Source organism: Microlunatus sagamiharensis (genome assembly GCF_900105785.1).
GTDB classification, from domain to species: domain Bacteria; phylum Actinomycetota; class Actinomycetes; order Propionibacteriales; family Propionibacteriaceae; genus Microlunatus; species Microlunatus sagamiharensis.
In genome coordinates, this window is the sequence record NZ_LT629799.1 from 4220128 (window position 1) to 4335470 (window position 115343).

At 73.0% G+C, this 115343-nt stretch carries 95 protein-coding genes and 1 pseudogene (2 of these 96 only partly in view); 53 read left to right on the forward strand and 43 right to left on the reverse strand.

All coding sequences use genetic code 11. The annotated features are described in order from the left end of the window. The 3 genes in view from crtI to idi are tightly spaced (at most 43 nt apart) and all read right to left on the reverse strand, a layout consistent with a single transcriptional unit that may run on beyond the window. On the reverse strand, positions 1-436 hold the 5' portion of the coding sequence (crtI, locus tag BLU42_RS19570) for a phytoene desaturase family protein (protein WP_091078484.1). The gene continues 1055 nt to the left of window position 1, outside the view; the window shows 436 of its 1491 coding nt (coding positions 1-436); it begins with the start codon at positions 434-436; its stop codon lies off the left edge, out of view. 43 nt (positions 437-479) lie between these two features. Then, complete coding sequence (locus BLU42_RS19575) at positions 480-1688, reverse strand: polyprenyl synthetase family protein (RefSeq protein ID WP_091078488.1); 1209 nt, start codon at positions 1686-1688, stop codon at positions 480-482. A 7-nt stretch (positions 1689-1695) separates the two neighbouring features. Next, a complete protein-coding gene (gene idi, locus BLU42_RS19580) occupies positions 1696-2271 on the reverse strand; it encodes an isopentenyl-diphosphate Delta-isomerase (protein WP_091078492.1) in 576 nt (191 codons plus the stop codon). 101 nt (positions 2272-2372) lie between these two features. Between idi and BLU42_RS19585 the strand changes: the two genes are divergently transcribed. Continuing rightward, positions 2373-3419: a glycosyltransferase family protein gene (locus BLU42_RS19585; protein WP_197680535.1), complete on the forward strand. Its 1047-nt coding sequence runs from the start codon at positions 2373-2375 to the stop codon at positions 3417-3419. Here BLU42_RS19585 and BLU42_RS19590 read toward each other — a convergent pair. Together BLU42_RS19590 and BLU42_RS19595 are read right to left on the reverse strand one after the other, a co-directional pair. Beyond that, positions 3383-4384, reverse strand: coding sequence for a glycosyltransferase family 2 protein (locus BLU42_RS19590; protein WP_091078497.1), 1002 nt, complete (start codon positions 4382-4384; stop codon positions 3383-3385). The two genes, BLU42_RS19585 and BLU42_RS19590, sit on opposite strands and share 37 nt — an antisense overlap. Then, entirely contained in the window at positions 4381-5550 is a 1170-nt protein-coding gene (locus tag BLU42_RS19595; RefSeq protein WP_197680536.1) for a glycosyltransferase family 4 protein, read from the reverse strand. The genes BLU42_RS19590 and BLU42_RS19595 overlap by 4 nt, the downstream gene beginning before the upstream one ends. Positions 5551-5798: 248 nt before the next feature. Here BLU42_RS19595 and BLU42_RS19600 point away from each other — a divergent pair, with 248 nt between their 5' ends. From BLU42_RS19600 to BLU42_RS19635, 8 genes are all read left to right on the forward strand, one after another. Continuing rightward, complete coding sequence (locus BLU42_RS19600) at positions 5799-7043, forward strand: DUF1972 domain-containing protein (protein ID WP_231918347.1); 1245 nt, start codon at positions 5799-5801, stop codon at positions 7041-7043. Continuing rightward, a complete protein-coding gene (locus BLU42_RS19605; RefSeq protein ID WP_091078500.1) occupies positions 7040-8188 on the forward strand; it encodes a Gfo/Idh/MocA family protein in 1149 nt (382 codons plus the stop codon). Before BLU42_RS19600 ends, BLU42_RS19605 begins: the two co-directional genes overlap by 4 nt. Then, positions 8185-9087 (forward strand): hypothetical protein, encoded by a 903-nt coding sequence (locus BLU42_RS19610; RefSeq protein ID WP_197680537.1) that lies wholly within the window; start codon positions 8185-8187, stop codon positions 9085-9087. Before BLU42_RS19605 ends, BLU42_RS19610 begins: the two co-directional genes overlap by 4 nt. Before the next feature lie 178 nt (positions 9088-9265). Continuing rightward, positions 9266-9637: a hypothetical protein gene (locus BLU42_RS19615; RefSeq protein ID WP_157720104.1), complete on the forward strand. Its 372-nt coding sequence runs from the start codon at positions 9266-9268 to the stop codon at positions 9635-9637. Then, entirely contained in the window at positions 9634-10398 is a 765-nt protein-coding gene (locus BLU42_RS19620) for a CDP-alcohol phosphatidyltransferase family protein (RefSeq protein ID WP_091078507.1), read from the forward strand. The genes BLU42_RS19615 and BLU42_RS19620 overlap by 4 nt, the downstream gene beginning before the upstream one ends. Then, positions 10395-10820 carry an adenylyltransferase/cytidyltransferase family protein gene (locus tag BLU42_RS19625; protein WP_091078510.1) on the forward strand — a complete coding sequence of 142 codons (426 nt, stop codon included), beginning with the start codon at positions 10395-10397 and terminating at the stop codon, positions 10818-10820. The genes BLU42_RS19620 and BLU42_RS19625 overlap by 4 nt, the downstream gene beginning before the upstream one ends. Positions 10821-10876: 56 nt before the next feature. Continuing rightward, a complete protein-coding gene (locus tag BLU42_RS19630; RefSeq protein ID WP_157720105.1) occupies positions 10877-13375 on the forward strand; it encodes a right-handed parallel beta-helix repeat-containing protein in 2499 nt (832 codons plus the stop codon). Between the two features lie 198 nt (positions 13376-13573). Beyond that, positions 13574-15094 carry a lipopolysaccharide biosynthesis protein gene (locus BLU42_RS19635; RefSeq protein WP_231918348.1) on the forward strand — a complete coding sequence of 507 codons (1521 nt, stop codon included), beginning with the start codon at positions 13574-13576 and terminating at the stop codon, positions 15092-15094. A gap of 90 nt (positions 15095-15184) precedes the next feature. Here BLU42_RS19635 and BLU42_RS19640 read toward each other — a convergent pair whose 3' ends face one another. Further along, positions 15185-16630, reverse strand: coding sequence for a polysaccharide biosynthesis tyrosine autokinase (locus tag BLU42_RS19640; protein WP_091078518.1), 1446 nt, complete (start codon positions 16628-16630; stop codon positions 15185-15187). After that, entirely contained in the window at positions 16623-17918 is a 1296-nt protein-coding gene (locus tag BLU42_RS19645; protein ID WP_091078521.1) for a hypothetical protein, read from the reverse strand. Before BLU42_RS19645 ends, BLU42_RS19640 begins: the two co-directional genes overlap by 8 nt. Before the next feature lie 330 nt (positions 17919-18248). On the opposite strand from BLU42_RS19645, the gene BLU42_RS19650 reads away from it, so the two are divergent. The 4 genes from BLU42_RS19650 to BLU42_RS19665 all read left to right on the forward strand — a co-directional run bounded on the left by BLU42_RS19650 (position 18249) and on the right by BLU42_RS19665 (position 28337). Further along, positions 18249-23621, forward strand: a complete 5373-nt coding sequence (locus tag BLU42_RS19650; protein WP_197680538.1) for a PKD domain-containing protein — start codon at positions 18249-18251, stop codon at positions 23619-23621. A gap of 34 nt (positions 23622-23655) precedes the next feature. Then, positions 23656-24285, forward strand: coding sequence for a hypothetical protein (locus tag BLU42_RS19655; RefSeq protein ID WP_091078525.1), 630 nt, complete (start codon positions 23656-23658; stop codon positions 24283-24285). 72 nt (positions 24286-24357) lie between these two features. Further along, on the forward strand, positions 24358-25608 hold the full coding sequence (locus BLU42_RS19660) for a hypothetical protein (protein WP_091078528.1): 1251 nt from the start codon (positions 24358-24360) through the stop codon (positions 25606-25608). Positions 25609-25853: 245 nt separating this feature from the next. Next, complete coding sequence (locus BLU42_RS19665) at positions 25854-28337, forward strand: right-handed parallel beta-helix repeat-containing protein (protein WP_091078530.1); 2484 nt, start codon at positions 25854-25856, stop codon at positions 28335-28337. Between the two features lie 353 nt (positions 28338-28690). Here the strand turns inward: BLU42_RS19665 and BLU42_RS19670 are convergent, their stop codons facing one another. Next, on the reverse strand, positions 28691-29752 hold the full coding sequence (locus tag BLU42_RS19670; protein ID WP_157720107.1) for an acyltransferase family protein: 1062 nt from the start codon (positions 29750-29752) through the stop codon (positions 28691-28693). Positions 29753-30698: 946 nt separating this feature from the next. Between BLU42_RS19670 and BLU42_RS19675 the strand changes: the two genes are divergently transcribed. Further along, the gene (locus tag BLU42_RS19675) at positions 30699-33263 is read left to right on the forward strand and encodes a right-handed parallel beta-helix repeat-containing protein (protein ID WP_091078537.1); all 2565 of its coding nucleotides are present in this window, start codon (positions 30699-30701) and stop codon (positions 33261-33263) included. 27 nt (positions 33264-33290) lie between these two features. Here BLU42_RS19675 and BLU42_RS19680 read toward each other — a convergent pair whose 3' ends face one another. The 10 genes from BLU42_RS19680 to BLU42_RS19725 all read right to left on the reverse strand — a co-directional run bounded on the left by BLU42_RS19680 (position 33291) and on the right by BLU42_RS19725 (position 50724). After that, positions 33291-34238, reverse strand: coding sequence for a glycosyltransferase family 2 protein (locus BLU42_RS19680; protein ID WP_091078540.1), 948 nt, complete (start codon positions 34236-34238; stop codon positions 33291-33293). Next, positions 34235-35464 (reverse strand): Coenzyme F420 hydrogenase/dehydrogenase, beta subunit C-terminal domain, encoded by a 1230-nt coding sequence (locus BLU42_RS19685; protein WP_197680539.1) that lies wholly within the window; start codon positions 35462-35464, stop codon positions 34235-34237. Before BLU42_RS19685 ends, BLU42_RS19680 begins: the two co-directional genes overlap by 4 nt. Continuing rightward, on the reverse strand, positions 35461-36564 hold the full coding sequence (locus BLU42_RS19690) for a polysaccharide pyruvyl transferase family protein (RefSeq protein WP_091078542.1): 1104 nt from the start codon (positions 36562-36564) through the stop codon (positions 35461-35463). The genes BLU42_RS19685 and BLU42_RS19690 overlap by 4 nt, the downstream gene beginning before the upstream one ends. Positions 36565-36710: 146 nt before the next feature. Then, positions 36711-39242, reverse strand: a complete 2532-nt coding sequence (locus tag BLU42_RS19695) for a PKD domain-containing protein (protein WP_091078546.1) — start codon at positions 39240-39242, stop codon at positions 36711-36713. 270 nt (positions 39243-39512) lie between these two features. Beyond that, positions 39513-44507, reverse strand: coding sequence for a PKD domain-containing protein (locus tag BLU42_RS19700; protein ID WP_091078554.1), 4995 nt, complete (start codon positions 44505-44507; stop codon positions 39513-39515). Positions 44508-44581: 74 nt separating this feature from the next. Further along, entirely contained in the window at positions 44582-45310 is a 729-nt protein-coding gene (locus tag BLU42_RS19705) for a hypothetical protein (protein WP_091078559.1), read from the reverse strand. Positions 45311-45454: 144 nt separating this feature from the next. Further along, a complete protein-coding gene (locus BLU42_RS19710; protein WP_269458003.1) occupies positions 45455-46384 on the reverse strand; it encodes a glycerophosphodiester phosphodiesterase in 930 nt (309 codons plus the stop codon). Further along, positions 46306-47829: a metallophosphoesterase gene (locus BLU42_RS19715; RefSeq protein WP_091078566.1), complete on the reverse strand. Its 1524-nt coding sequence runs from the start codon at positions 47827-47829 to the stop codon at positions 46306-46308. Before BLU42_RS19715 ends, BLU42_RS19710 begins: the two co-directional genes overlap by 79 nt. Before the next feature lie 158 nt (positions 47830-47987). Continuing rightward, entirely contained in the window at positions 47988-49016 is a 1029-nt protein-coding gene (locus BLU42_RS19720) for a metallophosphoesterase (protein ID WP_091078570.1), read from the reverse strand. Positions 49017-49266: 250 nt separating this feature from the next. Beyond that, positions 49267-50724: a sugar transferase gene (locus tag BLU42_RS19725; RefSeq protein WP_157720108.1), complete on the reverse strand. Its 1458-nt coding sequence runs from the start codon at positions 50722-50724 to the stop codon at positions 49267-49269. Between the two features lie 494 nt (positions 50725-51218). Between BLU42_RS19725 and BLU42_RS19730 the strand changes: the two genes are divergently transcribed. From BLU42_RS19730 to BLU42_RS19745, 4 genes are read left to right on the forward strand one after another with little or no spacing between them, the layout of a single operon-like run. Then, positions 51219-51641, forward strand: a complete 423-nt coding sequence (locus BLU42_RS19730; RefSeq protein WP_231918349.1) for a fluoride efflux transporter FluC — start codon at positions 51219-51221, stop codon at positions 51639-51641. Next, positions 51638-52000 carry a fluoride efflux transporter FluC gene (locus BLU42_RS19735; RefSeq protein WP_091078582.1) on the forward strand — a complete coding sequence of 121 codons (363 nt, stop codon included), beginning with the start codon at positions 51638-51640 and terminating at the stop codon, positions 51998-52000. Before BLU42_RS19730 ends, BLU42_RS19735 begins: the two co-directional genes overlap by 4 nt. Before the next feature lie 29 nt (positions 52001-52029). Further along, the gene (locus tag BLU42_RS19740) at positions 52030-52872 is read left to right on the forward strand and encodes an alpha/beta fold hydrolase (RefSeq protein WP_091078584.1); all 843 of its coding nucleotides are present in this window, start codon (positions 52030-52032) and stop codon (positions 52870-52872) included. Positions 52873-52925: 53 nt separating this feature from the next. Then, on the forward strand, positions 52926-53819 hold the full coding sequence (locus tag BLU42_RS19745) for a glycoside hydrolase family protein (RefSeq protein ID WP_091078589.1): 894 nt from the start codon (positions 52926-52928) through the stop codon (positions 53817-53819). Between the two features lie 141 nt (positions 53820-53960). On the opposite strand, the gene BLU42_RS19750 is transcribed toward BLU42_RS19745, so the two are convergent. After that, positions 53961-54926, reverse strand: a complete 966-nt coding sequence (locus tag BLU42_RS19750) for a sulfotransferase family protein (RefSeq protein ID WP_091078592.1) — start codon at positions 54924-54926, stop codon at positions 53961-53963. Positions 54927-54991: 65 nt separating this feature from the next. Then, the gene (locus BLU42_RS19755) at positions 54992-55543 is read right to left on the reverse strand and encodes an inorganic diphosphatase (RefSeq protein WP_091078595.1); all 552 of its coding nucleotides are present in this window, start codon (positions 55541-55543) and stop codon (positions 54992-54994) included. A gap of 108 nt (positions 55544-55651) precedes the next feature. Between BLU42_RS19755 and dacB the strand changes: the two genes are divergently transcribed. Genes dacB through tilS form a run of 3 tightly spaced genes read left to right on the forward strand, consistent with a single transcriptional unit; the run spans position 55652 to position 59205 of the window. Then, positions 55652-57133 (forward strand): D-alanyl-D-alanine carboxypeptidase/D-alanyl-D-alanine endopeptidase, encoded by a 1482-nt coding sequence (dacB, locus tag BLU42_RS19760; RefSeq protein ID WP_091078599.1) that lies wholly within the window; start codon positions 55652-55654, stop codon positions 57131-57133. 27 nt (positions 57134-57160) lie between these two features. Further along, entirely contained in the window at positions 57161-58243 is a 1083-nt protein-coding gene (locus BLU42_RS19765) for a zinc-dependent metalloprotease (protein WP_231918350.1), read from the forward strand. 2 nt (positions 58244-58245) lie between these two features. Further along, complete coding sequence (tilS, locus tag BLU42_RS19770; RefSeq protein WP_091078604.1) at positions 58246-59205, forward strand: tRNA lysidine(34) synthetase TilS; 960 nt, start codon at positions 58246-58248, stop codon at positions 59203-59205. Here tilS and BLU42_RS19775 read toward each other — a convergent pair. Beyond that, the gene (locus BLU42_RS19775) at positions 59189-59587 is read right to left on the reverse strand and encodes a type II toxin-antitoxin system VapC family toxin (protein WP_091078607.1); all 399 of its coding nucleotides are present in this window, start codon (positions 59585-59587) and stop codon (positions 59189-59191) included. The genes tilS and BLU42_RS19775 overlap by 17 nt on opposite strands. Further along, the gene (locus tag BLU42_RS20785) at positions 59584-59835 is read right to left on the reverse strand and encodes a type II toxin-antitoxin system VapB family antitoxin (RefSeq protein WP_157720109.1); all 252 of its coding nucleotides are present in this window, start codon (positions 59833-59835) and stop codon (positions 59584-59586) included. The genes BLU42_RS19775 and BLU42_RS20785 overlap by 4 nt, the downstream gene beginning before the upstream one ends. A gap of 82 nt (positions 59836-59917) precedes the next feature. Here BLU42_RS20785 and hpt point away from each other — a divergent pair, with 82 nt between their 5' ends. After that, a complete protein-coding gene (gene hpt, locus BLU42_RS19785; RefSeq protein ID WP_091078613.1) occupies positions 59918-60469 on the forward strand; it encodes a hypoxanthine phosphoribosyltransferase in 552 nt (183 codons plus the stop codon). A 126-nt stretch (positions 60470-60595) separates the two neighbouring features. Continuing rightward, positions 60596-62752, forward strand: coding sequence for an ATP-dependent zinc metalloprotease FtsH (ftsH, locus tag BLU42_RS19790; protein ID WP_091078617.1), 2157 nt, complete (start codon positions 60596-60598; stop codon positions 62750-62752). 196 nt (positions 62753-62948) lie between these two features. On the opposite strand, the gene BLU42_RS19795 is transcribed toward ftsH, so the two are convergent. Further along, entirely contained in the window at positions 62949-63704 is a 756-nt protein-coding gene (locus tag BLU42_RS19795) for a CDP-alcohol phosphatidyltransferase family protein (RefSeq protein ID WP_091078622.1), read from the reverse strand. Between the two features lie 144 nt (positions 63705-63848). On the opposite strand from BLU42_RS19795, the gene folE reads away from it, so the two are divergent. Further along, the gene (gene folE / locus BLU42_RS19800) at positions 63849-64442 is read left to right on the forward strand and encodes a GTP cyclohydrolase I FolE (RefSeq protein ID WP_091081145.1); all 594 of its coding nucleotides are present in this window, start codon (positions 63849-63851) and stop codon (positions 64440-64442) included. A gap of 295 nt (positions 64443-64737) precedes the next feature. On the opposite strand, the gene BLU42_RS19805 is transcribed toward folE, so the two are convergent. Further along, positions 64738-65835, reverse strand: coding sequence for a neutral zinc metallopeptidase (locus BLU42_RS19805; protein WP_157720110.1), 1098 nt, complete (start codon positions 65833-65835; stop codon positions 64738-64740). Positions 65836-65898: 63 nt separating this feature from the next. On the opposite strand from BLU42_RS19805, the gene folP reads away from it, so the two are divergent. The 5 genes from folP to BLU42_RS19830 all read left to right on the forward strand — a co-directional run bounded on the left by folP (position 65899) and on the right by BLU42_RS19830 (position 69097). Beyond that, positions 65899-66768 carry a dihydropteroate synthase gene (gene folP, locus BLU42_RS19810; protein WP_091078630.1) on the forward strand — a complete coding sequence of 290 codons (870 nt, stop codon included), beginning with the start codon at positions 65899-65901 and terminating at the stop codon, positions 66766-66768. A 25-nt stretch (positions 66769-66793) separates the two neighbouring features. Next, the gene (gene folB / locus BLU42_RS19815) at positions 66794-67261 is read left to right on the forward strand and encodes a dihydroneopterin aldolase (RefSeq protein WP_091078634.1); all 468 of its coding nucleotides are present in this window, start codon (positions 66794-66796) and stop codon (positions 67259-67261) included. Beyond that, the gene (gene folK, locus BLU42_RS19820; protein WP_091078637.1) at positions 67258-67812 is read left to right on the forward strand and encodes a 2-amino-4-hydroxy-6-hydroxymethyldihydropteridine diphosphokinase; all 555 of its coding nucleotides are present in this window, start codon (positions 67258-67260) and stop codon (positions 67810-67812) included. The genes folB and folK overlap by 4 nt, the downstream gene beginning before the upstream one ends. A gap of 28 nt (positions 67813-67840) precedes the next feature. Further along, positions 67841-68344, forward strand: a complete 504-nt coding sequence (locus tag BLU42_RS19825; protein ID WP_091078639.1) for a DUF3180 domain-containing protein — start codon at positions 67841-67843, stop codon at positions 68342-68344. Positions 68345-68422: 78 nt separating this feature from the next. Further along, the gene (locus tag BLU42_RS19830; RefSeq protein WP_091078642.1) at positions 68423-69097 is read left to right on the forward strand and encodes a hypothetical protein; all 675 of its coding nucleotides are present in this window, start codon (positions 68423-68425) and stop codon (positions 69095-69097) included. A gap of 34 nt (positions 69098-69131) precedes the next feature. Here BLU42_RS19830 and BLU42_RS19835 read toward each other — a convergent pair whose 3' ends face one another. Together BLU42_RS19835 and BLU42_RS19840 are read right to left on the reverse strand one after the other, a co-directional pair. Beyond that, positions 69132-70298, reverse strand: a complete 1167-nt coding sequence (locus BLU42_RS19835; protein WP_197680540.1) for an NADH-quinone oxidoreductase subunit D-related protein — start codon at positions 70296-70298, stop codon at positions 69132-69134. A gap of 25 nt (positions 70299-70323) precedes the next feature. Further along, positions 70324-71355, reverse strand: a complete 1032-nt coding sequence (locus tag BLU42_RS19840; protein ID WP_157720111.1) for an SAM-dependent methyltransferase — start codon at positions 71353-71355, stop codon at positions 70324-70326. Between the two features lie 7 nt (positions 71356-71362). On the opposite strand from BLU42_RS19840, the gene BLU42_RS19845 reads away from it, so the two are divergent. The 4 genes and pseudogenes from BLU42_RS19845 to BLU42_RS19860 all read left to right on the forward strand — a co-directional run bounded on the left by BLU42_RS19845 (position 71363) and on the right by BLU42_RS19860 (position 77340). Then, positions 71363-73132, forward strand: coding sequence for an L-aspartate oxidase (locus BLU42_RS19845; RefSeq protein ID WP_091078649.1), 1770 nt, complete (start codon positions 71363-71365; stop codon positions 73130-73132). Then, on the forward strand, positions 73129-74064 hold the full coding sequence (gene nadC / locus BLU42_RS19850) for a carboxylating nicotinate-nucleotide diphosphorylase (RefSeq protein WP_091078652.1): 936 nt from the start codon (positions 73129-73131) through the stop codon (positions 74062-74064). Before BLU42_RS19845 ends, nadC begins: the two co-directional genes overlap by 4 nt. A 65-nt stretch (positions 74065-74129) precedes the next feature. Beyond that, positions 74130-74477 (forward strand): histone-like nucleoid-structuring protein Lsr2, encoded by a 348-nt coding sequence (locus BLU42_RS19855; RefSeq protein WP_091078656.1) that lies wholly within the window; start codon positions 74130-74132, stop codon positions 74475-74477. Between the two features lie 311 nt (positions 74478-74788). Next, a pseudogene (locus BLU42_RS19860) lies at positions 74789-77340 on the forward strand (ATP-dependent Clp protease ATP-binding subunit). A 249-nt stretch (positions 77341-77589) separates the two neighbouring features. On the opposite strand, the gene BLU42_RS19865 reads toward BLU42_RS19860, so the two are convergent. From BLU42_RS19865 to BLU42_RS19880, 4 genes are all read right to left on the reverse strand, one after another. Further along, positions 77590-78564: an alpha/beta fold hydrolase gene (locus BLU42_RS19865; protein WP_091078659.1), complete on the reverse strand. Its 975-nt coding sequence runs from the start codon at positions 78562-78564 to the stop codon at positions 77590-77592. Positions 78565-78582: 18 nt separating this feature from the next. Further along, complete coding sequence (locus BLU42_RS19870; RefSeq protein ID WP_091079479.1) at positions 78583-79554, reverse strand: IS481 family transposase; 972 nt, start codon at positions 79552-79554, stop codon at positions 78583-78585. A 270-nt stretch (positions 79555-79824) separates the two neighbouring features. Beyond that, complete coding sequence (locus BLU42_RS19875) at positions 79825-80724, reverse strand: aldo/keto reductase (protein WP_231918351.1); 900 nt, start codon at positions 80722-80724, stop codon at positions 79825-79827. 10 nt (positions 80725-80734) lie between these two features. Further along, positions 80735-81637 carry an HhH-GPD family protein gene (locus BLU42_RS19880; RefSeq protein WP_231918352.1) on the reverse strand — a complete coding sequence of 301 codons (903 nt, stop codon included), beginning with the start codon at positions 81635-81637 and terminating at the stop codon, positions 80735-80737. A gap of 325 nt (positions 81638-81962) precedes the next feature. Here BLU42_RS19880 and BLU42_RS20790 point away from each other — a divergent pair, with 325 nt between their 5' ends. After that, entirely contained in the window at positions 81963-82802 is an 840-nt protein-coding gene (locus BLU42_RS20790; protein WP_157720112.1) for a hypothetical protein, read from the forward strand. Positions 82803-82823: 21 nt separating this feature from the next. Here BLU42_RS20790 and disA read toward each other — a convergent pair whose 3' ends face one another. From disA to BLU42_RS19915, 5 genes are all read right to left on the reverse strand, one after another. After that, positions 82824-83900 carry a DNA integrity scanning diadenylate cyclase DisA gene (disA, locus tag BLU42_RS19895; protein WP_091078669.1) on the reverse strand — a complete coding sequence of 359 codons (1077 nt, stop codon included), beginning with the start codon at positions 83898-83900 and terminating at the stop codon, positions 82824-82826. 72 nt (positions 83901-83972) lie between these two features. After that, entirely contained in the window at positions 83973-85376 is a 1404-nt protein-coding gene (gene radA, locus BLU42_RS19900) for a DNA repair protein RadA (protein ID WP_091078672.1), read from the reverse strand. A 3-nt stretch (positions 85377-85379) separates the two neighbouring features. Next, positions 85380-86495, reverse strand: a complete 1116-nt coding sequence (gene hisC, locus BLU42_RS19905; protein ID WP_091078676.1) for a histidinol-phosphate transaminase — start codon at positions 86493-86495, stop codon at positions 85380-85382. Between the two features lie 43 nt (positions 86496-86538). Next, on the reverse strand, positions 86539-87174 hold the full coding sequence (locus BLU42_RS19910) for a VOC family protein (protein WP_091081160.1): 636 nt from the start codon (positions 87172-87174) through the stop codon (positions 86539-86541). 14 nt (positions 87175-87188) lie between these two features. Continuing rightward, the gene (locus BLU42_RS19915) at positions 87189-87989 is read right to left on the reverse strand and encodes a hypothetical protein (protein WP_091078679.1); all 801 of its coding nucleotides are present in this window, start codon (positions 87987-87989) and stop codon (positions 87189-87191) included. Positions 87990-88062: 73 nt separating this feature from the next. Between BLU42_RS19915 and BLU42_RS19920 the strand changes: the two genes are divergently transcribed. After that, entirely contained in the window at positions 88063-88878 is an 816-nt protein-coding gene (locus BLU42_RS19920) for a sugar phosphate isomerase/epimerase family protein (protein ID WP_231918353.1), read from the forward strand. Here the strand turns inward: BLU42_RS19920 and BLU42_RS19925 are convergent, their stop codons facing one another. Then, positions 88879-89520, reverse strand: coding sequence for an alpha/beta fold hydrolase (locus BLU42_RS19925; RefSeq protein WP_091078686.1), 642 nt, complete (start codon positions 89518-89520; stop codon positions 88879-88881). A gap of 18 nt (positions 89521-89538) precedes the next feature. Then, positions 89539-90366, reverse strand: coding sequence for a CPBP family intramembrane glutamic endopeptidase (locus BLU42_RS19930; protein WP_407940233.1), 828 nt, complete (start codon positions 90364-90366; stop codon positions 89539-89541). Between the two features lie 138 nt (positions 90367-90504). On the opposite strand from BLU42_RS19930, the gene BLU42_RS19935 reads away from it, so the two are divergent. The 4 genes from BLU42_RS19935 to BLU42_RS19950 all read left to right on the forward strand — a co-directional run bounded on the left by BLU42_RS19935 (position 90505) and on the right by BLU42_RS19950 (position 94149). Continuing rightward, a complete protein-coding gene (locus tag BLU42_RS19935; RefSeq protein WP_091081167.1) occupies positions 90505-91548 on the forward strand; it encodes an aspartate-semialdehyde dehydrogenase in 1044 nt (347 codons plus the stop codon). Position 91549: 1 nt separating this feature from the next. Then, entirely contained in the window at positions 91550-92404 is an 855-nt protein-coding gene (gene proC / locus BLU42_RS19940) for a pyrroline-5-carboxylate reductase (protein ID WP_269458004.1), read from the forward strand. Then, positions 92401-93564: an acetoin utilization protein AcuC gene (locus tag BLU42_RS19945; RefSeq protein ID WP_091078691.1), complete on the forward strand. Its 1164-nt coding sequence runs from the start codon at positions 92401-92403 to the stop codon at positions 93562-93564. The genes proC and BLU42_RS19945 overlap by 4 nt, the downstream gene beginning before the upstream one ends. Before the next feature lie 357 nt (positions 93565-93921). Then, positions 93922-94149, forward strand: a complete 228-nt coding sequence (locus BLU42_RS19950; protein WP_091078695.1) for a helix-turn-helix domain-containing protein — start codon at positions 93922-93924, stop codon at positions 94147-94149. A 34-nt stretch (positions 94150-94183) separates the two neighbouring features. On the opposite strand, the gene BLU42_RS19955 is transcribed toward BLU42_RS19950, so the two are convergent. From BLU42_RS19955 to BLU42_RS19965, 3 genes are all read right to left on the reverse strand, one after another. Next, positions 94184-95689, reverse strand: coding sequence for a PepSY-associated TM helix domain-containing protein (locus BLU42_RS19955; protein WP_091078699.1), 1506 nt, complete (start codon positions 95687-95689; stop codon positions 94184-94186). A 103-nt stretch (positions 95690-95792) separates the two neighbouring features. Further along, positions 95793-96428 (reverse strand): hypothetical protein, encoded by a 636-nt coding sequence (locus tag BLU42_RS19960; RefSeq protein ID WP_157720113.1) that lies wholly within the window; start codon positions 96426-96428, stop codon positions 95793-95795. Positions 96429-96459: 31 nt separating this feature from the next. After that, a complete protein-coding gene (locus BLU42_RS19965) occupies positions 96460-99549 on the reverse strand; it encodes a glycoside hydrolase family 2 TIM barrel-domain containing protein (protein ID WP_231918354.1) in 3090 nt (1029 codons plus the stop codon). 117 nt (positions 99550-99666) lie between these two features. Here BLU42_RS19965 and BLU42_RS19970 point away from each other — a divergent pair, with 117 nt between their 5' ends. The 4 genes from BLU42_RS19970 (at position 99667) to BLU42_RS19985 (ending at position 102486) form a co-directional block, all read left to right on the forward strand. Then, a complete protein-coding gene (locus BLU42_RS19970; RefSeq protein WP_002550589.1) occupies positions 99667-99768 on the forward strand; it encodes a 30S ribosomal protein bS22 in 102 nt (33 codons plus the stop codon). 347 nt (positions 99769-100115) lie between these two features. Next, positions 100116-101156, forward strand: coding sequence for an NAD-dependent epimerase/dehydratase family protein (locus BLU42_RS19975; protein ID WP_091078706.1), 1041 nt, complete (start codon positions 100116-100118; stop codon positions 101154-101156). Next, entirely contained in the window at positions 101149-102105 is a 957-nt protein-coding gene (locus tag BLU42_RS19980; protein ID WP_091078708.1) for a lysophospholipid acyltransferase family protein, read from the forward strand. Before BLU42_RS19975 ends, BLU42_RS19980 begins: the two co-directional genes overlap by 8 nt. An 18-nt stretch (positions 102106-102123) precedes the next feature. Continuing rightward, positions 102124-102486, forward strand: a complete 363-nt coding sequence (locus tag BLU42_RS19985) for a hypothetical protein (RefSeq protein ID WP_091078711.1) — start codon at positions 102124-102126, stop codon at positions 102484-102486. Positions 102487-102513: 27 nt separating this feature from the next. Here BLU42_RS19985 and BLU42_RS19990 read toward each other — a convergent pair whose 3' ends face one another. Continuing rightward, positions 102514-103392, reverse strand: coding sequence for an HAD family hydrolase (locus BLU42_RS19990; protein ID WP_197680541.1), 879 nt, complete (start codon positions 103390-103392; stop codon positions 102514-102516). 106 nt (positions 103393-103498) lie between these two features. Between BLU42_RS19990 and BLU42_RS19995 the strand changes: the two genes are divergently transcribed. Genes BLU42_RS19995 through BLU42_RS20015 form a run of 5 tightly spaced genes read left to right on the forward strand, consistent with a single transcriptional unit; the run spans position 103499 to position 108523 of the window. Further along, on the forward strand, positions 103499-103783 hold the full coding sequence (locus BLU42_RS19995; RefSeq protein WP_091078718.1) for a glutaredoxin family protein: 285 nt from the start codon (positions 103499-103501) through the stop codon (positions 103781-103783). Positions 103784-103815: 32 nt separating this feature from the next. After that, positions 103816-104496: a redox-sensing transcriptional repressor Rex gene (locus BLU42_RS20000; protein WP_231918355.1), complete on the forward strand. Its 681-nt coding sequence runs from the start codon at positions 103816-103818 to the stop codon at positions 104494-104496. Continuing rightward, positions 104493-105764, forward strand: a complete 1272-nt coding sequence (locus tag BLU42_RS20005) for a glutamyl-tRNA reductase (protein WP_091078722.1) — start codon at positions 104493-104495, stop codon at positions 105762-105764. Before BLU42_RS20000 ends, BLU42_RS20005 begins: the two co-directional genes overlap by 4 nt. A 33-nt stretch (positions 105765-105797) precedes the next feature. Further along, on the forward strand, positions 105798-106880 hold the full coding sequence (gene hemC / locus BLU42_RS20010; RefSeq protein WP_091078726.1) for a hydroxymethylbilane synthase: 1083 nt from the start codon (positions 105798-105800) through the stop codon (positions 106878-106880). Continuing rightward, on the forward strand, positions 106877-108523 hold the full coding sequence (locus BLU42_RS20015) for a bifunctional uroporphyrinogen-III C-methyltransferase/uroporphyrinogen-III synthase (RefSeq protein WP_091078729.1): 1647 nt from the start codon (positions 106877-106879) through the stop codon (positions 108521-108523). Before hemC ends, BLU42_RS20015 begins: the two co-directional genes overlap by 4 nt. An 81-nt stretch (positions 108524-108604) precedes the next feature. Here the strand turns inward: BLU42_RS20015 and BLU42_RS20020 are convergent, their stop codons facing one another. After that, on the reverse strand, positions 108605-109399 hold the full coding sequence (locus BLU42_RS20020; RefSeq protein ID WP_091078733.1) for an MBL fold metallo-hydrolase: 795 nt from the start codon (positions 109397-109399) through the stop codon (positions 108605-108607). A 150-nt stretch (positions 109400-109549) separates the two neighbouring features. Here BLU42_RS20020 and BLU42_RS20025 point away from each other — a divergent pair, with 150 nt between their 5' ends. Beyond that, positions 109550-110956, forward strand: coding sequence for an MFS transporter (locus BLU42_RS20025; RefSeq protein WP_091078737.1), 1407 nt, complete (start codon positions 109550-109552; stop codon positions 110954-110956). Between the two features lie 29 nt (positions 110957-110985). On the opposite strand, the gene BLU42_RS20030 is transcribed toward BLU42_RS20025, so the two are convergent. Continuing rightward, positions 110986-111396, reverse strand: a complete 411-nt coding sequence (locus tag BLU42_RS20030) for a VOC family protein (RefSeq protein WP_091078741.1) — start codon at positions 111394-111396, stop codon at positions 110986-110988. A gap of 88 nt (positions 111397-111484) precedes the next feature. On the opposite strand from BLU42_RS20030, the gene BLU42_RS20035 reads away from it, so the two are divergent. The 4 genes from BLU42_RS20035 to BLU42_RS20050 form a co-directional block, all read left to right on the forward strand. Then, positions 111485-112510 (forward strand): ABC transporter substrate-binding protein, encoded by a 1026-nt coding sequence (locus tag BLU42_RS20035; RefSeq protein ID WP_091078746.1) that lies wholly within the window; start codon positions 111485-111487, stop codon positions 112508-112510. Between the two features lie 140 nt (positions 112511-112650). Next, positions 112651-113631: a porphobilinogen synthase gene (gene hemB / locus BLU42_RS20040; RefSeq protein ID WP_091078750.1), complete on the forward strand. Its 981-nt coding sequence runs from the start codon at positions 112651-112653 to the stop codon at positions 113629-113631. Further along, entirely contained in the window at positions 113628-114959 is a 1332-nt protein-coding gene (hemL, locus tag BLU42_RS20045) for a glutamate-1-semialdehyde 2,1-aminomutase (protein WP_091081182.1), read from the forward strand. The genes hemB and hemL overlap by 4 nt, the downstream gene beginning before the upstream one ends. 1 nt (position 114960) lies before the next feature. Next, a protein-coding gene (locus tag BLU42_RS20050) for a histidine phosphatase family protein (RefSeq protein WP_091078752.1) crosses the window boundary here: on the forward strand, positions 114961-115343 show its 5' portion. 292 nt of this gene lie beyond the right edge of the window; the window shows 383 of its 675 coding nt (coding positions 1-383); its start codon is at positions 114961-114963; the stop codon falls past the right edge of the window.

The following is a 115343-nucleotide window of genomic DNA, read 5'->3' on the forward strand; positions in this document are numbered from 1 at the left end:
CGAAGTTCGCGTCGATGAAGTGCGGCATCTCGGCGAGGTAGAGCTTGCGCAGCCAGGTCACGAACTCCTCGAACGCGGCCGCGTCGACGCTGCCGCAGGTGTCCGCGATCTCCTGGCGCATCTCCTCGCGCGTGCCGCGGACCATGATCGTGCTGCCGTCGGCGTAGCGGGCGCGGTACGCGGGGTCGAGCCGCTTGAGCGGGCCGACCGCCGACAGGTCGGACCCGGCGGCGCGCAGGGCGTCGGAGATCAGGTCGGGCATCGTCAGGACCTTGGGGCCCGTGTCGAAGGCGAAGCCCTCGCGCCGCAGCTGCCCGCTGCGCCCGCCCGGGCCGGAGGACCGCTCGACGACGGTCACCTCGTAGCCGGCACCGGTGAGGTGGCAGGCCGCGGCCAGGCCGGCGAGGCCCGCCCCGATGACGATGACGGGGCTCAACGAGTTCTCCAGGTCCTGCCCGGAGCGCCGGTGCGCGGAGTGCTCACCGGTCCCTCCAGGCGATGAGGTGGGCCATGCCGGTCAGGCCGGCCACGCCGGCGGGGTCGAGGTCGACGCTCGCCAGGGCCGCGCTCGCAGCGCGGACGTGCTCGCTGATGCGCGCCTCGACGGCCTCGACGACACCCTGCTCGGCCAGCGCGGACTGCAGGGCCGTCACGTCGGCCGGGCTCAGCTCGGGCGTGCCGACCCGGCGCAGGACGCGGCGCGCGCTGCCGTGCAGGCGTTCCTCGGCCAGCGCCATGATCACCGTCGGCTTGCCGCTGATCAGGTCGTCGCCGGCGGGCTTGCCGGTCGAGCGGGGGTCGCCCCAGACGCCGAGCAGGTCGTCGCGGAGCGCGAAGGCCTCGCCGACCTCCTCGCCGTAGGTGAGCAGCGCGTCGCGGACCACGTCCGGCGCGCCGGCCGCCGCGGCGCCCAGCTCGAGCGGGCGCTGCACCGTGTAGCGGCCGGACTTCATCCGGGCGACGCGGCGCGCGTGGTCGAGGTCGCGGCGCCCGGCCGCGCTCCCGGTGAGGTCGCGGCTCTGGCCGTGCACGAGCTCGATGACCAGCAGCCGCCAGATCGCGCGCATCGGCCGCGGCAGCTCGGTGACCAGGTGGTCGGCCTCGGCGTGCGCGAGGTCGCCCACGAGCACGGCGATCGACTCGCCGAAGTGGCGCGCGTCGCCGCGGGCGCCGGCGTGCAGGTGGAGCTGGGCGGCGAGGGTGTGCACCGACGGCTGGCCCCGGCGGGAGTCCGACTCGTCCATGACGTCGTCGTGGATGAGGGCGAAGATGTGCAGCAGCTCGAGCGCCGCCCCGGCACGGACCACGTCGGCGGCGCCGCCGTCCACGCCCCCGTCCTGGCCGAGGTCGGCCCGGCTGCTGCCGCCGCAGGCGACCCAGCCCCAGTGCGCCATGCTCGGGCGGATCCGCTTGCCCCCGGTGCCGTTCAGCGCCTGGAGCATCTCGGGCAGGTCGTGCTCGAGCAGGATGTCGGGCGGCGACGCGGCCGGGCCCGACGGCCCGAGGGAGTACGCGAGCTCGACGCGCCAGGTGTGCACCAGGCGGCCGATCGCCTCTCGCAACGTCTGGTCGACGCGCTCGAGGTAGTCCTTCGTGAGCGCGGTCGTCGAGGCCGTCGGGAGCGCGAGCACCGTCGCGTCGTCGGGCTGCGCCACGTCGACGGCGGGCTTGCGGGATGCGGACGTCACGCGGGTCTCATACCCACGACGAGGCCTGGGCGTCCAGCAGCGGCACCTGCAGCACCGACCACGGGCTGAAGGCGAAGGGGGTCGCACGCACGGCCGCGGCCAGCGACTGCCACTCCACCCACCTCCACTCCATGACCTCGGAGCCGTTCGCGGTCACGGTCGAGCCCGGATGCGTCCGCGCCACGAAGACCGGGCAGACCTCGTTCTCCACGACCCCGCTGGCGTCGACGGCGCGGTAGGCGAAGTCGGGCAGCACGCAGGTCAGCTCGCCGACCTCGAGGCCCAGCTCGTCGACCATGCGGCGGCGCACGGCGTCGTCGAAGGACTCGCCCGGCTGCGGGTGCCCGCAGCAGGTGTTGGTCCAGACGCCGGGCCAGGTCCGCTTGTCCAGGGCGCGGCGGGTCAGGAGGACCCGGCCCTCGCCGTCGCTGACGTAGCTGGAGAAGGCGAGGTGGAGCGCCGTCTCGGAGTCGTGCACCTCGGACTTCAGCGCGGTGCCCGAGGGCTGGTGTCCAGCGTCCAGCAGGACGACCCTCTCGGGGCCGGCGGTGCCGGCGGGCCGGCTCGTGGGGGGCGCGGTCACGGGCACACCGTACCCGGCGCGCCAGCCCCCGGACCGCGCTCAGGAGGCCACGCCAGGCGGCCGCGGGCCCTAGGCTGGTCGCCCCCCATCCTGGAGACGACGTGCCGATCCGCCGAACGACGCCCCGCCCGCCCGACGGAGGCCGCCCGCTCGTCGTGCAGCAGTCCTTCCCGGACCCGCGACCGACGACGAACCCCTACATCGTCATGCTGCGCGACGCGCTCGCGGCGACGCCGGGGGTGGAGGTGCGGACCTTCACCTGGCGCCGCGCGCTGCGGGCCGACTACGACGTCTTCCACGTGCACTGGCCGGAGATCCTGGTCGAGGGTGCGTCGCCGCTGAAGGCCCTGGTGCGCCAGGCGCTCTTCGCGCTGCTCGTGCTACGGCTGCGCCTCGCGCGCATCCCCTGGGTGCGGACCCAGCACAACCTCGAGCTGCCCTCAGGGCTCTCCCGGCGCCAGCGCCTGCTGCTCACCTGGGCCGACCGCTGGACCACGCTGCGGATCGCCCTGAACTCCGACACCCCGGTCCCGCCGGGCACCCTCGCCGCCGTCGTGCCCCACGGGCACTACCAGGAGTGGTACGCCCGCCACCCCCGCGGCGAGCGCCGGCCGCGCTCGCTCGGCTTCGTCGGGCTGATCCGTCGCTACAAGAACGTCGAGGGCCTGCTGGCCGCCTTCGCCGGCGTGCCCGGTGAGGCCTCGCTCCGCGTGGCGGGCAAGCCGTCCACCGAGGAGCTCGCCTCGAGCCTGCGCACCCTCGCCGCCGCCGACCCCCGCGTCGAGCTCTCGCTCGCCTTCCTCGACGAGCCGGAGCTCGTGGAGGTCGTGTCGTCGTCGGCGCTGCTGGTGCTGCCCTACAGCCACATGCACAACTCCGGCACCGTGCTGGCCGGGCTCTCGCTGGACACCCCCGTCCTGGTCCCGGCGAACGCCGCGAACGCGGCGCTCTCGGCCGAGGTCGGCCCGGGCTGGGTGCTGCAGTACGAGGGCGACCTCGACGCGGACGACCTGGTCGCCGCCCTCGACGCCGTGGAGGCGGAGGGCCGCGCGGCCGGGCCCGACCTGTCCGCGCGCGACTGGCCGGCCGGCGCGGCCGCGCACGTCGCGGCCTACCGCGAGGCGGTGGAGGCTCGGGGCCGTCGGTAGGCCTGGTGGCGCACCCCGAGGGCGCCGCCGACCATCCCGGCACCGCGCATCGCCGTCTTGAGCCCGCGCGCCTGGTCGGTCGCGCTGCGCCGCAGCGCCCCGAGCAGCGCCCGGCCCGCCCCGAGCACGACGCGGGCCGCGCCCTGCACGACCAGCCGGGCCCGGACGAGGGGCCGGGAGCCCGCGGAGGCCGCCGCGACCGAGGTCAGGCTCCAGGTGTTGCCGTAGCTCATCGCCCGCACCAGGACGAAGCGGCGGCTGACCCGCTCGGCGGGCACGACGTCGGTCACCACGGCCTCGTCGCACCAGACGATCTGGCCGCCCCGGGCGCGCAGCTGACGGCTGAAGAGCATGTCCTCCCCGCCGCCGAGCCCGAAGGCGAGGTCGAAGGACAGCCCGAGGCGGCGCACCACGTCCAGGTCGAGGAGCAGGTTGTTCGTCGCCGCGACGTCGACGCGCGTCCCCGAGGTGAGGCGGCGACGGGTGAAGAAGCCCCCCGCGCGCACCCAGGCGTCCGGCTCCACGTCGTACGTGCTGACCACCGAGCCGACGACGGCGGCGGGCTCGTCGCGCTCGCGCTGGGCGAGCAGCAGCGACAGCCAGCGCTCGGAGGGCCGTTCGTCGTCGTCGATGAACACCAGCAGGCGTGTCCCCGCCTCGGTCAGGGCTCGGTTGCGGGCGGCCGAGATCCCCGGGACCGGCTCGTGGGCGTAGCGCACCGCGATCCCGCTCGTCCCGCCGCCCGTCGCCGTCCGGGCGAAGGCCTCGACCTGCGTCCGGGCGCCGCCACCCGGGTCGTTGTCGACCACGAGGACGCCGACCTCGTACGCGTCCCCCTGCGCCGCCGCCTGCTCGACGAGCAGCGGCAGGACGGCGTCCAGGTCGGTCGGTCGGCGGAAGGTGAGGACGGCGAGGGTGACCGTGAGCGGCCCGGCCGGTGCGGCGGCCCCGTCGGGGGCGCTCACCGGCGCTTCGAGCGCGCGACGAGCCGCGCGAGCACGGCGACGACCTCGCGCTGGTAGCGCGCGGGGGAGAAGTGGTCGAGGGCGTGGCGACGGGCCTGCTCGGCCAGCCGCGTGGCCAGCGCCTCGTCCTCGACCAGGCGTCGCAGCGCCGCGGCCATCGCCGGGGCGTCGTCGGGCTCGACGAGCAGCCCGGTCTCGCCGTCGGTGATGCTCTCGAGGTGGCCGAGCGCGCGCGACGCCACGACCGGGCGCAGCGACAGCTGGGCCTCGACCACCGCGTTGCCGAAGGGCTCGCGCAGGGAGGGCGCCAGGACGACGTCGGCCGCGGTCAGGTGCGGCCAGATCGGCTTGCAGTAGCCGGGCAGCTCCACGGCGCCCTCGAGGTCGGGCTGCCCGGCCCGCTCGCGGAGCTCGGCCTCGTACCACTCGTAGCCGGGGTAGACCGAGCCGGCGAGCTCGACGGAGACGTCGTGGCCCTCGCGGCGCAGCTCGGCGACGGCCTCGAGGGCCACGTGCGGCGCCTTGCGGGGCGACAGCCGGCCGACGACGATCGTGCGGAGCCTCGCGCCCCGGGTGGCGGGGCGCGGGTCCTCGTCGGGCTCGGGCACGCCGTTGTAGACGAGGTTGGCCCTGGCCCGCAGCCCCTCGTCCACGTCGGTGAGCGCCGAGAGGGCGGCCCTGCTGATCACCAGCAGGGCGTCGGCCAGGCGCAGCGGGGTCACGAGCAGGCGGCGCACGACCATCGAGTCGGTGTTCTCGGCCTCGTGCACGTGGCAGACCGACGGCGTCCGCGACAGCCGGGCCGCCGCCAGCCACCACGGCAGCGTGACCGTGTTGACGTAGAGCACGTCCGGACGGGTGCGGCGCAGGTAGGTGGTCAGCCGCGCCGTGGCCGACGCGGCGGACCAGGCGAGCTCGGCGAAGGCGCGGACCGACTGGTTGGCCCGGCGCACCACGGGGAAGTCGACGATCTCCACCTCGGCGCCGCGCTCGCGGATCATCGCGGCGAGCGGGCCGTCGTGCGGCATCGCGACGACCGCCCGGCCGCCCGCGCCGACGACGGCGGACAGGCTCTCCAGCATCTGCAGGTCGGACCCGTAGACGTCGGGGGAGGGGTTGGCCACGAGCACCGTGACCCCGGACAGGCTCTGCTCCGCGGTGGGCACGGCGGCTCCTTCTCAACGGGTGGTTCTCTGCGGGTGGCCCCAAGTAGGGGCGGGACCCGCTCCGGCGCGGGCTCGACCGGCGGCCGACGTGGGTCGGCGGCGCCCGGCGAGCATAGGGGAGCCGGGGATGACTGTCGTCACAACAGGGCAGGAAAGTAGGCGGCCGGGGGCAATTCTCACTACCCTTTGTGGTTCATCCGGGCAACGACGTGCACCGGGACCCCCGGTACCTGGAGGAGTGACCAGACGTGCCCCACCCCTCCGCGGCCGCCCCTGCACGCGTGCCGGAGACGACGACGGAAGCGTCGTCCGCCGCGCCGCTGTGGCGCCGCGTGCTGCTCGACCGCTTCGGTGCGCACCACCCTAGGACGGTTCGGATCCTCGGCACGCACGGGGTCCCCGCGGCGTACGGCGGCTTCGAGACCGCGGCCGAGAACGTCGCCCTCTTCCTGCGCGACGCCGGCTGGCGCGTCGTCGTCTACTGCCAGGTGCCCGGCACCGGGCCGGTGACGACCGACACCTGGCGCGGGCTCGAGCGGGTGCTGGTGCCGGTGGACCGCGACGGCTGGCTGGGCACCTCGCAGTTCGACCTGAAGACGATCGCGCACGCGGCCGCCCACGACGACATCTGCCTCACCTTCGGCTACAACACCGCCGTCTTCAACGTGGCGCAGCGCCTGCTCGGCATCCCCAACGTGATCAACATGGACGGCATCGAGTGGTCGCGTGCCCGCTGGGGCAAGCTGCGGCAGGCCATCCTCTACGTCAACGAGCGGATCGGCTGCTTCGTCGGCAACCACCTCATCGCCGACCACCCGGTGATCAACGACTACCTGCGGACGCGGGCACCGGCGCGCAAGATCACCACGGTCACCTACGGGGCGCCCACCGTGACGGAGGCGCCGACCGACGTCGTCGAGGCGTACGGGCTGGTGCCGGGCCGCTACCTCACGCTCATCGCGCGGCCGATCCCGGAGAACACCATCCTCGAGATCGTCGAGGGCTTCTCGCGGCGCGAGCGCGGCGTCGAGCTCGTGGTGCTCGGCGGCTACAAGCCCGACGAGGACGACTACCACCGCGCGGTGGTGGAGGCGGCCTCGCCCGAGGTGCGCTTCCTCGGCGGCATCTACGACCCCGCGGTCACCGCGGCGCTGCGGTTCCACAGCCTGGCCTACGTGCACGGGCACACCGTCGGCGGGACGAACCCCTCGCTGGTCGAGGCCCTGGGTGCGGGCAACCCGGTGCTGGCGCACGACAACGCCTACAACCGCTGGGTCGCCGGAGAGGCGGCGCTGTTCTTCAGCACCGCCGACGACGTGGACGCAGCGCTCGAGCGGCTCGTCGCCGACCCGGCCCTCGTGGCGCGGCTCGGCGAGGCCGCCCGCGCACGGCACGCCTCCGAGTTCACCTGGGAGCACGTCGCCGGTCAGTACGAACAGCTGCTGCTTCCTTACGTGGACCCGGCGGCACTCCCCCGAGAGGAACACCAGTGATCAGAGTCGGCCTCGTCGGCCTCGGCAAGATGGGCCTGTCCCACGTGTCGATCGTCAACGCGCACCCGGACGTGCAGGTGACCGGCATCTGCGACGCCACCGGCTACCTGCTCTCGGTGCTCGGCAAGTACACCGGGCTCCCCACCTACGACGACTTCGACAAGATGATCGCGAAGGCGGACCTCGACGCGGTCGTCATCGCGACGCCGTCGGCCATGCACGGCCCCATGGTGCGCAAGGCGCTCGAGGCCGGTCTCCACGTCTTCTGCGAGAAGCCCTTCTGCCTCGACCCCGAGGAGTCCGAGGAGCTCGCGGCGCTGGCCCGCTCGCGCGGCCTCGTGACCCAGGTCGGCTACCACTACCGCTACGTGGGCGCCTTCGCCGAGGTCAAGCGCCTCGTCGACGCCGGCGCGATCGGCAAGGTCACGCACCTGCTCGCCGAGGCGTACGGCCCGGTGGTGCTCAAGCCGCAGGGCTCGACGTGGCGCACCAAGAAGACGCTCGGCGGCGGCAGCCTCTACGACTACGCCGCGCACCCGCTGAACCTCGTGAACTGGTATGCGGGGGAGACCCGCCGCGCCGGGGGCTCGGTGCTCAAGCCGGTCTTCTCCCGCGAGACCGACGACGAGGTCTTCAGCACGCTGTTCCTCGACGACGACGTGACCGCGCAGCTGTCGATCAACTGGAGCGACGAGTCGCAGCGCAAGATGTCGACCAAGATCACCATCTGGGGGACCCAGGGCCGGATCTCGGCCGACCGCCAGGAGGTGCAGGCCTACCTGCGCGACGGTGACCTCGCACCGGCGGGCTACACGGCCGGCTGGAACGTCAAGTACACGACCGAGCTGACCGACGAGGTCTGGTTCTACGTCCGCGGCGAGGAGTACAGCGCCCAGGTCGACGCCTTCGTCTCGCGCGTCGAGGCCGGCAAGCTCGAGGGCCGCAACAACTTCGACGCCGCCGCGGTGACCGACCGCTCGATCGCCATGATCGTCGCCGACGCCTCCGGCACCCCGGCGACCGCGCGCGCCGCGGCGCTCGCCCCGTCCGGCGCCGAGCCCGAGGGCCTCGCCGGGGTGGCCGCCGGCGCCCGCACGATCGGACGCAGCGTCCGCTCCCTCTTCCGGAAGGCAGGCCGTCGGTGACGTCCACGCTCGAGACCCCCAAGCCCTTCACGATGGACCGCCTGCTCTTCGGCGACAACCAGTTCTTCGGCGTCAACCACATGTCCGAGGAGAAGGCGCGGGCCCAGGCCATGCGCTTCCAGGACATCTCTGCCGTGCAGGCCGTGCTCGACGCCGCGTACGACGAGGGCGTGCACACGTTCATGTGCACCACGCACGACCGCATCGCGCTGGTCTGCGACCACGTGCGGGCCAACCCGGACCGCTACCCGGAGATGACCTTCTTCCCCGGGATGCCGTACGCGCACAAGTACGCCAACGCGATGACCGAGGACGGGCCGCTCGGCGCGATCAAGCGCTTCCTGCCCGACGGCGGCTTCCTCGACGCGGCCATGCGCGGCACCCGGTCCCTCGCCCGCAAGGACATCGAGGGCATCGTCACGCTGCTCATCGACTCCGAGATGAAGATGTTCGCCGGGCTGCGGACCCCGGTGATCTTCCTGCAGAACGTGGTCGTCGACCTGCTCCTCGGGCTCGGCTTCGACGACGCCTTCCGCATCTTCGACGAGCACGTCCGGGGCCGCTACGGCGCCGAGCCGGGCTACATCACCATGAACACGCCGAAGCTGCTCGACGTGCTCGAGCGCCTCGGCCTGGAGAACCCGGTCATCTGCTCGAACATCAACAAGGTCGGCTTCCGGATGAGCGGCGGCATCGAGGGCTACCAGCAGCTCCTCGCCACCCGGCAGTTCCGGGCGATCGCGATGTCGGTCTTCGCCTCCGGCGCCATCCCGCCGGCCGAGGCCATCGAGTGGGTCTGCGAGCAGCCGAACATCGAGTCGATCGTCTTCGGCGCCTCCAGCCGGGCGAACATCGCGTCGACGAAGCGGCTGGTCGACCAGTACTGGCCGACGGCCTGACCGGGCGGGGGGACCGTCGTGCCGCCGGCCCGCGAGGGAGAGCGGCCGGCGCCGCAGGGCCCCTCGCTTCAGTTCCGGATCCGGCCCAGGGCCGGGTCGCCTCCGCTATGATCTTGGACGGATCGACGTGGACGTCGACTGTTCCTGCGGGGGAATTTCGTAGTACGGGAGCATCTTCGTGAGCGTTGGCTACCTGCCTCACAGCTTTGACCTCTTCAACGTCGCGCACCTGCACCTGGTCGCGTCGGCGCGCGAGCGCTGCGAGCGCCTGGTCCTCGGGGTCCTCGACGACGACGAGGTGCGCGCGCGCACCGGCCGGCCGGCTGTCGTGCCCCTCGCCGAGCGCCTCGAGATCGCCTCGGCCGTGCGGGGCGTCGACGAGGTCGTGGTCCACGCCGCCGGCCAGGTGCCGGACGGCGCCGTCGTCCTGGTCGCCGAGGACGAGGCCGAGGGGTGGCCGGGCAGCACCGCCCTGCCGGCCCCGCGGCGCAGCGCGAGCGCCGTCCTGGGCCACGCCCTGCGCAGCGTGCAGTCCGAGGCCGTCGCGTGACGAGCACCGTCGCCGGCGAGGACACGGGCTTCGCGGCCTCGTACCGCCGGCTCCGCGACGCGCAGAAGACCTCGTTCGGCGCACCGCTCTACTCGCTGCTGGTCAACCGGCCCCTCGGCCGGGTCTTCGCCGCCGCCGCGTACCAGGTCGGGGCCACCCCCAACCAGGTCACCGCGGTCGGCTCCGTGTTCACCTACGCCGGCATCCTGCTCGTGGCCCTGCTGGCCCCGGCCTGGTGGGTCGGCGTCCTGGTCGCCGCCCTGCTGGTCCTGGGCTACGCGCTCGACTCCGCCGACGGCCAGCTCGCCCGCCTGCGCGGCGGCGGCAGCGTGGCCGGCGAGTGGCTGGACCACATGTTCGACGCCGGCAAGGTCGCGAGCCTGCACCTGGCCGTGCTGATCGGGTGGTACCGCTTCCTGCCCGAGCGTGCCGAGGGCTGGCTGCTCGTGCCGATCGCCTTCAGCATCGCGGGCGTCGTGCTCTTCTTCGGCCAGCTGCTCAACGAGCAGCTCCTCCGTGTGCACCGCCTCAAGGCCGGCCTGCCGACCCCGCCGAAGCAGGGCGCGAGCCCGCTGCGGAGCCTCGGCAAGCTGCCGACCGACTACGGCCTGCTCTGCGCCTGCTTCCTGCTGCTCGGCCTCCCGACCGTATTCGCGGTCGTGTACGGGCTGCTGGCCGCGGCCACCGTGGGCCTCCTCGCGCTCAGCGTCGTGAAGTGGTTCCGCGAGATGAAGGCCCTCGAGCCGGAGGGCGTCCGATGAGCGAGGGACCCGGCGTGCTCGGCTACGTCCCCGGCGCCTGGGACATGTTCCACATCGGGCACCTCAACATCCTCAAGCGCTCCCGCGAGCGCTGCGACCGGCTGGTCGTCGGCGTCGTCACCGACGAGGCCCTCTTCGCCGCCAAGGGCAAGCACCCGGTCATCCCCTTCGAGGAGCGCTGCGAGGTCGTCGCGGGCATGGCCATCGTCGACGAGGTCGTGCCGGACTTCTCCAGCGACAAGCTCGAGGTGTGGGGCCGCGTCGGCTTCGACGTCCTCTTCAAGGGCGACGACTGGCGGGGCACGCCCAAGGGCGACAAGCTCGAGCGCGACATGGCGAGCGTCGGGGTCGAGGTCAGCTACTTCCCCTACACGGCCCACACCTCGAGCACCCTGCTGAGGCAGCTCCTGGCCGAACGCTAGGAGCTCGACGGGCCCACGGGGGGCGAGGCAAGCGGAGGCCGCAAGGAAGGGCGAGGGTGACGAGGTTCGGGGCGCGACGGGGCGCCGTGGTCGTGGTGACGCTCGTCGTCGCCGCCCTCCTCGTCGTCGGGCTCGTCGTGCTCGGGCTGCGCACCCCGGGCGGGAGCGAGCCGGCGTCGCCGGTCGACCGTGGCACGTCGTCGACCGTGGCCGCCGACTCCTTCTCGCGCGAGGTGAAGGACGGCTGGGGCACCGCCGACCAGGGCGGGGAGTGGCGCAGCACGGCCGGCGGCACCTTCTCGGTCGGTGACGGCTCGGGGTCGGTCGCCCTCGCGCCGGGAGCCGGCGCCCGCGTCAACCTCAGCACCGTGCAGCCGGTCGACCTCCGCGTCTCGGTCGACTTCACCGCCCCGGACCCCGCCGCGACCGGAGGAGGTGCGTACAGCGCCGTGGAGCTGCGGAGCAGCAGCGGGTTCTTCTACCGCTGCGTGCTGCGACTCTCCGGCGGCACGGCCTTCTTGTCCATCTCCCGTCAGGACGGCGGAGCGAAGCAGGTCCGCCCGCTGTCTCCGGAGCGCAAGGTCGCGACGAACGTCAAGGCGGGGCAGGTCTTCCACGTCGTCTGCCGCGCGACCGGGTCGGGACCGGTAGAGGTCGCGGCCGCTGCGGCCCGCGGTGCGGCGCCGCGGGAGTGGCAGGTCCGGGCCACCGACGACTCGGCCTCCGCGCTCGTCGCGGGCGGTCAGACGACCCTGTGGTCGTACCTGTCCGGGAGCTCTCGCGCGAGACAGGTCTTGCTCTACGACAACCTGGACGTCGTCGCGCTGGCGAAGGGCCAGACCGACGGCCCTCCGTCCGCTGCCGAATCGTCCCGTGCAGGGTCAACGTCCGGTTCTGCCCCGGCTACGGGGCCCGCGCCCTCGGCGCCCGGAGCGGCTACCGGTTTCGTGCGCCCAGCGCGGGTGGGGTCGACGAGCGTGGGCGGAACCCGGTACCCGGTTCCCGACGACGCGCTCGTCGTCGCCCCCCGCCCGTCCGGCGGCGTCTACACCAGCATCGCCCGAGCGGTCGCGGCCGCCCCGGACGGCGCCACCGTGGTGGTGCGCGAGGGCAGCTACCACGAGTCGCTCGTGCTGCCCCGGGAGAAGCGCGTCACCGTGCAGGCCTGGCCCGGCGAGGAGGTCTGGCTCGACGGCAGCAGCCGGGTCTCCGGCTGGCGCAAGGCCGGCAGCGCGTGGGTGGTCGACGGCTGGGAGCACCGCTTCGACGCGAGCCCCACCTACACCCAGGGGGCACCCGAGGACCCGCGCCCGGGGTGGACGTTCGTCGACCCGGCGCACCCGATGGCAGCCCACCCCGACCAGCTGTGGCTCGACGGCACCGCTCAGCGCCAGGTCGGGTCGCGGGCCGAGGTCACCGGTGGCACCTTCTTCGTCGACCAGCCCGCGCGCCAGCTCGTCATGGGCTCCAGCCCCACCGGTCGCGCCGTCCGCGCGAGCACCCTGGCGACCGCGGTGACGGTGGTGGGCGAGGGCGACGTCCTGCGCGGCATCGGCGTCCGCCGCTACGCGACCTCGGTGTGGCAGCTCGGTGCCGTCCTGGTCGCAGCTCGCGACGTTCGCGTCACGGACCTCGTGACCCAGGACAACGCCACCACGGGGCTCTCGGTGATCAACGACGACGTCACCCTCCAGAGGGTGACCGCTCAGGGCAACGGCCTGATGGGCATCCACGCCGACGGTGCCGACGGCCTGCGGGCGTCCGGCCTGCTCGTGAGTGACAACAACGTCGAGCGGTTCAACCGGGCACCTTCCGCAGGAGGCATGAAGGTGACGCAGTCCGCCGACGTCCGGTTGACCGGAAGTCGGTTCACCAAGAACCTCGGCCACGGTTTCTGGTGCGACATGAGCTGCACCGGGCTCCGGCTCAGCGGGTCGGAGCTCGACTCCAACACCGGTTCGGGCGCGGTGGTCGAGATCTCCAGCGACATCGACGTGGTGGGCAACTCCCTTCGGCGCAACCGTTTGGACGGGCTCTGGCTGATCGACAGCGACCGCGTCGATGTCGAGGGGAACGTGGTCCTCGACAACGGGCGCTCTGGCTTCCGGCTCGCGATGGACGAACGGTGGCGCACCTCCGACGGGGAGCTGCCATGGCTTCTACGAGACATCAGCGTCCGCGCCAACGTGGTGCGGCAGCCCGACGCCGGGTGCGCGGTGTGCCTCGAGGACCAGACCGGCCTCCTGGACCCGTCGCACACGTCCGTGGCCCTGAGCGGGAACGTGTACCAGCGGAGCCGATCGAACGTGGTGCTCGCGCGGTGGGCGGGCCCGGACCGCGAGCCGATCGACATCCCTGACCTACCGGCCTTCCGAGCCGTCGGGCAGGACGGCGGGAGCGTGGAGCTCGACGCCGGCGTCCCCGTCGTCGACGCGAGGGGCAGCGTCTCGAAGGAAGCCGCTGCCGCGTTGAGCCGAGCCGCGCGACGGGTCGGCGAGGGCGAACGCGAGCACCTGCAGGGCGGGTGCCCTGCGGCGGACCTGCAGAGCTGCTGAGCTCCGGGTCGGACAGGTAGTCCGGCACCGGAATCTGCGGCGGTGACGCAGCCTCCCCGGCGAGCGTGAGCAGCGCCCCCTCGTGGCCGCCGGGACGAGCGCCGCGGAGCGTGGCTCACGTCTCGCGACGGAGATCCGCAGCGTGACGCGGCCCCGCCGCGCAGATGGGATCATCGAGCGGTGTCTGCTCCGCCCCCCGTGACCCCGCCTGACCCCGAGGTCGAGGTGATCACCGAGTCGATCACGTCGACCCCGGTCGACCGAGGTCAGCTCGGACGTCGGGCGGCGCGTGGAGCACTGGTGACCGTCGGGGCGCAGGGCGTCAAGATCGTCCTCCAGGTCCTCGGCGTCGTCGTCCTCGCCCGGCTGCTGAGCCCGGGGGACTACGGGCTGGTCGCCATGGTGACGGCGATCATCGGCGTGGCGGAGATCTTCCGAGACTTCGGCCTCTCCTCGGCGGCGGTCCAGGCGAAGACGTTGTCGAAGGCGCAGCGCGACAACCTCTTCTGGATCAACACCGGCGCCGGCGGGTTCCTCACGGTGGTCGTGTTCTTCGGGGCGCCCCTCGTTGCGCTGCTCTACGGCCGGGACGAGCTCGTCGGGCTCACCCAGGTCCTCGCGTTCATCTTCGTGCTCAACGGGATGGGCACGCAGTTCCGGGCGGACCTCGACCGGCGCATGAAGTTCGGCAACCTGGCTGTCGTCGACGTGGTGGCCCCTGCCCTGGCGCTCGGCGTAGCGATCGTGGCGGCGCTGGAAGGAGCCGGGTTCTGGGCACTGGCCGTCCAGCAGATCGCGACGGCCGTCGTGCTGCTCACAGGGAACGCCATCTCGGCCGGGTGGCTGCCCGGGCGACCCAGGCGAGCGCCGATGAAGCCGCTCTTCAACTTCGGGTGGCAGCTCGCCGGGTCGCAGTTCATCGGCTACCTGGGCAACAACATCGACTCCCTGACCATCGGGCTCCGTTTCGACGCGACCGCCCTCGGGCTCTACAACCGAGCCTTCCAGCTGCTGATGACACCCCTGGGCCAGCTCCGGGCTCCGACGACGAAGGTCGCGCTCCCCGTCCTCTCCCGGCTGCGTGAGGACAAGTCGGCCTCCGACCGCTACATCCAACGTGGTCAGGCGGCCCTGGGACTCACCCTGGTGGCCGGCCTGGGACTGGTCATCGGCGCCGCCCAGCCCATCGCCGAGGTGTTCCTGGGGTCGCAGTGGACCGACGTGGTCCCCATCCTGCGGTTGCTGGCGGCGGCGGGCGCCTTCCAGTCGCTCGCGTACGTCGGCCTGTGGATCTACATGTCGCACGGTCTGACGAAGGAGCTTCTGCAGTACACCCTCATCTCCGTCACGATCAAGGTGGCGTGCATCCTCACCGGCAGTCTCTGGGGCGTGGTCGGCGTCGCGTGGGGCTACGCGCTGGCTCCGGCGCTCGCCTGGCCGTTGTCGTTCTGGTGGCTGTCCCGCAAGTCCTTCGTGGACGTGAAGCCCCTGTTCATCGGGGCGGGACGGGTGATGCTCCTGACGACGCTCCTGGCGGCCGGATCATGGTGGGCGACGTGGCTGTCCCGCGACCTCCCGGCCTGGGCCCAGCTGCTGGTGGCGACGGGGGCTGCGGGCGTCGTCTACGCCCTCGTGGTCCTCGTGCTGGCTCCGTTGCGCCGAGACGTGCTCAGCGTGGTCGCCATCGCCCGTACCGCGTCTCGTCGCTCCGCCCGCTGATCGCCGTACTCCTGCTGCGACCGGTGCACGAGGGCGGGAGGCACCCAGGGCGTCCGACGACCGAGTCGTCGGACGCCCTGGGGAGAACGATCAGGAGGCGGTCTGCTCGGCGGCCGGGCGGGGTTCCCAGTTCACGGCGGGGGCGACACGCTTTCCCGCCGGCTTGGCCTCAGGACCGGTACCGGTGCTCGGCAGGTCGCGGCCCTTCACGTCGTTGAGCACCACCCCGAGGACCCGCATCCCGGCCAGGTCGGCCGAGGAGAGAGCGGCGTCGAGCTGCTGCCGCTGAACCCTTCCGGCGCCGGCGACGACCAGGAAGCCGTCCACCAGGTCAGCGAGGTCGGTGGGATCGGCCGACGTCAGGATGGCGGGCGTGTCCAGGACGACGAACTCGTACTCGGCGCGCAGGCGCTGCAGCAGCTCGCCGAACTCCCGCGACCCGAGAACCGTGGTCGGGCTGGCCACGGGCGTCGCCGGGATCACGGCCAGCCTTCCGTTGTGCTGGACCTCGGTCAGGACGGTGGGGTTGTCGAGCGCCGCGACGAGGCCGTCGTCCGCCTTGGTCCCGGTGAGACGGTCGACGATCGGGCTTCGCAGGTCGAGGTCGACGAGCACCGTGCGGTGCCCGATCTCGGCGAGCGCCGCTGCCAGGTTCGCGGCGACGGTCGAGCGGCCCTCGCGGCGCACGGCAGAGGTGACACCAAGGACAGTGCCGCTCGCGGCCGTCGTCTGGACCCGCTGCTCCACGGCGGCGCGGAGACGCCGGATCTCATCGGCGCTGAGGTGGGCCGCGGGGGAGGCTTCGGGGATCACCATCCCGCCACCGATCGCCTTCGTGGTCCGCAGGGTCCCGAGCAGGGGCTGGTCGGTGACCTCGGCAAGCGCAGCGGGCGTACGGACCTTCCGGTCGAGCCGGTCGGCGGCGAGCACCAGGACGCAGGCGACCAGCAGCCCGGCGAGCAGGCCCAGGGCCGCGTCCCGGCGCTTGTTCGGCGATGACTGCACGTTCGGCGCGGTCGCCGCCTGGATGGACTGCACGGCGACGAGCGCAGAACCGTCGGAGAGCTTGGGCGCGACGTTGCCGACCGACACCGAGAGCTGGCGGGCGATGGCGTTCGCGATGGTGGCCGCGCGAGCCGGGTCGGAGGAGTCCACGTCGATGGTCATGACGACCGTGTTCCGAGGCGTGGTGACCGTCACGCTGCGCGCCAGCTGGCGGGCGTTCACCCCGAGCCCGAGCGAGTCGATGACCGGGTTGAGCACGGCCGGCGAGGTGGCGAGCTCGCCGTAGGACGCCATCTGGTCCTGCAGGTAGTTGGACCCCAGCGAGAGCTCCGAGGCCGAGCGTCCGGTGGTGATGGCGAAGTACTCGGTCGCCGTCGCCGTGTACAGGGGCGTGGCGCGGGACGACACCGCGAATGCTGCCGCTCCACCGAGGAGCGTCAGGACGACGATGAAGACCGCGGCGCGGATCAGCAGCTTGCCGATGTCCCGGAGCGTCAGCTGCGCGCGTTCGTGGCTGGACTGGTCAGGCATGAGCTCTTTCTTCTCTCGCTACAGGGACGTGATGGTCGAGATCGGCACCCGGGCCCGGGCGAGCGGTGGCGCTCTTCAGCGCCTGGCTGCCCACCGCCAGGCCGACGGTGAACCAGGCGACCGCGGCGTACTGGGTGATGAAGGCGACCGTGAGGAGGGCAGGGATCTGCGCGACCGCGACGATGGTGGCGATGGAGGCGCGGCCTCGCAGGATCGTGACGACACCACCGATCGCGACCAGGAGGACGACTCCCAGCACGACCCAGCCGAAGATCAGCCCGATCAGGAGCAGTGCGTTGTCGACCGACCCGAACTCGCCCACGGAGACCTCGCTCGTTGTCGAGACCGAGAAGCTCCCGCTCAGGCCCAGCGGCTTCATCGTCCTGACGAGCTGGAGCAGGTCCGCGCGGTAGAGCGCGCTGCCTTCCGCCTCGTTCGAGGTGTCGAACACCCCGATGATCGGGCCGGCGGCGAGAGCCGCTGTCGCGGAGAGGAGCACGAGGACGACCACGCGGTACGTGCGGCTCAGCGGTCCTCGCAGGAACAGGCAGACGAGCACGATCGACACGAGCGCCGTGAGCATCGCGCTGCGGCTGAAGCTCACCACGACGCCCGCCAGGCACAGGCCGGCCAGAGCCGTCTTGAGCGCCGGCCGGAAGCGGCTGCCGAGCACGAGGCAGGCTGCGACCGCGAGGGTGATCCCGAGCGCGATGGCATGGCCGAAGGCACCCTCGGCCCGGATGACGTCGCCTCGAGCCTGCAACGAGCCCCAGCGGGCGAAGGTCGCGGAGTTGTTGCCGAGGAAGGTGATGAAGAGGTTCCGCCCGGTGGCGAACTCGACCAGCGCGACCACGCTGGCTGCGGCCCCGAAGACGCCGAAGGCTCCGTAGATCCAGGCCTGGTCGACCACGTGGACGATCAGGCGGCCGAGCGCGTACGCGACCCCCCAGACGACCAGGAGGTCGAAGGTCGCGCTCCGAGTCGTCAGCTTGAGGGCGTAGAGACTGACGACGGCGACCACCACGCCGAGGAGCACGACGTCGGCCACCGTCGGTCGGATGGCGAGAGGCGTCGGCAGCAGGCTGAGCGTGGCCAGGAGCCCGACGATGACGAACGCCGGGAAGTAGGCGAACACGGTCTGCCCGATCCACACCGGGATGAAGAAGATCCCGATGAGCCACGCCACCATCGCCACCTTCGGCGAACGACGCAGGAAGGCGAAGAGCAGGATCAGCAGCATGCCGCCGACCACGGCGAGGAGGAGGCCGTCGAGGCTGAGCTCACCCATGGCGCACTGCCCCTTCCGGACGGACGTCGAACCCCGTGGTCCGGGCCTGCGCGGCAGTGGTCGAGCCCGGCTGGCTCGTGGTCGTCGCTGGGCGCTTGCGAGCCGTTCAGGGCCACACAGTAGTTCAAGCGGGCCCCGGAGAGGCGAATTCAGCGGTTCCCCCGGGGCCGGTCCCCGTGCCACGTAGTTACGCGCTTTGGCTGAAGACTCGTCGAACGTCACGTATATTTTTCACCGAGTCTCCGGGGATGGGGCTCGGGGGAGGCCCCAGGGGTGGGGCCATTAGTTTTCGGGGAACACATGACTGTCACGTCATCTCGTCCTGCCCGCTTGCTCGCGGGCCTGGTCTCGTCGGCGCTGCTGGCCGCAGGCCTCGTCGTCGCCGGAGGCGCCGCGCCAGCCGCCGCCGCCACCGCCGCGACCGATCCGACCTACAACGTGGTCGACCGGCCGGACGCCGGCGTCACCGCCGACGCACTGCCCACGGTGCAGATCGACGGCGTCGTCTGGGACACCGCGATCGCCGGGGACACCGTCTACGCGGGCGGCCAGTTCGCCAACGCGCGTCCCGCCGGCTCGGCCGCAGGCACCAACCAGACCCCGCGCAGCAACCTGCTGTCCTTCAACATCCGCACGGGCGTGATGGACGCCGGCTTCGCGCCGACGGTGAACGGGCGCATCCGGGCCATGGCGCTGTCGCCTGACAAGTCGCGCCTCTACATCGCCGGCGCCTTCACCGAGGTGAACGGCAAGACGCGCAGCCGGGTCGCCGCCTTCAACACCGCGGACGGCTCGCTCGTCTCGACCTTCGCCCCGACCATGGGCTCCGACGTCTTCTCGGTCGTCGTCACCAAGTCGGCGGTCTACCTGGGCGGCTGGTTCACCAGCGCCAACGGGGTGGCCCGCAACCGTCTCGCCGCGGTCGACCCCACGACCGGGGCCACGCTCGGTTGGGCGCCGACGGCTGACTCGACGGTCAACACCATGGCGCTCAGCCCCGACGGCACCCGCGTGATCGTCGGAGGCATCTTCAGCAAGCTCAACGGCGCGACCGCCCCCGGCATCGGCTCGATCGACGCGGCGAACGGCAGCTCGTACCCGTTCGCGGTCAACCAGACCGTGCAGAACTACGGGAACTCGGCAGGCATCTACTCGGTCAAGACCGACAGCACCAACGTGTACGCGTCCGCCTACTGGTTCGGCGGGACCGGCAACTTCGAGGGCCAGCTCGTCGCCGACCCGTACACGGGGGCGATCAAGTCCATGGCCGACTGCCACGGCGACACCTACGACTCCACGGTGTCCAACGGCATCCTCTACACCGTCAGCCACCACCACGACTGCAGCAACATCAACGCCTTCCCCGACACGAACCCACGTAACCGCTGGAAGCGGGCGAACGCCTTCACGCTCGACGCCACGACGACGGTCGGGCACAACACGGCGGGCGGTTACTACGACTTCTACGGCCAGCCGGCCCCGTCGGTGATCAACTGGTTCCCCGACGTCGCGGCCGGCTCCTACACCGGCCAGGCGCAGGGCGGCTGGACCACGGAGTCGACGAACGAGTACGTCGTCGAGGGCGGTGAGTTCCCCTCGGTGAACAACGTCGCGCAGCAGGGCCTCGTCCGGTTCGCGATCCCGAGCCTGGCGACGAACAAGCAGGGCCCGCGCGTCAGCGCGACCGACTCCGCCCCCAAGCTCCGCGGGCTGTCGGGCACCAGCGTCCGCGTCTCCTGGCCGTCCAACTGGGACCGCGACGACATGTCGCTGACCTACAAGCTCTACCGCTCCGACAAGGGCTCGGCGCCGGTCTTCACGCAGACGAAGCCGGCAGAGTTCTGGAACCTCCCGACCCAGGTCTTCACCGACACCGGGCTCACGCCGGGCGCGACCTACGGCTACTACGTCACCGCGACCGACCCCAAGGGCAACACCCTCAAGAGCGCGACGACCACCATCACGACCGGTACCGACGTCGTCGACCAGAGCGCGTACGCCCAGGCCGTCGTGAACGACGGGGCCAACCACTACTGGCGCCTCGACGAGAAGGCCGGCCAGACCGTGAGCACCGACTGGGCGGGCGGCAACGACCTCCTGCTCGGGAGCGGCGTGGCCAACGGCACCGCGGGTGCCGTGAACGGCTCCCCGGACACCGCGGCCACCTTCGACGGGACCGCCAACGGCACCGCCGGCCAGACCTCCAGCGAGGTCGCCCCGCAGGTCTTCAGCGCGGAGGCGTGGTTCAAGACCACGTCGACCTCCGGCGGCAAGATCCTCGGCTTCGGCGACAGCCAGCTGGGCAACAGCGGCGGCTACGACCGGCACGTGTACCTCGACAACGCCGGTCACCTGACCTTCGGCGTCTACCCGGGCTCCGTGCGCAGCGTCACCAGCGGCGGGACCTACAACGACGGGGCCTGGCACCAGGTCGTGGTGTCGCTCTCCGACGGGGGCATGAAGCTCTACGTCGACGGCCTCCTGGAGGGCGCCGACCAGGGGACCACGAGCGGCCAGGCCTTCAACGGCTACTGGCGCGTGGGCGGTGACAACCTCGGCGGCTGGCCGTCGACGGGGTCGAGCCAGAACGTCGCCGGCGCGATCGACGACGTGTCGACCTACCCGACGGCGCTGACCGCGGCGCAGGTGCGCAACCATTACACCTCGACCGGTCGGACGCTGAACCTGCCGTCCTCGCCCGACGACGCGTACGGCCAGAAGGTCTACGCCGACAACCCGACGCTGTTCTGGCGGCTCAACGAGCAGCCGGGCTCGACGACCGTCGCCGACTCCTCGCAGGGGCGCACCCCGGGCGTGGCCTCGAACGGCGTGACCTTCGGCGCGGCAACCACGGTGGCGCCGGGCACCGCCGGGGCCTTCGACGGCAACGACGACACGCTCGCCTCCTCGCGGCAGTTCACCAACCCGCGCAGCTACTCCGAGGAGGTCTGGTTCAACACCACGACCACCCGCGGCGGCAAGCTCATCGGGTTCGGTGACCTGCAGTCCGGGGGCTCGAACAACTACGACCGGCACGTCTACATGGAGAACTCGGGCCAGCTGACCTTCGGGGTGTGGACCGGGCAGACGAACCTCGTCACCTCCCCGAAGTCGTACAACGACGGTGCCTGGCACCAGATGGTGGCGACGCAGAACACCACCGACGGCATGAAGCTCTACGTCGACGGTGCCCTGGTCGGGACCAACGGCCAGACCGACGCCCAGAGCTACACCGGCTACTGGCGGGTGGGTGGCGACACCGCCTGGGGCGGCGACAGCTCGTTCTTCAACGGTCGCCTCGACGAGGCGGCGGTCTACCCCTACGCCCTGAGCCTGACGCAGGTGCAGAGCCACTACTTCGCCTCCGACGCCTCGGCCAACGCGGCTCCGACCGCGGCCTTCACCTCGTCGTGCACCCAGCTCGCGTGCTACTTCGACGGCTCGGGCAGCAGCGACCCCGACGGCACGGTCGCGTCGTGGGCCTGGGACTTCGGCGACGGCAAGACCGCGACCGGCGCGACGGCCCCGCACGACTACATGGACGCCGGCACCTACACCGTCAAGCTGACGGTGACGGACAACAACGGCAAGAGCACCTCGACCAGCCAGCCGGTCCTGGTGACTGCGCCGCCGCCCAACCAGGCGCCCGTCGCGGCCTTCACGAGCAGCTGCACCGAGCGCGCCTGCGCCTTCGACTCGACGACCAGCTCCGACCCGGACGGCACCGTCTCGGGCTGGGCCTGGGACTTCGGGGACGGCTCGGTCTCGACCGACCAGAACCCGAACCACACCTACGCGACCAACGGCACGTTCACGGTCAGCCTGACCGTCAGCGACGACCTCGGCGCCTCGAACAAGGTCACGCACACCGTGACGGTGTCGGCGACCAATGCGGCCCCGGTGGCGAAGATCAGCACCAAGGTGACTGACCTCTCGGTGGCGGTGGACGGCAGCGGCTCGTCCGACGCGGACGGCACGGTGGCCTCGTACGGCTGGGACTACGGGGACGGCAAGACCGGCTCCGGCAAGACCGACAGCCACACGTACGCGGCGGCGGGCACCTACACGGTGACGCTGACGGTGACCGACGACCAGGGCGCGACGGGTTCGGTGACCGCGTCGGTCACGGTGACGGCGCCGCCGGCGGACAGCTCGGTGGTGGCCGCGGACGGCTTCGGTCGGACGGGTTCTCGTTGGGGGACCGCGGACACCGGTGGCGCTTGGACCGACTCGGGCGCGTCGTTCTTCTCGACCGACGGCAGCAAGGGAGTCATCACGACCAAGAGCGGTTCGGGTCCGGTGGCGTCGCTGAACTCGGTGTCGGTCCTCGACAGCTCGACGACGGTGCAGTTCTCGCTCGACAAGCTGCCGAACGGCACGTCCAGCGGTGGGTACTACTTCACCCTCGGGTCGCGCAAGCAGGGCACGTCGATGTACCGGCTGAAGACTCGTGTCACGCCGGCGGGCGGGGTGCAGCTGATCACCTACGAGGTGGTCTCCGGTACTGAGACGACGTTGAAGACCCAGACGATCAGCGGTCTGACCTACACGCCGGGCGATGTGCTCAACATGCGCTTCGACATCAGTGGTACCGGCACGACGACGCTCGCGGGCAAGGTGTGGCGCGCCGGGACGCAGGAGCCGGCGAGTGCGCAGCTGACTGGGACCAGCACCCGCTCGGAGCTGCAGTCGGCGGGTAGCCCGGAGGTCAAGGGTTACCTGGCCTCCAGCTCGACCGCGGTGCCGGTGGCCTCGGTCGACAACTACAAGGTCACCAGCGGCACCACGACGACGCCTCCGGTGGCGAACGTGAAGCCGGTGGCGAAGATCAGCACCAAGGTGACTGACCTCTCGGTGGCGGTGGACGGCAGCGGCTCGTCCGACGCGGACGGCACGGTGGCCTCGTACGGCTGGGACTACGGGGACGGCAAGACCGGCTCCGGCAAGACCGACAGCCACACGTACGCGGCGGCGGGCACCTACACGGTGACGCTGACGGTGACCGACGACCAGGGCGCGACGGGTTCGGTGACCGCGTCGGTCACGGTGACGGCGCCGCCGGCGGACAGCTCGGTGGTGGCCGCGGACGGCTTCGGTCGGACGGGTTCTCGTTGGGGGACCGCGGACACCGGTGGCGCTTGGACCGACTCGGGCGCGTCGTTCTTCTCGACCGACGGCAGCAAGGGAGTCATCACGACCAAGAGCGGTTCGGGTCCGGTGGCGTCGCTGAACTCGGTGTCGGTCCTCGACAGCTCGACGACGGTGCAGTTCTCGCTCGACAAGCTGCCGAACGGCACGTCCAGCGGTGGGTACTACTTCACCCTCGGGTCGCGCAAGCAGGGCACGTCGATGTACCGGCTGAAGACTCGTGTCACGCCGGCGGGCGGGGTGCAGCTGATCACCTACGAGGTGGTCTCCGGTACTGAGACGACGTTGAAGACCCAGACGATCAGCGGTCTGACCTACACGCCGGGCGATGTGCTCAACATGCGCTTCGACATCAGTGGTACCGGCACGACGACGCTCGCGGGCAAGGTGTGGCGCGCCGGGACGCAGGAGCCGGCGAGTGCGCAGCTGACTGGGACCAGCACCCGCTCGGAGCTGCAGTCGGCGGGTAGCCCGGAGGTCAAGGGTTACCTGGCCTCCAGCTCGACCGCGGTGCCGGTGGCCTCGGTCGACAACTACAAGGTCACGCGCAACTGACGCACGGACGCCAGGACCCAGGGATGATGGAGCGGTGACGACACCTCTCCGCGCCCTGGGTCCTGCCGTCCTGCTGGCGGTCGTGATCACCGGCGGCCTCGCGGGCTGCAGCGGCGACCCGGACCCGGCGGCCAGCTCGCCGGCGCCGCAGCCGACGCTGTCCGGCTCGACGCCCGGCACGGCCCCGCTGCCCCCGGCAGCCACCACCCCGGTCCCTCCGCCCACCGCCGGGAGCACCTCGCAGACCGTCGCGCCCCGCCCGGTCCGCAGCAAGAAGCCGGTCAAGATCGACCAGACGGCCCAGCCGGAGCAGGACGTCACCGTCACCGTCCCCGAGCTGAAGAGCGTCGAGGCCAAGGCGCAGGGGCCGGGCGAGGTCTCCGGGCCCGCCCTCGAGGTGCACGTCGAGGTGCAGAACGCCACCGACCGCGAGCTCGACCTGTCCGGGGCCGCCGTCACCCTCACCGCCGCCGACGACAGCCCGGGCCAGATCATGACGGGCCCGCCGACGGCCCTCTTCCCGGCCTCCGTCGCCGCCGGGGCCAAGGCGGAGGGTGTCTTCGTCTTCACGGTCGCCAAGGACCAGCGCGACCCGGTGCGCGTCGACGTCCTCGTCGACCCGGACCACGACGTCGTCGCCTTCCGCGGGCGCGCTCCCCGCTGACGGTCCGGGTCAGGTACGCCGATCTGGTCAGCAGTAACGCGTCGTTCACCTGCTCCTCCTAGGATCTCGGCCATGCCGGCCGGCCTCCTCGCCCTGACCGACACCGTCACGAGCGGCTTCGACCGCGGCGTCGAGGGGGTCGGACGGGCCCTGCGGCGCTTCAGCGGGCTCCGGTGGTGGGTGCAGGTCCTCCTGCTCTGGGTCGCGACCCGGCTCTTCTCGGTCGTCGTGGTCCTCGTGGTGGCCCGCCAGCAGGGGCCCAACCCCTGGTCGCCGTCGAGGCCCGGCTACTTCGCCTACATCGACGGGTGGGACGCCGGCTACTACAACCAGATCTTCGACTCGGGCTACCCGTCGGTCCTCCCGCGCGGTGCCGACGGCATCGTGGAGCCCAACCGCTGGGCGTTCTACCCGGTCTTCCCGGGGCTGGCGCGAGCCGTGTCGGCGGTGACCGGGCTCGGGTGGGTCCACGTCGCACCCCTGGTGGCGAGCCTCGCCTCGCTCGGCCTCGCCCTGGTGCTCTACCGGCTCTTCCTCGTCAGGACCTCGCCGGGCACCGCGCTCTTCGCGGTGGGCCTCTACCTGGTGCAGGCCGCGGCGCCCGTCCTCGGCTTCGGCTACGCGGAGTCGCTGGGGCTGCTGCTGGTCGCGTCCGTGCTGCTGTGCGTGGAGCGGGGTCGCTACCTGACCGCCCTGCCGCTCGTCCTCGTCGCCTCGCTGACCAGGCCGACGGCGGCGCCGCTGGCCCTCGCCCTCGGCCTGCTGCTGGTCGTCCAGCTGCTGACCCGCGTGCCACGCGTCGACGGCGCGCGCGTCCGGCTCCTGGTCCTGGTCGTCGTCAGCGGGCTCTGCGTGGCGATCTGGCCGGTGGCGGTCGCGGTCGGGACGGGGGACCCGGACGCCTACCTCGAGACCGAGTCGGGCTGGCACGGCGGCACCCACGTCCTCCCGGGCGAGCTCTGGGCCCGGGTGGCCCGACGGCTGTTCGGCGACCTCCCGGGACTCGCCGTCGTCGTGCTGGTCGTGCTCGCGCTCGTCGCGGTGCTCCTCAGCCGACCGGGCCGTCGGCTGGGCCTGCCGATGTGGCTCTGGACCGGGAGCTACCTGCTCTACCTCATCGGCGTCGCCGTCCCGAACGGCAGCAGCTTTCGCTTCGCCCTGGGTGCCTTCCCGCTCTTCCTGGCGGTGGCGTCCGCCTCCGCCGTCCGGTCGTCCCGGGTGGTGCTGGTGGTGCTGGGGCTGGTGCTCCAGGTCGTCTGGGTGGCCTGGTTGTGGCACTGGTCGGGCACCGGCCTCTTCGGGGCTCTCGAAGCCAACCCCTGACGTTACCGTTTGTGAGTCATCTCACAGGGCGATTTTTCGACTTCGCCGGTGCGATTCGTCCTCCTCTGATGAGGGAGAACTTGGTGCAACCGGCGCGTGACCAGGGGTTGAACTGACAACCACAGGCGTCACGGGAGGTTGTTTCGAGACCAAATCTTAACTTTTACATCGGTAAACCTCAGTGGGTACGTTGTCGCCGCCAACGATTGCGTAACACTTTGCCCCCACCCAGAGGACTACGCCCGATGCCCTTCTTCTCGCTCCGACACGCACGCTCCGCGATGGCCCTGGGCCTCGCGGCGCTGGCCCTGCCGACCACCTGGATGCTGGCGGCCCCGACCGCAGCCCAGGCGGACACCGCCGTCGCCTCCGACGGCTTCGACCGCACCACCGCCTCCGGCTGGGGGAACGCCCCCAGCGGCGGCACCTGGTCCGTCGTCGGCGGCACGGCCTCGTCGACGGGGTCGAGCGCCGCGAAGGTCAGTGGCATCGCCGCCGGCCGCTCGATGCGCGCGAGCCTGCCGCTCTCGACGTCCGACGTCCTCGTGCGAGCCGCGTTCGTCGCCCCCTCGACCGGCGGCGAGCTGTACTACGCCACCGAGGCGCGGCGTCAGTCCGACGGCTCCGCCTACCGGGCGCGGGCTCGGGTCGACGCGAACCACAAGCTCTCCGTGCAGCTGGTCCGGGTGAACGGCAGCACCGAGCGCACGCTGAGTCAGTACTCAGCCGGCGTGACCGTCGGAAGCGGACAGCCCGTCACCGTCGAGCTGTCCGTCTCGGGGACGTCACCGGTGGCCGTCAGGGCGAAGACGTACGTGAGCAGCAGCGGGGCTCCCGACTGGCAGGCGAAGGGCAGCGACTCCGAGAGCAGCCGCCTGACCAAGGCCGGTGCCGTGGGTGTCTGGGCCTACAACCCGGTCGGCTCCACCAGCGGCAGGACGGTCTCGACCACAGCCTTCTCCGCGTGGTCGGCCTCGGGCTCGACGACGACCCCGACCACCCCGACCACCCCGACGACGCCGACGACCCCGACCGCACTCCCGGTGACGACGACGGCGCGCGGGTCGGTGCCGATCGGCACCGCGTCGTACTCGATCCCGTCGGGTGCGGTCTTCGTCTCGCCCTCGGGCAACGACGCCGGCACCGGGGCCATCGGCTCGCCCTTCAAGACGGTGACGAAGGCGCTGAGCAAGGTGCAGGCCGGCGGCGCGGTCGTGCTGCGCGGCGGGACCTACCACGAGTACTTCATCGTGCCCCCGGGCAAGAACGTGCCGATCCAGAACTACCCGAAGGAGGCCGTCTGGTTCGACGGCTCCAGCGCGGTCACCGGTTTCCAGCAGTCCGGCAGCGCGTGGGTGAAGACGGGGTGGACGACCAAGTTCGACTCGAGCCCCACCTACACCAAGGGCGCCCCTGACGGCACCGCCGCCGGTTGGCAGTTCCTGAACGCGAGCTACCCCCTCGCGGCGCACCCGGACGCCGTCTGGATCGACGGTGTCGAGCAGACCCAGGTCGGCAGCGTCAGCGCCCTCAAGGCCGGCACCTTCTACGTCGACTACAACGCGAGCAAGCTCTACGTGGGCTCCAACCCCTCGGGCCGCTCGGTCGCCGCCAGCACGCTGCAGCAGGCCGTCTCCCTTCGCGCACCGGGCACCGTCCTGCGCGGCATCGGCTTCCGCCGCTACGCCGACTCGGTCTGGCAGCAGGGCGTCATCACCGCGTACTACCCGAGCATGACGCTGGAGAACGTCGTGGTGGCCGACGCGGCCACGGCGGGCATCGGGTTCTTCAAGGAGAACTCGACGCTGCGCAACGTCACCGTGACCGGCGCGGGCCAGATCGGCGTGCAGGCCAGCTACGCCGACGGCCTCGTGCTCGACAACGTCTCGATCCGCAACAGCAACGACCAGAACTTCAACCCGACGCCCAGCGCGGGCGGGTTCAAGGTCACCACGACCCGCGGGGTCGACCTGCGCAACAGCGAGATCATCGGCACCAACGGCAACCAGTTCTGGGCCGACCAGTCGACGTACGACATCGACCTGATCGGAAACAACATCACCGGCGGGACCCGCTGGGGCGTCGTCCTGGAGATCTCCTCGACCGGCACCATCGCGGACAACGTGATCGCGAACAATGCCTTCGACGGGATGGTCGTGTCGGACACCGACAAGATGAACATCTGGAACAACACCATCGTGGGCAACAAGCGCGCAGCGATCCGGATCGTGCAGGACACCCGCCGAATCGAGCAGCTGAACGTGTCAGGTCACGACAAGCGGCGCGCGCAGCCCGACCTGTCCATGCCCTGGGTGGTACGGAACACCGTCATCGGGAACAACATCCTGACCGGCGGTGCGACAGACACCTCGGAGCCGATCCTCCGGGTGCAGTCGTGGGAGCGAGCGTTCGCGGCCAGTGAGATGCTCGCATCCTCGAACGGCAACGTCTTCAGCCAGACCCGAGCCGGAGCGCCCTCGTACGTGACCATCTGGGGCCGCAAGGACGCGTGGCCGGTGAACTACACCTCGCTGTCCGACTACGCCGCCGGCACCGGCTACGACCGCTCGAGCATCAGCGTGATCGGGACGAGCGCCGTCAGCAGCACCTACGGGCCTTCCTCCGAGGTGGCCGCCAAGACGAGCACGACCGCCCAAGGCCTGCCCTCGGCCGTGGCGGCGAAGACCGGTCAGCCGGCCGGAGCCAAGCACCTTGGTGCCTGGCGCTGACCTTCGGCGGTCCGGCGAGGAGCTCCGGTTCCGAGATCGGGCTGAACACCGGGTCCCTGCCTTCGGGTAGCGGCTGTTCCCTGGTTGATGACGTGGCCTCCACCGCTGTCGCGGTGGGGGCCACGGCCGTCCACGGGTCTGCGGCCCCGAGTCCGCCCCGACGTTCGGCGCAGACCCCGCTCGGGTGGCTCGGGTCAGAGGCCCGAGATCCTCGACGGAGTGGTGACGCGGGACGGACGGTGACGCTCCTCGACGACCGGCCCTGGTGCTCACGTGTGACCGCGCCGATCACGCACTCACTGAGCTGAGTAGGCGGGGCCGCGCTACGCCGGCGCACGCGCGGCGGTCGTCGGTCAGTGCACAGCGGGGGGTGCGGGCACCGCCTGCCGGACGGAGCCGCTCGGCTCCGTGGCGGGGACGTACCGGCGTCGGACCCAAGCCGTGAGCACGGCCGGAGCCTCGAACAACCACGTCACCGGGCGGTAAGGCCTGAGCAGCACGAGAACGGTGCAGACGAGACCCGCGACGGCCAGGTCCACCAGGGCTACGACGACCTGACTGCGGACGTCGAAGGCGTACAGCGCATGCATGGTCAGCACCATCACCGGGAAGTGGGCGACGTAGTACACGATGGAGTTCCGCCCGACCTTGGTGAGCCAAGGGAGCTGTCGGCCGCGCCGCTCGATGCGCTGGGCGATGCCGACGAGCACCAGGATGCCCGCGAGGCTCAGCGGCGCCAACCAGACCTTGTACGCCAGGGCGAGGCCCCAGTACGCGGATGCGAGGCCGAAGGCAGCGGAAGGCAGCGCCAGCAGGACCAGCGCGCGGGTGCGCGTGAGCCGTTCGAAGACATCGCCCCGCAGCGCAGCCCAGCGCCCCAGGAAGAAGAAGATCGCGAAGTAGGCGAGTCGTTCCTCGACTCCGGACTCGAGGACCAGACCGATCACCGCCGCCGCGACGATCGGCGCCCAGGGAGGCAGCCGACGGAGGAGGGGTGCGAGCACGTAGTAGACGCCGATGAAGAACAGGAACCACAGATAGCTGGTCGCGTAATAGGCCCGCCAGTGCCACCAGGGGTTGTCGTTGCCCTGCAGAAGACGGTCCAGCAGGACGAAGATCAGGTACGGCCACCCGATCGCCGCGAACTTGCCGGCGTAGTACACCGGCAGCGGCTTGCGGAGCGAAGCCGGGAGGAGCAGGCCCGACAGGAACATCAGGGTCGGCATCCGGAAGGGCAGGAAGAACATGTTCACAGCTCGCACCGGTGCCGGCATGCTCGCGCCGTAGAGCACAGGGATCGCCGAGCTGTGCCAGATCATGACGAGCACGATGGCGCTGCCGCGCAGCATGTCCATCCAGTGCAGGCGCGCCTTGCTTGGCGTGCCCGTACGGACGGCTCCGGCGTCAGCGCTCACGAATCCCACCCTCTCTGCGACCAGCAGACCCTGCGGGGCCATCATCACCAGGCTCTCCAGCACTTCGTGAGGCGCCTGGGTCCTGCCATCGTCAGCACCGGCCCTTGCCCGTAGGCCGTGTGAACAGCCGGGTGAGAACTCGGAGCACGTTTGCGAAGCGGTGACATCTTCTCACCTGAGGACGCCCCCTTGCTCGGCTTGGAGCGCATCGGTCCCTTCCAGGAGCTCGTGCCAGACCGCTGTCCGCCGCCGGAGGCGGACCACTCGATCCGACGGGTCGACCCGGCGCTGCGTCAGACGTGGTGGGGACCGAGTCGCCTCCTGAGCCCGGTCACCGACGGAACCTGTCACTGTGCGTGCGCGCCCCGGGAGCGCCGTGCTCAGCGAGCGCTCGCCCGGTAGGCGTCGAGGTGCTCACCGGCGCTGCTTGACGCCGCTGAGTCGTGCCGCTCGGGCGCCGGGCTCCACCGACGGTCGCGAGACCTCGGCCGCATCCAGACGGTGCCAGCCCCGTGGACTGCCTCGCTTTCCTCGACCCACGCTGCTGATGCATCTTTCAACTAGTCACCCGATGTTCTGGTCGTCCGACGGTAGGAAGACCCATCGGTCGTCCTTTCCTATGAGCTAGGTAAAGGAGACACAGGGGATATGGCGCTTCTCCTGAAACTTGGTCTCAGGTCGAGCGGTCCTTACCTGAGTTATTACTGAGTCAATCTCAGTGGACATGCGTGCCCCACGTTCGGTCTGAGAAACACTTCAACTTTCTTGGACCGGTCTTCGCGTTGATTACCTGACGAAATCTCAGTGATCTGATCGTAATAATGAGGATGTCGCATCGCTGGAATTCAGGCGATTACCCAGGAGTCCAACGGCCGCCTCGGGGGCGCCAAGGCCGGACAGACCAGGACATTCCCCTCCCTGAGTCCCTCTTCCGCAGGAGCCCCCCATGAACACGCTGGTCACGCACGCCCAGACGCAGTCGCGCCGCATCGTCGCCGCCGCGGTCTCCGCCGCCCTCCTCGCCATCGCGGCGCCGGTCGCCGCGCAGGCCGCCGACACCGCCCCGCTGGCCCAGGACGGCTTCGACCGCACCACCAGCTCCGGCTGGGGGACCGCCCCCACCGGCGGTTCCTGGTCGGTGATCGGGGGCTCCGGCTCCTCGACCGCGGGCAGCGCCGCGACGGTCAAGGACATCCAGGCGGGCCGCTCCCTGCGCGCCAACCTCGCCGGGGTCAAGGCTGGTGACGTCGACGTGAGCAGCGCCTTCAGGGTGCCGAGCGCCAAGGAGTTCTACTTCAGCGTCGAGGGGCGTCGGCAGGCGGACGGGGCGGCCTACCGCGGCCGGGCCCGCATCGCGGCCAACGGCGAGCTGAAGACCGACGTCGTGCGGGTCACGGCGGCCGGCGAGAAGGTCCTCGCGATGGACACCACCGGAATGGAGGTCGCCCCGGGACAGGACGTCTCGGTCGAGCTCGAGGTCACCGGCACCTCCCCGGTCACCGTGAAGACCCGCACCTGGCTCAGCGGCGGCACCGTGCCGGCCTGGGCGGTCGCCTACACCGACACCGCCGACAACCGCATCACCGGCGCCGGCTCCGTCGGTCTCTGGGCGTACAACACCCCGGGCAACAACCCGATCTCGGTGAGCGCCACGGAGTTCTCGAGCTCGGCGGTCGACACGACCCCGCCTCCGACCCCGACGCCGACCCCGACGCCGACCGGTACTCCCACCGCGCCGACGGACCCGACGACCTCGCCGTCCCCGACCGGCAGCCCCAGCACCCCGACGAACGGCACCGAGGGCTCCGGCGAGCCCGAGGCCCCGCTGCCCATGCCCACGCGCGGCTCGCTCCCGATCGGCCAGGCCTCCTACCCCGTCGCCGCCGGCGCCGTCTTCGTCTCCCCCTCGGGCAGTGACACGGCCGCTGGCACCCAGGCGGCTCCCCTGGCCACCGTGACGAAGGCCCTCAGCAAGGTGAAGTCCGGCGGCCAGGTCGTGCTGCGCGGCGGCACCTACCGCGAGTACTTCATCGTCCCGCCGGGCAAGGACGTCGCCATCCAGAACTACCCGGGCGAGGCCGTCTGGTTCGACGGGTCGAGCCCCGTCACCGGGTTCAAGGCCTCCGGCTCGCACTGGGCCGTCAGCGGCTGGACCGCGCAGTTCGACTCCAGCCCGACCTACACCAAGGGCGAGCCGGACGGCACCACCGCCGGCTGGCAGTTCATCAACCCAGCGAAGCCCATGGCCGCGCACCCCGACGCCGTCTGGGTCGACGGTGTCGAGCAGGCCCAGGTCGGCAGCACCAGCGCGCTCAAGCCGGGCACCTTCTACGTCGACTACGCAACCAAGAAGCTCTACCTCGGCTCCGACCCGGCCGGCAAGAAGGTCGAGGCCAGCACCATGGCCCAGGCCGTCTCCCTCCGGGCCCCCGGCACCGTGCTGCGCGGCCTCGGCTTCCGCCGCTTCGCCGACTCGGTCTGGATGCAGGGCGTGATCACCTCGTACTACACCAACCAGACCATCGAGAACGTGGTCGTGCAGGACCCGGCCACGGCGGGGATCGGGCTCTTCAAGGAGGGCTCCACGATCCGGAACGTGACCATCACCGGCGCCGGGCAGATCGCCCTGCAGGCCAGCTACGCCGACGGCCTCATGGTCGACAACGTCCTCATCGACCACGCCAACGACGAGGGCTTCAACCCGGCGCCCAGCGCGGGAGGCTTCAAGGTCACGACGACGCGTGGCATCACGCTCAAGAACAGCGAGATCCGCAACACCACGGGCAACCAGTTCTGGACCGACCAGTCGACCTACGACATCAACGTGCTGAACAACTACCTGCACGACGGGTCGCGCTGGGGCATCGTCCTCGAGATCTCCTCCACCGCCACGGTCGCCGGGAACGTCATCGCCAACAACGCCCACGACGGCGTCATGGTCTCCGACACCGACAAGGTGAACATCTGGAACAACACCATCGTCGGCAACAAGCGGGCTGCCATCGCCCTGGTCCAGGACTCCCGCCGGATCGAGCAGCTCTCCGTCTCCGGCCACGACAAGCGTCGCCCGCAGCCTGACCTGACCATGCCCTGGATCACCCGGGGCACCACGGTCGGCAACAACATCATGACCGGCGGCTCGACCGACGGTGCCGACCCGATCCTGCGGGTCTCCTCGTGGGAGAAGGTGTTCGACGGCAACGAGATGCTCGCCTCGTCCAACGGCAACGTCTTCAGCCAGACCGCGGTCGGCGCCCCGAAGTACGTCACCATCTGGAGCCGCAAGGGCGCCAACGCCCCGAGCTACGCCACGATGTTCAACTACACGACGGCCACGGGCCAGGACAAGGCCAGCTACAACCACATCGGTGCCAGCCCGGTCGACTCCTCCTACCGCCCGGTCGCCGACGTCAAGGCCCAGCTCGCCGCGGTCGCCCAGCCGCTGCCGGCCGGTGTCGCCAGCAAGCTCGGGGACGCCCCGAGCACCCAGGCGCTCGGCGCCTGGCGCTGAGCCAGGGGATCCCCCGGGGGACGTCCCCTACGGCTGCTGCCCGTGACCGCCTCGGCGGTCGCGGGCAGCGGCACGTCCTCCGACGAGCGCGCGGAGGCCGGCGAAGGTGCCGGTCACCGCCGCGCGCCAGGGGTCGGGGGAGTGCACCAGCTGACGGCGGCCCCCGCGCAGCAGCACGGCCCAGGCCTCCGACGGGGCGGTCAGCGCCCAGCGCAGGCGGTCGCGGGTCGGCAGGTGGTGCGCCGCGAAGACCAGGCGGTTGCGAATGTTGAAGTAGTAGTACGTCGTCGAGAGCGCCCGCTCCGAGCTGCGGACCTGGGTCCCGCCCTCGTCGTGGACCGCCACCGCGTCGCGCACGACCCGGAGCCGGCCGCCCGCCTCGAGCACGCGCCAGCTCAGGTCGACGTCCTCCCAGTACAGGAAGTAGCGGTCGTCGAAGCCACCCACGCGCTGCCACAGCGTGGTGCTGAGGACGAGGCACGCGCCGGTCAGCCACTCCGCCACCCGCGGAGACCCCTCGCGCTTGCGGGTCGCCCGCATCCGGCCGCGGTCGAGGTAGAGGTCGTGGCCGTCGGACCAGAGGGCCCCCGACGCCGTGCGGAGGACCGGGCCGACCATCGTCAGCGGCTCGGCGCGGACCGCGTCCACCAGGAGCCCGAGGCTCGCGGCGTCGATGCGGGCGTCGGGGTTGAGCAGCAGCAGCTGCTCCGCCCCCGCCCCGATCGCGACCTCGACGCCGGCGTTCATCCCCGAGCCGAAGCCCAGGTTGGTCGGCGAGGCGACCAGGTGCCAGCGGCGCCGATCGCACAGCGCCCGAACGGCGTCCTGCTCGGCGGTGCTGGTGAAGTTGTCGACGACGACCACGACCAGGCCGGCCACCTCGTCGTCGACCTGGACCAGGTTGGTCTCCAGGAGCGCCGACGCCCCGTAGTTCACGACGACGACGGCGGTCGGGCCTTCCGCGGTGACGTTCACCGCCCGGCCTTGCGGGCGGTCCGGACGCGACGGAAGCTCGCGCGGCCGGTCCGTAGCGTCTCACGCCAGTCCCGCGCGGCGAAGCGCGTCAGCCCGAAGCCCACGTAGCGGGGCACGGTGCGTCCCGCTGCCCGCGCGCCCAGCAGCCGGCCGGCCAGGGTCCGCCGGCGCGAGGTCTGCAGCGGCTGGACCCCGGCCACGGCGTCCGGCTCCAGCGGCTGCCCGACGAGCACACCGGCGGCGAAGGCCTCGACGAGCAGGTCGTGGCCGCGACGGGTGCGGGCGATCAGGGCGCTGCAGCCGTCGTTCTCGACGAAGACCGGGTAGCCGCGCTCGTCGGTGTCCCAGAAGTCGGCGGCGCTGATGTCGCTGCTCTCGCCGACGCCGTCGGGGCAGATCTTGCAGCGCCACTGCGTCGCGCGGCCGAGGTGCGCTCCCCAGGACTCCTCGTAGCTCGTGGAGACGCGACGCCCGTCGGCGGCGACGGCGGTGAAGGAACCGGGCCACCCGCGGCCGCGGTACCAGAGGTCGTCGAGCCCGGTGCCCTCGGGCAGGCCGAGGTCGGCCACCAACGTGTCGGTGGCCTGCTGGCTGGGGGTGCCGGCGCAGAAGAAGGACAGCAGCAGCGGCTCCTGCTCGGGGCCGGCGCCCTCCAGGTCGAGCAGCTGGCGGGCGGCGGTCGCCTCGCACGGCTTGCCCACGACCGCCCCGTCCGGGGCCAGGGCACCCGGGCCGAGGACCGCGACCGGCCCGTAGCGCGAGCCCGCGCTGGCGAGGGCCTCCTCGCGGGTGGTCAGGGTGACGGGCACGGTGCGGCGCGGCTCCTCGCGGTCAGTCCGCGCGGTGCGTACCGCGCTCACCCGCCCCGTCTCGACCAGCCAGGTGCTCAGGGCCGTGAGCGTGCCGCCGCTGCTGCCGCGGTGACGCAGCTCGTCATCCGCCGCCCAGGCGCGCCAGCAGCTGACGACCGGGCCGAGCAGCGGGTGCCGCGTCGAGCCCTCCGGCGTGCGCGCCTCGGTGCGGCGTCCCGGGCAGACCCGGGCGAAGCGGGCGTCCGCCCCCGCCGGTGTGGGGCCCGCGCCCTCACGCACGGGGCGACGGAACCCGTCGTCCTGCAGCCGCATGGAGAGGCCGGGGTCGAGCAGGGTGCACGCCCCGCACCCGCTGCAGTTGCCCTCCGCGACGACCTTCCTGACGGCTCGGTCGAGCCGGGCCTGCTCGCTCACGCGGCGGTGCCCGGGCCGCCGAACCGCGTACGCAGGGCGGCGGCCGCCTCGTCGAGCCGTGCCCCGGCGCGGGCGGCGACCTCGGCGGCCTCGCCGCGCAGGTCCTCGCTGCGCCGGGCGACGTCGACGACGGTGGTCGGGACGTCCTCGCGGTCCTCGCGCAGGTCGACCACGTGCGACCAGCCGAGGTCGCCCAGCAGCGGGGCGAACTTGCGCGAGTACGCCAGCGGCAGGGCCGGGGTGCCGACCGAGAGCGCGTTCAGGCAGGCGTGCATGCGCGAGCCGACGACGAGGTTGGCGCCCGCGAGCACCTCGCGGACGTCGTCGAGCGAGCGGGGACGGTAGACCTCGGCGTCCGGCGCGTGCGTCGCGGCGAACTCCTCGACGGCCGGGACGTCGTCGTCGGAGTTGTCGGCCGGGAGCACGTGGGGCAGCAGCGTCACGGTGCGGCCGGCGGCCACGAGCGCGTCGTGCACCTGTGCGACGGTGCGACGGTAGCGCGCGTGGTCGACGTGCGGGTTGGGCTGCCAGAGCAGGCCCGAGACGTTCAGCACCACGTCGCGCCGGGCGTCGCGCGCGGGGACGTCGAGGGCGAAGACGACGTCGCTGGTGAGCAGGTCGACCGGGCGGCCCAGGCCGGCGGCCGCCTCGGCGCTCGTCGAGTCGCGCGCCATCACCAGCGCCGCCGTCCGCAGCGACCGACGGGCCATCGTCTTCGCGCGCCGGCCGCCGAACGGGCCGATCGTCTGCGGGGTCAGCACCACCGGCACGCCGGCGCGGTAGGCGAGCTCGGTGGCGAGCGTCATCGAGGTGAGGCGTGGGAGGCCGTAGATGTCGGCGAAGGAGTCACCCGCCCGGGTGTCCAGGACGAGGTCGAAGCCCGCGAACCACCGGTTCAGCCCGACCCGGCGCGTCACGGCCTCCTTGAGCAGGTCGGTCGTGGAACCCAGCCGGACGGGCGCGGTCCGGGAGCCGTAGTTGGAGAACACGAACTCCGCGTCGGGCCAGACCCGGCGCGCGAGCGCGGCCGTGCCCGCCCCCAGCACGCGGACCCCGAGGTTGGGCGAGCGGTCGTCGGCCCAGAGGACCAGGATCTTCATCGTGCGTCGTCCTTGCGGTTGCGGGTGCGGCGCCGTGCGACGTGCCGCCGGGGAGCAGGGCCGGACGACTGCCACGGCGTCCAGGCTCTCATCCTCTCATCAGGTGCTCCCGCGACCGGCCTCGTCGGCGGCCGGCGGGACCGGGATCACCCGCTGGTGGGACGGACCAGCAGCTTGTCCACCGACAGCGTCAGCGGGGCGTTGGTGACGCCGGCCGACGCGTAGCCGCCGACGGCGATGCCGGTCCTGGTCTGCAGCGCGGCCGTGGCGTCGGTGGCGCTTGCCTGCCAGGTGGTGGGCTCGGGGCTTCCCTCGGCCCAGACCCGGGCCCGGACGAGCGTGGGTGCCGCGCCCACCGCCTGGGTGCGGATCGTCCAGCGCTTGCCGGCGGTCAGCGTCTCGGGCAGCACGAAGGCCTTGAGGTCGGTCTGGGCGTTCCCCTGCACCCGCACCAGGTAGAGGACCATCTTGCCGCCGGCCGGGGCGTACACCTTGGCGAAGTAGCCGTCGGCGACGCTGCCGCGGGGGACCGCGCGCACGAAGACGCTGCTGGCTGCGGCTGCCTTGTCGACGGCGAAGGTGAGCTGCAGGTCGGCGTCGCGCGAGCCGGTCGCGAGCTGGGCGTAGGGACCTGACCCGGCCCCGAGCCGGATCAACCCGGCCCCGCCCGCGGTGGAGAGCGAGCCGGCCGACGGCGTCGTCCAGGTCCCGCCCAGGTCGGCGGAGCCCCAGCCGGAAGCTGTGGCGCGCTCGAAGTCGTCCCGGGCCAGCGGCTTCGGCTCGCCCGTCACGACGACGGTCTGCCGGACGCTCGCGGTGGTGCCGTCGTCGTCGGTGACGGTCAGCGTGACCGGATAGCTGCCGGCGGCCGCGTAGGTGTGGCTGGTCGTCTCGCCGCTGCCGGTCCGGCCGTCGCCGAAGGCCCACGACCAGGACACGACCCTGCCGTCCTCGTCGCTGGACGACGCGCCCGAGAAGCTGACGGCGAGCCGGTCGGCGACGTTGGTGAAGCGGGCGACGGGCGCGAAGTTCGTGCCGACGCCCACCCGCGGCGACACGGGGCTCTCGAGCAGGTTGCCGAACGGGTCGCTCACCACGACCTGGTAGGTGTGCTCGCCGTTCGGCACGCCGAGGTCGGTGACCGAGAGCGTGGGGACCGACCAGAAGGAGCTGTCCGCCGTCCTCGTGGCGACGAGCTTCTCCGCCGACGTGCCGCGGTCGCGGTAGACGCGGTAGGTGAGGCGCTGGTTGTCCTCGTCCCAGGCCGAGCCGAACTCGACCTGCACCGAGCTGCCGGTGGCGGTCGCCGTGGTGGGGGGAGCGGTGGTCCGCACGGGCGCGGTCCCGTCGTAGCGCGGGCCCGACCGGTTCGGTGCGACGGGGGCCGTGGCGTAGCGGGTCAGACCCTGCTGCGGCTTGCCGGCGACCGTCGGGAACTCGCCCCCGAGCGCGACGTAGCCCGCCGCGCTGGTGATGCTCCACACCGACTGGTACTGCCCGCTCGCGAGGCCGATCCCGAGCGAGGGGTACCAGTGCAGCTGAGCAGCCGCTGGCTGGCCCTTGAAGCTCCGCCCCACGGCGTTCGGGCCGCCGTTGGTGCCCATCGGCACGGTGGTGTACGCCGTCCCGTACTGCCACCGCGTGCGCGGGCTGGTGTCGGTGAAGCCGCCGATCATCGTGCAGTCGTGCGGGTGCCCGGCCACGTACAGCACAGGCCCGACGGGCTCGACGTCGTAGGTGTCGCCGAGGCAGTCGACCAGCCAGCGGATCGACCCGTCGGCCGGGTCGAGGGCGAAGCTGCCCTCGAAGGTGCCGCCCGCGCCGAAGGCGAACCCGCCGCCGTAGACGAGCGTGCCGTCGGTGGTGAGGGTGTCGATCGCGCCCTGGTTGTAGTCCTTGATCACCGTGTTGGCGCGCCAGGTGAGCGTCGCGCCCGTGGTCGCGTCCAGGGCGCCCATGCCGTTCACGGTGGTCCCGTTGAGGGTCGAGAACTGCCCGCCCGCGACCACCTTCGTCCGGTCCGGCGTCATGGTGAGGGCCCAGGTGTAGCCGCCGGAGGCCACCGGCGCCCAGCTCGTCAGGGCCCCGGTGCCGGCCGAGAAGGAGGCGAGGAAGTAGCGACGCTCGTCGTCCGGTCCGGCACCGGTGAACCCGCCGCCCGCGTACAGGGTGCTGTTGGTCGCGGTCAGCGCCTTGACCTGGCCGTTCACCGAGGCGGCGAAACCCGGGACGAGCGCTCCGCTGCGGGTGTCGAAGGCCGCGAGGTGCGGGCGCGAGACGCCGTCGACGGTGGTGAAGTCGCCGCCGACGTAGACGCGGCTGCCGTCCGGGGACGCGGTGATCGCGAGGCCCTGGGCGTCGAGGGTGTGGTTGAACGAGGCGATTCGCTGGCCGGTGGTGATGTCGTAGGCGATGAGGTGCGCGACGTCGATCTCGGTGGGTCCGCCCTTCCACATGCCCGGCGGGCGGGCCTTGGTGAAGCTGCCCGTCGCGTAGACGGTGGTGCCGACGGTGACCTGGCTCCAGACGACGCCGGTCACCTGCCAGGTGGGCAGCGGGTCGGCCGACACGGTGGCCGGCCGGTCCGTCGCGGGCGGGACCGTGTCCGCCCAGGCCGCGTCGCCGCTCACCGGGACCGTGAGGGCTGCGCCCACGACCGCCGTGACGAGCGCGAGCACGCTCCAACGCCATGTGTGCTTGGTCCGCACCGTGTCCCCCCAGACGGTTCGTCGGCCGGGCCGACGTGCGGGCCTCCCTCGCGTGAGGCCCCGCAGCCCCTCGCACCCGCGGGGCCCAATTTAGCGTCATCTCAGATGAATTGCCCCATCCTCAGGGGTGCGCAGCGACACCTGGGCGTCCGGCACGAGCCGGGGCGCCCGGACGCGACGGACCCGCCGCCCCTCGGGGGACGGCGGGTCCGGTGCTGCGTACGGGTGCGGTGCCGGAGGTCAGTTCCCGGTCGGCCGCGCCGAGAGCGAGCTCACCGACAGCACGAACGGCGTGGTCGCGCTCGCCGAGAGGTACGACCGCACGGCCAGGCCGCCGGGGGCCTGCAGGGCGCTGGTGGTGTCCGTACCGGTCAGCAGCCAGGCGCTCGGCTCGGTCGTCGACGCGGCCCACACCTTCGCCTGGAGCTGGGTGGTCCCGGTGCCCCAGGCCTGCACCCGCAGGGAGTACGTGGTCTGCGGTGCAACGGTCCCGGAGAGGACCTTCGGGGAGCCCACCGTCGTCTCCGTGCCGCCCACCACCTTGGTCAGGTAGACCGTCGCCGTCCCGCTCGCCGACACGAGCACCTTCGCCCCGTAGCCGTTGGTCTCGTCGCCACGAACGATCGTGCGGAGGTAGGCCGAGCCCACGTCCGGCAGCCGGTCGAAGGCGAAGCCGAGGCGCAGGTCGGTGTCGGTCGAGCTGACCCCGCGCAGGCGCGCCGTCGGCTGCGAGGAGGGCGACGTCTTGATCGTGCCCGCCCCGTTCGCCGTGGCGAAGAGCGACGTCGATCCGGAGAGGGTCCACGCCCCGCCGCGGTCGGCCGTGCCCCAGCCACCGGTGGTCGTCCGGTTGAAGGCGTCGCGCGCGAGCACCCCGGCGATCGTCACGTCCCTGCTGGTCGAGGTGCTCGCACCCCGGTCGTCGGTGACGGTCAGCGTGACGGTGTAGGTGCCGTTCGCGGCGTACGTGTGCTGGACGGTGCGCCCGGAGTCGGTCGAGCCGTCCCCGAGGTCCCACGCGTACGACGCGACCGTGCCGTCCGTGTCGGCCGAGCCCGAGCCGTCGAGCGCGACGGTGGTGTCGTCGGTCGTCGCGGTGAACGCGGCGGTCGGGGCCACGTTGCCGGCCCGGGCGGTGACGGACACCGTCTTCGTGCCGGTGGCGCCCGCGTCGTCGGTCACCGTGAGGCGCACCGTGTAGGTGCCCGCGGCGGCGTAGGTGTGGCTCGGGTCGGCGTCGGTGGAGGAGGTGCCGTCGCCGAAGTCCCACGCCCAGCCGACGACGGTGCCGTCGGCGTCGGTCGAGCGGGAGCCCTTGAAGGCCAGGGTCAGCGCGTCGCCGCTGCTGGTGACCACCGCGGTCGGGGCCGCGTTGGCGACGGAGACCGAGGTGGTGGCGCTGCCCGTCGCACCCTTGTCGTCGGTCACGGTGAGCGTGACCGTGTACGAGCCGGGCGCGGCGTAGGTGTGGCTCGGGCTGACGTCGGCGCTGCCGGTGCCGTCGCCGAAGCTCCACGCGTACGCGACCACGGTGCCGTCCGGGTCGCTGGAGCCCGACCCGTCGAAGGCGACCTTGGTCCCCGTCGCGCTCGAGGCGATCGAGGCGAGCGGGTCCTTCGTCTTCGCGACGGTCACCGTCTGGCTCGTGGTGGCGGTCCCGCCGGCGTTGTCGGTCACGGTCAGCGTGACGGTGTAGGTGCCGTCGGCGGCGTAGGCGTGGCTCGCCGTCGCTCCGGTGCCCGTGCTGCCGTCGCCGAAGCTCCAGCTCCAGGCTGCGACGGTGCCGTCGTCGTCGCGCGAGGCGGACCCGTCGGTCGTCACCGTGCGCTGGTCCGAGGCCAGCGAGAAGGCCGCGGTCGGTGCACCGTTGGCCACGGTCACGACCTGCGACGCGGCCGCGGTCGCGCCCTGGTCGTCGGTGACGGTCAGCACGACGGTGTAGGAGCCCGCCTTCGGGAACGTGTGCGTGACCTGCGCCCCGGTGCTCGTCGTGCCGTCGCCCCAGCTCCAGCCGTAGCCGGTGACCGAGCCGTCGGTGTCGCTGGATCCGGCGCCGCTGAAGGAGGCCTTCAGCGAGCCGGCGTCGACGGTGAAGCTCGCCGTCGGCGGGGTGTTGGCGACGGTGCCGCCGCCCAGGCGGTAGCGGTTCTTGACCTCGGTGAGGCCGAGCGCCCGCGGGTAGACGGCGACGTCGTCGATCCAGCCGTTGAAGGCGCTGGACGTGCTGCCGCTCCAGACCCGGTCGTAGCCGACGCGCCAGTAGCCCGTGAGGGTGCTGGAGGCGTTGACCGCGTTGGCGGCCACCTGCACGCCGTCGACGTAGAGCTGCATCCCGGTGGGCGACTGGGCCGTGACGACGTAGTGCCACTTGCCGTCGTTGTAGGACTTCGGCGAGTCGAGCGCGACCTGCGTGGTGCCGTTCAGCGTGGCGAAGCGCACCTTGCCCGCGTCGGTCATGGTCAGGTTGCGGTCGACCGTGGCGCTGAAACCGGTGGCCGAGCTGCCGAGGCCGAGGAGCTTGCCGCCCTGGCTGCCCGTGCTCTTGAACCACAGCTCCTGGCTGTACGAGGCGTCCGGGGCGGCGTTGCCCGCCGACCCGACGGTCGCGTTGCCGGTGCCGAACTTGACGCTCGTCCCGCCGGTCGGGTTGAGCGCCCCCGGCTGGCCGAAGGTGGGCGTGCCGGAGTAGAGCCCCCGGTTGTCGTTGGCCGTGGTGTCGGCGGCGACGGGGCCCGCGGCCTCACCGAGGCGCCAGTAGAAGTTCGGCTTGTTCTTCCACACGTCGGCGCCGTAGCCGTCCGCCGGTGCGGCGGAGGGCACGGTCGAGGTGCGGCCGCTCTTGGTGAAGTGGTCGTTGACCTGCGCCTGGCTGAGGACCAGCGGGTAGGTCGCGACGTCGTCGACCGTGCCGTTCAGGTAACCGGTGGTCGGGGCGTTCGTCCAGGTGGACGACGCGACCGAGTCGCCGCCGACGCGCCAGTAGCCCGAGACGGCCTGCCCGCCGGTCGCACCCCGGTCGCGGCCGATCAGGCGGCCGTCGAGGTAGAGGGCCATGCCGTCGGGCCCGACCGAGGCGTCGAACTGGTGCCACTGGCCGTCGTTGTACGCCGTCGGGGTGGTGATCGTCTTGGCCGCGCCCTGGTAGACGCCGAAGGTCACCTTGCCGGACGGGCCGAGGTAGAGGTGGCGGTCGTAGTTGCTGCTCGCGCCGGTCTTGGCCGAGCCGAAGCCGGCGACCTTGCCGCCCGTGGTCGAGGTGGTCTTGAACCAGCCCTCGAGGGTGAAGGTGTTCGGCGCCGCGGTGGCGCTGGAGCCCAGGCCGACGGTGGCGGTGCTGGTGCCGTCGAAGGAGGTCGCGGTGTTCGCGTCGCCGCTCAGTGCGCCCGCCGCGCCCCGGGTGACCCCGGTGCCGGTCGTGCCGTCCGCGCTGCCGACGGAGTCGTAGACCGTCGTGCCGGTCTCGCCGAGGCGCCAGTAGTGGTCGGCGCCGTCGAGCTGGACCTGCGCGGCGTACGCCCCGGTCGTCGTGTCCGCGGTGACCGGGTCGGAGACCGGGCTCAGCAGCTCGTTGCCGAAGGGGTCGGTGATGCGCACCTGGTAGGTGTGGCTGCCCGAGGGCACCCCGGTGTCGGTCACGGTCTGCTGCGGCAGCGTCCAGAAGGTGCTGTCGACGGTGAGCGTCTTGACCAGCTTCTCGGCCGCCGTGCCGCGGTCGCGGTAGAGCTGGTAGGTCAGGCGCTGGTTGTCCTGGTCCCAGGCCGCGCCGAAGCTCACCCGGATGGAGCCCGGGGCCACGGAGACGGCGGTCGTCGGCGGGACGGTGCTGCGGACCGGCACGGTGTCGGTGTACTGCGGGCCGATCTTGTTGGGGACTGTGTTCTTCAGCGCGTAGCGGACGAGGCCCTGCTGCTTGGCGCCCGAGACGGTCGGGAACTCGCCGCCGAGCGCGATGTAGCCGGCGCCGCTGGTGACGGACCAGGCGGCCTGCGCCTGCCCGCTCGCCGTGCCCAGACCGAGGTCGGGGTACCACTGCAGCATCGTCGGGGCGGGCTGGCCCTTGTAGTTCCAGCCGTAGTAGTCGGGGCCGCCGTTCACGCCCGTGGGGTAGCTCGTGTACGCGCCCGCGTGCTGCCAGCGGGTGCGCGGGTTGGTGTCGCCGAAGGCGCCGACCATCTGGCAGTTGTGGGTGTGGCTCACGGTGTAGACGACGTCGCCGACCGGCTCCACGTCGTAGGTGTCGCCGAGGCAGTCGACCATCCAGCGGATCGACCCGTCGGCCGGGTTGAGGGCGAAGCTGCCCTCGAACTTGCCGCCCGTGCCGAAGGCGTAGCCGCCGCCGTAGATGTAGGTGCCGTCCGTGGTCAGCGCGTCGATCGCGCCCTTGCCGTAGTCCTGGATGACCGAGCTGGCGGCCCAGGGGAGCGTCCGGCCGGTGACCGGGTCCACCGCGGTCATGCCGTTGGCGGTCACCGCGTTCATCGTCGAGAACTGCCCGCCGACGACGACCTTGTCCTTGTTCGGGCTCATCGTGAGGGCCCAGACGTAGCCGTCGTCCGCCGTCGGGTTCCAGCTGGTGAGGGCGCCGTTGGTGGCGGAGAAGGAGGCGAGGAACTTGCGCTTGGTCGTGTTGCCCGCGCCTGCGCCGGTGAAGCTGCCGCCCGCGTAGACGGTGCTGCTCGTCGCGGTGAGGGCCTTGACCTGCCCGCTGACCGACGGCGTGAAGCCCGGCACGAGGGCGCCGGTGAGGGTGTCGAAGGCGGCGATGTGGCCGCGGGCCTGGCCGTCGACGCTGGTGAAGTCGCCGCCGACGTAGACGCGGCTGCCGTCCGGGGACGCGGTGATCGCGAGGCCCTGGGCGTCGAGGGTGTGGTTGAACGAGGCGATGCGCTGGCCGGTGGTGATGTCGTAGGCGATGAGGTGCGCGACGTCGATCTCGGTGGGTCCGCCCTTCCACATGCCGGCCGGGCGCGCCTTGGTGAAGTTGCCGGTCGCGTAGACGGTGGTGCCGACGGTGACCTGGCTCCACACGATGCCGGTGACCTGCCAGGTGGGCAGCGGGTCGGCGGAGACGGTCTGCGGCTCGCTCGTCCCGACGGGGACGGTGTCGGCCTGCGCGGCCGGGGCCACGAGGGAGACGCCGAGCAGCGTCGTCGCGAGGGCGAGCACGCCCGCGACGCCGCGGCGCAGGCGCCGGGTCGCGGGGCTGGTGGTCTGGTCGTTCGTCGAGCTGGTCACGGGCTGTTCCTCGTCCCACAGGGGCTGCTGGTCGGTCGTCGAGATCGGTGCGTGCTGGCGGCGGGGCCCTGGTCTCACCGGGCCACCCCCTTCAGCGTGGCCAGCGCGTGGACCCCGTCGAGGTCGACCACCAGGTCGGCGCTCGAGCGCTGCGTGCGGGGGAGGGTGAAGGCGTAGGTCGCGCGCCCCGAGGCCCCGGGCTCCAGGCGTCCGGAGAAGTCCTGGGCGCCGTCGGGGTAGACGCGGGGGGCGAGGAGGCGGGTGCCGCGGCCGTAGGGCATCGAGAGCACGGCGCCGGAGACGTCGACCGTGCTCTTCGAGGCGTTCACCAGGCGGAGCCCGAGCACCGTCTGCGGCGAGCCGGGCGTGCTGCCCGGTCCGCTCCCGGTCGCGGTCGTCTGCTTGGCGGAGACGACCTCGAGGCGCAGGCCGTCGGACCAGCGGGCCTGGCGCGAGGAGGCGCTCGCGACCGCGACGGAGACCTCGGAGCCGCCCTCCCGCTCGACGGGCTTGAAGGTCTTCGGTGCCGCGGGGTCGGGAGGGCCGGACGGGGTCGCGCTCGGCGACGGACCTTCCTGCGGGTCGGCGCTCGGCGCGGCCGGGCTGACCGACGCCGAGGGCTCGGAGGCCGAGGGACCGGACACCGAGGGCTGGTTGGGCGTCGGGACCGGGCTCGGGGAGGGCACCTCGGCGCTGCACGCCGAGCACACGAGCAGGGCCGCGACGGCCACCAGCGCAGCCCGCGCGGGCGTCGTGCGGCCGGCGGCCCGCAGACGTGCGGGCGCGAAGGCGCGAGCGTTCATGGCAAGATCCCCGAGTTGGTGCGACCACACCCCTATGGCCGTCGTGCCCGGCCCGACGTCCATCGGGTCCGAACAAGAAGATCTTAAACCAGGAACCTCCTGAGAAAAGGCTGAATCGAGGGAATATTCTGGCCCTCGGTCAGGTCAGCGGGGCAGCAGCTCGCGGATCCTCGAGGTCATCAACCCGGTGCACCCCAGCCGCAGCGCGCGCTCGCGCTGCTCCGGCGTGGAGAGCGGGTAGGCCATGGTCTGCTTGCCGTGCCGGGCACCCGCGGCGACGACCGCGGAGACGAGCTCGTCGCTCTCGGAGAGCGCGATGCCCAGCATGTCGATGGTGTCCGAGGCGGCGAAGCGCTCGAGGTTGTCGCCGAGGTGGCTGGGCTGGTCGAGCACGTAGCCCCAGGTCGTGAAGCCCCGCGCCTTGGCCTCGGTGAAGGCGGCCGCGTTCACGTACGACTTCCACACCGTGCGCTCCGGCTGGGCGAGGGCGCTCAGCGCGGTCAGCAGCGGCTGGGTGGCCTCCTGGACCTTCGGCTCGGCGAACAGGACGAAGCGGTCCGCGAACGGCGCGACCTCCTCGAAGCGGCTGAGCGGCTGCGCCGGCTGGGAAGGGTCGACGGTCCCCGCCGCGCTCACCCGGAGCGTGGACAGCGCGGACCAGGGCTGCTCGGCGATGGTCCAGCCGACGCCGGTCGTCCGCGTCGTCGTCGCGTCGTGGCTGCAGACGAGGACGCCGTCCGCGCTCAGGCAGAGCGAGACCTCGAGCGCGGCCAGCCCCGGCAGGGCGGCGGCCTGGCCGTACGCGTACGTGGTCATCTCCGGCCAGTCGCCGCCGCCCCCGCGGTGCGCGACGTAGAAGGGGCGCCCGGCCAGCAGGGACGCGACGGTAGGTGCCGGCGCCGGCGCCGGATCGGCCGGGCCGCAGGCGGCGACGGCCCCGGACGCGGCCGCGGCGCCCCCCGCGAGGAGGGCGCCGCGGAGGAGACCGCGCCGGGTCAGCCGACGAACTTCAGACCCTTGGTCGTCTCGTCGAACTGCTTCCAGCTCTCGTTCGTGTACGGCGCGTAGACCCACGTCTTCATGGTCCCCGCCTTGGTGTCGATCTGGACCAGGCGCACCGGGTTGGTCGTCATGCTGTGGAAGCACTGGAGCATCGAGGCGACCGTGGTGCCCTTGCTCGTGACGTCGGTGCGCGTCGCGCCCTTGCCGGTGTGGCCGGACAGGACCAGCTTGACGTTGCCGAAGGGCTTGACGACCTGGTCGTACAGGTAGGCCGGCGTGGTGGAGCCGTAGCCGCCGTTGGAGGTGCTGATCTTGCCGTTCGACTCCAGGTAGGAGTGCGTCACGATGATCACGTTCTTCTTCGGGTTGTCCTTGACCAGGTCGGCGGCCCAGGCCACGACCTCCTTGCGCGGCCACAGCTCGAGGTTGATGACCATCCAGTCCTTCCCGCCGGCGCGGAACTGGTGGTAGGCGTTGTCGGTCTTGCCCTTCTCGTAGGTGCCGGCCAGGGCGCCGAAGCGGCTCGCCGGGAAGTAGCCGTTGTAGGTCTTGGTGTCGCGCACGGTGATCCAGGTCTTCGCCCCGGGGCAGGCCGACCCGCCCGCGCAGACCGCGGCGGTGTCGTGGTTGCCCGGCGCGGCCGCCATCGGCACCGCCGCCTGCAGGGGGAGCAGGCCCTGCGCGGCGTTGGCGTAGAGGTCGTGGTCGGGGGAGTCCCAGTCGGCGATGTCGCCGACGACCGCGGCGAAGCGCAGGTCGAGCTTGTCCTTGTTGTCGGCGAGCCACTGCGAGCGGTTGGCGATGCGGGGGTCGCTCGCCTTGTGGGTCTCGCGCTGGATGTCGGGCAGGACGGCGATGGTGAAGGTGGTGTCGCTGTCCTTGGCGGGCAGCGGGCCGGCGGTCGGGCCCTTCGGCACGGGACGTCCCGACTGCGGGGGCGCCGGGGGCGCCGGCGGCTCGGAGGGGTCGGGCGAGGTGGGCGTCCCGGTCGTCGGCTCGGAGGACCCGGCGGCGTAGAAGAGGACCCCCGCGTCGGACCAGCCCTGGGAGACGAGCGTGTCACGCGCGGCCGTGCCCGAGGCGAGGCGGTGCTTGCCCTTGGACGTCAGCTGGTGCACGGGCGTGCTGCAGCCCGGTGCGGAGGCCGCGGCGCCGTAGAAGGGCACGGACTCCTCGGCGTAGCCCGCCGAGCGGGCGGCGGAGACGTCGGAGCCCGCGACGTACTCGTAGTCCGCCCCCTTGCGCAGGCGGTGCACGTCGACGAGGCCGGTGCCCTTGCGGTCGGCGACCTCGGCGACCACGCCGCGGTCGGTGTAGCCGTACTTGGACACCGCCTTGGACGCCTCGCCGCTGTACACGGTGACGAGGCTCGCGCCGGTCTTGGCGTGCACGAGCTGGTGGAGCCCGGTCGAGAAGCCCGAGCAGGCGCCGGCGGCCGAGGCCGGGGCCGTGGTGGCGGTGATGCTGGTGAGGACGACGAGGGCGGACGCGGGCAGGGCGAGAGAACGGAAGCGCATCGGGGGGGTTCCTCCTGGGACGCCTGGCGTCCCCGCTCAGGGCTCTGACGAGCCCGGATCTTCTCCCCCGAGAGGTGGCCTTCGTCGGCCGTGGCTGGATACTTTCAGGCCGCGCACGGGTGCACGGCCAACTCAGGAACTCTTTAGGTTCCTGCTCGTCACCGGACGAACTTCATGCCGGTGACCGCCTTGGTCTTGTCCTTCTTGCCCGTCGAGGGCCAGTGGATGTCGCTGTAGACCTTGCCGGAGTCCGTGTGGATGGAGACGGTGCGCACCGGGTTGGAGGTGTTGCTGTGGAAGCACTGGAGGTAGGACACGATCTTGTTGCCCTTGACCCCCTTGTCGGTGCGGGTCCGGGCCTTGCCGGTGTGGCCGGAGAAGACGAACTTGACGTTCGGGTAGAGCTTGACCAGGTTGTCGAACAGGTACTTCGGCGAGGTCGCGCCGTAGCCGCCGTTGCTCTTCGAGATCGAGCCGCCGGCGGTCAGGTACGAGTGCGTGACGATGATGACGTTCTTGTCCGGGTGGGCCTTGACCACGCCGTTCGCCCACGCGATCACCGACTTGCGGGGCCACAGCTCGAGGTTGAGCACCATCCAGTCGACGTCGCCGGCGCGGAACGAGTGGTACGCGTTGTCGATCTTGCCGGGCTCGAACTCACCGTCGAGCGCGGCGAAGCGGCTCGCCGGGAAGTAGGTGTTGAAGACGCTCGTGTCGCGCACGGTCTCCCAGGTCTTCTTCCCCGGGCAGGCAGACCCACCGGGGCAGACCGCCGCCGTGTCGTGGTTGCCGACGGCCGTCGCCCAGGGCATCGACGCCTGCAGGGGCAGCAGCGAGCGGGCGGCGTTCGCGTACTGGTCGTGGTCGGGGGTGTCCCAGTCGGCCACGTCGCCCACGGAGAGCGCGAAGCGCAGGTCCCAGCTCTTCTGACGCGCGGCCAGCCAGTCGGAGCGCTGCTCCATCCGGGGGTCGGACGCGGTGTGCGTCTCGCGCTGCGTGTCGGGCAGCACCGCGATGCCGAAGGTGCGGTCGGCGTCACGGGCCGGCAGCGGTCCCGCGGTGGGACCGGACGGGACGGGTTGGACGACGACGGCGGGGGAGGGCACGGCGGAGGCCGTGGTCAGCCCGGTGGTGGCGCTGGCGAGGGCGAGGAGTGCTGCGGAGGCAGCGAGGAGTCGAGCACGCATGGAGGCGGTCCTGTTCGGGCGGGGGGTCCCTGGGGCCGTCGGCGGAGGGCGACGGTGGTTGGCGGATCTCGGCCGACCGACGCTGGGCGGTTCCGATGCTGAGAGTTCGGTGTGCGTCACGCTACGTAGTGGATTCTTCGAGGTCAATGCTTCCCCGGATGCTGAGGACGCGGTCGGTCCACGCCCGGCGCCCCTCGGACAGCACGACGGCCCGCCTGCCGGAGCAGACGGGCCGTGCGTCAGGAGCGGATCAGTAGGCGCCGCGCCGCGCCAGGACGGCGAAGACGGTCTTCCAGATGATCAGCAGGTCGAGCGTGAGGGTCCAGTTCTCGACGTAGCGCAGGTCGAGCCGGACGCTCTCGTCCCAGCTCAGCAGCGAGCGGCCGCTGACCTGCCACAGCCCGGTCAGGCCCGGCGTGACGAGGAGGCGGCGGTGCGTGTAGTTCTCGTAGCCGTCCACCTCCGAGGGCAGCGGCGGACGCGGTCCGACCAGCGACATGGAGCCGCCGAGCACGTTGAACAGCTGCGGGAGCTCGTCGAGAGAGAACTTGCGCAGGAACTTGCCGACCCGGCTGACCCGGGGGTCGTCCTCCATCTTGAACAGGAAGCCCATCGACGGGTTCTCCCGGCGCAGCTCGGCCAGCCGCTCCTCGGCGTCGACGTGCATCGACCGGAACTTCCACATGGTGAAAGTCGAGCCCTCGAGCCCGACGCGCACCTGGCGGAAGAAGACCGGGCCGCCGCCGTCGAGCTTGATCGCCACGGCGATCGCCAGCAGCAGCGGCGAGAACACCACGAGGAACGGCAGCGTCAGGGCGATGTCGGTGCCGCGCTTGACGAAGCGGCGCCACCCGGTGAAGTGCGGCTGCTCGACGTGCAGGAGCGGCAGCCCGACGTGCGGGCGGATGTGCATGCGCGGACCGGCGACCTCGACGAGGCCGGGGTGGACGAGCAGCTCGACCTCGGTGCCCTCGAGGGCCCACGCGAGCCGCTTGAGGTAGAGGTGGCGCGTGGCCTCGCCGCCGGTGACGGCGACCGAGTCGGCGCCGATCGCCCGCACGACGGCCGCGGCGTCGTCGAGCGAGCCGAGGACCTGGAGCCCGGCGCGCTCCGCCAGCTCGCGCTCGCGGTCCGGGACGCACACGCCCAGCACGTGCATGCCGTGCTGCTCGCGGTCGAGGACCTCGCCGAGCTCGGTGACCGTCGACGCGCTGCCCACGAGCACGACGCGCCGCACGGTGCGACCGAGGCGCTGCTGGCGGCGCAGGTAGCGCCGGCCCGCGAGCCGGACCAGGAGGCTCGCGGCTCCGGCGAGCGGGATGGCGGTGACGGAGAGGGCCACGACGCCGTACTTGTCGACGACGGCCGACGGGACGGCGGCCGCGGCGATGGCGAGCACCGCCGCGTGGATGACGGCCCGGAACTCGTCGTCGCCCACCCCGATGTTGCGCTGGTCGTACCCGTGGCACACCGCCACGGCGAGCGGCCAGGCGAGCGCGGCCCCCAGCGCCAGGACGAGCGACTTCTCGTCGTTGAACTGGCCGGCGGAGTTGAAGAACTCCATGGCGGCGACCACGGCGAGCAGGCCGAGGCAGGCGTCGAGGAGGAGGACGACGAGGCCGTAACGGCGTCGCCACTCGTGGAAGCGTCGCGGCGGCCGCGGCACGCGTGGCGTGGCCGAGCGGTCCTGCGGGCGGGGTCCGACCACGGCCACCGCGTCGGCGGCCGCAGGTGGCTTGAAGTAGCCACGGTCGTCCGTGGTGGCGGACTGCGGGGGCGCCCCCAACGCCTCCGCAGTCGGTGCAACGTCTGTCGACACGATCTCCCCGACTTCCCCGAGCAAGCGATCGGCACCCCCCTTGGCGCCGACGAGTCCTGGGTGCGCGGGAGCATGACGAGGACCGACGGGAATCTCGTTCGGACGCGTGCCAGAGCGGCGACGCATGGCCTTGCTATGAGCTCCCCGTGCTCGTCCTCGCCGTGCCTGACGCACGACCAGGAGCCCTGACGCTACCCAACGAGAACGGATGGCGCAGGTCGTGTGACGTGATCGTGACATTTTCTCAGCGGACTCACGGCAAGGTGTGAACGAGGTCACCCGGAGATTCGTACGGACTCGGACCTGTTTCGCCGCTCCTGCCGGGCCGACCCGCCTTCCACGCCGCCGGGGGAGGGCGCAGGCTGCGTCGTAACCTGCGCGTCGTGCCCGCCCGTCCTGCGTACCGGCAGCCGCTCCTGCTCCTCCTGGTGCTCCTCGGCGGCGCGACCGGGACGCTCGCCCGCTGGGCCACGGGGCTGGCGGTCCCGCACGTGGACCGGGTGCCGCTCGGGACGCTCGCGGTGAACGTCGTCGGGGCCTTCGTGCTCGGGGCGCTGCTGGAGCACCTGGCGGGCCGCGGTCCCGACGAGGGGCGCCGCCGGGCGCTGCGGGTGACGCTCGGCACCGGCTTCTGCGGCGGGTTCACCACCTACAGCGCGCTGGCCAACGACACCGACGCCCTGCTGCGCCAGGGGCTGGTCGGCCACGCCCTCGGTTACGTCGGGTCGACGCTCGTGCTGGGGCTGGTGGCCTCGGCGCTCGGGATCGCCACCGTCCGCCGCGGGGCGCGGGGGAGGACGGCGTGAGCGTCCTGCTGCTCGCCCTGGCCGGGGGCCTCGGCGCCGTGGCCCGGTTCGTCCTCGACGGGGCGCTCACCGCGGCGCGCGCGTGGCGGTACCCGGTCGGCACGACCGTGGTCAACCTGTCCGGCTCGTTCCTGCTCGGGCTGCTGGCCGGGCTCGCCGCGGGCCGGCTGCTCCCGCCGGCCGGTCTGCTCGTGCTCGGCACCGGCTTCCTCGGCGGCTACACGACCTTCAGCACGTCCGCGTACGAGACCGTCCGCCTGGCCGAGCAGCGCCGCTGGGGCGCGGCCGCCGCCCACGGCGTCGGGCAGGTCGTGCTGGCCACCGCACTCGCGGCGCTGGGCTACCTCGCCGGGTCGTGACGCGACGGCAGGGGTGCGAGCCTGGGGAGATGAGCGCCCGGCTGAGCGAGTACTCCCACGACGGGCTGACCTTCGACGTGCGTGACTCCGGGCCGCTCGACGGCCCGGTCGTCGTCGCGCTGCACGGGTTCCCCCAGACGTCACGCTCCTGGGCGGGCGTGACGCCGCACCTGACCAGGGCCGGGCGCCGCGTGCTCGCCCCCGACCAGCGCGGCTACTCCCCACGGGCGCGACCGCGCGCCGTGGCCGCGTACGCGCTGCCGCACCTCGTCGGCGACGTGCTCGCGCTGGCCGACGCGGCCGGGGCGGAGCGGTTCGACGTGCTGGGCCACGACTGGGGCGGCGGGGTGGCCTGGGCCCTCGCCGCCGCCCACCCCGACCGGGTGCGTTCGCTGACCGTCGCCTCGACGCCGCACCCGCGTGCGCTGGTCGCCGCGATGCCGCACGGTCAGGCGCTGCGCTCCTGGTACATGGCGGTCTTCCAGCTGCCGTGGCTCCCAGAGCGGCTGCTCGGCGAGCCGCGGGTGGTCCGCCGGCTGCTGGGCTCGATGGGCACCCCCGACGTCGACGCCGTCCAGGCCCTGCTCGCCGACCGTGACGCGGCCCGCGCGACGCTGGGCTGGTACCGCGCCGCGGCCCGGAGCGTCGTGCGCGGCGGGGGACCGGGCGCGGTGGCGGTGCCGACGACCTACGTGTGGAGCGACGGGGACCCGGCCCTCGGACGCTGGGCGGCCGAGCGCACCGGGGCGTGGGTGTCCGCCGACTACCGCTTCGAGGTCCTCGACGGCGTCTCCCACTGGATCCCCGACGAGCGCCCCGAGGAGCTCGCCCGCCTGGCGCTGGACCGGATGACCTCCGTCGAGGTTCCCTAAAGTCTCGGGTGGGAAGGTCCGACTCGCCGTACGGCCCGGTCTAGGGTGGCGCGATGAGCACGCTGGTCGACGTGGGTCTGCCCCGCTACGAGGGCGCCGAGGTGGTGGTGCCCGCCCCGGCGACCGGGGCCGGCAACTGGGCGGGTGCGGCGAGCGTCGTGCTCGCCGACGGGGTCGTCTGGATGGCCCACCGCGTACGCCGTCCGCTCGACGCCGGTCGCGGCGTCAGCGTCGTCGTGTCGCGCTCGACCGACGGGGTGCGCTTCGAGCCGGTCGCGAGCGTCGAGCGGGACGCGTTCGCCGCCGCCTCCTTCGAACGACCGGTGATCATGCCGGTGCCGGGCGTCGGCTGGCGGCTCTACCTCAGCTGCGCCACCCCCGGCTCCAAGCACTGGTGGATCGAGGCCGTCGACGCCCCGACCCCGCAGGAGCTGGGCCGCGGGCGCCGCACCGTCGTGCTGCCGGGGGACCGCGCGTGGGGCGTCAAGGATCCGGTCGTCACGCGGGACGAGGACGGCCGGTGGGACATGTGGGTCTGCTGCCACCCGCTGGACGAGGCCGGGGCCGAGGACCGCATGGTCACCCAGCACGCGACGAGCGCCGACGGCCTGGTCTGGGAGCTCCGGGGACCCGTGCTCGCGGGCAGCCCGACGGGCTGGGACGCCCGCGGCGCCCGCGTGACCGCGGTGCTGTCGCGCACGCCGCTGCGCGTGCTCTACGACGGCCGTGCCGACGCGGCCTCGAACTGGTTCGAGCAGACCGGCCTCGCCGAGGAGGTCGACGGGCGCCTGGTCGGCTCGCCCGCCCCCGTCGCCGCCTCGCCCGACGGCGACGGCGCCCTGCGCTACGTCAGCGTCGTCGCGCTGCCCGACGGCCGCAGCCGCTTCTACTTCGAGTCCGCCCGAGCCGACGGCTCCCACGACCTCATGACGAGCGTGAGCGCCTAGCCCGGACCATGGCCCGACCAGCGCCGGACCAGGCGCCGGTGCCTGGACGAGGAGAGCGTGACGACATGCTTTTCGTCGTCACGCTCGACGAGGAAGGCAGCGGACCAGAGCCTGGTCCGCGTCGGAGCGGAGCGGAGACAATCAGACACGCGTGCGTTCGGTGAACGAACCGCGACCCTCGACCGAGCGCCAGTCGTCGAACGACTGACCCAGAACCTCTTCGAGCAGGCCGATGTCGTCGGTGCAGCCGTCGAGGAGCTCGCCGCGCTGCGCCGGGGTGAGGCGCGGTCGGCGGTCGGGCCCGCCGGCCTGGAGCGCGCGAATCAGCGGGCGGCTCGCCCGGCGCCAGACCTGGGGCGGGGCGTACGCGCCGGCGGCGGCGCCCAGCCGGACCGCCCGGGCGAGGATCTCGGTCCGCAGGCGGGGGCGCACGAAGCCGCGCGAGTTGTCGGGCTGGACGCTGGCGACGCGGCCCTCCTCGACACCGAGGAACCGCGCGACCGTGTTGAGGGTCTCGGCCGGGGCGTCGACGAGCTGGCGGTAGCGCAGGACGAGCACCCGCTCGCGCTCCACGTGGGCGAAGAGGTCGGCGAGCTGCTCGCCGTAGCGGCCCATGCGGCGGTAGTGCCAGAAGGGCGCCCAGCCGGCGTCGACCCGCTCCTCCTCCGCGCGGCAGGCGGCGACGAAGTCGGCCTCCGGCTCGAGGCCGTCGACGTAGAGGTGCGTCCAGTTGGAGTAGGCCCGGTCGACCGGGTCGCGCACGACCACGATCAGGCGGGCATTCGGCAGCTCCTCGGCGATCCGGCGCCGGGCCGAGCGCGCGTACAGGTAGAAGGGCGTGCTCTCCAGCCGGACCGAGCCGGCGGGGGCGGCGTCGAAGAGCGCGGCGTAGTCGGCGGGCCGCCAGACCCACTCCTGCTGGCTGTGCGCGTCGCCGGGCCCGACGTACGCCGGCGGCGGCGCGTCGGTGCAGAGATAGTGCTTGGGCTCCTTGACCGGGGAGGCGTAGACCTGCGGGTGCCGCGCGAGGGCGGCGTGCAGGGCGCTCGTGCCCGCCTTCGGCGCGCCGATGACCAGCGCGTCCGGCCGCAATTCCCTAGTGACCATGTCGGGATCGTAGCGATCCCGGCGGTCCCCTGCCGGGTCCGCCCGGCCCGCGGCCGCCGGTCGGCTCAGTGAGCGACGGCCGTGGCCTCGTACGTCGTGCCCCGCGCCCGCTCGAAGCTGGCGCGGACCTCGGCCTCGGCCTCCTCGACGCCGACCCAGGTCGCGCCCTCGACCGACTTGCCGGGCTCGAGGTCCTTGTAGACGGTGAAGAAGTGCTCGATCTCGAGCAGCAGGTACTCGCGCACGTTGGTGATGTCGCGCAGGTGGTCGCGGCGCACGTCCTTGGACGGCACGCAGAGGACCTTGTCGTCGCCGCCCGCCTCGTCGGTCATCCGGAACATCGCGATGGCACGGCAGCGGATCAGGCAGCCGGGGAACGTCGGCTCGGAGACCATGACGAGCGCGTCCAGCGGGTCGCCGTCCTGGCCGAGCGTGCCCTCGATGAAGCCGTAGTCGGCCGGGTAGGCCGTCGAGGTGAAGAGCGTCCGGTCCAGCCGGATGCGGCCGGTCTCGTGGTCGACCTCGTACTTGTTCTTGTTGCCCTTGGGGATCTCGACGGTGACGTCGAACTCAAGGCCGCTGAGCTCGCGGACGTTCTCGGCGTTGGGTGCGGTCACGCCGACCTCCTTAGACTGACGGGGCTGCCCCGTCGTACGGTCCGGGTGCCGCCCCTCGGGGCGGACAGGGCACGGGCGAGCCTAGCGTCCGGGAAGGAGGGGGACCCCGTGGGTCTTAAGCGCCTGCTGCTCCCCCTCGTCGCCCTGGTCGTCGCCGCCGGCCTGGTGATCGGCCTGCTCAGCGGCGTCTTCGCCTCGGCGGCCCGCCAGGGACTGGAGGCCGCGGGCCTGGAGTCGCGGACGGCGGCGAGCACCCTCACTCCGGGCGCGCTCGACGGCTCCGCCGGCGGTGCCGCGACCGGTGAGGGCCCGCCCACCGCCTCGCCGTCGAGCCCTGCGCCGACGCCGACGTCGTCGGGCGTGCCGATGCCCGCCTCGGTCCTCGCCGGGACCGAGGGCAAGGGCCGGGTGTCGGCCGCCGCCCTGACGAAGCGGGTCGAGGCGGTGAAGGTCAAGGGGTCGGGCGGCTACTCCGGCGAGGTGCGTGACCTGCGGACCGGGGACGTGCTCTTCGCGCACCGCGCGAGCAAGGGGGCGATCCCGGCCTCCACGACCAAGCTCGTCACCTCGGCCGCGGCGCTCGACCTGCTCGGGGCGGAGCACCGCTTCAGCACCACGGTGGTCGCACCCGGCAATGGCCGGCTCGTGCTCGTCGGCGGCGGCGACCCCTACCTGCTGGAGAAGGCGTCCAAGGCCGAGCCGACGCGCGCCTCTCTGAGCACGCTGGCCCGTCGGACCGCCACCGCGCTCAAGGCCGACGGCGTGCGGAAGGTCTCGCTCGGCTACGACGCCTCCCTGTTCTCGGGCCCGGCCTGGAACCCCGACTGGCCGGACTCGTACGCCGACGTCGCCTCCCGCGTCTCCGCGCTCTGGGTGAACGAGGGCCGTACGGTCCCCGGCGGCGGCGTCACGGGCCCGCGGCAGCCGAACCCGGCCAAGGAGGCCGGCGCCGCCTTCGCCGCGCAGCTGGAGAAGCAGGGCGTCGACGTCTCGTCGGTGGGCGCGGCCCGGGCGCCGAAGGACGCCCCCCGCGTCGCCTCGGTCTCCTCGATGACGCTCGAGCGGATCGTCGAGCACGTCCTCATGACCAGCGACAACGACGGCGCCGAGGTGCTGCTGCGCCAGGCCGCGGTCGCCGACGGGCGACGCGGGACCTTCACCGACGGCACGGCCGTCGTCGCCGAGCGCCTCCGCGCCCTGGGCGCGTGGACGTCGGGCACGCGACTGACGGACGGCAGCGGCCTGTCGCGCCGGACCCGGATCCCCGCCGCCACCCTCACCAAGCTGCTGCGGGCCGCGGGCGAGGAGAAGCACCCCGACCTGCGGCCCCTGCTCACCGGCCTGCCGGTCGCCGGGGTCGAGGGCAGCCTCGCGACCAAGTTCGGCGACGACGAGAGCCTGGCCGGTCGCGGGGTCGTGCGGGGCAAGACCGGCACGCTGTCGAAGGTCCACGGTCTGGCCGGGACGATCACCACCCGCGACGGGGCGGTCCTCACGTACGCCTTCCTGGTGAACGACCCGGAGAACGACTACAACGCCACCGTCTGGCTCCAGCGCGTGACCGCCGCGATCAGCCGCTGCGGTTGTTGAGGGAACCCCCACAACTACCCTCGGACCATGCCTGTAGCAGCCCCCTCGGTGGTCGACTGGACGCTCGCCCGCAGCACCGCCACGCGGCTGGTCAAGCCCGGCCCGGTCATCTCGACCGAGGGCGCGGCGGCGGTCGTGGCCGAGCTGCGCACGGCGGCGGCGCGGGCCGAGCGCTACGTGACCGAGGTGACGGGGCTCGACGCGTCGTCGGGCACCGCGCCGGTGCTCGTCGTGGACCGTCCCGGCTGGATCCAGGCCAACCTCGACGCCTTCCGCACGCTGCTGACCCCGCTCACGGACAAGGCGAGCAGCCAGCTGTCGTCGAGCCCGCGGGCGGCGAGCATCGGCTCCCGGGTGACGGGCGCCGAGATGGGCGTCCTGCTCAGCTACCTCGCGCCCAAGGTGCTGGGCCAGTTCGACCCCTTCTGGACCTCCGCCGACGGCGCGCAGGGCCGGCTGCTGCTGGTCGCGCCGAACGTCGTCGAGGTCGAGCGGCTGCTCCGCGTGCCGTCCAGCGACTTCCGGCTCTGGGTCTGCCTGCACGAGGAGACCCACCGGGTGCAGTTCACCGCCGTCCCGTGGCTGCGCGACCACCTGCTCTCGCTGATCTCCCGCCTCGTCGGCACCGCCGACCTGGAGAACGGGATGGTCGCCCAGGTGGTGAAGGAGGCCGCGCGCCGCATCGTCGAGGGCATCCGCGACGGCGACGAGCTGTCGGTGATCGACCTCGTCCAGACCCCGGCGCAGCGGGTCGTCGTCGACGAGATCACCGCGGTCATGTCGCTGCTCGAGGGCCACGCGGACGTCGTCATGGACAGCGTCGGGCCCGAGGTCGTGCCGAGCGTCGCGCAGATCCGGGAGAAGTTCGACGTCCGCCGCCAGGGTCAGGGGGCCGACAAGATCGTGCGTCGCCTCCTCGGGCTCGACGCCAAGATGCGCCAGTACCGCGACGGTGCGGCCTTCTGCCGCCACGTCCTCGACGAGGTGGGCATGGCCGGGCTCAACCGGGTCTGGACCTCGCCCGACACCCTCCCGAGCCGCGCCGAGATCGCCAACCCGCAGCTCTGGGTCATCCGCAACCACCCCGAGCCCGCGGCGCCGCAGGGCTGAGCGTGGCCCGTCGGGCGCTCGGGCCGGCCACCTTGGCCGTCGCGCAGGCCGCCGAGGCCGCGCTGGGCCCGGAGGACCGCAGCCTGCTCGTCGCCTGCTCCGGTGGCGCGGACTCGCTCGCCCTCGCCGCCGGCACGGCTCACGTGGCGCGGCGCTCCGGGCGGGCGTACGCGGCCGTCGTCGTCGACCACGGGCTGCAGGACGGTTCGGCCGAGGTCGCGCAGGCGGCGGCGGAGGTGCTCGAGGGGCTGGGGCTCGCGGTGAGCGTCGTGGCCGTCGACGTCACCGACGCCGGGTCGGGCCCCGAAGCCGCGGCCCGCGAGGCCCGGTACGCGGCGCTGCGACGCGAGGCGACCGCCCGCGACGCGACCCTCCTGCTGGGCCACACCCGCGACGACCAGGCGGAGTCCGTGCTGCTCGGGCTGGCCCGCGGGTCCGGGGCTCGTTCGTTGAGCGGGATGGCGGTCCGCGCCGACGGTCTCGTCCGCCCGTTGCTCGGGCTGCCCCGCGCGACGACCGAGGCGTGCTGCGCCGAGCTCGGGCTGACGCCCTGGAGCGACCCGCACAACGCCGACCCCGCGTACGCCCGGGTCCGAGCCCGTTCGCGGGTGCTGCCCGTCCTCGAGGCCGAGCTCGGGCCGGGCGTGGCCGAGGCGCTGGCCCGCAGCGCCGACCTGCTGCGTTCCGACGCCGACCTGCTCGACGCGCTCGCCATGACGGCCGGCCAGGACGTCGCCACGGGGGAGAGCGCGCTGGACTGCGTACGCCTCGCAGCCCTGCCGGACGCGCTGCGCTCCCGGGTCCTGCTCGCGTGGCTCCGTGAGCTCGGCGCCCACGACCTCACCGCGCGGCACGTGGCTGCCGTCGACGCCCTGGTCACGGCCTGGCGTGGTCAGGGCACGGTCGACCTGCCCGGGGTCCGTGTCGTCCGCGCCGACGGCCTGCTCAGAGGACCGACCTGACGTCGGTGTGCGTGAAGTCGTCGCCGACGAAGAGCAGGGGCTCCCGGCGGACCGACGCGAGGGCGTAGGAGAAGCAGTCCCCGTAGTTCAGACGGGCTGGGTGGCCGCTGCCCCTCCCGTAGTCGCGGTACGCCTGACGAGCCACGCGCGCCTGCTCGGTGTCGAACGGGACGACCTCGACCTCGAGCCGGTGGAGCGCCTCGTCGAGGTTGCGCGAGAGAGCGGGGTCGCGGCGGCCGTCGATCACCACCCCCAGCTCGACGAGCGTGGGCGCCGAGAGGCGCGGACGGCCGTCTGCGTGGTCGAGGATCGCGTCGTAGAGCCGATCAGCCCCGGGCTCGTCGAGGAGGATGGCGACGAGCGCGGAGGTGTCGACGATCACCTGGGCAGACCGTTCTCGTCGTAGAGGTCGTCGTCGGTGAGCAGGGGTGGACCAGGCTTCCGCATCTGGACGCGGATCTCCGCGAGGATGGCGTCCACGCTGCGCCGTCGCGCCTCCTTGTCGTCGTCGAGACTCGCCAGCAGCTGCTCGATCGCCCGCTCCACGACGCTGGTCTGGCTCAGCCCCGTGCGCTCGGCGGCCTGGCGCACGAGGTCGTGCACGTGCTCGTTCTTGATGTTCAGGCTCACGTCCACCAGTCTACCCAGCGCTTCTACCCTTCTACCCTCGCGGGCGTTCGGGGCTCGGGCGCGGCTGTGGCAGGCTGACGCCGTGGACGCCCCAGACCTCGGAAACGACCTCGAGCGCGTGCTCTTCACCCCCGAGGAGGTGCAGGCGAGGATCGACGAGCTGGCCGCCCAGGTCGACCGCGACTACGCGGGCAAGGACGTGCTCCTGGTGGGCGTCCTGAACGGCGCGGTCATGATCATGGCCGACCTCTCCCGGGCGCTCTCGGTGCACTGCCGGATGGACTGGATGGCCATCTCCTCGTACGGCTCGGGCACCAAGTCCTCGGGCGTCGTGCGGATCCTCAAGGACCTCAGCACCGACATCGCCGGCATGGACGTCCTGGTCGTCGAGGACATCGTCGACACGGGTCTGACGCTGTCCTACCTGATCAGCAACCTGCGCTCGCGCGGCCCCGCGAGCCTCGAGGTGCTCACCGCCTTCCGCAAGCCGGAGGCGCTCAAGATGCCCGTCGAGGTCAAGTACGTGGGCTTCGACATCCCGAGCGAGTTCGTCGTCGGCTACGGCCTCGACTACGACCAGCACTACCGCAACCTCAAGGGCGTGGCCACGCTGGCGCCCCACGTCTACAGCTGAGACGCGGTCCGTCGGCCGCGACAGGGCTCGTGCGGGGCGGGGTGCGCTTTGCCGGGCACCGGTAGCCTGGGCCTCTGAGGGCGTACGTCTGCGGGCGTGCGCTGCTCCCGACTCTCTAGGCAGGTCATGAACCTCAAGCGCATCTTCCGCGGTCCACTCATCTGGATCGTGCTCGCCGTGGTGGCGGTCGGGCTGCTGATCGACTTCAGCACGCGGCTCACCGGCGGCTACAAGGAGGTGCCGACCTCGCAGGTCGTCGCCGTCATCAACGGCAACCAGCCGCTGTCCGAGGTCACGCTGCGCGACCGCGAGCAGACCATCCAGGTGGTCACCAAGGCCGAGGGCGGCCAGGCCGAGCAGCGCCTCGAGGCCGCGTGGGTCGGCAACCAGAGCGACGAGCTCGTCGACCGCCTCAACCAGCGCGTCACCGACAAGACCCTCGACAGCTGGGTCGGCGAGAACCCGCAGCCGAGCTTCTTCTCCAACCTGCTGGCGACGCTGATCCCGTTCATCCTCATCGCGGTCGTCTTCTTCTTCCTGCTCAACTCGGTGCAGGGCGGCGGCAGCCGGGTCATGCAGTTCGGCAAGTCCAAGGCCAAGGTCGCCAACAAGGACACGCCCAAGACCACGTTCGCCGACGTCGCGGGCGCCGACGAGGCGGTCGAGGAGCTCCAGGAGATCAAGGAGTTCCTCGCCGAGCCGGCGAAGTTCCAGGCCGTCGGGGCCAAGATCCCCAAGGGCGTCCTGCTCTACGGCCAGCCCGGCACCGGCAAGACGCTGCTCGCGCGCGCCGTCGCCGGCGAAGCGGGCGTGCCGTTCTTCTCGATCTCCGGCTCCGACTTCGTCGAGATGTTCGTCGGTGTGGGTGCGAGCCGTGTGCGCGACCTCTTCGAGCAGGCCAAGGAGAACGCCCCGGCCATCGTCTTCATCGACGAGATCGACGCCGTCGGCCGCCACCGCGGTGCCGGCATGGGCGGCGGGCACGACGAGCGCGAGCAGACCCTGAACCAGCTGCTGGTGGAGATGGACGGCTTCGACGTCCGCGGCGGGGTCATCCTCATCGCCGCGACGAACCGTCCCGACGTCCTCGACCCGGCGCTGCTGCGCCCGGGCCGCTTCGACCGCCAGATCCCCGTGGAGAACCCGGACCTCAAGGGCCGCCTCCAGATCCTCAAGGTCCACGCGCAGGGCAAGCCGGTCAGCCCCGACGTCGACCTCGAGTCGGTCGCCCGTCGTACGCCGGGCTTCACCGGTGCCGACCTGGCCAACGTCCTCAACGAGGCCGCGCTGCTCACGGCACGCTCCAACAGCACGGTCATCACCGACGCGTTCATGGACGAGGCGATCGACCGCGTCATCGCCGGCCCGCAGAAGCGCAGCCGCCTGATGAACGAGAAGGAGAAGCTGGTCACGGCGTACCACGAGGGCGGTCACGCCCTGGTCGCCGCGGCGCTCCCCGGCACCGACCCGGTGCAGAAGATCACGATCCTCCCGCGTGGCCGTGCGCTCGGCTACACCATGGTGCTGCCGGAGAACGACAAGTACTCCAACACGCGCGCCGAGCTGCTCGACCAGCTCGCGTACATGATGGGCGGCCGTGCGGCCGAGGAGCTCGTCTTCCACGACCCCACCACCGGCGCCAGCAACGACATCGAGAAGGCCACGAACGTGGCCCGCGCGATGGTCACGCAGTACGGCATGACCGAGCGCCTGGGGGCGATCAAGCTCGGCTCGGGCGACTCCGAGCCGTTCCTCGGGCGTGACTACGGCCAGGGCCGCGACTACTCCGAAGAGATCGCGGCGGTCGTCGACGAGGAGGTCTCGCGCCTCATCAGCAACGCCCACCAGGAGGCGTTCGACATCCTCACGGCCAACCGTGACGTGCTCGACGACCTGGTCCGCGCGCTGTTCGAGCACGAGACGCTCGACCGGGCCGCCGTCGCCGGCATCTTCCAGAACCTGCGCCTGTGGCCGAAGCGTCCGGCCTGGACGGGTTCGGACACCCGCGTGCCGTCCGAGCTCCCGCCGGTCAACCCGCCGGCGCGGATCGTGCCGCCGGTCGGCCAGCCCAGCCTCAACGGCTCGAACGGGCACGGCTCGAACGGTCACGGCTCCAACGGCTACGGCCCCGGCGCCAACGGCAACGGGCACGGCCAGGGCGGCGAGGGCGTCCCCGCCGGCGGCGCCCCGGTGCCTCCCGGCCAGTCGCCCGTCCCGCCGCAGCTCCCGCAGGGCCCGGCCGGCGGCGGCACGCTGCCGCCGCGCGGTCCCGACTTCCGCTGAGCCGGGTCCCACCCGCACCGCCCGTACGCACGACGCGGCCGCACCCCTCGGGGTGCGGCCGCGTTCGTCGTTCCCAGGGACTCACCCTGCCCGCCGAGCGGTAGGTTGCCGCGCCTTTCGACGCCCCAGGAGCGCCGCAACCTACCGCTCGGCGGACGGTTGCAGGCTCCCCACCCGGTCGGGCGGAGCGCCGGGGTCAGGCCGCGGCGGAGCGTACGCGCCGGAAGCGCTCGACCGACGTGAGCAGGACGCTCGCCACCAGGTAGTAGCCGAGGTAGGCCAGCGACAGCGCGAGCGCGAGCGGGTACGGTCGTGGCTCGGTGGCGAGCACGACGGCGTACAGGACGAGCCACATGCCCGCCAGGCTGAGGTTCAGGACGCGCTGCTTGGGCGTGCGCGAGGGGTAGAGGTACTTCACCGGCACGAAGACGAGCACCGCGCAGACCACGAGGATCGCCGTCGTCACCGCCGGGCCCAGCCCGAGGACCACGACGTAGAAGGCGACGACGTTCCAGTAGCTGGGGAAGCCGAGGAAGTAGTGGTCCTCGGTCTTGGCGTCGGTGCGGCAGAACTGGATGCAGGAGGCCAGCAGCGGCAGGGCCGCGACGACCAGGCCCCAGGCACCCGCCGGCAGGTGGCCGCTGGTGAGCAGCAGCACGACCGGGACGAAGACGTAGGTGAGGTAGTCGACGATGTCGTCGAGCCGCGCTCCGTCGAAGCCGGGGATGGTCGTCGAGACCTTGAGCCAGCGGGCCAGCATCCCGTCGGTGCCGTCGATGACCATCGCGGCGAGCAGGATCCACAGCGCCGTGCGGACCTCACCGCTGAAGGCGGCGACGGTCGCCAGCAGGGCCAGCACCGCACCGCACGCGGTGTAGACGTGCAGCGCCCAGCCCGCGGCCTTCCAGCCCCGTGACGTCCGTACGCCCGTCGACCTGCCGTGTCGTGCCACCCAGCCACCCCTGCTCGTCCGCTCGATCCGGTGCCGCGGAGCGTGCCACACCCGTGGCGCAGCCGAGGCCGACGCCTCATCCTCTCGCGGCTCGGCGAGGATGGGGGCGTGAGCAGCCTGGACACACCCGAGTTCGACCGCGAGGTGGACGAGACCCCGCCCGACGAGCGGCCCGGCGTGGACGAGCCCCGCGTCGCGGCGGCGGTGCGCGAGATCCTCGCGGCCATCGGCGAGGACCCCGAGCGCGACGGCCTGCTCAAGACCCCCGAGCGGGTCGCGCGGGCGTACGCCGAGATGTTCGCGGGGCTGCGGCAGGACCCGCAGGACGTTCTGGCCACGACCTTCGACCTCGGTCACGACGAGCTCGTCCTGGTCAAGGACATCGAGGTCTGGAGCTGCTGCGAGCACCACCTCGTGCCGTTCACCGGCGTCGCCCACATCGGCTACCTGCCCAACCTCGACGGCCGCATCACCGGCCTGTCCAAGCTCGCCCGCCTCGTCGACGTCTACGCCAAGCGCCCGCAGGTCCAGGAGCGCATGACGACCCAGATCGCCGACGCCCTCGAGCGCTACCTCAAGCCCCGCGGCGTCATCGTCGTCGTCGAGTGCGAGCACCTCTGCATGACCATGCGCGGCGTCCGCAAGCCCGGCTCCAAGACCGTCACGAGCGCCGTCCGAGGCCACCTGAGGACCAGCGCCACCACTCGGGCCGAGGCCATGCACCTCATCAGGTCGTAGAACTGCCCGTGATCCCACCAGGCTCCGAGCGCGAGCCACCCAGGGATGAGCCGACCGCACCACTGGGTCAGCGCCGACGAAGCGAGCCGGAGGTCGAGGCCGAGGGGCAGAGGACGCGACGGTGAAGGGGGTCTCGGCGGGCGCGGCGCCGGACGTGGATGGGTCTGGCGGGAGCCCGGGCGCGACCGCGTACGACGGCGAGCGTGAATCACGCGCCCGGGCGGATGGTTGTCCGGCGCAGCGCCTGCCGAGGCCCCCGGCGCCGAACTGAACCGAGAAGAAGCCGAACGACGACCTACGTGACCGACTTCGTCGACGCCGTCCAGGTGTTGCAGTCGGAGAAGTCCCCGGAGTCGAGGCCGCGCTCGAGCCAACCGAACTGCGCCTTGGACGTTCCATGGTCCGGCTTGCGGTCGTCCGGGGGGTCCTCGTCGCCGGTGTAGCTGTGCCACGACTTGAGCTCGGCGCGGTCCTTCGCACTCACGTCGAGGTCCTTGCGGACCACGTGGAGGAACACGCCCTCGAAGCACTGGGCCTGCAGCTCGAGGCGCCGGCTGAGGACGAGGCCCTGCTTGTCCGACGCCTCCTTGTACTCCCCGGAGTAGCCGTAGAGCATCCCGGTCGTCGCCTGCAGGTGGTGGCCGAACTCGTGGGCGACGAGGCCGACGTAGCCGAGCCGGGCGAACGTGTACGCCTCGCGGCCGTCGTCGACGGTGTCGGGCCAGTAGATGGTGCGCGTGGTGGAGCAGTAGTAGGCGGGGGAGCCGTACTGGCCGAAGTCACCGCAGGGGCTCTCGACGCGCTTGTGGTACGTCTTCACCTTGGGCTCGACGAGGGTGAAGCCTCGCGCGGCGAGCGGCGCGGAGAAGACCTTGGTGAGGCAGCCGACCACGTCGGTCAGGTAGCCCTGCAGCTTCTTGTCGGGCAGCGGCGGCTTGGGCCGGCGCACCTCGAGGTCGCAGGCCACCGAGACCGAGCCGAGGTCGACCTTGTAGAGGGTGTTGGTCCGCAGGCTCCGGTCCGGGCCCGGCGGCGTGGTCGGCAGGTCGGACGCCGTCGGCAGCGGGTCGGCCGGTGCGGCGGTCGGTGCGGTGGTGCCCGGGGCGGGGGTGACCGGCGCGGGCGTCGGGGTCGGGCTGGTGCTGACGGGTGCCTGCGTACCAGGGGCGGGCGCGGGGCGCGCGCTGGAGGCCGTCGCGCTCGGGGTGGCCAGGGGCACGGCGCGTCCGCTCGTGCGGACCGTCAGCACGACGGTCGTCGCCACCACGCCGGTCAGGACCAGGGCCGTGACCAGCCCCAGGACCATCGGCCAGCGGCGCGGGCGGACCTCCTCCGCCGCCCGGCGGGGCCCTCGTCCGGGGTCGCCCCAGGGGTCGTCGGAGGGCGGCGGCACCGCACGAGCATAGACATCCGGGCGCCTCGAGGGCCTGCCCGCGACGCGCCCTAGGGTTGCGGGATGGACTTCCCGGTGGTGGCCGGCCTGCCCGCCCCGGGTCGCACCCTGGTCATGGGCGTGGTCAACGTCACCCCCGACTCCTTCTCCGACGGCGGCACCTGGTTCGCGCCCGACGCCGCCCTCGCGCACGGCCTCGCGCTGGTCGCCGAGGGGGCCGACGTGGTCGACGTCGGCGGCGAGTCGACCCGTCCGGGGGCGGTCCGCCCGAGCCCGGAGGAGGAGCTGCGCCGGGTCCTGCCCACGGTGGAGGGGCTGGTCGCGGCCGGCGCCTGCGTGAGCGTCGACACCATGCGCGCCGAGGTCGCGGAGGCGGCCGTCGGCGCGGGCGCACGGCTGGTCAACGACGTCTCGGGTGGCCGGGCCGACCCCGCGATGCTGGCCACGGTCGGGCGGCTCGGGGTGGCGTACGTCTGCATGCACTGGCGCGGGCACGCGCGGACGATGCAGGGCCGGGCCGTGTACGACGACGTGGTGGCCGACGTGGCCCGCGAGCTGGGGGAGCAGGCGGCGCTGGCCCGGGCGGCGGGCGTGGCCGAGGACGCGCTGGTGCTCGACGCCGGCTTCGGCTTCGCCAAGACCGGCGCGCACAACTGGCAGCTGCTCGACCGCTTCGACGAGCTGGCCGCGCTCGGTGCGCCCCAGCTCGTGGGGGTGTCGCGCAAGTCCTTCCTCGGCAGCCTCCTGGCCGCGCCGGACGACCGGCCGCGCGAGCCGCAGGGCCGGGACGAGGCGACGGTCGCGATCACCGCGCTGCTGGCCGCGCGGGGCGTCTGGGGCGTCCGGGTGCACGCGGTCCGGGCCAACCGGGACGCGGTCGAGGTCGTCGCGCGGCTGTCCGCTGAGCGGGGGTCGTCCGGGGCGGTCGGCTAGGGTCGACCCCACCTGAGGAGGTGGGATGACGAGTGCCGCGAACGACCTGGAGCCGACGGCCGACTGGCCGGCGTCCGACCTGTCCACCCCCCGGGGCCCCTCCGGCGACGGGCCTCCGAGCTCGCTCGCCCCGCGGGACCGCGTCGTCCTGACCGGGCTCCGCGCCCGCGGGCGCCACGGCGTCTACGACTTCGAGCGCGAGCAGGGCCAGGACTTCGTCGTCGACGTCGTCCTCTCCCTCGACCTCGCGCCGGCGTCCACGACCGACGACCTGCGCGGGACCGTCGACTACGGCGTCCTCGCCGAGGCCGTCGTCGCCGACGTCGAGGGTGAGCCGCTGAACCTCATCGAGGCCCTCGCCGAGCGCGTCGCCCGGACGTGCCTGCGCCAGCCCGGCGTCGACGAGGTCGAGGTGACCGTCCACAAGCCCCAGGCCCCGATCTCCGTCGCCTTCGCCGACGTGGCCGTCACGCTGAGAAGGAGCCGTGCATGACCAGCCCGAACCCCCACGCGATCGACACCGACACGCTGAGCGGGATGAAGCCGCTGCGCAAGGTCGTCTACTCCCTCGGGTCCAACCTCGGCGACCGGCTGGGCAACCTGCAGGGCGCGGTCGACGCGCTCCGCGACACCCCCGACGTGATCGTCGTCGACGTCTCCCCGGTCTACGAGACGCTGGCCGTGGGCGGCCCCGACGACAGCCCGGACTTCCTCAACCTCGTCGTCGTCGCCGAGACGACGCTCGACCCCCGCACGCTGCTCGAGCGGGCGCAGGCGATCGAGGACGCGTACGGGCGCGAGCGCACCGGCCACTGGGCCCCGCGCACGCTCGACGTCGACCTGATCATGGTCGGCTCTGCGGTCGTCGACAGCGAGGACCTGCGCCTGCCGCACCCGCTCGCGCAGGAGCGCGGCTTCGTCGTCATCCCCTGGGTCGCGGTCGACCCCTTGGGCGAGGTGCCCGGGCAGGGCCCCCTCGCCGTGCTCGCCGAGCAGGTCGACGCGTCGGGCATCACCCGCCGCGACGACCTGTCGATCGACTGACCCCGGCGAACTCCCCGAGCACGCGCCCATGAGCGAGGCCCCCAGCGGCAACCAGGTCACCAGCACGCCCCGGCGCGCGCTGGTCGTCGCCGCGCTGTTCGGCGGACTGGCCGGCTGGCTCCTCGCCGTCACCACGGCCGCGCTCGACCTGGTGCCGCCCTCGATCCCGTGGTCGGCCCCGGTCGGGCTGATCGTCGTCGGCGCGCTCGTCGGTGCCCTCGCCCGGAGCACGCACCAGCAGATCCAGGTGCGCCGGGAGCGGATGGAGCCTTCTCGCGCCGTGGCCTTCCTCGTGCTCGGCAAGGCGTCGGCGCTCGGCGGGGCGCTGGTGGCCGGCGGCTACCTCGGCTACGCCCTGTCCTTCGTCGCCAGCCTCGACGCCGAGGGCCCGCGGGAGCGCGTCGTCCGGTCCTTCGTGGCGATCGTCGGCGGCATCGGCCTCATGGTCGCCGGGCTGCTGCTCGAACGGGCCTGCCGGGTGCCCCAGGACGACGACGAGGAGCGCGGGACGCGCCGTCCCGAGGAGCTCTGAGCACCGGGCGGGGCGGTTCCGCACCGGCCCACGCGTGTCTCTCAGGTCCCGGGCCCGAACCGATCTAGGGTCCTCTCCATGACCGCCGCCGCGACCACCGCCGCACGTCCGGGCCGGGCCTCCCGGCGCCAGCCCGTCGACCGGTTGCACCGGGCGACGCAGGCCGTCCTCGTCGGCGGCAGCGTCCTCGCGCTGGCCGCCGCGGCCGGCCCGCTCTGGCTGGTCCGCGTCGGCCTGGTCGTCGCGGTCCTCACGACGGTCGTCTCGGTCGCGCTGGCCTGGCGCGAGCTCGCCTCCGCACGCCGGTTGCACGCGCAGCGCCTCCTGGTCGTCGACAAGCGCCACGGCGAGACCCTGCGCACCGAGCGGACGCGCAACGCCGCGGTCGTCGACGCCCTCAACGAGCGGGTCAGCAGCGCCGGGATGGTCGTCGCCGGGCAGCGCTCGGTCATCGCCCAGCTGCGTGGCGAGGTCGGCGTCCTCACGACCGAGCGCGACGGTCTGGCCGAGCAGGTGGCGGAGCGCGACGGGCTGATCGGGCTGTTCCGCGCGAGCCTGCGCGAGCAGGAGGCCGCGCTGGTCGAGGCCCGCGAGTCCGAGCGCGCCGGCGCCGATGTCCACCACCTGCCCCGCCGCTCGCGCCCGGCCGACGCCGTCGAGGACGCCGTCGCCCCCGAGCCGGTTCTCGACCCGCAGATGGTCGAGCTCGCCATGGTCCTCCCGAACTACGAAGGCTCCCGCCGCGCGGTGTGATCTGAGCGACCGGACCGGCGACTCCCGCCCCTGATCATTTGTCGATGTCGCCGACGACGTAGCCGATCGAGGCCAGGGTCGCCTCGAGGGCGTCGACGTGGACGCCGCGCAGCAGCGGCTCGAGGACGGAGACGTGGTTGAACGAGGGCGTGCGCAGCTTGAGCCGCCAGGGCGTCTTCTCCCCGCGGGAGACGAGGAAGACGCCGGACACCCCGAGCGGCGCCTCGGTCGCCACGTAGGCCTCGCCCTCGGGCAGCCGCACGACCTTGCCCAGCCGCACCGCGACGTCGCCGGGCGTGACGCGCAGCCGCTCGACGCACGCGGCGACCAGGTCGGCCGACACCCGCAGCTCGTGCACCAGCGTCGCGAGCCGGGCGTGCGCGTCGCCCGCCCGCCCCGCCGGGGGGCGCAGCAGGTCGGCCAGCTCCCCGTACGCGAGATAGGGCCGCTGGCGGCGCAGGTCGACGTCGAGGCCCCCGGCCCGGGCGGCCGGGCCGGTCACGCCGTACGCCTCCACGACCTCGCGCCCGAGCACGGCGACCCCGTCGGTCAGCTCCCGCAGCGGCCCGGAGCCGAGCTGCTCTTCGAGCCGGTCGGCGCTCGCGCGCACGTCCGCGAGCACGGCCGCCTCGGCGTCGAGCCAGGCGTCGTCGGCGTCGGCGGCCAGGCCGCCGACCCGGTTGACCATGGGGTGCACCCGGTTGCCGGTGAGGCGCTGCAGCTGCGTGCGCAGCGACTCGCGCAGCGCCGACGGCGGGGCGGAGCCGAGCCGGGTGGGGACCCAGCCCAGGAACCCCAGGTGGCTGAGCACCCGGGTGTGCTCGGCGAGGAGCGTGCGCATCCAGACGGCGCGCGGCGGGACCTCGAGGCCCAGCATCTGCTCGCAGGTCAGCGCGACGGTCAGCTCCGCGGCGAAGGGCGCCTGCCAGTCGTGCCGGTCGGCCAGCACCAGGACCTGGCGGTAGTCGCGGACCTCGAAGAGCTTCTCCACCCCGCGGTGCAGCGCCCCGACCACCACCGTGGCCTCCGTGACGCGGTCGTCCTCGAGCCAGAGCCGCAGCTCGACGAGCCCGGTGCCGCTGGGGTGCTCGGGCCCGAGGTCCAGCAGCAGCGTGCCGGCCGGCGGTCCCTCCGGCCCCGGGACGACGGGCAGCACGCCCGGCCCGAGGGCGCCGACGAGCACGCGCAGGGGGGTGGGCACCCGCCCAAGGCTAGAGCGCCTCGGCCTAGGTCCTCCGACCCTGGAGGAGCCACCACAGCCCGCCCCAGCGTCGGGGGTCGGTGAGCGCGGCCCGCTCGGAGCGCCGCACGAGCGCGGCGAGCGGGTCGCCGGTCGCCGTGCCCGCCTCGTCGGGCAGGAGGTCCAGCTGCTCGGACTGGCGTCGCAGCAGGACCGTCGCCGCGCCCTGGGTCTCTCCCGCCGCGGCGAGGGCGTCCACGGCGACGCCGGCGGTCAGGTTCACGGAACCGTCCGGCACGGGTCGGCGCTGGCGCCCGTGGGCGTACGCGACCAGGCTCCCGCCGGCGGGCCGCTCGGACCGGCGGTGGCCGTAGTCGACGGCCAGGGCCCGGCCCCCGGGTGCCGCGAGGGCCGCGGTCACGAGGTGCGCCCAGGCCGCGTCACGGGCGCGCCCGACCTCCGCCCGGTCGCCGTGGACGGGGTCGACGTCCCACCAGCGCTCGAGCCAGGCCGCGTCCTCGCCCGTCGCGGCGTGGCCCGGCCGCTCGTCGCCGTCCGCGTCCACCTCGACCTCGCGCCAGCCGTCGGGCGCGCGCTCGACCACGGGCACCGGCAGGTCGTCGAGCCACTCGTGGGCGACGAGCAGGGGACGCTCGCCCGGTGCGTACCAGCGCCCCGGACCGCCGCCGCGCCAGCGCCCGGCGTCGACGTCCCAGTGGTCGACGGACCAGCCGACCCGCGGGTCCAGGCCGGGCGGGGGCTCGCGCCGGTCGACCCCGACCAGGGCCACGCCGGGCAGCAGGTCCACCAGCGCCGCCAGCAGCGAACCGTCACCGGCCCCGACGTCGACCACGACCGTGACGCCCGCGGGGGCGAGGGCGGCGACCGCCCGCGCCACCAGCGTCCCGGCGCCCACCCCGGTCGAGAAGTGGTCCCGGGGTCGCTCGCGGGTCCAGAAGCCGGCGTCTCCGTACGCGGCCTCCTCCCACGCCTCGCGCCAGGGGCGCCACCCCGGCCCGGCCGCCGGCGTCCGTGCCGCGCCCGCGCGGGGACCGGGTTCGGTGCCGTGAGCGATCATGGGCACCATGCTGCCGACGACGGCCGGGCACGAGGACGCGCCCGCCGAGAGGACCCCGTCCACCGCCGTCGAGGCGCCGCTGCCGCGGCTCGAGGGCGGACCGCTCCCGACCCTGCCGCGCCGCCTCGCCGCCGAACCACCCGGCTGGGTCCGCGAGGTCGACGTCGTGGTCGTCGGCTCCGGCGTCGCTGGCCTCACCGCGGCGCTCGAGTGCCGCGAGCGGCTCGGCCCCGACAGCCTGGTCATGGTCGTCACCAAGGACGTCGTGGCCGCCGGCTCGACCCGCTGGGCGCAGGGCGGCATCGCGTCGGTCCAGGCCGAGGGCGACACGGTCGACGAGCACGTCACGGACACGCTCGTCGCCGGGGCCGGCCTGTGCGAGCCCGCCGCCGTCGACGTCCTGGTGCGCGAGGGGCCCGACGAGGTCGCGACGCTGGTCGAGCGGGGCACGCAGTTCGACCTCGACGCCGCCGGGCGCCTCGCGCTGACGCGGGAGGGTGGCCACCACCGCAACCGCATCGCGCACGCCGGCGGTGATGCGACCGGCGCGGAGATCGAGCGGGCCCTGGTCGCCACGGTGACCTCCGACCCGGGCATCGAGATCGTCGAGCAGGCGCTCGTGCTGGACCTGCTGCCCGCGCGCACGGACGACGGCCGGCCCGCCGTCGCCGGCGTCACGCTGCACGTCCTCGGCGAGGGCACCCGCCAGGGCGTCGGCGCGGTGCGCGCCCGCGCGACGGTGCTGGCGACCGGCGGCATCGGCCAGATCTACGCCGTCACCACCAACCCACCGGTCTCGACCGGCGACGGGGTGGCGGCAGCGCTCCGGGCCGGCGCGCGGCTGCGCGACGTGGAGTTCATCCAGTTCCACCCGACCGTGCTCTTCCTCGGCACGGGCGCCCGGGGCCAGCTGCCGCTGGTCAGCGAGGCCGTCCGCGGCGAGGGCGGCCTGCTCGTGAACTCCGCCGGCGAGCGCTTCATGGTCGGCCAGCACGAGCTCGCCGAGCTCGCGCCCCGCGACGTCGTCGCCAAGGGGATCATGAAGGAGATGGCCCGGGAGGGCACCGACCACGTGTACGTCGACGGGCGGGCGCTCGGCGAGGAGACGTGGCGCGTCCGCTTCCCGACGATCCTGCACAGCTGCCGCCAGGCCGGCATCGACCCGACGACCGACCTGATCCCGGTCGCGCCCGCGGCCCACTACTTCTGCGGCGGCGTCGAGACCGACCTGGACGGCGCGACGAACCTCGACGGGCTCTACGCCTGCGGCGAGGTCGCCTCCTCCGGCGTCCACGGCGCCAACCGGCTCGCCTCGAACTCCCTGCTCGAGGGACTCGTGTTCGCGGTCCGCATCGCCGAGGCCATCGGCCGCGACCTGCCGCCGCAGCGCGAGCCGCTCGAGGTCGTCAGCGAGGGCCCGGACGCCTGGCTCGTCGACCCCGCGGTCGTGCCGGCCCTGCAGCGCACCATGAGCCGCGACTGCGGCGGCCTGCGCGGCGGCGCCGGTCTCGACCGCGCGGCGGACCAGCTCGAGCGGCTGGCCGGGCGGCGCAGCGAGCAGCCGGGTCTGGCCGCGTGGGAGGCGACGAACCTGCTCTGCGTGGCCACCGCCGTGCTCGGCTCCGCGCGGGTGCGCGAGGAGTCCCGGGGCGCGCACTGGCGTGATGACTTCGGCGAGCGCCGCGAGGAGTGGCAGCGCCACCTCGTGGTGCGCCTCGGCGAGGACGGGTTGGAGCACGAGCTGACCGAGGTCGGCGCGGAGGAGAGGGTGGCATGACGGGCATCAGGGACCTGGCGCAGGCCGAGGCGTACGTCGCGGGGGCGGGGCTGGACGTGGCCGCGCTCGCGGTGGTCGTGGCCGAGGCGCTCGGGGAGGACCTCGGCGGGCGCGGCGTGCTGCCGCCCGGGACGGGGGAGGGTGTCGACGTCACCTCGGTCGCCACCATCGACGCCGACGCGGTCGCCACCGGGGCGTTCGTCGTGCGGCGTCCGGGCGTGGTGGCCGGGCTGCCGGTGGCCGCGTACGTGCTGGCCGTCGTCCTGCAGGGCGCGGAGCCGGCCGGCGACGGCTGGACGGTCGAGGTGCTCGCGACCGACGGCGACGCGGTCGAGGTCGGCGACGTGCTCGTCCGCGTGCAGGGCAGCACGCGGGCGCTGCTGACCGCCGAGCGGGTCGCGCTCAACCTGCTGACCCTCACCTCCGGGGTGGCGACGGCCACGCGGGCCTGGGTCGACGCGCTCGAGGGGACCGGGACGCGGGTGCGGGACACGCGCAAGACCACGCCCGGCCTGCGGATGCTCGAGAAGTACGCGGTCCGCGTCGGCGGAGGGGTCAACCACCGCATGTCGCTCGCCGACGCCGCCCTGGTCAAGGACAACCACGTGCTCGCCGCGGGCGGGGTCGTGCCGGCGTACGAGCGGGTGCGGGCGATGTTCCCACAGCTGTGGATCCAGGTCGAGGTGACCACCGCCGAGCAGGCCCACGCCGTGGTCGGCGCGGGCTGCACCGACGTGCTGCTCGACAACATGAGCCTGGCGGCCATGAGCGAGATCGTGACCGCGCTGAAGGGGCGCGCGGAATTCGAGGCGAGTGGCGGGCTCACATTGGCCAGCGCTGTTTCTGTGGCCCGTACCGGTGTGGACTTCATCGCGGTCGGCGCGATCACGCATTCCGCGCCCATTCTCGATATCGCGATGGATCTCGTGTGAATTCCTGGGGGTGCCTCCTGCGCTATCGTCTTCGCGTCAGGAAACCCCCCAGGAAAGGAAAGTAGATGGCACAGCGGGTGGAGTACATCCTCGAGGACGACCTCGACGGCGGCAAGGCCGACGAAACGGTGCAATTCGGTCTGGACGGCGTGGAGTACGAGATCGACCTCTCCACCGAGAACTACGAAAAGCTGCGCGACGCGCTCGCTCCCTGGGTCGGCGTGGCCCGCCGCACCGGTGGACGCCGCAAGCGCAACGTCGGCTCGGCCCCCGCCCCGCGGGCTGCGGCCGCCGAGGGCGCCTCCAACACCAGCGACATCCGCGCCTGGGCGCAGGAGAACGGCTACGAGGTCTCCTCGCGCGGCCGCGTCTCCGCCGAGGTCCGCGAGGCCTACGAGAAGGCGCACGGCTGAGCCTGCGCGACCTCCACGCCGGTGGAGATCCAGCGACGGTTGCGCCCTGGGCGAACGCCCCTCGCCCGGGGCGCGCACCGCGCCGGTCCGGCTCCGATGACCGACATCCGCTTGTCGCAGGCGGAATCGGAGCCCCTCGTCACAGCGTTGTCATGTGCACGGAACGCCGGATGGCTCCCCCTGGGGGCCGGAGCGTGGTTCGCGAGATCCGGGACCACCTGCGGCGGCTGCCCTCCCGACTAGCATGAGTGGTGCTGGAGTGCAGCCGTGAGAGCGGCGTCCGCACCGCAAGAGCGAGGAGCACCGTAAGCATGTTCGAGAGGTTCACCGACCGGGCGCGTCGCGTCGTCGTGCTGGCTCAAGAAGAAGCCCGCATGCTCAACCACAACTACATCGGGACCGAGCACATCCTGCTCGGCCTCATCCACGAGGGCGAGGGTGTCGCCGCCAAGGCGCTGGAGTCCCTCGGCATTTCCCTCGAGGCCGTGCGCCAGAAGGTCGAGGAGATCATCGGCCACGGCCAGCAGTCGCCGAGCGGGCACATTCCGTTCACGCCGCGGGCCAAGAAGGTCCTCGAGCTGTCGCTGCGCGAGGCGCTGCAGATCAACCACTCCTACATCGGCACCGAGCACATTCTTCTCGGCCTCATCCGTGAGGGCGAGGGTGTTGCCGCCCAGGTGCTCGTCAAGCTGGGCGCCGACCTCAACCGCGTGCGCAACCAGGTCCTGCAGCTGCTCTCCGGTTTCCAGGGCAAGGAGGCCGCGACCTCCGGTGCCCCGAGCAGGGCTCGACCCCGTCGTCCTCGATGGTGCTCGACCAGTTCGGCCGCAACCTGACCCAGGCCGCGCGCGAGAACAAGCTCGACCCCGTCATCGGCCGCGAGAAGGAGATCGAGCGGGTGATGACGGTGCTGAGCCGTCGCACCAAGAACAACCCCGTGCTGATCGGTGAGCCGGGCGTCGGCAAGACCGCCGTCGTCGAGGGCCTGTCGCAGGCCATCGTGCGCGGCGACGTGCCCGAGACGCTGCGCGACAAGCAGATCTACACCCTCGACCTCGGCGCCCTGGTCGCCGGCAGCCGCTACCGCGGTGACTTCGAGGAGCGCCTCAAGAAGGTGCTCAAGGAGATCAAGACCCGCGGCGACGTGGTGCTCTTCATCGACGAGATCCACACCCTGGTGGGTGCGGGTGCCGCCGAGGGCGCCATCGACGCCGCCAGCATCCTCAAGCCGATGCTGGCCCGCGGCGAGCTGCAGACGATCGGTGCGACCACCCTCGACGAGTACCGCAAGTACGTCGAGAAGGACGCCGCGCTCGAGCGCCGCTTCCAGCCGATCCAGGTCGCGGAGCCGTCGATCGCCCACACGATCGACATCCTCCGCGGGCTGCGTGACCGCTACGAGGCGCACCACCGCATCACCATCACCGACCAGGCGCTCGTCGCCGCGGCGCAGATGGCCGACCGCTACATCTCGGACCGCTTCCTGCCCGACAAGGCGATCGACCTGATCGACGAGGCCGGCGCCCGCCTGCGGATCCGTCGCATGACGGCGCCGCCGGACCTGCGCGAGTTCGACGAGAAGGTCGCGGCCGTCCGCCTCGAGAAGGAGGCGGCGATCGACGCGCAGGACTTCGAGCGCGCCGCGGGTCTCCGCGACGACGAGAAGAAGCTGCTGTCGGCCCGCGCCGAGCGCGAGGCGCAGTGGAAGTCCGGCGACCTCGACGTCGTGGCGGAGGTGGACGAGGAGATCATCGCCGAGGTGCTGTCCACGGCCACCGGCATCCCGGTGTTCAAGCTCACCGAGGAGGAGTCGGCTCGCCTGCTGCACATGGAGCAGGAGCTGGGCAAGCGCTACATCGGCCAGCACGACGCGGTCAAGGCGCTCTCGCGCTCGATCCGGCGTACGCGGGCGGGTCTGAAGGACCCCAAGCGGCCGAGCGGCTCGTTCATCTTCGCGGGGCCCTCGGGCGTCGGCAAGACCGAGCTCACCAAGGCGCTGACGGAGTTCCTGTTCGGCGACGAGGACGCGCTCATCCAGCTCGACATGAGCGAGTACTCCGAGAAGCACACCGCCTCGCGGCTGTTCGGCTCGCCTCCCGGCTACGTCGGCTACGAGGAGGGCGGCCAGCTCACCGAGAAGGTGCGGCGCAAGCCGTTCAGCGTGGTCCTCTTCGACGAGGTCGAGAAGGCCCACCCGGACATCTTCAACTCGCTGCTGCAGATCCTGGACGAGGGTCGTCTGACCGACGCCCAAGGCCGCGTGGTCGACTTCAAGAACACCGTCATCGTCATGACGACCAACCTGGGGACGCGCGACATCGCCAAGAGCGTGTCGCTCGGCTTCAGCGGCTCGAGCAACACCGAGGGGTCGTACGAGAAGATGAAGGCCAAGGTGGCGGACGAGCTCAAGCAGCACTTCCGTCCCGAGTTCCTGAACCGCGTCGACGAGATCGTGGTGTTCCGCCAGCTGACGCAGGAGGACATCGTCCGGATCGTCGACCTGATGGTCGCGCAGATCGAGTCCCGCCTGAAGGACCGCGACATGGGCATCGAGCTCACGCCGGCGGCCAAGCAGCTGGTGGGGGAGCGCGGCTACGACCCGGTCCTCGGTGCCCGTCCGCTGCGTCGTGCGCTCCAGCGCGACGTCGAGGACATCCTGGCGGAGAAGATCCTCTTCTCCGAGCTCAACCCGGGCGAGATCGTCGTCGTCGACGTCGCCGAGCCCGGTGCCGAGCACCCGTTCACCTTCACCGGGCACAAGCGGGACCAGACGCCGGACGCTCCGCCGGTCGAGTTCGACGGCATCATCGAGAACGGCCTCGAGGGGTTCGAGGAGCCGGACGGCCAGCAGGCCAACGGCTGAGCCACCCCTGATCGACCAGCCGAGGCCCGGCACCGCGACGCGGTGCCGGGCCTCGCTGCGTCCGCAGCAACGCTCCCTGAGCCTGTCGAAGGGTGGAGCACGCTCCCTGAGCCTGTCGAAGGGCCCCGAAGGGGTTGGCGTTCTCCGTCGTGCCCACCACGGCCGGGTCGCGTGCCTTCATTCGAGGAACGCTGACCTCTTCGAGGCCCTTCGACAGGCTCAGGGAGCGTCCTGCAGATCGTTCGCGCCTCAGCGGTCGTCGCTCGTGCCCTCGGCCCGTTCGGCGGCCTGCGCCTGCTCGGTCTTGCCGCGCGCGATGGTCTCGTCGTCGTCGGTGAGGACGCCGGCCAGCTCGGTGACGCGCCCCCTGGTCGCGGCCAGCCCGACCCCCTCGTGGCCGTCGGAACCGTCGACGACCTCCTCCGGCACGCGGTGCACGTGGTCGTCCTCCGGCAGCCGGCCGCGCACGTGGGCGACGCAGAGCCGGGCGACCTCCTCGGCGTTGCGGTGCATGACCGAGTGCGCCGCGCCGGGGATGCGCCACGAGGTGCCGCGCGGGAGGAGGCGGGTCACCTCCTGCGTCCAGGACAGCGGGACGAGGCGGTCCTCCTCGCCGGAGAGGACGAGCGTGCGGGCACCGATCCGGGGCAGCGCGTCCTCGATCCGGAACCGCAGCACGGCGGGCAGGATGCGGAAGATCCAGCGCGCTCCCGACAGCGCGTACGCGTAGAGGGCGAGCGCGACGACGCGCGGCGGCTCGTGCAGGCAGGACTGGGCGAAGCGCAGCAGCACGCGCCAGGATCGGCGCTCCCGGGCGTTGACGACGGGAGAGATCAGCACGACGTCGGACACCTCGCGCGTGGCTGCGAGCGCCGCGACGATCTGCGTCCCCATGGAGTGCCCGACCAGGACGGGGTCCTCGAGCCCGAGCCGGTCGACCACGTCTCCCACGAGCTCGGCGTACTGGACGACCGTCATCGGGCGACCGGGGTGCGGCACCCCGCCGAACCCGGGCAGGTCGAGCGCGATCACGGGACCGAACTCGTTCAGCCGCAGCGCGAGCCGCTCGAAGTAGTTCGAGGTGACGCCGATCCCGGGCACCAGGACGAAGGCGCGCGCACCCTCGGCGCCGGCGGTGCTGACGCGGGCGTACAGGTCGCCCGACCAGACCCGCTCGACGCTGACGTCGCTGCGGCTGCCTCGCGCCGCCGTCGTGCGAGCCACGGGCCTAGGTGTACCCGGTCATGAGGTTGGTGACAGTCGCGCGAGTGGGGTGAGTCCATCGAGTGCGGAGTGGGCTCGTTCAGTGTTGTAGTGCTCGACCCAGGGAGCAAGCGCTGCAGCGCGGGCGGCGTTCGACGTCCAAACCTGTCGGTAGGCCCACTCTGAGGCAAGGGTGCGGTTGTAGCGCTCCGCCTTGCCGTTCTGCCAGGGGCAGTGCGGCTTGATGAACTTCTGGGCGATTCCGTGCTCGGCGCAGACCGTGACGAGGGAGTAGCGGTAGGCGAAGGCGTTGTCGGTCATCAGCCGCTCGACTCGGTCGACTCCTCGCTCGGCTAAGTAGGCCAGCGCGCGCTCGAGGAACGCCGCGCACGTCACGCCTTTCTCATCGGTAAGTACTTCGGAGTAGGCGAGCCGGGAGTGGTCATCGACGACCGAGTGGACGTAGTCGTAGCCGATCAGGGCCCGCTTGTGCTTGTCGCTGTTGGTCGCGAGGCGCCCGTGGGCGCGCCAGCCGCCGCCGGCGGGGATCCGGCCGATCTTCTTGACGTCCATGTGGACGAGCTCGCCCGGGGCGTCCTTCTCGTAGCGGACGGCGGTGGTCTTCGACGCGCGGATCACCTCGCCGGTGACCGGGTCCAGCACGGCCAGCCTGGGCAGCTGGTGACGGACCAGGACCCGCGACACCGTCCGGGCGCAGACCGGGTGCCGAGCGGCGATCCACGCCGGCCCGCGGCGGTACTCGACCCGGTCGGTCGTGATCGCCTCCTCGACCACGGCCGGGGTCTGGCCGGGGCTGTGGTGCGGGCGCGAAGACCGATCGAGCAGCCCTGCGTCGCCCTCGGCCCGCCAGCGGCGGACCCAGCGATAGGCGCACTGGCGCGAGATCCCCATCGCCTTCGCGGCGTGGGCGACGGGCCAGTGCTGGACGACGACGCGTTCGATCAGCAGCAGCCGACCATGACGATTGAGCCGGGCGTTAGCGTGAGCCACCTGAGGGCCTCCGAGCGGTAGAAGACGACACATCTCCCACCGCACTCGGAGGTCCTCTTCACGTCAAGCACTCGAACCGAGTGTCACCAACGTCCTGGCCCAGTACACCTAGGCCCCGTCTCTCGATCCCGACGGGCGCTGACACGGCCCCGCATCCCGACCGGCTGCGCCGGCCTCGCTCGGCGCAGCCCGCTGCGCGCTCGCTCCTCCGGCTTGCCGGACCGGGCGCGGATGCCACGCCAACGCCTGCCGGGAATCGAGGGACACGGCCTAGTGCCCGAACGTGTCCGAGTCGGTGACGCCCTCGTCGCCCCGGTCGAGGCCGGCGATCGCCGCCAGGTCGTCGTCGTCCAACGCGAAGTCGAAGACGGCGAGGTTGTCGGCCAGGTGCACCGGGTTCGTCGACTTGGGGATCGGCACCAGGCCCAGCTGCACGTGCCAGCGCAGGATCACCTGCGTCGGGGTCTTGTCGTAGCGCTCGCCGATGGCGACCAGGGCCTCCTCGCCGCGCAGCTCGGCGCTGCTGGCGCCGATCGGGCTCCACGACTCGGTGGCGGTGCCGTACTCGTCGTTCGCGGCCCGGACGTCGGGCCGGGTCGTGTACGGGCTCAGCTGGACCTGGTTGACGTCGAGCAGGATCCCGGTCTCGTCGACGACCCGCCTCAGGTGGGCCGGCTTGAAGTTGGAGACCCCGATCGCGTGCAGGACCCCCTCCTCGCGGAGGGCCTCGAGCCCGCGGACCGCGTCGACGTAGCGGTCCTGGTCCGGGTTGGGCCAGTGCACGAGGAGCAGGTCGAGGTAGTCGGTGCCGAGGCGCTCCAGGCTGGCCTCGCACGCCTTCCGGACGCCGTCGACGCTGTGCCACTCGCGGTTGAGCTTGCTGGTCAGGAAGATCTCCGAGCGGTCGACGCCCGAGACGCGGATCCCCTCGCCGACGCCCTCCTCGTTGCGGTAGTTCTCCGCGGTGTCGATCAGCCGGTAGCCCGCGGCGAGCGCGTCCGCGACCTGGCGCACGACGGCTTCACCGGTCACGGGCGACGTGCCGAGTCCGAGCACCGGGATCTCCGCGCCGTGCACGAGCTTGCGGCGCGGGGCGTGCGGCGCCGGCGCGGTGGTGAGGGCCTCGCCGCGGCCGGGGTCGGGGCGGACGTCGTCGGGAGTCAGGGACACGGCTCCCAACCTACGGCGCGGACGTCCCAGCACCCCGACCGCCCGGGAGCGCCCAGCGGACCTCGTCCCCGCCGTCCTCGGGAGCGGGCCCCACGACCAGCCCGTCGGCCACGAGCGAGGCCAGCGCCCGCTCGCGCTGCACCGGCTCCGGCCAGGCCGCCTCGAGCTCCTCCGGGCCGACGGGGGAGTCGCTGCTGCGCAGCACGGCCAGGAGCGCCCCGCGGCACTGCCGGTCGGTGCCCTCGTACGTCTGTCCCCGCCGCGGCGGTCCTGACCACTCCGGGTAGCCGGCCCGGCGCCAGGCGCAGCGTTCCGGCACCGGGCAGCCCTCGCAGCGGGGTCGCCGGGCGGTGCACACGACGGCGCCGAGCTCCATCGACGCGACGGCCCAGCGGGCCGCCACGGCGGGTTCGTCGGGCAGGTAGGCCTCGGCGACCGCCGTCTCGGCCCTCGTGGGACTCGTGCCGGGGTAGGCCTCGCCGATCGCGACGCGACCGATCACCCGGCGGACGTTGGTGTCGAGCACGACCGCACGCCGCCCGAAGGCGAAGCTGGCGACGGCGGCCGCGGTGTACGAGCCGACGCCGGGCAGGCTGCGCAGGTCGTCGAGGTCGGCGGGCACCTCGCCGCCGAAGCGTTCGGCGATCGCGACCGCCGCCCCGTGCAGCCGCAGGGCGCGGCGCGGGTAGCCGAGCCGGCCCCAGGCGCGGACGGCCTCACCCGACGGGGAGTCCGCGAGGGCCGCCGGGGTCGGCCAGCGCTCGAGCCAGCGCGCCCAGGGCTCCCGCACGCGCTCGACCGGCGTCTGCTGGAGCATGAACTCGCTCACGAGGACGGCCCACGGGGTGGCGCCCGGCCGCCGCCACGGCAGGTCGCGGGCGTTCTCGTCGTACCAGCGGGTGACGGCCCTCACCGTCTCCGCCTCGCCCCGACGCGCCTCGCGCTCCAACCGCCGCTCTCCTCGCTCTCTCGCAGGACGAGGGTGTCCTCCGACGCGCCGCGTCCGGCCACCGGCGCCAGCCGCTGACCCTCACCCTACGAACAGCCGGCGACCGGCCCTCCGGCGCAGCGACCAGTGGTCACCCGTGGTCGCTGCGTACGGCGTGTCGCGACGACAGCTGACCACTGGTCAGCGGGGAGGGGCGAGAAGGAGGGGCGAGGGGCGAGGGTGGGCGGAACCCCGAGGGTGCCCGGCGAGCCTGACCGCCGAGGTCGTGACCCGTCCTTAACCTCGGGCCATGAGCAGCGTCCTGCACCCGGTCGGGCCCGAGCCGCGGGAGCGCTACTGGGTGCGGCGGCTGGCCGTGCTCGTGGCGGCCGTCGTGGCGATCGTCATCGTGATCGCCCTGGTGGGCAACGCGATGAGCGCCGGGTCGGCGGTCCAGGCCGAGCCGGCCCCGCCGAGCGTCCCCGAGCCGACCCTGCCGCCCGTCACGGCCTCGGCCAGCCCGTCCCCGAGCGCGAGCTCGAGCGCCTCGGCGAGCCCGACCCCGTTCGCCGCCACCGCGAGCGCGCTGGCCTCGGGGTCGCCCACCGCGGGGAGCACGGTCACGCCGGACCCCGGCCAGACGGCCAAGGCCGAGCGGTCCACGCCGCCCACGTCCACCGAGAAGAAGAAGGCGGAGCAGCAGGCGGCCGAGAAGAAGGCGGAGGCGAAGAAGGCCGCGTCGAAGAAGAAGGCCGCGCCCGTGCTGGCCTCCTGCCCGGCCGACGACGTGCGCTCGACGCTCACCGGCCCCCGCACGGTGAAGGCCAAGAAGTCGGCGACCTTCGAGCTGTCGCTGATCAACGGCTCCGGCAAGGCCTGCTACGTCAAGGTCACCAGCGGCAACTTCCGGTTGACCATCGTCTCCGGCTCCGACCGCATCTGGTCCTCGGAGGACTGCCCGAAGAGCGTGCCCGCCACCAGCCGCAAGCTGGCGGCCGAGAAGTCGGTCGACTGGACGATGAAGTGGGACGGCTCGCGCTCCGGCGACGGCTGCACGAAGCGCCCGGAGGCGCCGAAGCCGGGCTACTACGTCGCCATCGCGAACTTCGACGACGCCCGCGAGGTCCGCTGGCGGGTCATCCTCACCTAGGGTCGAGGAGCGGCGTCGGGCTCAGTCGAGCCGGTCGCTGTACGCGGCGTCGGCCAGGCGGAGCAGCCCGTCGCGGATGACGCGGGCGCGGCTCTCCCCGACGCCGTCGACGTCCTGCAGCTCGGCGATGCTCGCCCCGAAGAGGGCCTGCAGGTTGCCGAAGTGCTCGATGAGCCGCACGCCCAGCGCCGCCGGCAGCCGGCCGATCTGCGCGACCTGGCGGAAGCCGCGGCTGACCACGCGCCCGTCGAGGTTGACCACCGGACCGAAGCCCATCGCCCGGGCCACCGCGGCCGGCTCGACCAGCTGGGCCGTGCTGAGCCGGCGCAGGTGCTGCAGGGAGAAGTCGGCGTCGTCGTGGGCGCGGTAGTCGCGCTCGAGCAGCTCGGGCAGCCGGGCGAAGTCGACGGCCAGCTCCGACAGCTGCAGGGTCAGCAGGCGGCCGTCGGACCCGAGCTCGTGGACGTAGCTCTCGATCTCCTCCTCGAGGCGCCGGACCATCTCCAGGCGCTGCGCGACCAGGGCCACGTCGCGCACGGTGACGGCGTCCTGCACCTCGAGCGACGACAGCCGGGCGATCACCTCGGTCAGTCGCCCGCGGTAGCGCTCGAGGGTCTGCAGGGCCTGCTCGGCCCGCGACAGGATCTGCGCGGAGTGCTCGACCAGGTGGCGCTCGTCGCCGAGGAAGAGCGAGATCGTCGCCATCGACGACGAGACCGAGACGACGGGCAGGCCGGCCTGGCGGGCCACGCGCTCGGCCGTCCGGTGCCGCGTGCCGGTCTCCGACGTCTCCACCGACCGGTCGGGCATGAGGTGGACGCCGGCTCGGACGATCCGTGTGCGGTCCTCGCTGAGCACGATGGCGCCGTCCATCTTGGCCAGCTCGCGCAGGGCCGTGGCGCTGAAGGCGACGTCGAGGGCGAAGCCGCCGGTCGAGATCTCGTCGATCACGTCGTTGTCGCCGAGCACGACGAGCGCACCCGTACGGCCCCGCAGGATCCGCTCCAGGCCGTCACGCATCGGCGTCCCGGGGGCCAGCGCGCGCAGCTCGTCGAGCATCGTGAAGCGCGGGCCCTCGTCGCCCTCGGTGCCCCCCATGGCGTGCTCCCGATCCTCGCGTCGACCGCTCTCCGGCCGATCGCGGGCGATCCTAACCCTGTCGTGCGACGGTCAGCGCTCTCCGAGGCCGGCCGCGGCCAGGGCGTGGGCGAGCGTCGGGACGGCGTGGACGCGCATCCCCGACCGGTCGCTCGTAGCGATCCTCCGCGCGTCGACCAGCCGCCGACCGGCCGCCGGCGCCTCGGTCGGCACCAGGGCGTCGGTGAACCCCAGCCGCGCCGCCTCCGCCAGCCGGCGCTCCGTCCCGGGCACCCGACGCAGCTCGCCGGCGAGGCCGACCTCGCCGATCGCGATGGTGCGCGGGCCGAGCGTGGCGTTCGTCGCGGCCGACGCCACGGCCACCGCGATGGCCAGGTCGGCCGACGGGTCGGTGACCCGCGCCCCGCCCACCGTCGAGGCGTAGACGTCGCGCCGTCCGACCGGTACGCGGCAGCGCCGCTCGAGCACGGCGAGCACCATCGAGACCCGGCCGCTGTCGAGCCCGCTGACCGTGCGCCGCGGGCTCGGCAGCTCGGTCGGCGCGACGAGGGCCTGCAGCTCGGCGAGCAGCGGGCGGCGGCCCTCCATCGTCACCGTCACGCAGGTGCCGGGCACGGGCTCGGCGTGCACGGAGGTGAACAGCCCGCTCGGGTCGGTCACCTCGACGATGCCGGTCTCGGCCATCTCGAAGCAGCCGACCTCGTCGGCGGGGCCGAAGCGGTTCTTGGTCGCGCGGACCATCCGGAAGCCGGAGTGCCGGTCGCCCTCGAAGGCGAGCACCACGTCGACGAGGTGCTCGAGCAGTCGCGGGCCGGCGATCGCCCCGTCCTTGGTCACGTGGCCCACGATGACCACGGCCATGCCGCGCCGCTTGGCCACCCGGACGAGCGCGCCGGTCACCTCGCGCACCTGGGTCGGGCCGCCCGGCGAGCCCTCCGCCTCCGCGGTGCCGACGGTCTGCACGGAGTCGACGACGAGCAACGACGGCTCGACCTCCTCGATGTGGCCGAGGATCGTGCCGAGGTCGGTCTCGGCGGCCAGGTAGAGCTCGTCGGCCAGCGCGTCGGTGCGTCCAGCCCGCAGCCGCACCTGCGCCGCGGACTCCTCGCCCGAGACGTAGAGCGTGCGGCGCCCGGCCTTGGCCCAGCGGGCGGCGACCTCGAGCAGGAGCGTGGACTTCCCGACGCCGGGCTCGCCGGCCAGCAGCACCACGGCGCCCGGCACGAGCCCGTCGCCGAGCACGCGGTCGAGCTCGCCGACCCCGGTCAGCGTCCGCGCGGCCAGGTCGGGGTCGACCCGGGCGATGGGCACGGCCTTCGCGCTGGGCGCCTGGGACCGGATTTGCGCCAGCTTGGGCGCGCCCGCCTCGACGACGCTGCCCCAGGTCTGGCACTCCCCGCACCGGCCCTGCCAGCGCACGGTCGTCCAGCCGCACTCGGTGCAGTGGAACCCGGGCCTGCTCGCAGTCTTCGGCACGGCTCAGACGGTAGGCGGGGGCTCTGACAGTTCCGTCCCGGCGCGCCCGAGCCGCGCGGCGACCTCGAGCACCCGGGCGTTGGCCTCGGTCTCGCCGACGGTGATCCGGACGCCGTCGCCGGGCTGGCCCGAGACGTACGGGCGCACGACGAGCCCGGCGTCGGCGAACGTCTCCGCGACCGCAGTGGTCCCCGGGCCGGCGGGCAGCCAGACGAAGTTGCCCTGCGCGTCGGGCACGTCGAGACCGCGCTCGCGCAGCCCGGCCACCAGCGCGTCGCGCCGCTCGACGAGCTCGGCGACCCGTGCGAGCAGCGCGTCCTCCTGCTCCAGCGAGGCCAGGACGGCGGCCTGCGCGGGCAGCGACACCCCGAAGGGCAGCGCCACCGAACGCACCGCCTGGGCCAGGCGTGGCTCCGCGACGCAGTAGCCGACGCGGAAGCCGGCGAGCCCGTACGCCTTGGAGAACGTCCGCAGGACCACGACGTTGTCGCGCCCCTCGGCCACCTCGAGCCCACGCACGGCGGCCGGGTCGGTGACGAACTCGACGTACGCCTCGTCGACGACGACCAGCACGTCGTCGGGCACCGCGTCGACGAACCGCAGCACCTCGTCGTGGCGCAGCGCCGGACCGGTCGGGTTGTTCGGGCTGCAGAGGAGGACGGCGCGGGTGCGCGGGCCGACCGCGGCGAGCATCGCGTCGAGGTCGTGCTCGGCCCCGGGCCCGAGGGGCACGCCGACCCAGCGGGCGCCGGTCAGCAGCACCGAGATCGGGTACGCCTCGAAGCTGCGCCAGGCGTGCACGACCTCGTCGTCGGGCCCGCAGACGGCCTGCAGCAGGTGGTAGAGCACGCCCACCGAACCGGTGCCGAGGGCCAGCCGGTCGGGCGTCACGCCGAGACGGGCGGCGAGGGCCTCCGCGACGCGGGTGTTGGCGATGTCGGGGTAGCGGTTCATCGCGCGGCTCGCCTCGGCGACCGCGTCGAGCACCTCGGGCAGCGGGGCGAAGGGGTTCTCGTTGCTCGAGAGCTTGTACGTGACCAGGTCACCCCGCTCGGGGGCGGGACGGCCGGCGACGTACGCGGGCAGCGCGGACACGGCGGGGCGCAGCGGGACGGGCATGGGTCCTTCGTTCGACCGGGGCAGCAGGACGGGGTCTGGCGACCTACAGGCGCACGAGGCCGTTCGGCGTCGCGAAGACCGCGGCGACGATGCCGGGCTGGCCGTTGGGCGCGACCCACTCGATGTCGAGGTGGTCGAGCACCAGGTTGGCCTTGCCGCCCAGCCACTCGTCCACGCGGTCGTGGTCGCCGGCGATCTCGAGCTTGGACAGGGCGATGTCCCCGCCGCCCGCCGATGGGTGCGAGGCGGGGTCGCTCAGCCACTGGACGAAGAAGGGCAGCTGCGGGTCGCTCTGCAGGCCCTTGACCCCGAGCTGGCGCCAGCGGAGCTGGTGGTTGTCGGGGGTGAACCGGCTGCCGTCGACCGCGGTGCGCCCGAGCCGCTGCTCGAAGGGCGCCACGTCGCTCACGGACACGACCCAGCCGAGCCAGCCGCCGCCGTCCTCGGAGCGGGCGCGGACGGCCTGGCCGAAGGGCGCCTTCTCCGCGGCCGGGTGGTCGAGGACCTCGACCACCTCGAGGTACTGCCCGCCGGCCAGCGGGAGGATCCGGTTCTGGGTGCCGAACCGCGGGTGGAAGCCCCCGTCGACGAAGCGGGCCCCGAGCTGCCCCCCGAGCCGCCGGGTCGTCTCGTCGAGGCCCTCGGGCCCCGCGGCGAAGGCGAGGTGGTCCAGCTGCATCGTGGTCCCCTGCATCAGCCCATCCTGACCCGGGATGAGCCACGGGTGGGCACCGGGTCCGCGGGATGGGCCAGCAGCCGGCCCCTCCGCGTCTCGAACTCCTCGCACAGCCCGACCAGCACCGCGTACGCCCGCTCGCCCATCAGCGCGCGCAGCTCGTCGGCGTTGGTGGCGTAGACGGGGGCGTCGGCGACGTGGGCCTCGGTGTTCGACGAGCAGTACCAGTCCAGGTCGTGCCCGCCCGGGCCCCAGCCCTCGCGGCCGTACTCGCCGATGCTCACCTCGAGGTAGGTCGTGTCGTCGGTCCGCGTCACGGTCCGGTACTGGCGCCGCTGCGGCAGCTGCCAGCACACGTCGGGCTTGGTCTCGGTGATCGGCACGTCGACCTCGAGGGCCATCCGGTGCAGGGCGCAGCCAGAGCCGCCCGGGAAGCTCGGACGGTTCAGGAAGACGCAGGCGCCGTCGTGGACGCGGGTCTTGCGGGCGGGCTCGGTGCCCTCGGGCAGGTCGGTCACGTCCTCCAGCTCGACCCACCCGGCGCGCAGGCCGACGTCACGGTGCTGCCACTGCTCGGGCGTCAGCGAACCCACCGCCTCGGCCACCCGCTGCTCGTCCTCGTCGTCGGCGAAGTGCGCCCCGAGGGTGCAGCAGCCGTCGTCGGGCCGGTCGGCGTAGATGCCGGGGCAGCCGCGGCCGAAGATGCAGGTCCAGCGCGAGGTCAGCCACGTGAGGTCGCAGCGGAACACCTGGTCCGGGTCGTCGGGGTCGGTGAACTCCGTCCACGCCCGCGGAAATCCGACGCTCACCTCGGGCATCGGACCAGCGTAGTCTCGCAGGGTGACGGACCCGAGCCCTCGTGAGGCGCAGTCGTCCCCCGCACTCCCGAAGGTGGCGCTGTCGACCTCCTCGGTCTACCCGGAGGGCACGTCCAGCGGCTTCGAGCTGGCCCGCAAGCTGGGCTACGACGGCGTCGAGCTGATGGTCGGCATCGACGCGGTCGCCGCCGACATCGACGCGGTGGAGAAGCTGCGCGACTACCACGGCGTGCCGGTGCTCGCCGTGCACGCGCCCTGCCTGCTGATCAGCCAGCGGGTGTGGGGGACCGACCCGTGGGCCAAGCTCGACCGCTCCGCCGAGGCCGCCATCCGCCTCGGGGCGGACGTCGTCGTCGTGCACCCGCCGTTCCGCTGGCAGGCCGAGTACGCCCGCGGCTTCGTGGCCGGCATCGAGCGGCTCAACGCCGAGTACGACGTCACCTTCTGCGTCGAGAACATGTACCCGTGGCGCACGCCGGGCCGTGAGGTCAAGGCGTACGTGCCCGGCTGGGACCCGACCGAGCTGGCGTACGAGCACCTGACGCTCGACTTCTCCCACGCCTCGACGGCCCAGCAGCAGTCGATCGACCTGGCCAAGTCGTGGGGCTCCCGCCTGCAGCACATCCACCTCACCGACGGCACGGGCTCCCGCAAGGACGAGCACCTGATGCCGGGCTTCGGCGACCAGCGCGCGGGCGAGACGCTCACCTGGGTCGCGGAGAACGGCTTCGACGGCCACGTCGTGCTCGAGGTCAACTCGCGCAAGAGCGGTTCGCGGGCCAAGCGCGAGGACGACCTGCGCCAGGCGCTCGACTTCACCCGCGAGCACCTGGCTGCGGCCACGCGGAGCTTCGCCGTCGACGGGACCGGGACCGCGCAGGAGCGGTGACTAGGCGCTGACGCGCTCCAGGAACGGAGCCGCGGCCTCCACGAGCGCCGCCGGGTCACGGGCGACCCAGCCCTCCTTGGCGCCGGGCACGACCAGCAGCTCGGAGCCGGGCAGCACGGCGGCCAGCCGGCGGCTGGGCCCGCGGTTGATGGCGTCGCGCTCGCCGAGCACGACCACGGCCGGCACCTCGACGCGGCCCGCGAAGGGCGTCCAGTCCACCGTGCGGACCTGGTCGAGCAGCTCGAGCACCCGGCGCTGCGGCCCGTGGAGCTGCTGCACCCGGCCGACCGACAGCAGCCCGTACGCGGCGTCGGCGAGCCCGCGGCGCTGGCGGTCCACCGCCCGGCTGGCCGTGGTCAGGACGAGGGCGGCGACGCGGTCGGGGTGGTTCGCGGCGACGTGCAGGGCGACCATCGCGCCGTAGCCGCTCCCGCAGAGGACCGCTCGAGCGGCACCCGCGCTGTCCAGGGCCTCGAGCACGCTCAACCCGGGCGACTCGAGGACGACGAGCCCGGGCGCGGGGGAGAGGTCGGGGAGCAGGGCCGTGCGGCCACGCCCCGTCCAGGCCTGCTGCCACGACTCGTCGCTGCCGCCGGCCGAGGTGGCGGGGCGCAGCACGACGGCGGGGGCGGTGGTGGTCACGTGATCATCCTCGCCCACTCAGAGCCAGCTCACGCGTGGCGCGATCACCGCGTAGCCGACGAAGGCGGCGACGTCGAGCAGGGTGTGGGCGACGACGAGCGGCGTCACGCGTCGCCAGCGCAGGAACACGAGCACGAAGACCACGCCCATGATCAGGTTTCCGACGAAGCCGCCGTAGCCCTGGTAGAGGTGGTACGAGCCGCGCACGACCGCGCTGAAGGCGATCACCGCCGGCATCGCCCAGCCGAGCTGGCGCAGGCGGACGACGAGGTAGCCGACCATGATCACCTCCTCGAGCGCCGCGTTCTGCGCCGCGGAGAGGACGAGGACCGGGATGGTCCACCAGTGGTCGCCGAGGCCGGAGGCCTGGACGTCGGTGTTGAAGCCGAGCGCCCGCGCGCCGAGGTAGAGCCCGAGCCCGGGGATCCCGATGCACGCCGCGATGACGACCCCACCGAGCAGGTCGATCCGCGGGCGCGGCGGGACCAGGCCGACCAGGCGGCCGGCGGGGGCGTTCGTCGCGTTGAGCAGGTAGAGGGCGAGCAGCACCGGGACCATCGCGAAGCCGATGCCGACGAGCTGGTAGCCGAGGTCGAGCCAGGGCCGGTCCGGCGTGGCGGAGGAGTTGAGCGTCGAGGTCTGCGCCGCCAGCGGCACCCCTCGCGTCTCCCGCTCGACGATCGAGAGGATCGAGTAGACCGCCGAGCGCCCGAGCGACAGACCGAGCACGAGGAAGATCTCGAAGCCGTAGCGGCTGCGCGCCACGTCCGGCAGGGCCGGCGGGTGCAGGACCAGCCCGGACCACCCGGAGGGACCGACCAGCCGCTCGCGCAACGCCATCGCCACGGGCCCATCCTGCCCGGCCGGCCGAGGAGCGGGCCCGGTGCCGCGGATCGGGGGCGTCCGCGCGCGTGACGGACTCGCGCCTCACCCGCACCCTGGAAGGACGTCGGGCTGGTGTAAGGGAGCACCTAGGGTGTGCCCATGCGCGTGGGAGTGTTCGGTGCGACGGGCCAGGTCGGCGGCGTGATGCGTGCGCTGCTGGCGGAGCGGTCGTTCCCGGTCGACGAGATCCGGTTCTTCGCCTCGGCCCGTTCAGCGGGCACGACGCTCCCCTGGGGCGACGGCGAGGTCGTCGTGGAGGACACCGAGACGGCCGACTTCACCGGCCTCGACATCGCCCTGTTCTCCAACGGCAAGGCCGCGTCCAAGGCGACCGCCCCGCGCGTCGCCGCGGCCGGCGCCGTCGTGATCGACAACTCCTCGGCCTGGCGCATGGACCCCGAGGTCCCGCTCGTCGTCTCCGAGGTCAACCCCGACGACGCCCTCGACCCGCCCAAGGGCATCATCGCCAACCCGAACTGCACCACGATGGCCGCGATGCCGGTCCTCGCACCGCTGCACCGGGCGGCCACGCTCGTCCGCCTCCAGGTCGCGACGTACCAGGCCGTCTCCGGCTCCGGCGGCGTCGGCGTCGCCGAGCTCGACGGCCAGGTGCGCGCGGTCGCCGACCACGCCGCCGACCTCGCCTTCGACGGCCGGGCGGTCGAGCTGCCCGCGCCGAGGACGTACGCGAAGCCGATCGCCTTCAACGTCCTGCCGCTCGCCGGCTCGATCGTCGACGACGGCTCGCTGGAGACCGACGAGGAGCAGAAGCTCCGCAACGAGTCCCGCAAGATCCTGCACGTCCCCGGCCTGCGGGTCGCGGGCACCTGCGTGCGGGTGCCGGTCTTCACCGGCCACTCGCTCGTCGTGCACGCCGAGTTCGCCGACGACCTGAGCCCGGAGGAGGCCACCCGGCTCCTGGCCGACGCCCCGGGCGTCGAGCTCAGCGACATCCCGACGCCGCTCGACGCCGCCGGGCGCGACCCGAGCTACGTCGGCCGCATCCGGGCCGACCAGTCGGCGCCGGAGGGCAAGGGCCTGGTGCTCTTCATCAGCAACGACAACCTGCGCAAGGGCGCGGCGCTCAACGCGGTGCAGATCGCGGAGCTGCTCATCCGGACGCCGGCCGGGAGCCAGGCCTGACGTGACGGTGCACGGGACCGACCGGCGGCCGCCCCGACGCCTCGCCCTCCTGGGGGCCGGCGTCATGGGCGAGACCGTCCTGTCCGGTCTCGTGCGCGCGGGCTGGGACCCGGCCACGATCGTCGCCACCGACCGCCGTCCCGAGCGGGTGGCCGAGCTCGAGGCCGCGTACGGCATCACGATGTCCTCGAACGTCGACGCGGTCGCCGGCGCGGAGACGGTCCTGCTGGTCGTCAAGCCGCAGGACATGACCAGCCTGCTGGGCGAGATCGCGCCCGCGCTGGACGCGACCACCCTCGTCGTCTCGATGGCGGCCGGCGTGGACACCGCGACCCTCGAGGCCGGCCTGCCCGCCGGCCAGCCCGTGGTCCGCGTCATGCCGAACACCCCGGCGCAGGTCGACGAGGGCATGGCCGCCGTCGCGGCCGGTTCGTCAGCGACGGACGACCACCTCGAGCGGGTCCGCGACATCCTCACGGCCACCGGGCGGGTGGCGGTCGTGCCCGAGCGCTACCTCGACGCGGTGACCGCGATCTCCGGCTCGGGACCGGCGTACCTCTTCTTCGTCGTCGAGGCGATGATCGAGGCCGGGGTCCACCTCGGCCTGCCGCGCGACACCAGCACCGAGCTCGTCGTCCAGACGATGCTGGGCTCGGCCAAGCTGCTGCGCGAGAGCGGCGAGCACCCGGCGATCCTGCGCGAGCGCGTGACCTCGCCCGGCGGCACCACCGCCGCGGCGCTGCGCGAGCTCGAGGACCACAAGGTCCGCGCGGCCTTCCTGAGCGCGATGGAGGCCGCCCGGGACCGCAGCCGCGACCTGGCCGCGGCCGCGCGCGAGCAGCGTACGGGCGCATGAGCCCGGCGACCGACGGCGGCAGGCCGGTCCTCGTCTACTCCGAGGCGCTGACCGGCTACGACTTCGGCAAGGACCACGCGATGTCGCCGGGGCGCGTCCGGGACGCGGTGACGCTCGCCCGTTCGCTCGGCGTGCTGGAGCACCTCGAGGTCGTGGCGCCCCCGCCCGCGGACGACACCCTGCTCGAGACGGTGCACACCCCCGGCTACATCGAGGCGGTGCGGCGCGGCGAGCCCGACGAGAGCCACGGGCTCGGCACCAGCGACAACCCGGTCTTCCCCGGGATGCACGAGGTCTCCTCGCAGGTCGTCACCGCGAGCGTCGAGGCGGCGCGGCAGGTCTGGGAGGGTCACGCGCTGCGCGCGTCGAACATCGCCGGCGGCCTGCACCACGCCATGCCGGACCGCACGAGCGGCTTCTGCGTCTACAACGACGTCGCCGTCGCGATCCGGTGGCTGCTCGACCACGGGGTCGAGCGCGTGGCGTACGTCGACGTCGACGTCCACCACGGCGACGGCGTCCAGACCGTCTTCTACGACGACCCGCGCGTGATGACGGTGAGCCTCCACGAGACGCCCGCGTGCCTGTTCCCCGGCACCGGCTTCCCGACCGAGACCGGCGGGCCCGGTGCGCTGGGCACCGCCGTGAACGTCGCCCTGCCGCCCGGCACCGGCGACTCCGGCTGGCTGCGCGCCTTCGACGCGATCGTGCCGCAGGTGCTCGCCGCCCACCGTCCCCAGGTGCTGGTCACGCAGCACGGCTGCGACTCCCACGCCCACGACCCGCTCGCCGACCTGGACCTGAGCGTCGACGGCCAGCGAGCCTCCTACCTCGCCCTCGCCGCCCTCGCCGACGAGCTCTGCGAGGGTCGCTGGGTGTCCACGGGCGGTGGTGGGTACGCCGTCCTGCACATCGTGCCGCGCGCATGGACGCATCTGCTCGCCATCGTCGGCGGCGAGCCGCTCGACCCCGAGACCCCGACGCCGCAGGCCTTCCGCGACCTCGTCGGGGAGTACGCGCCCCTGACCATGGGCGACGGCGTGGAGGTGTCGTTCCGGCACTTCGATGATGGCTTCTCGCCCGACAGCCGCCTCGACCAGGCGATCATGGCCACCCGCCGCGCGGTCTTCCCCGAGCTGGGCCTCGACCCCGGGTTCTGATTCTTCCTCCTCGCGCCCGCCTCCGCCCTACGACCCGGTCTTCCTCCTCGCTCGTCAGCAGTCGTCGCTGCCGCTGCCGCGGCTCTGCAGCTGACTCGTTCGTCGTCCAGACCGGGCCGGGCTACGGCTGCCCGACGCTCGGAGGGGCGGCGTCCGTCCAGACGCTGCTTGCACTCGCGGGGGTTCATTGACCGGCCAAGACAACCGTCAAGTCGAGGTCAAGCACCGGCCCGGCGTGTCGGGGGATTTCCTGTGAAGTACCTGTACCAAGCGCCCCGATTACCACTACTCTCACACCAGTGCTCGCGTGACGCCGGAGGGGAAGCCCGGCGCCGACGGCACAGAAACGAGCGCGAGATGGTGGACCCGAGCCCCGGTGGCGTCAGGCCGATCGGCGGCAACCTGTCGAACGTCAACTTCCTCACCGTCGCCGAGGTGGCGGCCGTGATGCGGGTGTCGAAGATGAGCGTCTACCGCCTCATCCACGCCGGTGAGCTCGAGGCCGTGCGCTTCGGCCGCAGCTTCCGGGTGACGGAGAAGGCGGTCGACGCCTACCTCAAGGGCTCCTACTACGAGACCGGCTAGGCCCCGGGCCCGCAGGCCCGGGACCTGACGGCGGTCAGGCCGCCCGGACGCCGAACCAGCGGCTGAGCGCGGGCACCCGGCGCAGGAGCAGCCGGTCGGCGAGCAGCACGAGCACCAGGCTCGCGCCGAACAGCGGCAGGAAGACCCCGAGCGCGACGAGTGCGACCACGAGCAGCGGCGTCGTGCGCAGCGGCATCCGGGCGCGGGGTGCGCCGAGCGTGCCGTCCTTCGGTCGCCGGCGCCACCACATCAGCGGCCCGGACACGCACACGAAGAGCACGAGCAGGCACATCGCCGCCGAGCCGATCATGTTGGCCGAGCCGAGGCTGCGGCCCTCGTGCAGCGCGATGCCCTGGGCGACGACCTTGGCCAGGGCGGGGTAGTCGGCGTAGCCGTACGTCGACACCACCTCCCCTCCGAACCGCCCGACGTGCACCGTGCGCTCGGCCGTCGGGTCGTGGAAGGCGTAACCGATCACCGAGAAGACCCCGTCGTCGGTCTCGGGCAGCGCGATCGTCAGCGGTCGCGCCAGCCCCTCGCGGGCGGCGACGAGGACGGCCGTGTCGACGTTGGCCACCGAGCGCTCGTCGTCCTCGCTCCCCGTATCCGACCCAGCGCCCGAGGTCGGCCGCTCCGTGCCGCCGAGGGCCCACGGCACGTCGCGGGCGTGGCTGTGCGGCAGCGACTCGTCGAGCGTGGAGGTCGGGCTGGACACCGCGCCGTGGTCCTCCGACCAGAAGGACGTGCCGCCGCGGCTGGCCAGCTGCTGGGCCTGCGCGCCCCACACGCCCGTCCACGGCAGGCCGCTGACCAGCATCCCGAGCAGGGCGACGCCGACGACGGCCCCACCGACCGCGTGCCGCTGGCGCAGCGTGGCGTCGCGCAGCCGCACGCCCCCACCCGGCGTCCCGGCCGCCGCCCGGGCGTGGCGCAGCACGCGCCGCCGCGCGGTCCAGCCGCGGACGAACAGGTAGTAGCCGGTCAGGGCCATGACGATCGCCCAGCACGTCGCGACCTCGATGACGACGTCGCCGACCGTGCCCGACATCAGGTTCGCGTGGAGCCGGACGGCGGTGCCGCTCAGCGTCGAGTCGGGGTTGAGCGCACCCAGCACCCGGGCGTCGTACGGGTCGACGAAGACGTCGCGGGTGCTCTCGTCGGGCATGGCCAGGCTGAACCGCGTCGAGGAGTACGGGTCGCCCGGCTCGGTGACCGACACCAGCGTCGCGCCGGCCAGCGACGGGTCGGTGGCGATGCGGTCGACCACCTGCTGCTGCTGGACCGCGTACGGCATGAGGAAGCCGTCCGCGGCGGGCTCGACGCGCATCAGGTCGGCGTGCAGGAGGGGTTCGACCTGGAAGCGGAAGAGGTAGATCAGCCCGGTCACGGCCAGGACGGCGAGCACGGGCAGGACGAGGAAGCCGGCGTAGAAGTGCCAGCGCCAGAACGGGGCGAACCAGGAGGTGCGCCGGGGACGGTCGGGGACGGACGCGGCGCCGGGCGCGGGGGCGCGCTCGAGCGTCGGGGCAGGACTGGTCATCAGACCTCACGAGGACGAGGGGGCGGCGCCGGACCCGTACGCGGGTCGGCGCTGGCCGGAGGGGTGGTGCAGGACGGTCGCGCGGGCCGGCCAGGAGGCACCCCTAGCCGGCGACGACCGCCGGTGGTCCTCGGGGTCCGGCGACGAGCCAGACGGGTGACAGGCAGCGCAGCAGGGCGGGTGCCGGCGGCACCGTCGCCGGGGCGGCACGGCGTACGCGGACGGCGCAGCGCAGGCCGGCGGCGACCGCGACGGACTCGGCCGCGCGCCACAGCCAGGCCTCGCCGCGCGCCAGCAGCCAGGCGGTGGCCAGGGTGGCGACGACGTGCGCGACCCACATGAGCCAACCCGGACCGGGCATGTCCATGGCCGGTCCGGAGGTGGCGGCCTGCAGGGCCTCGGGGGTGAGTCCGGGCGCGTGCAGCGGCCCCACGTGGTGCGCGGGCGCGGCGAGGTGGACGTGGGTGGCGCTGGAGGCGACGGTGAAGATCGTGTGCAGCAGCACCTGCTCCCCGGCGAGCAGCAGGGCCAGCACGCCGAAGCCGCAACGACGAGCGGTCAGCAGCGTGGCCACGAGGCCGAGCACCACCGCGGCGACGAACAGCACCCCGGGTCCCGGCAGCGAACCGCCACCGACCAGGTGCGCGCCGGCGGCCAGCAGCAGCGAACCCCCGCCCAGCGCGCCGGCCCGGGCCAGGCGCACGCGCCCGCCCGCCGGGCCCACCACGCGCGCGCTCACCCGGAACAGCATAGGGAGCGCGGGCGGACGCTCACGGCAGCGCGAGCACCACCTCGAAGGTCCGGGCGCCCGGCCACAGGGCGTGCTCGGGCAGCACGTCCATGCCGCAGGCGCGGCTGCCGACGCCGTGCACCGCGTCGTCGACGAACAGGTGCGTCCGGGTCGGGGCCGGGAGCTCGTACGGGTGCCGCGCGGCGTCGACCTGCTGCGGGGTCCACGGGCTGAGGGTGAAGCCGGGCCGATGCCCGTCGGCGGTCGGGCGGGTGCGCACCACGAGGCGTGAGGCATCGCCGTCGGCCAGGACGAGCTCGCGCAGCGCCGCCCGGTGGCCGGTCTCCTGCGGCCGGGAGTAGTGCACGCCCAGCTCCTCCAGCCCGGCGGCGAACCGCCCGACCACCGCGGCGTCGTGGGTGTCGGGATAGCTCTCGGCCGGGCCCGTCCCGAACCACTCCGCGCGGTCGAGCGTGGCCGGCAGGTCGAGCCGTACGCCCACCCGCGGCCAGGTGCAGTCCCAGGCCGGGTCGGGCTGGACCTCGACCCGCAGCAGCAGGCCCTCGTCGACGACCCGCCAGCGGTAGGTCACCTCGACCCCCAGCGCCCGCGTCGCGGCACCGACCCGCACCCGGACCTCGGCCTCCTCGCGCCCGGCGTCGCCCCCGGTGCGCACCGAGCGGACGCGGTGCACCAGGCGATCGAGCCCGCGCTCGCGCCAGCGTGCCGCCGACGACGGGCCGGGCGCGCCCTCCCCGAGGGTGTCCTCCGGGGCACCCAGCTCGTACGAGCCGCGGTCGTCGCTCCGGTCGTTGTCGGTGGGCGCGCGCCAGAGCTCGAGCCGGGGGCCGGAGACCTCGAGGTCGCCGACGCGCGTGAGCAGACCGGTCGCGAGGTCGAGCTCGGCCGGCCCGAGGCGCAGCGACCCCGAACGGTCCGCGGGCGACAGGGCCGTCGGCGACCAGGGCCGCTCGACGCCCACCCCGAGCCGCGCGGACGCCGGGGTGAGGTCCCACTGCGCGCTCGCGACCACGTGGCCCGCGGGCGCCCAGGCCGTGTCGTCGGCCAGCTCGACGCGGACGGTCAGCCACGTCTCGACCCCGGGCGTCGGGTCGGCCTCGAGCAGGGCGCCCGGCAGCGACACGGCCGCGGTCTCCCCGGCCTCGACGGGCAGCGCGTCGACGCGCACGGCCTCGTCCGGCACGCCATTCACCTCGCGCACCCCGACCAGCCGCAGCCCCTCGGTCGTCGCGGAGTGCCGCCGGTTGCGCACGTGGAGCGTCGACCCCTCGCGCTCGAGGCGCACCGGCGCGTTGACCGCCGCCCACTCGGCCAGCCCGGGCGTGGGCGTGCCGTCGGGCAGCACCATCCCGTCCATGACGAAGTTGCCGTCGTGCACGACCTCGCCGAAGTCGCTGCCGTACGCGAAGTAGTCGGTGCCGTCCGCGTTGCGGGCCAGCAGGCCGTGGTCGCGCCACTCCCAGACGAAGCCGCCGTGCAGGCGCGGGTGCTCCTCGAACAGGTCGTCGTAGGTCTTGATCCCGCCCGGCCCGTTGCCCATCGCGTGCACGTACTCGCAGAGCACGAGCGGCTTCGAGCGGACCCGCGCGGCCTCCGCGGCCGAGTGCAGGTAGCTGACGAAGCCCGACCCCGAGCCGATCGCGGCCGTCTCGGCGTAGTTCGGGTACATCCGTGAGTAGAGGTCGGTGTACGCGGCGCTGTGGTCGCCCTCGTAGTGGACCGGGCGGCTGGGGTCGCGCCGGTGCACCCACTCGGCCATCGCCGCGAGGTTGCGGCCGGTCCAGGCCTCGTTGCCGAGGGACCACACGACGATGCTCGGGTGGTTCAGGTCGCGCTCGACCGTGCGCTCGATGCGGTCGAGGTAGGCCTCGGTCCACGCGGGGTCGTCGCTCGGGTTGCCCACCCAGTCGTCGAGGACGAAGCCGTGTGTCTCGAGGTCGCACTCGAGCACGACCCAGAAGCCGAGCTCGTCGGCGAGGTCGAGCACGCGCGGGTGCGGCGGGTAGTGGCTGGTGCGGATGGCGTTGACGTTTGCGCGCTTCATCGCGAGCAGGTCCTCGCGGGCGAAGTCCTCGTCGAACATCCGCCCCCGGACGGGGTGCGTCTCGTGGCGGTTCATGCCGCGGAAGACCAGCCGGTCGCCGTTCACCAGCAGCCGGTCGCCGACCACGGCCACGTCCCGGAACCCCACCCGCAGGCTCACCGTCTCCCCGGTCGAGGTGACCGTCGCCGCGTACAGGCGGGGCGACTCGGCGGTCCAGGGCTCGACCTCGCCGACCTCGAAGGCGCGTAGCTCGGCGGCCGAGGCGAAGGTGCGCTCCACGCCCAGCTCGGGCACGCGGACGGTCACGGGGAAGGCCTCGGGGGCGGCCAGCAGCCGGGGGTCCAGCGAACCCCGACCCGACGTCCGCGACGCCGGCGCGTACGCCGCGTGGAGCCAGACGTGGTCGAGCGAGCCGACGGGTCGCGCCAGCAGCGTCACCGAGCGGAAGATGCCGGGCAGCCACCACTGGTCCTGGTCCTCGACATAGCTCGCGGCCGACCACTGGTGCACGCGCACGGCGAGCACGTTGGTGCCCGGGCGCAGCGCGTCGGTGACGTCGAGCTCCTGCACCAGCCGGCTGCCCTTCCCGACGCCGATCTCGGCGCCGTTCAGCCACACGCGGTAGAGCGACTCGACGCCGTCGAAGCGGAGCAGCGTCCGCGTCCCGGCGTGCGTCTCGTCGCCGACCCACGCCGGGGCCTCGAACGTGCGCCGGTGGTCCCCGGTCGGGTTCTCGTCGGGCACGTGCGGCGGGTCGAGCGGGAAGGGGTACTGCACGTTGGTGTAGATCGGTGCGCCGTAGCGCTGCTCGCCGGACGGGTCGCCGTGCAGCACCCAGTGCGACGGCACCGGCAGCGTGTCCCAGGGCCCGTCGTCGTACGCCGGGTCGGCGAAGGTCGCGTCGAGGCCGACGGGGGAGGGCGACCACCGGAAACGCCAGTCGCCGTCGAGGCTGAGGGAGGGCGCGTCGGTCTCCACCCACGCCCGCGCGGGGCTCCGTCGCCCGGTGCCGGGACCCGTGTCCTCGAGGTACGCCAGGTCGTCGGTCAGCACGGGCTCGTCCACGGCTTCGACGTTAGCGCCCGTGGCAGGTAGGCTTCCGTGGCCGTCGGGCAACCGACGCGCACCAGCTTTCCAGTACACGTCCGGGGCCAGGCTGTCTCGGTTACGAGAGGGTCACCCGTGGGTTCGGTCATCAAGAAGCGGCGCAAGCGCATGGCGAAGAAGAAGCACCGCAAGCTCCTCAAGAAGACGCGCATCCAGCGTCGTCGCGCGGGCAAGTAGCCAGCAGCACCAGCCTGCCGTGACGGGTTTCGCGAGCGCTAGCGAGTGGAACCCCGCGGGGGGTGTGGGGGGTCGTCCCCCCTCCTGGAAGGGTTTCGCGAGCGCGAGCGAGTGGAACCCCGCGGGGGGTGTGGGGGGTCGTCCCCCCTCCTGGAAGGGTTTCGCGAGCGCGAGCGAGTGGAACCCCGCGGGGGGTGTGGGGGGTCGTCCCCCCTCCTGGAAGGGTTTCGCGAGCGCGAGCGAGTGGAACCCCGCGGGGGGTGTGGGGGGTCGTCCCCCCTCCTGGAAGGGTTTCGCGAGCGCGAGCGAGTGGAACCCCGCGGGGGTGTGGGGGGTCGTCCCCCCTCATGAGTCAGTCCCGTACGGTCCTGGTCACGGGGGCTTCCCGTGACCTGGCCGCGCGTTTCGCCCGCTCCCTCGCCGCGGACCCGGCCTTCGAGGTCGTCGGGGTCGACCTGACCCCGCCGCGCCACGACCTGGGGCGGGCCTCCTTCGTCCGCGCGGACATCCGCAGCCCGGCCGTCGGCCGGCTCGTGGAGGCGCGCGCCGTCGACACGGTCGTGCACCTGGCCGTCGTCGCGGCGCCCGCCGGCCGCTCCTCGCGCGAGCTGGCGAAGGAGATCAACGTCATCGGGACGTTGCAGCTGCTGGCGGCCTGCCAGCGCGCCACGACGTTCCGCAAGCTCGTGGTCCAGAGCTCGGTGTCGGTCTACGGCGCCTCGCCACGCGACCCCGCCTCGTTCACCGAGGACGACACGGCGCGCGTGTCGCCGCGCACCGGCTTCGGCAAGGACACGATCGAGATCGAGTCCTACGTCCGCGGCTTCGCCCGGCGTCGGCCCGACGCCGTCGTCACGACCCTGCGGATGGCCGCGCTGATGGGCGCCGGCGTCCACAGCCGCATCGCCCGCTACCTCGCGCTGCCCGTGGTGCCGCGCGTGCTGGGCTTCGACGCCCGGCTCCAGTTCCTCCACCCCGACGACGCGGTCGCCGCGCTCGAGCACGCGGTGCGCGACGACGTGCCCGGCACGTTCAACGTCGCCGCCCCCGACGTCGTCACCCTCGGCCAGGCGCTGCGGCGGATGGGTCGTCCTACCGTCGGGGTCCCGCGGGGGAGCGCGCCGCTCGTGGCGTCGCTGTTCCGGTCCTGGCGCGCCGCCGACTTCTCCTCCGACCAGATCGACGCCCTGACCTACGGTCGGGTCATGGACACGTCGCGGTTCGAGGCGACCGGCTTCGCGCCCACCCGCTCCAGCGCGGACGCGCTCGCGGAGTTCGTCGCGTCGTCGAGCCCCGGCCTGCTGGCCGCCGACCGGGTCGAGGGCGCGCTGGCCACCGTCGCCCGCGTCGCCCGCCGGGTCGAGGACCGGGCGGACGAGCGTGCCTGACGCGGAGGTCGTGCGGCTCGACGACCGGGCCGACCGGCGTCGCGGCGGCGAGGAGCCCCCGGCCGATGCCCCGACGCGGCGCGGGCTCGCGGCGCGCCTGCTCGCCGCCCTCGGGCTCGACCCGACCGCGGACAGCGACGCGCTGGCCGCCTTCCTGCGCGGCCGTCTGGAGGGCGACTACCCGGTCGACGAGTTCGGCTTCGACGTCGAGCTGACCGAGCAGGTCTTCCTGCCGCTGCTGCGCCCGCTCGTCCGGTCGTGGTTCCGCGTGGAGCTGCGCGGCGCGGAGAACCTGCCGACCGACGGACCGGCGCTGCTGGTGTCCAACCACGCCGGCGCGCTGCCGCTCGACGGGATGGTGCTGCACAGCGTCGTCTTCGACGCGATCGGGCGGCACCCCCGCATGCTCGGTGCCGACCTGATCTTCTCCACGCCGTTCTCCGCCGACCTCGCGCGCAAGACCGGGACCACGCTGGCCTGCCCCGAGGACGCCGAGCGGCTGCTGCGGGCGGGGGAGCTGGTCTCGGTGTTCCCCGAGGGCTTCAAGGGGCTCGGCAAGCGCTACGCCGACCGCTACAAGCTGCAGCGCTTCGGCCGCGGCGGCTTCGTGTCGACCGCTGTCCGCGCCTCGGTGCCGATCATCCCGGTCTCGGTCGTCGGTTCGGAGGAGATCTACCCGCTGCTCGGGCGGCTCCCGACGCTGGCCCGCGCGCTCGGCTGGCCGTACTTCCCCCTCACGCCGACGTTCCCGTGGCTCGGGCCGCTCGGGATGGTGCCGCTGCCCAGCAAGTGGGTGATCGAGGTCGGCGAGGCGATCGCCACCGACGAGCTGCCGCCCGGCGCCGCCGACGACCCGATGGTCGTCTTCGACGTCACCGACCAGGTCCGCGAGACCATCCAGCAGACCCTCTACGCGCTGCTGATGCAGCGCCGCGGCACCTTCTTCTGAGCGCGGCGGTCCCCTGACGTGTACGGCCCCCTCGCCCTCCTCGTGCTGGCCGTCGCCGTGTTCTCGGCCGGCGTCGTCCGGCACCGGGTCCGCGGTGCCGGTGCCGCACCTCCGGGTCCGGGCGGCCTCGACCTGGACCAGCTGCAGGGCTTCGTCTTCGTCGGCGCCGCCACGCTCGTGCTCCTGGCCGCCGGCGTCCTCGTCCTCGGCCTGGCCGGTCGTGGGGGCCAGGCCGAGGCCGCCGGCGTGCTGGGCCTGATCGCGTACCTGCTCTACCTGCTCATCGCCGTCGGGCTCATCCGGCGCACCGCCCGCCGTGCGGCGCGACGGGCGCAGCCGTGGGAGCCGCCGCCCGCCTGGTCCGAGCAGGACGCCGGCTAGGGACGGCGAGGGCCGTGCGTCCGGTGGTCAGCCGCGACGCACGCGCCGGGTCACGGCCACGCCGGTCGCGACCGCGCCCGCCACCGCACCGGTGACCCCGGCCCCGAGGAGGCCGAGCCGCGCCGCGCGCCGGCCGGTGCGGAAGTCGCGGACCTGCCAGTCCTGCTCCTCGGCGTGCGCCGCGAGGCGGCGGTCCGGGTTGATCGCGCAGGCGTGCCCGACGATCGAGAGCATCGGCAGGTCGTTGTAGGAGTCGGAGTAGGCGAAGCTGCGACCCAGGTCGAGCCCGTGCTCGGCGACGAGGTCGCGGACGGCGTCGGCCTTGGCCGGCCCGTGCAGCATGTCGCCGACCAGGCGCCCGGTGTAGACGCCCTCGACGTGCTCGGCGATCGTGCCCAGCGCCCCGGTCAGACCGAGACGGGCGGCGATGATGCCCGCCATCTCCACCGGGGCCGCGGTCACCAGCCAGACCTGCTGGCCCGCGTCGAGATGCAGCTGGGCGATCGCCCGAGTGCCCGCCCAGATCCGCCGGGCCACGAACTCCTCGTAGACCTCCTCGCTGACCTGGGTGATCTCGGCGACGGTGTGGCCCTCGATGAAGGCGAGCATCGTCTCGCGCGCGTCGGCGACGTGGGCCGCGCTCTCCTTGCCGGCCAGGCGGAAGTAGGTCTGGAACCACAGCGCCTTGGCGATGGTCCGGGCGTCGAAGAAGCCGCGGCGGTAGAGGCCGCGCGCGAAGTGGAAGATCGACGCGCCCTGGACGATCGTGTTGTCCAGGTCGAAGAAGGCGGCGGCGCGCGGGTCGGGCTCGATCGGGGCCTGCGCGCGGACGACGCGCTCCACGTGCACCGCCCCGGCGCCGTGCGGCAGCGCCTCGGTCGGCACCTCCCGCTCCGCTGCGTCCACGGCGTCAGCCTAGGGGCGCTGCGCGGCAGCGGCGGGAGGCGGCAGCGGTGGGAGACGGCAGCGGTGGGAGACGGCACCGGTGCCCCCTGGTGGGACACTGCACGGCGTGGAGCCCGCCGACGCCGTCCGCCCGCCCCGTGTCCGGCTGCTGACCCGGGCCGGCTGCCACCTCTGCGAGGAGGCGCGCCTCGTCGTCGCCCAGGTCTGCGCCGAGACGGGGGAGGCGTACGAGGAGGTCGACCTCGACGCCGCGGCGGCGGCCGACCCGGCCCTCCTGCGCCGCTACACCGACGAGGTCCCCGTCACCTTCGTCGACGGCGCCCAGCACGACTACTGGCGCGTGGACCCCGCCCGGCTCCGCGCCGCGCTCGGACGTCGCGCACGTCACTAGGGCGGGACGGTGCGGCTGCGTAAGGTGGATCGGTGATCTCGGGCCTGCTGCCGGGTCCCGGCACCGGGACCAAGCCGGCGCGCGGCGTCCCCCAGGCGACCGTCGCGCGGCTGCCCGTCTACCACGAGGCGCTCGGGCGGCTCTTCGCCGGGCACGTCGAGGTGGTCAGCAGCACCGCCCTGGCCGAGGCGGCGGGCGTGAGCCCCTCGCAGCTCCGCAAGGACCTGTCCTGCCTCGGGACGTACGGCACGCGCGGCGTCGGCTACGACGTCGCCCGCCTGCAGCGCCAGATCGCGACCCACATCGGCGCCGCCTCGGAGTGGCCCGTCGTCATCGTCGGCGTCGGACACCTCGGCACGGCGCTGGCCAACTACGCCGGCTTCGCGGCGCGCGGGTTCACCCTCGTCGCGCTGGTCGACCCGGCGCCCGCGCGGATCGGCACGTCCATCCAGGGCATCACCGTCTCCGCGCTCACCGACCTCGAAGAGGTCGTCCGCAACACGGGTGCGGTGATCGCGGTCGTCGCCACGCCCGCGGACGCCGCCCAGGAAGTCACCGACCGGCTGGTGCATCAAGGAGTGACGAGCATCCTCAACTTCGCGTCCACCCCGCTGGTGGTGCCTGAAGGAGTCAACGTGCGCAAGGTGGACCTGGGCCAGGAGCTCGCGATCCTCGCCTTCCACGAGCAGCGCAAGGTCGAGGAGGTCTCGTGAGCGTCCTCGCGGTGAGCGTGTCGCACCGGTCGACGTCCATGGCGCGGCTGGCCGCGCTGGCGCTCGACCCCGCGACCGCCGGCAAGCTCGCGCAGACCCTCGTGGGCAGCGAGCACATCGACGAGGCCGTGGTCCTGTCGACCTGCAACCGCACCGAGCTGTGGGCGTCGGTGTCGCGGTTCCACGGCGGCCTCGACGACGCCGTCCTCGCGCTGTCCGACCTGGCCGGTGAGCCGGTCGAGGACCTGCGCGCGATGGCCCGTGTCTTCTTCGACGAGGGCGCCGTCGCGCACGCCTTCTCGGTCGCCTCGGGGCTCGACTCGGTCGTGATGGGCGAGGGCCAGATCCTCGGCCAGGTGCGCGGCGCGCTGGCCCTCTCCCAGGAGCAGGGCACCGTCGGCACCGTGCTGAACGCGCTGTTCCAGCAGGCGATCCGGGTCGGCAAGCGCGTCCAGACCGAGACCGGCGTCGCCGGGGCGGGACGCTCGCTCGTCACCGCGGCGTACGACCTGCTGGTCGAGGCCCAGGGCCCGCTCGACGACCGGCGCGTCCTGGTCGTCGGCGCCGGCGCCATGGCCGGGCTCGCCGCGCGCACCGCGGCGGCCGCCGGCGCGCGGGTGACGTGCGTGAACCGCACCTTCGAGCGCGCGCAGCGCCTGGCCGAGGTCGTGGGCGGGCGCGCCGAGCCCCTGACCCGGCTGTCGGCCGCGCTCGCCGAGACCGACGTCGTCGTCACCTGCACGGGTGCCCGTTCGCTGCACCTGGACTCGGCCGACCTCGCCGGCACCCCGGTGACCGCCGCCGTCGACCTCGCGCTCCCCGCGGACATCTCCGCCGACGTGACGTCGCTGGGCATCCTGCTGGTCAACCTCGACCTGCTCGTGGCCACCCGGTCGGAGACCTCGACTCCCGAGGTCGAGGCCGCCCGCGCGCTGGTGCGCTCCGAGGTCGGCGACTTCCTGGGTGCCCGTCGCGCGGCGGCGGTCGCACCGACGGTCGTGGCCCTGCGGTCGATGGCCTCGCAGGTCGTCGCCGCGGAGATGAAGCGCCTCGACGCGCGCGTCCCGGGCCTCGACGACCACGAGCGCGAGGAGGTGGGCCGGACCATGCGGCGCATCGCCGACAAGCTGCTGCACCAGCCGACCGTGCGGGTCAAGGAGCTCTCCGCCGACCCCGACGCGCTCGACTACGCCGCTGCGCTGCGCGAGCTGTTCGCGCTCGACCCCCAGGCCGTGGCGGCGGTCATGTCTCCCGAGACGAACGCCTAGCACGCCCGGCGAGCGGGCAGGATGAGGCCCCTCATGACCGACCCGTCGCCGACCGACGAGCCCGCCGGGCTCGGGGCCCCCGCGCTCCGCCTCGGCGCGCGGACCTCGCCGCTGGCCCGGGCGCAGGTGGACCTGGTGGCCGCGCTGCTCGCCGGCGACGGGACGCGCTCGTCCTTCGTCGGCGTCACCACCACCGGCGACGTCGACCCCCGGCTGCTGACCGAGATCGGTGGGACCGGGGTCTTCGCCAACGCGGTGCGCGACGCGCTGCGGACGGGCAAGATCGACTGCGCGGTGCACTCGCTCAAGGACCTGCCGACGGCGCCCGAACCTGATCTTGAGGTGATCAGCGTCCCGGCCCGCGAGGACGTGCGCGACGTGATCGTCGGCTCCACCCTCGCCGACCTGCCCGACGGGGCCCGCGTCGGCACCGGGGCACCGCGCCGGGCGATGCAGCTCCTCGCGTGGGCGGAGGAGCACGGCCGCCACCTCGAGGTCGTGCCCGTGCGGGGCAACGTCGACACCCGGATCGAGCTCGCCCGTGGCGGTGGCCTGGACGCCGTGGTCCTGGCCGGCGCCGGCCTGCGCCGGCTCGGGCACCTGCCTCCTGGGAACGGTCCTTTGTCGGGATCTGACAAAGGAGACACCGTTGTCAGAGGACTGCCCGCCGAGGTCCTCGGCGAGGACGTGATGCTGCCGGCCCCCGGTCAGGGCGCGCTGGGGCTCGAGGTGCACCGGGCGGCACCCGCCGCCGTACGCTCCGCCGTCCTGCTCCTCGACGACCCGGTCGCCCACGCCGAGGTGCGGGCGGAGCGGGCCTTCCTCGCGACGCTCGAGGCGGGGTGCACGGCACCGGTGGGGGTCCGTGCGCGGGTCACGGGTCGCCGTGGTAACGCCCTCGATTTGACTATGCGGGCGGTTGTTGAGAGAACGTTGCTGGACACGTTGTCAGTAACGACCAAAAGCCCACCTCCGGTGCGCAGCGACGTCTCCGGGTCGACGACCGACCCGGCGCAGTTCGGTGCAGACCTGGCGAGGTCGGTGCTCGCACTGCTGTCCGACGAGGGCCGGCGCCGCGCCGGTCCTGCGCCGGCCCGACACGATGGAGCCACGTGAGCACAACGTCCGTCCCCACATCCAGCGACTCCGCCTCGAGCTCGTCCAGCACCCGTGGTCGGGTGATCTTCGTCGGTGCTGGCCCGGGCGATCCTGATCTTCTGACCCTCGGGGCCATCGCCGCCCTCGCCGACGCGAGCGCGGTGATCTTGGACGACGAGCGGCAGCGCGAGATCCTCGGCCACCCGGCGATCACCCTCGGCGAGGACGCCTCCGTCACGGCGCTCGGCTTCACCGACGGGCAGAAGCCGCTCACGCCGTCGGCCCGGGCGCGCGTGGTGATCAAGCAGGCCGCCGGGGGCGGCCGCGTGGTGCGTCTGGTCAACGGCGACCCCTTCTGGGACAACGCGGTGGCCGACGAGGCCGCCGCCTGCGTGCGCGGCGGCATCGACTTCGAGGTCGTGCCCGGGGTGTCGAGCCTGACCGCGGTCCCGGAGTATGCGGGCATCGACCTCGTCCACGCCGGCGGGGTGCAGTTCGCGTCGATGACCGACGGCCGCTTCACCAAGGTCGGCACCGCCCCCTGGGGCAACGCCGCGACCGTCGTGGTCAGCACGCTGGTGCAGCACCTCCAGGGCCTGGTCGACGCCGCGCTGGCCGCGGGCCGTCCGGCCGACGACCACGTCGTGCTGACGCTGCACGGCGGGAGCACCAACCAGGTGACGGTTCCCTGCCGGCTCGACGAGGTCGTCGTCGCCGTCTCCGCGACCGAGGCCCCGGGCGCCGACCCGGTCCACGTGATCATGGGCGTCGCCGCCGAGCAGCGCGGCGAGCTCAGCTGGTACGAGACCAAGCCGCTCTTCGGCTGGCGCGTCCTCGTGCCCCGCACCAAGGACCAGGCCGCACCGATGGTCGCGCGGCTGCGCACCTACGGCGCGCACAGCGAGGAGGTGCCGACCATCTCGGTCGAGCCGCCCCGCAGCCCGCTGCAGATGGACAAGGCCATCCGCGGCCTCGTCGAGGGCCGCTACGAGTGGATCGCCTTCACCTCGGTGAACGCCGTCAAGGCCGTGCGCGAGAAGTTCGAGGAGTACGGCCTCGACGCCCGGGCCTTCTCCGGGCTCAAGGTCGCCGTCGTCGGTGACGTCACCGCGGCCGCGCTGCGGGCGTGGGGCATCGAGCCCGACCTGGTGCCGGCCGGGGAGCAGTCCGCCGCCGGCCTGGCCGACGAGTTCCCCCCGTACGACGAGGTGCTCGACCCGATCAACCGGGTCTTCCTGCCGCGCGCCGACATCGCCACCGAGACCCTCGCGGCCGGGCTCGTCGAGCTCGGCTGGGAGGTCGAGGACGTCACCGCGTATCGCACCGTGCGTGCCGCCCCGCCGCCCGCCGAGGTCCGCGAGGCGATCAAGACCGGCAAGTTCGACGCGGTCGTCTTCACGTCGTCCTCGACGGTGCGCAACCTCGTCGGCATCGCCGGCAAGCCGCATCCCGGGACGATCATCGCCGCGATCGGCCCGGCCACGCAGAAGACCTGCGAGGAGCACGGCCTCCGCGTCGACGTCGTCGCCGGCAAGCCGTCGGTCGTCGCCCTGGCGGACGCGCTGGCCTCCTTCGCCGCGGACCGTCGCGACGCGATGGTCGCCGCGGGCGAGGTCGTCCAGCGCCCGTCGCAGCGCAAGGCGCCGAGCCGCCGGGTCTAGCAGCCGTCTCGCGCAGCAGGGCCGGTCGGGTCTCCGACCGGCCCTGCTGCACGTGTCGACGGCTTGAGCGGCGGACTGCCCTCAGCGGCGCCACTCCGGCGGGGCCGGGCTGATGATCGGGTCGAGCGCGAGGTCGGTGAAGCTCAGCCCCGGGTTGTCGCGGGTCGTGCCCGTGAAGCCGACCTGGAAGTCGACGAGGTACTCGACCTCGTTGTCCGCCGTGATGCGGAACGGCTGGTCGTGCCCGGGGTAGATCGCGTCGGACATGTCGACGAGCTTGCCGACCGAGCGGTTCGCCATCTCCTCGTCCCAGAAGACGAGGGCGTTGCGCCGCTGCTGCGCGACCAGCGCGTTCTGGATCGAGTCGCCGGTCACCACCGCGAGGCCGTCGGCCGTCGACACCGCCGCGGCGACGGTCCCTGCCGAGTGCCCGGGCGCCTCGACGACCCCGACGCCCGGCGCGAGCTCGTCGCCCTCGCGGACGTGGCGGATGTCGTACTGGTCGAGCATCGCCTTGGTCCACGCCGGCGTCGCGTGGTCGCCCGGGTGCGGGTTCGAGATGTAGTTGAGCTCCTCGGGGTGGGCGTAGACCACCGCGTTGTCGAAGTACTGGATGCACTGCACGTGGTCCCAGTGGGCGTGGGTCAGCAGCAGCACGTCCACGTCGGAGGCGGTGAGGCCGCGCGCCGCGAGCTCGCGGCGCAGCGCCACGCCGCGACCGAAGTGCCCGGTGTCGACGACGATCCGGGTGAGTCCGCCCTTGCCGTCCGGCACCTCGATGAGGTTGACGCCGCAGAAGGCGATGTCGCCCTGGTCGGTCTCCACGTGCAGGCCGTGCAGCAGGGTGTCGATCGTGGGTCGGGCGGGCTCGGTCATGGCGCTGGTTCCTCCTCGAGGGTGCCGGGGACGGCCGGTGCGACCGTCCCCGGTTCATAGCCGGACGATCGGTGACGTTACCGTTCCGTGATATTCCAGGCCGCACCCGGGTCGTCCATCAGGGGTGCGACCGACGGCCGAGAGGACCTCATGACCACCCCAGACGCCCAGCTCCTGCGCGGCCGGCGCCGCCCCGGCGGGCTCGGAGGCCGCTTCCGGCGGATCGGCTCGCGCTGGTCGTGGACGGCCATGCTGTGGCTCTGGCTGCTCTACGGCATGAACGCCAACATGCGCAGCTGGATCCAGACCGTGCAGCCGGCGATCGTGGAGGAGTTCGGCGTCGGGCCGACGACGATCGGGTGGTTCTCCGGGGGGCTGACGATCCTGCTGGGTGTCGCGGCCCTGCCCATCTCGGCGTGGTCGGACAAGGGCGGGCACGGGTGGGAGCGCAAGTTCCGCCACCTTCCGGTCGTCGCGGTCTACCTCGCCTTCTCGGTGCTCACGGGTGTGCACGCGCTGACCGTGGGGCTCCTGGCCGTCTTCCTGCTGCAGGCGGTCAAGAACCTGGCCAGCGGCGGCGGCGAGGCCATCGAGGTGACCGCGGTCGCGGAGTGGTGGCCGCTCGAGCGGCGTGGGTTCGCGCAGGGGCTGCACCACACGGCCTTCCCCTGGGGCACCCTGATCGGCGGCCTCGGCGTCGCGGGAGTCTACTCGCTGTTCGGCTCCGAGAACTGGCGCGTCGTCTGGCTCACCCTGCCGCTGCTGGCGATCCCGATCTTCGCCCTCTACTGGCGCTTCGCCACGCAGGAGAACTACGACCGCTTCGTCGCCGACACCCGCGCTCGGGGGCTGACGCCGCCGCTCGGGCAGCAGAGCGCCGACGTCCCCGCGGCGCCGGGCGCCGTCGGCCGGGCGCTGCGCAACCCCAACGTCGTGATCCCCTCGCTCTCGGCCGGGCTGGCCAACGTGGGCTACATGGGGCTGAGCTTTTGGCTCCCGCTCTACCTCGCCTTCGTCGCCGACTACCCGCTCGCCCAGGTGGCCGCGCTCAGCGTGGTCTTCACCATCACCGGCGGCGTCGGCCAGATCGTCTGGGGCTTCGTCTCCGACCGCTTCGGGCGCAAGTACACCCTCGTCTTCCTCTTCCTCTGGCTGGCCGTCAGCTTCTCGCTCTTCCGCTTCGTCGGGTCGGGGCTGGCCGCGCTGATCGTCATCCAGCTGATCACCGGCGTGGCGATCAACGGCGTCTACCCGGTGCTGTACGCGATCACCTCCGACTCCTCCGAGCCCGGCTCCATCGCCATCGGCAACGGCCTGAACATGGCCGGCATGCTCGTCGGCGGCTTCGGGGCGATCGTCATGGGGCAGCTGATCCAGCTCGGCGGCGGCTACCAGGAGGTCCGCGGCTTCAACCTCGGGCTGAACTTCATCGCCGGCGTCAGCCTCCTGACCGCCGTGCTGATCCTGCTCTTCACCCGCGAGACGATCGGGCGGATGTACGCCCACGACCGCGCGCTCGTGTCCCGCGAGCGGTGCCTGCGGGGCGTGCGGCGCTGACGGGCCCTGGCGAGCCCTGACGGACGCCGTCAGCGGATGAGGCAGAAGGGGTGCCCGGCGGGGTCGAGGTAGACGCGGAAGCCGCCGTCCGTCGTGGGCTGGTGCGGGTGCCGGGTCGCGCCGAGTTCGAGCACGCGGGGCTCGGCGGCGTCGATGTCGCCGACGGAGAAGTCGAGGTGCAGCTGCTGCGGGTGCGCGCCGCCGGGCCAGGTGGGCGGGACGTAGTCGTCGATGCGCTGGAAGGCGATGGTGGTCTGCCCGCCCGGGTTGTCGGCGCCGAGGGCGCCGCGGGGCGGGACGAGGTCCACCCAGCCCTCCTCGTTCTCCGCGCGGACCGACCAGCCGAGCAGGTCGGCGTAGAAGCGGCCGAGCGTCTCGGGGTCGGCGCAGTCGACGATCACCAGGTCGAAGAGGGGAGCGTGGGCGACGGGCGTGGTCATGGGCCCACGATGCCGCAGCGTGGTCACGGGCGACAGGGCCAAGGGGGTTGTGCTTAGGTTAGGCAACCCTTAGTGACGAAGGAGAGCCATGGAACGGCGACGCTTCCTGACCGCGCTGGGACTGGCGGCCACCACCGCCGGTCTGGCGGCCTGCACCCGGGGAGGTGCCCCCGGGGCCGACGCCGCTCCGGCCGCGGGCGGGTCGACGGCTCCGTGGCAGGTGCGGCACCGCTACGGGACGACGACGCTGGCCGCGCCGCCACAGCGCGTCGTCACGCTCGGGCAGACCGACCACGACGCGGCCATCGCGCTCGGGGTGGTCCCCGTGGCGGTCGGCGGGTTCACGGGCGGCTCGTACACCCCCTTCCGCCCGTGGAACAGCGCCGGCCTGGCCGAGAAGCCCCCGGTGCTGGACATGATGGAGATCCCCTTCGAGCGCGTCGCCGCACAGGCGCCGGACCTGATCCTGGCGGTGATGAGCGGGGTGACGAAGGAGGACCACGCGAAGCTGGCGGCCATCGCGCCGACGGTCGCCCAGCCGGTCGACGGCGAGGACTGGGCGGTCCCGTACGCGCCGCACACCGACCTGATCGGCCGGGCCCTCGGGAGGCAGGCCGACGCCGAGCGGCTCGTGGCCGAGCTCGACAGCGCGTTCGCCGACGTCCGCGCCCGCAACGCGGTGCTGGCCGGCAGGACGGCGATCTGCGCCGAGCTCAACGGCGGCGCCTACTACGTCCTCGGTCCGGCCGCGCCCCGCACGCAGTTCCTCACCGACGTCGGGCTCACGCTCGCCCCCACGCTCGCCGCGCTCGCGGGGAAGGGCTACAACGCCGAGCTGAGCAGGGAGCGGCTCGACCTGCTGGACGACGTCGACGTGGTGGTGTGGAGCACCGACGTCGCCGACCGCGGCACCCTGCTGGAGGACCCGCTGGTCGAGGCGCTGGCGAGCACCTCGGAGGGGCGCTACGTGCTCGCGCTGAACGGGGGCGACGACGACCTGCTCTACTCCATGGACTGGGGCAGCATCCTGAGCAACCGGTGGGCGATCGACCAGGCGCTCCCACGCATCCTGCGGGCCGCCGACGGCGACCCGGCGACCGACCCGAACGACTGACGCGTAGGCGTGACCACGCCCGGTCGGGCGCCCGTCGTGGCCCCGGATGCGAACCCCACCGTGAGGTTTTCCACAAGCCTGTGGACAGTCTCGGCGCGGTGTCGGCGCTGGTCGGCGGCTAGATTGGGTGGGTGCCGCAGATGTCGCTCCGCCAGCGCCCCCGCCGGCTGCGCACGTCGCCGGCGATGCGTTCCATGGTCGCCGAGACCAGCGTCGAACCACGCCGCCTCGTGCTCCCGGTCTTCGTCGCCGAGGGTCTGAGCGAACCCCGACCGATCAGCTCGATGCCCGGCGTCGTCCAGCACACGCTCGACACGCTGCGCAAGACCGCGGTCGAGGCCGCGCAGGCCGGTCTGGCCGGGGTGATGCTCTTCGGCATCCCCGAGCACAAGGACGCGCGGGGCTCCGGCGCCGTCGACGAGCACGGGATCCTGACCGAGGCCGTCCGCGCCGTCCACGAGGAGGTCGGCGACGACTGCCTCGTGATGACCGACGTCTGCCTCGACGAGTTCACCGACCACGGCCACTGCGGCGTGCTGACGCCGTCGGGCCGGGTGGACAACGACGCGACGGTGGAGATCTACGCCGAGATGGCCGGGCTGCACGCCGACGCGGGAGCCCACGTCGTCGCCCCCAGCGGGATGATGGACGGCCAGGTCGGCGCCATCCGCGACGCCCTCGAGGCCGCCGGCCACCAGGAGACGGCGATCCTCGCGTACGCGGCGAAGTACACCTCTGCGTTCTACGGCCCCTTCCGCGAGGCCGTCGCGTCGTCGCTCACCGGTGACCGCAAGACCTACCAGCAGGACGGCGCCAACCTGCGCGAGGCGCTGCACGAGGTCGCGCTCGACCTCGCCGAGGGCGCCGACATCGTCATGGTCAAGCCGGCGCTGGCCTACCTCGACGTCATCCGCGCCGTGCGCGAGGCCGTCGACGTGCCGGTCGCGGCGTACAACATCTCGGGGGAGTACGCGATGGTCGAGGCCGCCGCCGCCAACGGCTGGATCGACCGCGACCGCGCGGTCGCCGAGACCCTGACCTCGATCCGCCGCGCGGGCGCCGACGTCGTCCTCACCTACTGGGCGCTGGAGTGGGCGCGGCGCTGGGGGACCGGCCGGTGACCGCGACGCAGCCCGGCACGGCCCTCGACTCCGCCTCCGTCGCCGCCTTCGCCCGCGCGCAGGAGGTCATCCCCGGCGGCGTCAACTCGCCGGTCCGCGCCTTCCGCTCGGTCGGCGGCACCCCTCGCTTCATTGCCCGGGCCAAGGGCCCCTACCTCTACGACGTCGACGGCAACGAGCTCGTCGACCTCATCTGCTCGTGGGGCCCGATGCTGCTGGGCCACGCGCACCCCGAGGTCCTCGACGCGGTCATGAGCGCGGCGCAGCACGGCACCTCGTACGGCGCCCCGACCGAGGCCGAGGTCGACCTCGCCGCGGCGATCATCGACCGCACCCCGGTCGAGATGGTGCGCCTGGTCAGCAGCGGCACGGAGGCGACCATGTCGGTGCTGCGGCTCGCCCGTGGCATCACCGGCCGCGACAAGATCGTCAAGTTCGCCGGCTGCTACCACGGCCACGTCGACTCCCTGCTCGTCTCCGCGGGCTCCGGGGTCGCGACGCTGGCCATCCCCGGGTCGCCGGGCGTCACCGAGGCGACGACCGCCGACACGATCGTCTGCGAGTACAACGACCGAGCCGCGGTGCGCGAGGCGTTCGCGACGTACGGCGACCAGATCGCCTGCCTGATCACCGAGGCGGCCGCCGGCAACATGGGCGTCGTGCCGCCCGGCGTCGAGGACGGGGCCGGCTTCAACACCTTCCTCGCCGAGATCTGCCGCGAGCACGGCGCGCTGTTCATCAGCGACGAGGTGATGACCGGCTTCCGGGTCACCGCGTCGGGCCAGTTCGGTCTCGACGGCGTCGTGCCCGACCTGATGACCTTCGGCAAGGTGATGGGCGGCGGCTTCCCGGCCGCGGCGTTCGGCGGCCGCGCCGAGCTCATGCACAGCCTCGCGCCGGTCGGCGGCGTCTACCAGGCCGGCACCCTCTCGGGGAACCCGGTGGCCAGCGCGGCCGGCGCCACGACGCTGCGGCTCGCCACCCCCGAGGTGTACGCCCACGTCGACCGTGCGGCGGCGCTCCTGCAGCGCGAGGTCGCCGACGCGCTCGGCAAGGTCGGTGTGCCGCACGTCATCCAGACCGTCGGGAACATGTTCAGCGTGTTCTTCGTGGGGGAGGACGTGGAGGCCGTCCCCGACTACGCCACCGCGTCGACGCAGGTCACGGCGCGCTACGCGGCGTTCTTCCACTCCATGCTCGACGCGGGCGTCTACCTGCCGCCGAGCGCGTACGAGTCGTGGTTCCTGTCCAGCGCCCACGACGACCGCGCGCTCGACCGCGTCGTCAGCGCGCTCCCGGCCGCGGCGGCCGCCGCAGCGGAGGTGTGAGATGGCCCCCGAGCCCGAGGTCCAGGTCAGCGGCCGGCGCACCGTCGTGCACCTGGTGCGCCACGGCGAGGTCTACAACCCGGTCGGCCTGATCTACGGCCGCCTGCCCGACTACCACCTCTCCGAGACCGGTCGAGCGATGGCCGGCCTGGTCGCCGAGCACCTGCGCGGGCGCGACATCGTGCACCTGCGCTGCTCCCCGCTCGAGCGCGCGCAGGAGACGATGGAGCCGATCGCCGAGGTCGTCGGGCAGCCCGTGACGACCGACGGCCGGGTCATCGAGGCCGACAACTACCTCGAGGGCGTCAAGGTGAGCCTGATGGGCACCCTCAGGCGCCCGCAGAGCTGGTGGCTGTTCCGCAACGCGCTGCGCCCGACCTGGGG

Excerpts from the sequence above, each read along its gene's own strand:
- BLU42_RS19625 (WP_091078510.1), top strand. The coding sequence starts at position 10,395 with ATGAGCGAGGGACCCGGCGTGCTCGGCTACGTCCCCGGCGCCTGGGAC.
- BLU42_RS19640 (WP_091078518.1), bottom strand. The coding sequence starts at position 16,630 with ATGCCTGACCAGTCCAGCCACGAACGCGCGCAGCTGACGCTCCGGGAC.
- BLU42_RS19645 (WP_091078521.1), bottom strand. The coding sequence starts at position 17,918 with ATGGGTGAGCTCAGCCTCGACGGCCTCCTCCTCGCCGTGGTCGGCGGC.
- BLU42_RS19660 (WP_091078528.1), top strand. The coding sequence starts at position 24,358 with ATGCCGGCCGGCCTCCTCGCCCTGACCGACACCGTCACGAGCGGCTTC.
- BLU42_RS19665 (WP_091078530.1), top strand. The coding sequence starts at position 25,854 with ATGCCCTTCTTCTCGCTCCGACACGCACGCTCCGCGATGGCCCTGGGC.
- BLU42_RS19675 (WP_091078537.1), top strand. The coding sequence starts at position 30,699 with ATGAACACGCTGGTCACGCACGCCCAGACGCAGTCGCGCCGCATCGTC.
- BLU42_RS19690 (WP_091078542.1), bottom strand. The coding sequence starts at position 36,564 with ATGAAGATCCTGGTCCTCTGGGCCGACGACCGCTCGCCCAACCTCGGG.
- BLU42_RS19705 (WP_091078559.1), bottom strand. The coding sequence starts at position 45,310 with ATGAACGCTCGCGCCTTCGCGCCCGCACGTCTGCGGGCCGCCGGCCGC.
- BLU42_RS19715 (WP_091078566.1), bottom strand. The coding sequence starts at position 47,829 with ATGCGCTTCCGTTCTCTCGCCCTGCCCGCGTCCGCCCTCGTCGTCCTC.
- BLU42_RS19720 (WP_091078570.1), bottom strand. The coding sequence starts at position 49,016 with ATGCGTGCTCGACTCCTCGCTGCCTCCGCAGCACTCCTCGCCCTCGCC.
- BLU42_RS19740 (WP_091078584.1), top strand. The coding sequence starts at position 52,030 with ATGAGCGCCCGGCTGAGCGAGTACTCCCACGACGGGCTGACCTTCGAC.
- BLU42_RS19745 (WP_091078589.1), top strand. The coding sequence starts at position 52,926 with ATGAGCACGCTGGTCGACGTGGGTCTGCCCCGCTACGAGGGCGCCGAG.
- BLU42_RS19750 (WP_091078592.1), bottom strand. The coding sequence starts at position 54,926 with ATGGTCACTAGGGAATTGCGGCCGGACGCGCTGGTCATCGGCGCGCCG.
- BLU42_RS19765 (WP_231918350.1), top strand. The coding sequence starts at position 57,161 with ATGCCTGTAGCAGCCCCCTCGGTGGTCGACTGGACGCTCGCCCGCAGC.
- ftsH (WP_091078617.1), top strand. The coding sequence starts at position 60,596 with ATGAACCTCAAGCGCATCTTCCGCGGTCCACTCATCTGGATCGTGCTC.
- folP (WP_091078630.1), top strand. The coding sequence starts at position 65,899 with ATGGACTTCCCGGTGGTGGCCGGCCTGCCCGCCCCGGGTCGCACCCTG.
- folB (WP_091078634.1), top strand. The coding sequence starts at position 66,794 with ATGACGAGTGCCGCGAACGACCTGGAGCCGACGGCCGACTGGCCGGCG.
- folK (WP_091078637.1), top strand. The coding sequence starts at position 67,258 with ATGACCAGCCCGAACCCCCACGCGATCGACACCGACACGCTGAGCGGG.
- BLU42_RS19825 (WP_091078639.1), top strand. The coding sequence starts at position 67,841 with ATGAGCGAGGCCCCCAGCGGCAACCAGGTCACCAGCACGCCCCGGCGC.
- BLU42_RS19830 (WP_091078642.1), top strand. The coding sequence starts at position 68,423 with ATGACCGCCGCCGCGACCACCGCCGCACGTCCGGGCCGGGCCTCCCGG.
- BLU42_RS19840 (WP_157720111.1), bottom strand. The coding sequence starts at position 71,355 with ATGATCGCTCACGGCACCGAACCCGGTCCCCGCGCGGGCGCGGCACGG.
- BLU42_RS19845 (WP_091078649.1), top strand. The coding sequence starts at position 71,363 with ATGCTGCCGACGACGGCCGGGCACGAGGACGCGCCCGCCGAGAGGACC.
- nadC (WP_091078652.1), top strand. The coding sequence starts at position 73,129 with ATGACGGGCATCAGGGACCTGGCGCAGGCCGAGGCGTACGTCGCGGGG.
- BLU42_RS19855 (WP_091078656.1), top strand. The coding sequence starts at position 74,130 with ATGGCACAGCGGGTGGAGTACATCCTCGAGGACGACCTCGACGGCGGC.
- BLU42_RS20790 (WP_157720112.1), top strand. The coding sequence starts at position 81,963 with ATGAGCAGCGTCCTGCACCCGGTCGGGCCCGAGCCGCGGGAGCGCTAC.
- disA (WP_091078669.1), bottom strand. The coding sequence starts at position 83,900 with ATGGGGGGCACCGAGGGCGACGAGGGCCCGCGCTTCACGATGCTCGAC.
- hisC (WP_091078676.1), bottom strand. The coding sequence starts at position 86,495 with ATGCCCGTCCCGCTGCGCCCCGCCGTGTCCGCGCTGCCCGCGTACGTC.
- BLU42_RS19910 (WP_091081160.1), bottom strand. The coding sequence starts at position 87,174 with ATGCAGCTGGACCACCTCGCCTTCGCCGCGGGGCCCGAGGGCCTCGAC.
- BLU42_RS19915 (WP_091078679.1), bottom strand. The coding sequence starts at position 87,989 with ATGCCCGAGGTGAGCGTCGGATTTCCGCGGGCGTGGACGGAGTTCACC.
- BLU42_RS19935 (WP_091081167.1), top strand. The coding sequence starts at position 90,505 with ATGCGCGTGGGAGTGTTCGGTGCGACGGGCCAGGTCGGCGGCGTGATG.
- BLU42_RS19945 (WP_091078691.1), top strand. The coding sequence starts at position 92,401 with ATGAGCCCGGCGACCGACGGCGGCAGGCCGGTCCTCGTCTACTCCGAG.
- BLU42_RS19950 (WP_091078695.1), top strand. The coding sequence starts at position 93,922 with ATGGTGGACCCGAGCCCCGGTGGCGTCAGGCCGATCGGCGGCAACCTG.
- BLU42_RS19955 (WP_091078699.1), bottom strand. The coding sequence starts at position 95,689 with ATGACCAGTCCTGCCCCGACGCTCGAGCGCGCCCCCGCGCCCGGCGCC.
- BLU42_RS19975 (WP_091078706.1), top strand. The coding sequence starts at position 100,116 with ATGAGTCAGTCCCGTACGGTCCTGGTCACGGGGGCTTCCCGTGACCTG.
- hemC (WP_091078726.1), top strand. The coding sequence starts at position 105,798 with ATGACCGACCCGTCGCCGACCGACGAGCCCGCCGGGCTCGGGGCCCCC.
- BLU42_RS20020 (WP_091078733.1), bottom strand. The coding sequence starts at position 109,399 with ATGACCGAGCCCGCCCGACCCACGATCGACACCCTGCTGCACGGCCTG.
- BLU42_RS20025 (WP_091078737.1), top strand. The coding sequence starts at position 109,550 with ATGACCACCCCAGACGCCCAGCTCCTGCGCGGCCGGCGCCGCCCCGGC.
- BLU42_RS20030 (WP_091078741.1), bottom strand. The coding sequence starts at position 111,396 with ATGACCACGCCCGTCGCCCACGCTCCCCTCTTCGACCTGGTGATCGTC.
- BLU42_RS20035 (WP_091078746.1), top strand. The coding sequence starts at position 111,485 with ATGGAACGGCGACGCTTCCTGACCGCGCTGGGACTGGCGGCCACCACC.
- hemB (WP_091078750.1), top strand. The coding sequence starts at position 112,651 with ATGTCGCTCCGCCAGCGCCCCCGCCGGCTGCGCACGTCGCCGGCGATG.